General features: G+C 44.2%; 91 protein-coding genes and 1 pseudogene (1 of these 92 only partly in view). 43 read left to right on the plus strand and 49 right to left on the minus strand.

All coding sequences use genetic code 11. The features are described 5' to 3' along the window. The 7 genes and pseudogenes from B3R63_RS11230 to rdgB form a co-directional block, all read left to right on the plus strand. On the plus strand, positions 1 to 1875 hold the 3' portion of the coding sequence (locus B3R63_RS11230) for a TonB-dependent receptor (RefSeq protein ID WP_005405988.1). It extends 354 nt beyond the left edge of the window; only the last 1875 of its 2229 coding nucleotides appear in the window; the start codon falls outside the window, past its left edge; it ends in the stop codon at positions 1873 to 1875. 11 nt (positions 1876 to 1886) lie between these two features. Then, positions 1887 to 2570: a Fe2+-dependent dioxygenase gene (locus B3R63_RS11235; RefSeq protein ID WP_151838588.1), complete on the plus strand. Its 684-nt coding sequence runs from the start codon at positions 1887 to 1889 to the stop codon at positions 2568 to 2570. A gap of 337 nt (positions 2571 to 2907) precedes the next feature. Next, a pseudogene (gene leuA / locus B3R63_RS11240) lies at positions 2908 to 4621 on the plus strand (2-isopropylmalate synthase). Positions 4622 to 4704: 83 nt separating this feature from the next. Further along, complete coding sequence (gene metX / locus B3R63_RS11245; RefSeq protein WP_010699871.1) at positions 4705 to 5865, plus strand: homoserine O-succinyltransferase MetX; 1161 nt, start codon at positions 4705 to 4707, stop codon at positions 5863 to 5865. Then, a complete protein-coding gene (gene metW / locus B3R63_RS11250) occupies positions 5865 to 6458 on the plus strand; it encodes a methionine biosynthesis protein MetW (protein ID WP_005016574.1) in 594 nt (197 codons plus the stop codon). Before metX ends, metW begins: the two co-directional genes overlap by 1 nt. Continuing rightward, entirely contained in the window at positions 6455 to 7045 is a 591-nt protein-coding gene (locus tag B3R63_RS11255) for a tetratricopeptide repeat protein (protein ID WP_005016576.1), read from the plus strand. The genes metW and B3R63_RS11255 overlap by 4 nt, the downstream gene beginning before the upstream one ends. Positions 7046 to 7155: 110 nt before the next feature. After that, positions 7156 to 7788: an RdgB/HAM1 family non-canonical purine NTP pyrophosphatase gene (rdgB, locus tag B3R63_RS11260; protein WP_005023345.1), complete on the plus strand. Its 633-nt coding sequence runs from the start codon at positions 7156 to 7158 to the stop codon at positions 7786 to 7788. A 58-nt stretch (positions 7789 to 7846) separates the two neighbouring features. Here the strand turns inward: rdgB and B3R63_RS11265 are convergent, their stop codons facing one another. After that, entirely contained in the window at positions 7847 to 8722 is an 876-nt protein-coding gene (locus B3R63_RS11265; RefSeq protein ID WP_286731158.1) for an AEC family transporter, read from the minus strand. A gap of 152 nt (positions 8723 to 8874) precedes the next feature. Here B3R63_RS11265 and tatA point away from each other — a divergent pair, with 152 nt between their 5' ends. The 4 genes from tatA to B3R63_RS11285 all read left to right on the plus strand — a co-directional run bounded on the left by tatA (position 8875) and on the right by B3R63_RS11285 (position 12838). Beyond that, on the plus strand, positions 8875 to 9099 hold the full coding sequence (tatA, locus tag B3R63_RS11270) for a twin-arginine translocase TatA/TatE family subunit (RefSeq protein WP_005016581.1): 225 nt from the start codon (positions 8875 to 8877) through the stop codon (positions 9097 to 9099). 10 nt (positions 9100 to 9109) lie between these two features. Further along, on the plus strand, positions 9110 to 9571 hold the full coding sequence (tatB, locus tag B3R63_RS11275; RefSeq protein WP_005023338.1) for a Sec-independent protein translocase protein TatB: 462 nt from the start codon (positions 9110 to 9112) through the stop codon (positions 9569 to 9571). Beyond that, the gene (gene tatC, locus B3R63_RS11280) at positions 9568 to 10350 is read left to right on the plus strand and encodes a twin-arginine translocase subunit TatC (RefSeq protein ID WP_286731163.1); all 783 of its coding nucleotides are present in this window, start codon (positions 9568 to 9570) and stop codon (positions 10348 to 10350) included. The genes tatB and tatC overlap by 4 nt, the downstream gene beginning before the upstream one ends. 157 nt (positions 10351 to 10507) lie before the next feature. Then, positions 10508 to 12838, plus strand: a complete 2331-nt coding sequence (locus tag B3R63_RS11285) for a PhoX family protein (protein ID WP_265760797.1) — start codon at positions 10508 to 10510, stop codon at positions 12836 to 12838. A gap of 40 nt (positions 12839 to 12878) precedes the next feature. Here B3R63_RS11285 and B3R63_RS11290 read toward each other — a convergent pair whose 3' ends face one another. Beyond that, positions 12879 to 13664, minus strand: coding sequence for an NRDE family protein (locus tag B3R63_RS11290; RefSeq protein ID WP_005023333.1), 786 nt, complete (start codon positions 13662 to 13664; stop codon positions 12879 to 12881). Between the two features lie 94 nt (positions 13665 to 13758). Between B3R63_RS11290 and lgt the strand changes: the two genes are divergently transcribed. From lgt to B3R63_RS11305, 3 genes are all read left to right on the plus strand, one after another. Next, complete coding sequence (lgt, locus tag B3R63_RS11295; RefSeq protein WP_005016611.1) at positions 13759 to 14568, plus strand: prolipoprotein diacylglyceryl transferase; 810 nt, start codon at positions 13759 to 13761, stop codon at positions 14566 to 14568. Positions 14569 to 14639: 71 nt separating this feature from the next. Beyond that, positions 14640 to 15026: a hypothetical protein gene (locus B3R63_RS11300; RefSeq protein ID WP_005405707.1), complete on the plus strand. Its 387-nt coding sequence runs from the start codon at positions 14640 to 14642 to the stop codon at positions 15024 to 15026. Further along, on the plus strand, positions 15026 to 15397 hold the full coding sequence (locus B3R63_RS11305) for a hypothetical protein (protein ID WP_005405700.1): 372 nt from the start codon (positions 15026 to 15028) through the stop codon (positions 15395 to 15397). Before B3R63_RS11300 ends, B3R63_RS11305 begins: the two co-directional genes overlap by 1 nt. A gap of 48 nt (positions 15398 to 15445) precedes the next feature. On the opposite strand, the gene B3R63_RS11310 is transcribed toward B3R63_RS11305, so the two are convergent. From B3R63_RS11310 to B3R63_RS11325, 4 genes are read right to left on the minus strand one after another with little or no spacing between them, the layout of a single operon-like run. Further along, a complete protein-coding gene (locus B3R63_RS11310; RefSeq protein ID WP_005016618.1) occupies positions 15446 to 16117 on the minus strand; it encodes a glycosyltransferase in 672 nt (223 codons plus the stop codon). Beyond that, the gene (locus B3R63_RS11315; protein WP_005405792.1) at positions 16114 to 16710 is read right to left on the minus strand and encodes a class I SAM-dependent DNA methyltransferase; all 597 of its coding nucleotides are present in this window, start codon (positions 16708 to 16710) and stop codon (positions 16114 to 16116) included. The genes B3R63_RS11310 and B3R63_RS11315 overlap by 4 nt, the downstream gene beginning before the upstream one ends. Further along, entirely contained in the window at positions 16703 to 17482 is a 780-nt protein-coding gene (locus B3R63_RS11320; RefSeq protein ID WP_075040810.1) for a PIG-L deacetylase family protein, read from the minus strand. Before B3R63_RS11320 ends, B3R63_RS11315 begins: the two co-directional genes overlap by 8 nt. Further along, the gene (locus B3R63_RS11325; RefSeq protein WP_248087816.1) at positions 17470 to 18456 is read right to left on the minus strand and encodes an acyl-CoA dehydrogenase; all 987 of its coding nucleotides are present in this window, start codon (positions 18454 to 18456) and stop codon (positions 17470 to 17472) included. Before B3R63_RS11325 ends, B3R63_RS11320 begins: the two co-directional genes overlap by 13 nt. Before the next feature lie 367 nt (positions 18457 to 18823). Here B3R63_RS11325 and thyA point away from each other — a divergent pair, with 367 nt between their 5' ends. The 5 genes from thyA (at position 18824) to msrA (ending at position 22494) form a co-directional block, all read left to right on the plus strand. Beyond that, entirely contained in the window at positions 18824 to 19666 is an 843-nt protein-coding gene (gene thyA, locus B3R63_RS11330; RefSeq protein ID WP_248087814.1) for a thymidylate synthase, read from the plus strand. Beyond that, the gene (locus B3R63_RS11335) at positions 19663 to 20175 is read left to right on the plus strand and encodes a dihydrofolate reductase (RefSeq protein ID WP_286731180.1); all 513 of its coding nucleotides are present in this window, start codon (positions 19663 to 19665) and stop codon (positions 20173 to 20175) included. The genes thyA and B3R63_RS11335 overlap by 4 nt, the downstream gene beginning before the upstream one ends. 27 nt (positions 20176 to 20202) lie before the next feature. Then, positions 20203 to 21258, plus strand: a complete 1056-nt coding sequence (locus B3R63_RS11340; RefSeq protein ID WP_286731183.1) for a DUF4105 domain-containing protein — start codon at positions 20203 to 20205, stop codon at positions 21256 to 21258. Between the two features lie 119 nt (positions 21259 to 21377). Next, positions 21378 to 21848 carry an META domain-containing protein gene (locus B3R63_RS11345; protein ID WP_005404564.1) on the plus strand — a complete coding sequence of 157 codons (471 nt, stop codon included), beginning with the start codon at positions 21378 to 21380 and terminating at the stop codon, positions 21846 to 21848. Positions 21849 to 21969: 121 nt separating this feature from the next. Further along, positions 21970 to 22494, plus strand: coding sequence for a peptide-methionine (S)-S-oxide reductase MsrA (msrA, locus tag B3R63_RS11350; protein WP_286731187.1), 525 nt, complete (start codon positions 21970 to 21972; stop codon positions 22492 to 22494). Positions 22495 to 22542: 48 nt separating this feature from the next. Here msrA and B3R63_RS11355 read toward each other — a convergent pair whose 3' ends face one another. The 5 genes from B3R63_RS11355 to B3R63_RS11375 all read right to left on the minus strand — a co-directional run bounded on the left by B3R63_RS11355 (position 22543) and on the right by B3R63_RS11375 (position 26252). Beyond that, on the minus strand, positions 22543 to 22947 hold the full coding sequence (locus B3R63_RS11355; protein WP_005016638.1) for an ExbD/TolR family protein: 405 nt from the start codon (positions 22945 to 22947) through the stop codon (positions 22543 to 22545). Beyond that, positions 22947 to 23573: a MotA/TolQ/ExbB proton channel family protein gene (locus tag B3R63_RS11360; protein ID WP_101160080.1), complete on the minus strand. Its 627-nt coding sequence runs from the start codon at positions 23571 to 23573 to the stop codon at positions 22947 to 22949. Before B3R63_RS11360 ends, B3R63_RS11355 begins: the two co-directional genes overlap by 1 nt. A 19-nt stretch (positions 23574 to 23592) precedes the next feature. Beyond that, positions 23593 to 24390, minus strand: coding sequence for a TonB family protein (locus B3R63_RS11365; protein WP_286731191.1), 798 nt, complete (start codon positions 24388 to 24390; stop codon positions 23593 to 23595). A 213-nt stretch (positions 24391 to 24603) separates the two neighbouring features. After that, positions 24604 to 25470 carry a formyltetrahydrofolate deformylase gene (gene purU / locus B3R63_RS11370; RefSeq protein ID WP_005404562.1) on the minus strand — a complete coding sequence of 289 codons (867 nt, stop codon included), beginning with the start codon at positions 25468 to 25470 and terminating at the stop codon, positions 24604 to 24606. 95 nt (positions 25471 to 25565) lie between these two features. Beyond that, positions 25566 to 26252 (minus strand): TetR/AcrR family transcriptional regulator, encoded by a 687-nt coding sequence (locus tag B3R63_RS11375; protein WP_005016645.1) that lies wholly within the window; start codon positions 26250 to 26252, stop codon positions 25566 to 25568. Positions 26253 to 26367: 115 nt separating this feature from the next. Here B3R63_RS11375 and B3R63_RS11380 point away from each other — a divergent pair, with 115 nt between their 5' ends. From B3R63_RS11380 to B3R63_RS11395, 4 genes are all read left to right on the plus strand, one after another. Continuing rightward, a complete protein-coding gene (locus tag B3R63_RS11380; RefSeq protein ID WP_005405777.1) occupies positions 26368 to 27816 on the plus strand; it encodes a coniferyl aldehyde dehydrogenase in 1449 nt (482 codons plus the stop codon). 163 nt (positions 27817 to 27979) lie between these two features. Continuing rightward, a complete protein-coding gene (gene rpmB / locus B3R63_RS11385) occupies positions 27980 to 28216 on the plus strand; it encodes a 50S ribosomal protein L28 (protein ID WP_000048256.1) in 237 nt (78 codons plus the stop codon). Between the two features lie 12 nt (positions 28217 to 28228). Next, positions 28229 to 28384 carry a 50S ribosomal protein L33 gene (gene rpmG, locus B3R63_RS11390; protein ID WP_001205031.1) on the plus strand — a complete coding sequence of 52 codons (156 nt, stop codon included), beginning with the start codon at positions 28229 to 28231 and terminating at the stop codon, positions 28382 to 28384. Positions 28385 to 28540: 156 nt separating this feature from the next. Beyond that, on the plus strand, positions 28541 to 30259 hold the full coding sequence (locus B3R63_RS11395) for a cation:proton antiporter (RefSeq protein WP_005016649.1): 1719 nt from the start codon (positions 28541 to 28543) through the stop codon (positions 30257 to 30259). 69 nt (positions 30260 to 30328) lie between these two features. On the opposite strand, the gene B3R63_RS11400 is transcribed toward B3R63_RS11395, so the two are convergent. The 11 genes from B3R63_RS11400 to B3R63_RS11450 all read right to left on the minus strand — a co-directional run bounded on the left by B3R63_RS11400 (position 30329) and on the right by B3R63_RS11450 (position 41396). Continuing rightward, positions 30329 to 30607 carry a hypothetical protein gene (locus B3R63_RS11400; RefSeq protein ID WP_005016657.1) on the minus strand — a complete coding sequence of 93 codons (279 nt, stop codon included), beginning with the start codon at positions 30605 to 30607 and terminating at the stop codon, positions 30329 to 30331. Positions 30608 to 30713: 106 nt separating this feature from the next. Beyond that, positions 30714 to 31217 (minus strand): DUF6586 family protein, encoded by a 504-nt coding sequence (locus B3R63_RS11405; protein WP_248087808.1) that lies wholly within the window; start codon positions 31215 to 31217, stop codon positions 30714 to 30716. Between the two features lie 262 nt (positions 31218 to 31479). Further along, positions 31480 to 31731, minus strand: a complete 252-nt coding sequence (locus B3R63_RS11410) for an RNA recognition motif domain-containing protein (protein WP_005016663.1) — start codon at positions 31729 to 31731, stop codon at positions 31480 to 31482. Between the two features lie 87 nt (positions 31732 to 31818). Then, on the minus strand, positions 31819 to 33798 hold the full coding sequence (locus tag B3R63_RS11415; RefSeq protein ID WP_286731196.1) for an ATP-dependent helicase: 1980 nt from the start codon (positions 33796 to 33798) through the stop codon (positions 31819 to 31821). Between the two features lie 60 nt (positions 33799 to 33858). Beyond that, positions 33859 to 35013, minus strand: a complete 1155-nt coding sequence (locus tag B3R63_RS11420) for a glycerate kinase (RefSeq protein WP_286731198.1) — start codon at positions 35011 to 35013, stop codon at positions 33859 to 33861. 69 nt (positions 35014 to 35082) lie between these two features. Then, positions 35083 to 35652 carry an HdeD family acid-resistance protein gene (locus tag B3R63_RS11425; RefSeq protein WP_034682709.1) on the minus strand — a complete coding sequence of 190 codons (570 nt, stop codon included), beginning with the start codon at positions 35650 to 35652 and terminating at the stop codon, positions 35083 to 35085. Positions 35653 to 35774: 122 nt separating this feature from the next. Continuing rightward, positions 35775 to 36533 carry a hypothetical protein gene (locus B3R63_RS11430; protein ID WP_286731200.1) on the minus strand — a complete coding sequence of 253 codons (759 nt, stop codon included), beginning with the start codon at positions 36531 to 36533 and terminating at the stop codon, positions 35775 to 35777. Between the two features lie 97 nt (positions 36534 to 36630). Continuing rightward, on the minus strand, positions 36631 to 39273 hold the full coding sequence (topA, locus tag B3R63_RS11435) for a type I DNA topoisomerase (RefSeq protein ID WP_265768358.1): 2643 nt from the start codon (positions 39271 to 39273) through the stop codon (positions 36631 to 36633). A gap of 34 nt (positions 39274 to 39307) precedes the next feature. After that, positions 39308 to 39757, minus strand: coding sequence for an ammonium transporter (locus B3R63_RS11440; protein ID WP_005016678.1), 450 nt, complete (start codon positions 39755 to 39757; stop codon positions 39308 to 39310). Between the two features lie 294 nt (positions 39758 to 40051). Further along, a complete protein-coding gene (locus tag B3R63_RS11445) occupies positions 40052 to 41077 on the minus strand; it encodes a hypothetical protein (protein ID WP_286731203.1) in 1026 nt (341 codons plus the stop codon). Positions 41078 to 41150: 73 nt separating this feature from the next. Continuing rightward, entirely contained in the window at positions 41151 to 41396 is a 246-nt protein-coding gene (locus B3R63_RS11450) for a SlyX family protein (RefSeq protein WP_005016680.1), read from the minus strand. 34 nt (positions 41397 to 41430) lie between these two features. Between B3R63_RS11450 and B3R63_RS11455 the strand changes: the two genes are divergently transcribed. Next, complete coding sequence (locus B3R63_RS11455; protein ID WP_286731206.1) at positions 41431 to 43326, plus strand: ATP-binding cassette domain-containing protein; 1896 nt, start codon at positions 41431 to 41433, stop codon at positions 43324 to 43326. A gap of 33 nt (positions 43327 to 43359) precedes the next feature. Here B3R63_RS11455 and B3R63_RS11460 read toward each other — a convergent pair whose 3' ends face one another. Continuing rightward, the gene (locus B3R63_RS11460) at positions 43360 to 43920 is read right to left on the minus strand and encodes an O-acetyl-ADP-ribose deacetylase (RefSeq protein ID WP_286731208.1); all 561 of its coding nucleotides are present in this window, start codon (positions 43918 to 43920) and stop codon (positions 43360 to 43362) included. 179 nt (positions 43921 to 44099) lie between these two features. Here B3R63_RS11460 and B3R63_RS11465 point away from each other — a divergent pair, with 179 nt between their 5' ends. Together B3R63_RS11465 and B3R63_RS11470 are read left to right on the plus strand one after the other, a co-directional pair. After that, on the plus strand, positions 44100 to 45035 hold the full coding sequence (locus tag B3R63_RS11465) for a lauroyl acyltransferase (RefSeq protein ID WP_286731210.1): 936 nt from the start codon (positions 44100 to 44102) through the stop codon (positions 45033 to 45035). 59 nt (positions 45036 to 45094) lie between these two features. Further along, positions 45095 to 46213, plus strand: coding sequence for a glycosyltransferase family 4 protein (locus B3R63_RS11470; RefSeq protein WP_286731213.1), 1119 nt, complete (start codon positions 45095 to 45097; stop codon positions 46211 to 46213). Between the two features lie 355 nt (positions 46214 to 46568). On the opposite strand, the gene B3R63_RS11475 is transcribed toward B3R63_RS11470, so the two are convergent. Continuing rightward, a complete protein-coding gene (locus B3R63_RS11475) occupies positions 46569 to 47708 on the minus strand; it encodes an endonuclease/exonuclease/phosphatase family protein (RefSeq protein WP_034428679.1) in 1140 nt (379 codons plus the stop codon). Positions 47709 to 47889: 181 nt separating this feature from the next. On the opposite strand from B3R63_RS11475, the gene asd reads away from it, so the two are divergent. The 5 genes from asd to truA all read left to right on the plus strand — a co-directional run bounded on the left by asd (position 47890) and on the right by truA (position 53751). Then, positions 47890 to 49008, plus strand: a complete 1119-nt coding sequence (gene asd, locus B3R63_RS11480; protein WP_017400707.1) for an aspartate-semialdehyde dehydrogenase — start codon at positions 47890 to 47892, stop codon at positions 49006 to 49008. A 140-nt stretch (positions 49009 to 49148) separates the two neighbouring features. Next, complete coding sequence (locus tag B3R63_RS11485; protein ID WP_119878316.1) at positions 49149 to 50534, plus strand: type IV pilus assembly protein FimV; 1386 nt, start codon at positions 49149 to 49151, stop codon at positions 50532 to 50534. Between the two features lie 73 nt (positions 50535 to 50607). Continuing rightward, positions 50608 to 51927: a hypothetical protein gene (locus tag B3R63_RS11490; RefSeq protein ID WP_286731218.1), complete on the plus strand. Its 1320-nt coding sequence runs from the start codon at positions 50608 to 50610 to the stop codon at positions 51925 to 51927. Positions 51928 to 51975: 48 nt separating this feature from the next. Next, on the plus strand, positions 51976 to 52941 hold the full coding sequence (locus B3R63_RS11495) for an asparaginase (protein WP_228198476.1): 966 nt from the start codon (positions 51976 to 51978) through the stop codon (positions 52939 to 52941). A 12-nt stretch (positions 52942 to 52953) separates the two neighbouring features. Next, the gene (gene truA, locus B3R63_RS11500) at positions 52954 to 53751 is read left to right on the plus strand and encodes a tRNA pseudouridine(38-40) synthase TruA (protein ID WP_005016725.1); all 798 of its coding nucleotides are present in this window, start codon (positions 52954 to 52956) and stop codon (positions 53749 to 53751) included. 28 nt (positions 53752 to 53779) lie between these two features. On the opposite strand, the gene B3R63_RS11505 is transcribed toward truA, so the two are convergent. After that, a complete protein-coding gene (locus B3R63_RS11505) occupies positions 53780 to 54787 on the minus strand; it encodes an AraC family transcriptional regulator (protein ID WP_005016726.1) in 1008 nt (335 codons plus the stop codon). Positions 54788 to 55017: 230 nt separating this feature from the next. Between B3R63_RS11505 and infA the strand changes: the two genes are divergently transcribed. Both infA and B3R63_RS11515 read left to right on the plus strand, forming a co-directional pair. Continuing rightward, complete coding sequence (gene infA, locus B3R63_RS11510; RefSeq protein ID WP_001284370.1) at positions 55018 to 55239, plus strand: translation initiation factor IF-1; 222 nt, start codon at positions 55018 to 55020, stop codon at positions 55237 to 55239. Between the two features lie 200 nt (positions 55240 to 55439). Beyond that, complete coding sequence (locus tag B3R63_RS11515; RefSeq protein WP_005023252.1) at positions 55440 to 55841, plus strand: hypothetical protein; 402 nt, start codon at positions 55440 to 55442, stop codon at positions 55839 to 55841. A gap of 61 nt (positions 55842 to 55902) precedes the next feature. Here B3R63_RS11515 and leuB read toward each other — a convergent pair whose 3' ends face one another. The 4 genes from leuB to leuC all read right to left on the minus strand — a co-directional run bounded on the left by leuB (position 55903) and on the right by leuC (position 59799). Further along, a complete protein-coding gene (leuB, locus tag B3R63_RS11520) occupies positions 55903 to 56982 on the minus strand; it encodes a 3-isopropylmalate dehydrogenase (RefSeq protein WP_111280322.1) in 1080 nt (359 codons plus the stop codon). 50 nt (positions 56983 to 57032) lie between these two features. Continuing rightward, positions 57033 to 57605 carry a hypothetical protein gene (locus B3R63_RS11525; RefSeq protein WP_286731223.1) on the minus strand — a complete coding sequence of 191 codons (573 nt, stop codon included), beginning with the start codon at positions 57603 to 57605 and terminating at the stop codon, positions 57033 to 57035. Between the two features lie 99 nt (positions 57606 to 57704). Then, positions 57705 to 58355 carry a 3-isopropylmalate dehydratase small subunit gene (gene leuD, locus B3R63_RS11530; RefSeq protein ID WP_101160038.1) on the minus strand — a complete coding sequence of 217 codons (651 nt, stop codon included), beginning with the start codon at positions 58353 to 58355 and terminating at the stop codon, positions 57705 to 57707. Positions 58356 to 58365: 10 nt separating this feature from the next. Further along, on the minus strand, positions 58366 to 59799 hold the full coding sequence (gene leuC / locus B3R63_RS11535) for a 3-isopropylmalate dehydratase large subunit (RefSeq protein ID WP_119878314.1): 1434 nt from the start codon (positions 59797 to 59799) through the stop codon (positions 58366 to 58368). A 221-nt stretch (positions 59800 to 60020) separates the two neighbouring features. On the opposite strand from leuC, the gene B3R63_RS11540 reads away from it, so the two are divergent. Then, complete coding sequence (locus tag B3R63_RS11540) at positions 60021 to 60893, plus strand: LysR family transcriptional regulator (protein ID WP_017400704.1); 873 nt, start codon at positions 60021 to 60023, stop codon at positions 60891 to 60893. 37 nt (positions 60894 to 60930) lie between these two features. On the opposite strand, the gene B3R63_RS11545 is transcribed toward B3R63_RS11540, so the two are convergent. Beyond that, positions 60931 to 61581, minus strand: coding sequence for an HAD family hydrolase (locus B3R63_RS11545; protein ID WP_005016758.1), 651 nt, complete (start codon positions 61579 to 61581; stop codon positions 60931 to 60933). A 184-nt stretch (positions 61582 to 61765) separates the two neighbouring features. Between B3R63_RS11545 and B3R63_RS11550 the strand changes: the two genes are divergently transcribed. Then, positions 61766 to 62248 (plus strand): RNA pyrophosphohydrolase, encoded by a 483-nt coding sequence (locus B3R63_RS11550; protein ID WP_005016769.1) that lies wholly within the window; start codon positions 61766 to 61768, stop codon positions 62246 to 62248. 85 nt (positions 62249 to 62333) lie between these two features. Further along, positions 62334 to 64625 carry a phosphoenolpyruvate--protein phosphotransferase gene (ptsP, locus tag B3R63_RS11555; protein WP_034670304.1) on the plus strand — a complete coding sequence of 764 codons (2292 nt, stop codon included), beginning with the start codon at positions 62334 to 62336 and terminating at the stop codon, positions 64623 to 64625. A gap of 13 nt (positions 64626 to 64638) precedes the next feature. Here the strand turns inward: ptsP and B3R63_RS11560 are convergent, their stop codons facing one another. Continuing rightward, entirely contained in the window at positions 64639 to 64824 is a 186-nt protein-coding gene (locus tag B3R63_RS11560) for a DUF7230 family protein (RefSeq protein WP_005023237.1), read from the minus strand. A 181-nt stretch (positions 64825 to 65005) separates the two neighbouring features. Next, entirely contained in the window at positions 65006 to 66655 is a 1650-nt protein-coding gene (locus B3R63_RS11565) for an acyl-CoA dehydrogenase family protein (RefSeq protein ID WP_286731231.1), read from the minus strand. A gap of 77 nt (positions 66656 to 66732) precedes the next feature. Here B3R63_RS11565 and B3R63_RS11570 point away from each other — a divergent pair, with 77 nt between their 5' ends. The 3 genes from B3R63_RS11570 to B3R63_RS11580 all read left to right on the plus strand — a co-directional run bounded on the left by B3R63_RS11570 (position 66733) and on the right by B3R63_RS11580 (position 69751). Continuing rightward, entirely contained in the window at positions 66733 to 67353 is a 621-nt protein-coding gene (locus B3R63_RS11570; RefSeq protein ID WP_286731234.1) for a TetR/AcrR family transcriptional regulator, read from the plus strand. Between the two features lie 308 nt (positions 67354 to 67661). Beyond that, the gene (locus B3R63_RS11575) at positions 67662 to 69182 is read left to right on the plus strand and encodes a catalase (RefSeq protein WP_286731237.1); all 1521 of its coding nucleotides are present in this window, start codon (positions 67662 to 67664) and stop codon (positions 69180 to 69182) included. Between the two features lie 179 nt (positions 69183 to 69361). Continuing rightward, complete coding sequence (locus B3R63_RS11580; RefSeq protein WP_005023226.1) at positions 69362 to 69751, plus strand: DoxX-like family protein; 390 nt, start codon at positions 69362 to 69364, stop codon at positions 69749 to 69751. Here B3R63_RS11580 and B3R63_RS11585 read toward each other — a convergent pair. The 9 genes from B3R63_RS11585 to hcaE all read right to left on the minus strand — a co-directional run bounded on the left by B3R63_RS11585 (position 69741) and on the right by hcaE (position 78302). Then, positions 69741 to 70781 (minus strand): MBL fold metallo-hydrolase, encoded by a 1041-nt coding sequence (locus B3R63_RS11585; protein WP_286731240.1) that lies wholly within the window; start codon positions 70779 to 70781, stop codon positions 69741 to 69743. The two genes, B3R63_RS11580 and B3R63_RS11585, sit on opposite strands and share 11 nt — an antisense overlap. Positions 70782 to 70843: 62 nt before the next feature. Next, positions 70844 to 71791: a cation diffusion facilitator family transporter gene (locus B3R63_RS11590; protein ID WP_286731243.1), complete on the minus strand. Its 948-nt coding sequence runs from the start codon at positions 71789 to 71791 to the stop codon at positions 70844 to 70846. Positions 71792 to 71991: 200 nt separating this feature from the next. Continuing rightward, the gene (locus B3R63_RS11595) at positions 71992 to 72918 is read right to left on the minus strand and encodes a DMT family transporter (protein ID WP_286731246.1); all 927 of its coding nucleotides are present in this window, start codon (positions 72916 to 72918) and stop codon (positions 71992 to 71994) included. 96 nt (positions 72919 to 73014) lie between these two features. Further along, a complete protein-coding gene (gene hcaD / locus B3R63_RS11600) occupies positions 73015 to 74238 on the minus strand; it encodes a 3-phenylpropionate/cinnamic acid dioxygenase ferredoxin--NAD(+) reductase subunit (RefSeq protein ID WP_286731249.1) in 1224 nt (407 codons plus the stop codon). A gap of 12 nt (positions 74239 to 74250) precedes the next feature. Continuing rightward, positions 74251 to 75210 (minus strand): 3-carboxyethylcatechol 2,3-dioxygenase, encoded by a 960-nt coding sequence (locus B3R63_RS11605; protein WP_286731251.1) that lies wholly within the window; start codon positions 75208 to 75210, stop codon positions 74251 to 74253. Positions 75211 to 75275: 65 nt separating this feature from the next. Next, complete coding sequence (gene hcaB / locus B3R63_RS11610) at positions 75276 to 76091, minus strand: 3-phenylpropionate-dihydrodiol/cinnamic acid-dihydrodiol dehydrogenase (protein WP_005016792.1); 816 nt, start codon at positions 76089 to 76091, stop codon at positions 75276 to 75278. Between the two features lie 2 nt (positions 76092 to 76093). Next, positions 76094 to 76420: a 3-phenylpropionate/cinnamic acid dioxygenase ferredoxin subunit gene (hcaC, locus tag B3R63_RS11615; protein ID WP_005016801.1), complete on the minus strand. Its 327-nt coding sequence runs from the start codon at positions 76418 to 76420 to the stop codon at positions 76094 to 76096. Then, positions 76420 to 76938: a 3-phenylpropionate/cinnamic acid dioxygenase subunit beta gene (gene hcaF, locus B3R63_RS11620; RefSeq protein ID WP_286731255.1), complete on the minus strand. Its 519-nt coding sequence runs from the start codon at positions 76936 to 76938 to the stop codon at positions 76420 to 76422. Before hcaF ends, hcaC begins: the two co-directional genes overlap by 1 nt. Next, the gene (hcaE, locus tag B3R63_RS11625; RefSeq protein WP_005405681.1) at positions 76935 to 78302 is read right to left on the minus strand and encodes a 3-phenylpropionate/cinnamic acid dioxygenase subunit alpha; all 1368 of its coding nucleotides are present in this window, start codon (positions 78300 to 78302) and stop codon (positions 76935 to 76937) included. Before hcaE ends, hcaF begins: the two co-directional genes overlap by 4 nt. 269 nt (positions 78303 to 78571) lie before the next feature. Between hcaE and hcaR the strand changes: the two genes are divergently transcribed. Together hcaR and B3R63_RS11635 are read left to right on the plus strand one after the other, a co-directional pair. Then, positions 78572 to 79477, plus strand: coding sequence for a DNA-binding transcriptional regulator HcaR (gene hcaR / locus B3R63_RS11630; RefSeq protein ID WP_005016808.1), 906 nt, complete (start codon positions 78572 to 78574; stop codon positions 79475 to 79477). Positions 79478 to 79754: 277 nt separating this feature from the next. After that, complete coding sequence (locus tag B3R63_RS11635; RefSeq protein ID WP_286731258.1) at positions 79755 to 80435, plus strand: DUF1345 domain-containing protein; 681 nt, start codon at positions 79755 to 79757, stop codon at positions 80433 to 80435. A 61-nt stretch (positions 80436 to 80496) separates the two neighbouring features. On the opposite strand, the gene B3R63_RS11640 is transcribed toward B3R63_RS11635, so the two are convergent. From B3R63_RS11640 to B3R63_RS11675, 8 genes are all read right to left on the minus strand, one after another. Further along, a complete protein-coding gene (locus B3R63_RS11640; protein WP_151828701.1) occupies positions 80497 to 81354 on the minus strand; it encodes an alpha/beta fold hydrolase in 858 nt (285 codons plus the stop codon). A 272-nt stretch (positions 81355 to 81626) separates the two neighbouring features. Beyond that, positions 81627 to 82919, minus strand: coding sequence for an OprD family outer membrane porin (locus B3R63_RS11645; RefSeq protein ID WP_286731261.1), 1293 nt, complete (start codon positions 82917 to 82919; stop codon positions 81627 to 81629). A 387-nt stretch (positions 82920 to 83306) separates the two neighbouring features. Then, a complete protein-coding gene (locus B3R63_RS11650; protein ID WP_005023200.1) occupies positions 83307 to 83765 on the minus strand; it encodes a hypothetical protein in 459 nt (152 codons plus the stop codon). 102 nt (positions 83766 to 83867) lie between these two features. Continuing rightward, on the minus strand, positions 83868 to 84887 hold the full coding sequence (gene dmpG, locus B3R63_RS11655; protein ID WP_017400691.1) for a 4-hydroxy-2-oxovalerate aldolase: 1020 nt from the start codon (positions 84885 to 84887) through the stop codon (positions 83868 to 83870). 12 nt (positions 84888 to 84899) lie between these two features. Further along, positions 84900 to 85796: an acetaldehyde dehydrogenase (acetylating) gene (locus B3R63_RS11660; RefSeq protein WP_286731264.1), complete on the minus strand. Its 897-nt coding sequence runs from the start codon at positions 85794 to 85796 to the stop codon at positions 84900 to 84902. 24 nt (positions 85797 to 85820) lie between these two features. Next, a complete protein-coding gene (locus B3R63_RS11665) occupies positions 85821 to 86618 on the minus strand; it encodes a 2-keto-4-pentenoate hydratase (RefSeq protein ID WP_005405857.1) in 798 nt (265 codons plus the stop codon). 408 nt (positions 86619 to 87026) lie between these two features. After that, entirely contained in the window at positions 87027 to 87716 is a 690-nt protein-coding gene (locus B3R63_RS11670; protein WP_017400689.1) for an HAD-IA family hydrolase, read from the minus strand. A gap of 139 nt (positions 87717 to 87855) precedes the next feature. Then, complete coding sequence (locus tag B3R63_RS11675; RefSeq protein WP_005405747.1) at positions 87856 to 88794, minus strand: RluA family pseudouridine synthase; 939 nt, start codon at positions 88792 to 88794, stop codon at positions 87856 to 87858. Positions 88795 to 89537: 743 nt separating this feature from the next. On the opposite strand from B3R63_RS11675, the gene B3R63_RS11680 reads away from it, so the two are divergent. Next, positions 89538 to 93050 carry an Rne/Rng family ribonuclease gene (locus B3R63_RS11680; RefSeq protein ID WP_286731302.1) on the plus strand — a complete coding sequence of 1171 codons (3513 nt, stop codon included), beginning with the start codon at positions 89538 to 89540 and terminating at the stop codon, positions 93048 to 93050. A 215-nt stretch (positions 93051 to 93265) separates the two neighbouring features. Beyond that, positions 93266 to 95107, plus strand: coding sequence for a long-chain-acyl-CoA synthetase (locus B3R63_RS11685; protein WP_005016836.1), 1842 nt, complete (start codon positions 93266 to 93268; stop codon positions 95105 to 95107). The last annotated feature ends 152 nt before the right edge of the window (positions 95108 to 95259 follow it).

A 95259-nucleotide genomic window follows, 5' to 3' on the forward strand; every position in this document is an offset into this window, starting at 1 on the left:
GAAAGTTCAATGTATGTTGATGGCGTTCGTAACGCTACCTCTCAAAACCGTGAAATGTTTGCTGTAGAACAGGTTGAAGTCACTAAAGGTTCTGCTTCTGCTATGGGCGGAGCAGGCACAGTGGGCGGCAGTATCAACCTGATTTCTAAAGTAGCTAAAAAAGGCGACTTTCTAGAAGGCTCTGTTGAAAATGGTACAGATAATTATCAGCGTATAACGCTAGATGGTAATAAAGACTTCGGTAATGGGATAGCAGCCCGCGTTGCCATTATGGGGCACCACAATGAAAAAGCCGGCCAGTCTGATGGGGCTGAATATAAACGTGCAGGTATTGCACCAAGTATTACATTTGGTTTAGATACAGATACGCGTACAACATTAAGTTATTACTATCTGAAATCTGATGATACTCCAGACTCAGGCGTTCCATATAACTATGATATTGCAAAAAAAACTACAGTTGGTAAGCCTGTAAATGTGAAACAGGGTATCTATTATGGGCTGCTTGATCGTGACTTCCAGAAACAAGAAAACCAGATTGGTACGATCAAAGTAGAACATGATATTAATGATAACTTTACTTTGACTAATACGGCTGTTTTTAATAAATCTAAAAATGATTATTTATGGACGCAGCCTGATGATTCAAAAGGTAATGTAGTCAATGATAAAGTCTGGCGTCGAATTAATTCTCGTATTACAGATACAGAGATCTTCACGGATCAGCTTGCTTTAACCGGCAAACTAAATACCGGCATCATCCAGCATAAATTGAATATGGGTGCTGAGTATAGTGACCAGAAATCTGATAAGGGCAACTATAATACTTCATATCCTGGTTATCCAGGCACTACTACAGGTGGTTTCAACAGTGACTGTGCCATAAATGATGCCTGGTGTACCTCTCTTACCAACCCGAATTCTAAAGATCAGTGGTTAGGTACAGCTATAGCCAATAAAGCAACCACAACAACTAAAACCAAAGTTACTTCAGTTTACCTGCTTGATAATATTGAATTAAATCCAAAATGGTTAGTTGATTTAGGTGCTCGCTGGGATAAATTTGACACAGAACAAGTAACTCATGCTACTGGTCAAAAAATTGAAAATGATAAAGACTTCTTTACTTATCAAGCAGGTATAACTTTTAAACCTGTTAAGAACGGCTCTATTTACACAAGCTTTGCTACTTCAGCCAACCCTGTAGGTGTAGATGGTGGTGATGGTTCAGAATCTATTGGTCAAGCCTATATGGATTTAAAACCAGAAGAAAGTCGTACATTTGAAATAGGTACAAAGTGGAATATTCTTAATGACCGTCTGAATCTTACTGCTGCCATTTTCCGTACAGAAAAACAAAATACGCGTATTCAGCTTGATGCAAGCACCTATACAAATGGCGGTGAAAGTAAGGTCGATGGCGTTGAGCTTTCTGCTACCGGTAAAATTACAGACAAGTGGGATATTACAGCAGGATACTCTTATCTGGATAGTGAGTTAACTGATCCAGGCCCATCTTGCACCCGTGCCGGTGTATGTACTTATCCTAACCCTGCAAAAGGTAAACAGCTACCTAATGTGCCAGAAAATAGTGCAACTTTATGGACGACCTATAAAGTATTGCCACAGTTAACGTTAGGGGCTGGCGCATTTTATTCGGATAAAGTTTATGGTGATGCAGCCAATACCAAGTATGTACCGGGCTATGTCCGTTACGATGCCATGGCACGCTATAATGTAAACAAAAATGTTGACCTGCAGCTGAACCTTAATAATCTCTCAGACAAACGCTATTTCACTAAAGCCTATGCTTCTCACTATGCTACAGAAGCAGAAGGCCGCAATGCTGTCCTGTCTTTAAACTTTAAATATTAATCTNNAAAGCCGTGATCCATCATATTCCTCATGTATTAACTCAAACCCAGGTCCAGCATTTTCGGGAAGAAATGGCTAGAATTGAGTGGGTCAATGGTAAAGTCACCGCAGGGACGCTGTCAGCCACGGTCAAACAAAATCAGCAGCTTCCAGAAGACCATCCTCTTACTCATCATTTAAGTACAATTATTTTAGAATCTTTAGGACAGCACCCATTATTTTTATCGGCCGCCATTCCTCTTGATATCATTCCTCCGTTATTCAATCGCTATGAAAATAATGAGGCTTTCGGTTTTCATGTCGACAACTCTATCCGCCGTATCCGTGGGACCAATGAGCGGTTACGGACCGATCTGTCCTGTACTGTATTTTTAAGTGAGCCGGAAGAGTATGTAGGAGGTGAACTGGTGATAGAAGATACTTATGGTTATCACGAAGTCAAGCTGCCAGCCGGAGACATGATTCTCTACCCTTCAACCAGTCTGCATGAAGTCACACCCGTAACCCAAGGCTGCCGGATTGCTTCATTTTTCTGGGTACAAAGTATGGTACGTGATGATGCGGAACGTCATATGCTGTTTAATCTGGACCAGACTATACAAAACCTTCGCATGCAGCTGGGTGACCAGCATCAGGAAGTTATCAAGCTCACAAATCTGTATCACAACCTGATGCGTAAATGGGCAGAGCTTTAAGACAGTTAAAGAAAAAATAAACTGTTATTTTAATAGGCTTTTTCTATTAATTATAGTTGTCTGATTATTTTACAGATAACGATTGACAGCTTATTTTTTATCACGTAGTTTTAAGGGCATGAATATATACCCGAATATTCTCGCCCTCCTCCCTACAGGCTCCCTCCTGAGCTTGCCCCTGATGCTGCGCCTCGCGCGCGCATAATATATACCTGCCTGTATAAGGCTAAAAGATACCCTGAAATTTTAAATAGTTTGACAAAATATAGTTAATATAAAAGTAGTACGTTGCGCTTAAATTCGATCCGAGCCACCTTGCTACATAAGGAGTTCCCTCATGATGTTGGCTGACCCAAGTAAAAAATACCGTCGTATGTATCAGCGTGTCGATTTACCAGACCGCCAGTGGCCAAATAAAGAAATCAATCAAGCGCCTATCTGGATGAGTACTGACCTGCGTGATGGTAATCAGGCCATTTTTGAACCGATGGATCTTGAACAGAAATTCAAGATATTCCAGATGCTGGTAAAGATCGGTTTTAAACATATTGAGATTGGTTTTCCATCTGCTTCACAGATTGATTTTGACTTTACCCGTAAGCTGATTGAAGAAAATCATATCCCAGATGATGTCTATATCGAGGTTCTGGTTCAGGCACGTGACCACTTGATTCAACGCACTTTTGAAGCGCTGGAAGGTGCGAAACGCGCTATTGTGCATATCTATAATGCCAACTCACCGACTTTCCGTAACAAGGTATTAAATGTAGATATCAATGGTGCCAAGCAGTTAGCGATTAATGCAGCACAAAAAGTGAAAGAATATGCAGCACAGTATCCTGAAACCGATTTTATTTTTCAGTACAGCCCTGAATGTTTCTCTGCAACCGAGCTTGAGGTTGCTAAAGACGTTTGCGATGCTGTAACTGAAATCTGGGAAGCTTCTCCGGAAAATAAGGTTATTTTAAACTTGCCAGCTACTGTAGAAGTTTCTACGCCAAATGTTTATGCAGACCAGATCGAATGGATGCACCGCAATATTGAACGTCGTGATGGCGTAATTATTTCAGTTCATTGCCACAATGACCGGGGCTGCGGTATTGCTGCCTCAGAACTGGCCATTATGGCAGGGGGGGGCCNNGGCAGGCGCAGACCGTGTGGAAGGCTGCGTATTTGGTAATGGCGAACGGACTGGTAATGTCGATGTCGCAGCAATTGCCCTGAATATGTACACTCAAGGTGTGGCACCAAACCTGGATTTTTCCAATATTAATGAAATAATTGCTACAGTTGAAGAATGTACCGGTTTGCCTGTACACCCGCGCCATCCATACGCAGGTGATCTGGTCTTTACTGCATTTTCTGGCTCGCACCAAGATGCCATCAAGAAAGGTTTTGAATTCCAGAAAAATGAAGAAATCTGGGATATGCCTTATTTGCCAATTGATCCCAAAGATCTGGACCGTGATTATGATGCAGTAATTCGCGTCAACTCACAGTCAGGTAAGGGCGGTATCGCCTATTTGCTTGAATCTAACTATAACGTTGTATTGCCACGTCGCTTGCAGATTGAATTCTCACAAGTAGTACAAGAGCACACAGATGCGACCGCAACCGAGATTACTGCCCAGGAAATCTGGTCACTGTTCAAGCAGACCTATGTCAAAGCTAAAAATACTCACTACATTGCACAGAACTATAAGCTTTCCGACCATAATGGTAATCAGGTCATTGAACTTGAAGTGACCATGAATGGTCAGAAGCAACAGATCCGTGGAGAAGGCAATGGGCCAATTTCGGCTATTCTGGATGCCTTGCAACTGCCGATTGATGTATTGAACTATGAAGAACGCAGTATTGGTTCAGGTGCTAATGCAAAAGCACTGGCACTGGTCGAACTGCAAGTCAAAGGTTCGGGTAAAAATGCTTTTGGTGCCGGCGTACACGACAATATCGTAACCTCTTCAATTGAGGCCATCCTTGCCTGTACTAACCGCCTGATTGATCAGGGCGTATTACACCCTGAACAGGTCATTGCTGCCGCGATTTAATATACAATTCCTTTTGAAAGGATACCCTGAGCTTGGTATCCTTTTTATTATTCATTTTTAAAGATTTAAGGCGAACCATTCCCGTGTCTTTTCCAAGCGACTCAGTGGGCCTGGTCACCCCGCAAAAGTTTCAATTTGAAGAACCACTCGAACTAGAATGTGGACGTATTCTGCCCCGTTTTGACTTGATGGTTGAAACTTATGGTACCTTGAGCCAAGACAAGTCCAATGCGATTCTGCTTTGCCATGCATTGTCTGGTCATCATCATGCCGCAGGTTATCATCATGAAGATGATAAAAAACCGGGCTGGTGGGATGCCTGTATTGGGCCTGGCAAGGCCATTGATACCAACAAGTTTTTTGTAGTGGCCCTGAATAATATTGGGGGCTGCCATGGCTCAACCGGTCCAACCTCCCCTAACCCTGATAATGATAACCTGCCCTATGGTCCGGATTTTCCGCTGGTCACTGTACGTGACTGGGTAAAAACCCAGGCACTCCTGTCAGACCGGTTAGGAATTGATGTGTGGTACGCAATTGTGGGTGGATCACTCGGCGGCATGCAGGCACTACAGTGGTCAGTAGATTATCCGGACCGCTTGAAGAATTGTGTGGTGATTGCCAGTGCACCTAAACTATCTGCACAGAATATTGCTTTTAATGAGGTCGCACGCCAGTCTATTCTCTCTGATCCGGATTTCCATCATGGGCGCTATCTGGAACACGACAGTTATCCAAAACGCGGTCTGATTTTAGCGCGTATGGTCGGCCATATTACCTACCTTTCGCAAGAAGCCATGATGCAAAAATTCGGCCGTGACTTGAAGTCCGGAAAATTCATGTATGGTTTTGATGTCGAGTTTCAGGTTGAAAGCTATCTGCGTTATCAGGGTGAACAGTTTAGCCGTAATTTTGATGCCAATACTTATCTGATCATGACCAAAGCTCTGGATTACTTTGATCCCGCCCGTGAATATGAAGAGTCCCTAACCCGGGCCATGAGCCAGACCAAATGCCGTTTTCTGGTCATTTCCTTTACTACAGACTGGCGTTTTACTCCAAAGCGTTCACAAGAAATTGTAGAAGCTCTGATTACGAATCATAAACCGGTCAGTTATCTGGATATTGACGCTGAACAGGGCCATGACTCGTTCTTGTTCCCGATTCCGCTTTATGTAAAAACCTTGCGTGCTTTTCTTGGTGGCGAAGAACACCTGAAGTCCACCCCGAAGGAGACGGTATAATGCGTATTGATCAGCAGCTGGCAGAACGTTGGATCAAACCGGGCTCTAAAGTCCTTGATCTTGGCTGTGGGGATGGAGAATTACTCGCCCATATGAGCCGCCGGCATCAAATTCAGGCCTATGGACTAGAAATTGATCAAGAAAAGATTGCAATTGCCATCAGTCGCGGGTTAAATATTATCCAGCAGGATTTGAACCTGGGTTTGAGCCGTTTTGATGATCAGTCTTTTGACTATGTAGTCATGGCACAGGCTTTACAGGCGGTGGATGCACCAGATGTGTTACTGCGTGACATGGTGCGTGTAGGGAAACAGGCTATTATTACTTTCCCGAACTTCGCCCACTGGAAAACCCGTTCTTTTCTGGCTCTTAAAGGGAAAATGCCTGTTTCGGATGCTCTACCCTATATGTGGTATAACACCCCAAACATTCATTTATGTACGTTCCGCGATTTTGAAGCTTTATGCGCGGAAAATGATATCCAAATTATTAACCGACTCGCCGTGAATGGGAATCAGCAAGGTAGTTTACTGAGTAAACATGTTCCGAATCTGTTTGGTGAAGTCGCTATTTATCGAGTGAGCGCTCTATGAAAAAAACGACCTTAATTGGCACATTGGTATTTGGACTTTTAACTATCCAGGCGCATGCTGACTATATTCCACAACAACAATCTACAGCAGCCCAGGCAGCGCGTTATTCAACTATGGGGATCAATGATCTGGTTAAAGCTGCAAAAGCAGGCCAGCCAGGTGCCCAGTTCTATTTAGCCACCCATTACCAGTACGGTAAAGATATTCAAAAGGATGAAAAGCAGGCATTTGCCTGGTTTAAAGCTGCCGCTGACCAAGGTCTGTCTGCTGCCCAACTGAATGTGGGCCGGATGTATGCAGACGGGATCGGCGTAAAAAAAGATGAGATTCTGGCTCGCCGTTATTTTGAAAAAGCCGCCAGCAGCGGTGACAACCGTGCCAGCTTTAACTTGGCAATGATGGAAGAGCAGAAAAAGAACTATGTAGGTGCTTATCAGTGGTATGAACTGTCTACCCGCGACGGTATGCTTGACACTAAAGTTATTAATCTGTCTGAGGGCAAGAAAACTGCACTGGCAGCTAACCTTACCCAGGAACAGATTCGTATGGCACGTGACCGTGCAGACAAATGGATTCAGGCCCAATAATTTGAAGCTTGTATTTAAGGCGCCTTCGGGCGCTTTTTTATGGTCTCAATAAAGCATTCGATTTGAGGTAAAATATTTAAACTGTTTCTTAAAGTGACGAGCACAATAAAATGTCTGCAAATACATGGTTATCTCAGGAAAGTCTGGTTCTGGCCAGTAACAACAAAGGGAAAATTGCCGAGTTTGAAAAACTGTTTGAACAGCTGGCACTTCCAGTTGAGGTCATTCCTCAAGGTCAGCTAAATATTGCTGATGCAATTGAAGACGGGTTGAGCTTTGTTGAAAATGCCATTATTAAGGCCCGTCATGCTGCACGTATTTCTGGCAAACCGGCGATTGCCGATGATTCGGGGATTTGTGTCCCGATTTTAAATGGAGCACCCGGTATCTACTCGGCTCGCTATGCTGGAGAACATGGGAATGATGCAGCCAATAATGCTCGCTTACTGGAAGAATTAAAATCTCTGCGAAGACCCGGAGAACCGGTTGAAGCCATGTTTGTCTGTGTTTTGGCCTTAGTACAACATGCTGAAGATCCGCTACCGCAAATTTTTGAGGGCGTGTGGCAAGGAGAGATTCTGGAAAAACCACGTGGTGAACATGGCTTTGGTTATGATCCCCTGTTCTGGTTACCAGAACTTGGCCTGTCCAGTGCCGAGCTGCCAAAAGAAGAGAAAAATAAAATCAGTCATCGCGGGCAGGCCATGCAGTTATTCCAACGAAGTTTGCAGAATCATCAATAAGCCACAGTTTAAATTCGTTTTAAAGGGTGAAAAGTTCCTTTTCTTTAAGAAAGGAACTTTAAACGATGTGTAGTAGCAGACCATAAATCAGAATAATTGCGCAGCTCACCATAGTACCTGAAGCAATATACTTGGTAGAGATTCCAGTACCCTGATAATGAGTTTCTAGCGCCACAATATTTGCCGCCGGCGGCAAACAGAACAGTAGAAACATGACTCCTATATACTGCCCGATATGTGGAATAGAAATAAAAAAATAAGTCAGACTACATAAAACCAGTCCACAGCACAGTTTAAGTACAGCCAGTTTTAAACTATAAGTTATATCGTCTAGCTGAACTTTCGTCCGGCGCAGCCACATGCCTAGCACGCACATCCCCGCAAAGCTCATACCGATTTTGGCCAGACCGTAAAGCATATCAATCCATTTATGCTCAGGCATATACTGAAAACCGAATAAGCGGCACAATACAGCAATAGTCAGGGCAATTACTGGTGGTGATTGAAGCACTTTTTGCAAAATACTCTTCCAGGACTGCTGCTCCGAACTGACCGCAGTCACTGCCCAGATGTTGCCAAAAATTGAACCGCCAATATATAAAGCTACCATTGGTGCACTGATTTCAGGCCCAAATAAAGCAATCGCAAAAGGAAAACCGAGCCAAGCCATATTTACATAGCTAAAACATAAAGACTGGAGCTTGTCTTGAGAAATGAGCCAGAAAAAATAAAATAGAATTACCGCGACAATAAAACTAAATATCATCAGGCTAAGGCTGCCTGCCTGATAAAACACCATATTATAAATAATGACAGCGGGTATAAATACTCGTGCCAGCAGGGTTGCGAGCATAGTTTTTAATGCAGAGGCATATGCAGTTGTCGCCAGTCCCAGACCACATAAAAATGCAAAGAGGGGTAAAAGCAATGCCACGTGGTTTTCCTCTGGTGTTGTGGCGCTATGGTAGCACTAACATTAATTAAATGCTCTAAATGGCAGGCTGTCTTTAAACTGCAATATATAAGTCACAAGGCTGTCATACAGACCTGTTGAGATATCTTCTAGTTAAAACAGGAGAATTTTCTATGGCTGGACTATCTATTTGGCATGTGGTCATTTTTGCAATTGTCGTTATCTTGCTGTTCGGCACGTCAAAACTTAAAAATTTAGGTAAAGATGTAGGTGGTGCAGTTAAAGACTTTAAAAAATCTATTCGCGAAGATGAGCAGCAAACTGTAGCCCTTCAGGAACCGCGCACTATTGAACACCAGAATGTTAGTGCTGACACAAATTCAACCGTAAAACACTAGGGTATTTTTCATGCTCAATATTGGTATGACTGAGCTGCTGGCTTTTGGCATCATTGCTTTATTGGTGCTTGGGCCGGAAAAGTTACCAGAGGCAGCGCGCTTTGCTGGCAGGTGGTATGGCAAGATCAAACGTATGGTCAGTAATGTACAGGCTGATCTGGACCGTGAATTGCGCCTTTCAGAACTCCGTGAGCAGATGCAGCAGGAAATGGCCCGTATTCAAGAGCTGGAACAGAAAATGCAAGCCCAGATGCATGAACTACAACAACACAAAAACTTTGCAGATAACGCTCTACAAGAACATGCAAATACTCATAATAAAAATTTATCCACGCAGTACTTTTTTATTGAGCAAGCCCCGTCTCTGGTCCTGACTCGTCAACCAGAACGGCCGGCCTGCTTTTGCCAAATTACTGAACAGCCAGAAAGCCCTGTACAGTCTTCTTATCCTGAACTCAAGGTGGCTGTATGAGTCAACTTTCTCCTTCACAGCTCCCAGGCCCAATATTAAATGAGCAGTCACAAACCCAACTTGAAGAGATGCCCATTACCCGGCACTTAATGATTTTGCGCCGTCATCTTTTTAAAATTGTTGCTATTCTGATTGCTCTATTTTTTTGTCTGCTGCCTTTTGCAAACCGGACTTATCAGCTACTTTCAGAACCACTAAGGGCCCAGTTACCCAGCTCGTCAACCATGATTGCGACCGATGTAACCGCGACGTTCATGGCGCCCTTCAAGCTGAATTTCTTTATCGCCCTCATGATTGCCATGCCCTTTATCATTTATCAGCTCTGGACATTTGTAAAACCGGCGCTATATGAAAAAGAAAAATCCTTAGCCCTGCCCTTATTGGTAGGAAGTATCAGCTTGTTTTATGCCGGCATTGCATTTGCCTATTTTGTTGCCCTGCCTTCAATTCTGCATTTCTTCATGAGTGTGTCACCTGAAACAGTGGCACCGATGACAGACATTAATAGTTACCTAGCTTTCTGTTTAAAACTGTTTCTGGTATTTGGACTGACTTTTGAAATTCCGATTATTACTTTGCTACTGATTTTGATTGGCGTTGTATCTACACAACAACTGGTCGAGAAAAGACGTTTTATTATTGTCGGGTGTTTTTTTGTCGCCATGTTTGTTACTCCACCAGATGCAATTTCCATGGTTATGCTGGCTATTCCAATGTGGCTACTTTTCGAAACCGGACTTTTCTTTGGAAAACTCATTGAAAGGCGTAGAGCAGTCTAAGATCTTCAACTTCATTTCAGCAGACTTCGGTCTGCTTTTTTCATCATACTGTCTTATTTTCTTCACCTGAATGTCACTTAACCGTCAAGGTCCCGTCATATTTATCACCTAATTTAGTTACAACTTAACAACACCTTACTTGTATTTAGGAAAAAACATGACGCAGCTGACGCCATATCATGAAGATCAAGAACTTGATAATAATACTTCATCTAATATCCATTTCCGTGACATTTTAGAGCAACGCATGACGCGCCGCAGTCTCATTACCAAGACAGCAAGTGGAGCAGTTGCCTTGGCGCTGGCTTCTACACTGACTGGCTGTAATGATGATGACGACAATAGTAGTAGCGGAACAGCACCAGTTACTCCGAATGACCCTAACCAGAAGCCTAGCAAACTTTCATTTACTCCAGTGGCTAAAAATCTGGATGACATTGTGACCGTACCTGAAGGCTATCAAGCTACTGTAATTTATGCATTGGGAGACCCAATTAATCCAATGCTTGGGGACTGGAATGATAATGATATTCCACCTGGTCCAAGCTTCCAGTTCCGTTCTGGTGACTGCCATGATGGTATGCATTTCTTTGGTTTAAACAGCGCTACAGACCGCTTTGATGATACGGTCTCAGCACAAGGTTTGCTGGTAATGAACCATGAATACATCAACCAGACCTTCCTTCATCCTAAAGGTCCAACCAAGGTTGAAGGACGCCGTCCTGAGGATGAAGTTATTCGTGAAACCAATGCGCACGGCGTATCTGTAGTCCATATTAAAAAGGACCCGGCAACTCAAAAAGTAGAAATTGTTAAAAACTCTGTTTTTAACCGCCGTATTACTGCCTCAACAGAAATGGATTTTGCCGGTGCTGCTGCAGGTTCCAGTCTGCTTGCTACACGTTTTTCACCTGCCGGACGTCAAACACGTGGTACACATAACAACTGTGGCAATGGCTATACGCCTTGGGGTACTTATTTAACTACCGAAGAAAACTTTATTGGCTATTTCCAGCGTTCAGGACATGACGAGTACCAACGTACAAATGCCGAGAAAATCGCATTAAAACGTTATGGTCTGGGACTAAAAAAAGATGAACCTTATCTTTATGAGCTGGATGAGCAAGGCGCTCCTAAAAAGGGTGAAGATGGCAAAATTGTTTATAGAAAAGATTCAAATGGTAATTTAATACCAAATATTGATGATCAAGGTCGACCAGTCTATTTGGGCGCAAGCTCACGCTATGCTTGGGAAACTGTTATTGGACAGGTTGAGTCACAGGATCTATATGACCGCTGGAATGCTGATGTAAAAGCGGATCAGCCTACTCAGGACTATCGTAACGGACCCAATACTTTTGGCTGGATGGTCGAGATCGACCCGTTTGATGGCCGTCAGAGACCGGTCAAACGTACTTCTTTAGGCCGTTTTGCACATGAAGACAGTGCCTGCCGTGCAGTAGCGGGCCAACCTTTGGCATTTTATATGGGTGACGACTCTAAAGGCGAATACATCTATAAATTTGTCTCGAGTGCTGTATGGGACCCGAAAGATGTAAACCGCGGCTATACTGCTGGCGATAAATACATGAACTCAGGAAAACTGTATGTTGCCAAGTTTAACAGTGATGGTTCAGGCCAGTGGATTGAACTGAGCTATGGTAAAAATGGTCTGAATGAAAGTAGCAGTACTTATCCCTTCACCTCTCAAGCCGATGTGGTGACATTTGCCCGTTTAGCGGGGGATGCTGTCGGCGCAACAAAAATGGACCGTCCGGAGTGGGCGACCGTTAATCCGGTAAATGGTGAAATCTACGTTACCCTGACCAATAACTCAAATCGGGGAACCAGTTACCCGACAGATGCAGCTAACCCGCGTAATTATGATGACCTTAAAGACAAAAAGACTCAAAGTGGCAACGTAAATGGTCATATTATCCGTTTTAAAGAAACCGATGATAAAACTACAGCTGAAACCTTCAAGTGGGATATTTATCTGTTTGGTGCCGAAGCCTCTATGGCATCAAATATTAACTTGTCTGGTCTGACTGATAACAATGACCTGTCTTCACCGGACGGAATGTGGTTTGACCCGCGTGGTGTGCTCTGGATTCAAACAGATGATGGAGCTTATACCGATGTCACAAACTGTATGATGCTTGCTGCTTTGCCAGGTCAGATTGGTGATGGTACTACCGCAACTACTTCCAGCGGACAGCAGACATTAATGGGTGCAAAAGTAACAGACTCAACCCTGCGCCGTTTCCTGGTAGGGCCAAAACAGTGTGAAATTACCGGGATCGCCATGACCCCTGATTACAAAGCTATTTTCATTAATGTGCAGCATCCGGGCGAAGACTCTGCCAGCTATGCAACTCCTGCAAGTCACTGGCCGGCAACCCAGACTGACCGGAATAACACTACAGCTCGCCCACGTTCGGCAACTGTCGTAATTACGCGTAAAGACGGCGGCGTAATTGCGGGTTAATCCTCTTTTTATAAATATGCCGGCCTATTGACCGGCATATTTATTTTTGTTGAGTCAGAGAAATCCGCTGCTGCACAATCTGTCCGCTCTGCTCTCCTTGCTGAGTCTTTTCCAGCCAATTCCATGCATGATGGTACAACCTTAAAAAATTTGAACACCGGGTTCCGTACATCGGGCTTTGAATAAAAGTAGAAGAAAGTAGCAGTTCCATATCCTGACTGATACCCGTCTCTGGCAGGGCATTCTGATCTACCTTGCGCTCATCTTCTAAAATATCCCAGACAGCTGACTCCAGTATGTGCTCAGCAACAGGACGCTGGAGCATAGGTAAAAATTCCTGGGTAAAGCGCTTTCGTAAATGCAAGGTCTTTTGCCAGGAGTCGCTCATGAGCCCGTTAGAAATTACGTATACGCCACTGGCCAGCACCTGAGGAGCCTCGCCTCGGTTACTCATATATACTGCCTGCGTTTGATCTCCTATCACCAGGTTAAAACCAGCATATTCCTGCTGTTGTTTCTCAAGCATCTGAGCAAAGCGAATGGGTTTCTGCTCAGATTCCAAAAAGGCCTGCACTAAATGACCACGCGAGGTCGGATAATGCTGCCGGTCTGTGCCATCACGAAAATTGGTGATCACTGCCCAACGTCCAGATGCTGTAATACCCATCCACGTACCACCAGATTGTAAATCTTTGCCAGCTATAACCGGACTGTTCTCCCAGTGATTCAAGACTTGCGTAGGTCGCTGATAAAACTCATCCCGGTTAGAAATCAGGCATAATGGCATACGATCTAACACTTGCCAGGCTAAAGCCACAATACACATAAGCATCTCTCATGATCTTTACACATTGAATGTACAACATTTTTAGGAACATTCCGCTAGAATCTGTGCAAAACGAATACATAAAGGAGCTGTAATGCTGACCTATCCGAGTATTGACCCAGTCGCGCTGGCACTGGGTCCTTTAAAAGTTCACTGGTATGGGCTGATGTATTTATTGGCCTTCTTGTTTGCTTGGGGACTGGCCAGCTACCGGGTTAAACAGCGTGTAGGCTGGACCACCGATATGGTATCTGATCTGGTTTTCTACGGCGCACTTGGTGTTGTGATCGGTGGACGGCTGGGTTATGTGTTCTTTTACGGATTTGATCAGTTCCTGGCCAACCCGCTCTGGTTATTCGAGGTCTGGACCGGGGGCATGAGTTTCCATGGCGGTTTTCTGGGGGTTATGCTAGCAATGCTGCTCTGGTGCCGTAAATATCAGAAAACCTGGTTCCAGACACTGGACTTTATTGCGCCATGTGTCCCCACTGGTTTGATGTTTGGCCGCATCGGAAACTTTATCGGTGGTGAGCTTTGGGGTCGTCCAGTTATCAATCCAGACTATCCCTTCGGAATGGTTTTTCCGCATGTAGATAATTTGGTACGTCACCCATCTCAGCTTTATCAAGCTTTAGGCGAAGGCCTGATTCTGTTTATCGTGTTGTGGTGGTTTAGTTCCAAGCCACGTCCACGTATGGCAGTTTCAGCGCTGTTCCTGATCGGTTATGGTATTGCACGCTTTGTGGTTGAGTTCTTCCGTGAACCGGACAATGGCCAGCTCTTTATTGGCTGGATGAGTAAAGGTCAGTTCCTGACCCTGCCAATGATACTGATCGGCCTGTGGATGATGTGGTACGCCTACCACAGAAAAATTTATGACTGGGGTCCACAGAAAAATACCTGATACATAGAGGAGCAATTGCTCCTCTTTTTTATGCTAAAGTTCTGAGCTGTTCTGCTTGATTTCAAAAGACTATGCTTGAGTTCTGGTTTGATCCTAAAGTTTCCATCGCACGTAAATTGCTGATCTTTGTGTCTATTGCAATAATTACTGCTGTGCTGTATGGGATGCAGCCGTTGGCATTAGACGCTATTTTAATGTTTTCGGGCACAGGTATCATTTTTTTAATCTGTCGTTACTGCAAAATGCACTTTGCAGCCGGGCAGCCCGCTGGCTTGCTCTATCGTCTGTTAACCTGGATTCCCATAGCATTATTGCTTGCCCTGATTTTTATGAACATGAAAGAGGGCGAAATTTTACTGCCAGGTGCACAGGGAATTGGTTTTATGGCACTGGCCGTTTGTCTGTTCTCGCCTTTATCCCTTCTACATAACAACAAAAATCCAGAAGAGAATATGTAATGCTTGATTTCTGGTATTCGGCACGCTGCACCCGTCAGGTTAAGCTGATAGTTTGCATTATGACCTGTGCCATGATTTACCTGTGTTCTACTGTGCAGGCTTTGTCGGCTGTCTTGACAGGATTTAGTCTCGGGTTGGGCATATCAATACATCTACTCAGACAGCTGAATCTTAAAATAAAACAAAATAATATTTATAAAAATGGCCTTTCTATTTTGCTCTATAGCGTACCTTTTGCTGTTTTCCTTATTTTGCTTTATGTATTGCCTGATGAACATAAAATGATTTTGGGATTACAGGTGCTAGGGTTTACTGCATTAGGAATATTTATCGTATCGATCTATGAAAACCGCGCCAGACGCTTTAAATAAATTTTTCGCCAACCAGAACGCTAGATATATATTTGAACTATAGGCATTTCAGGTTTCAGGACAATAAGCTGTGGTTTCAAGCTGTTTTAGAAAAGTCGAAAAACCTTGAGGTGTACGGGCTATTAAGCGGCTACTGGTCATGACCCTTACCCGGTTACTCCATATCACCTTGTATTGCAGGTTTAACATTCTTTTCACCAGACCTACATCCTCATGACAGGTTAGTGCTCCAAACCCGCCAGACTTGATATAGGCCTCGGCACTAAAACTCAAGTTGGCGCCATGAATATGTCGATGATCCATATCATCACAATAATGCTGCAGATAGCGTTGCCGGGTAAGTGACGACAGATGTTGCCAGCTATCTACCTCAACCACGCCACAGATTACATCAGCAGGCTGATGCGATAGCTGCTGCTTAAGCCAGAAGCGGTCTACTTTCGAATCTGCATCAGTGCAGGCAATCCAGCGGGCACCAGTAGCAATGAGAGTACGAACACCCAGATCGCGGGCATGGCCTACACAGCGCACTGCACACTGCAAGTAGTTTATACCTGCACGTTGTACCAGTTTCAGAGACTGATCGGTACAACTATCCAGCACCACCAGAACTCTTACCTGAACGGAAGCCGGCAGTTCATCTACAGCCTGTTGAATGGCCAGCAGGCAGTCAGACAGATGCTCTTCCTCATTATGGGCAGGAATGACAATACCAATCATATTAGTCCCTCCTGATGTGCCAAGCTGCCAGAGTCTGTAGTCCAGAGGTCGACCAGAAAATCCGGATCGTCTAACCCAAGATAATGATAAAGTTTCAGGTGCTGCTTTAACAGCTGATGGACTAAATTCCCGTTTAAACTAAACCCGTCAATTGGGTAACGCCAGTGACAGCACAGCAAAGTACCGGTGTCATTTAAACTCCGTTGTGCCCATTCAATCAGCTGCAACAGTTCATTCTCATTTAAATAGTAAGCAATCTCGCTGATCACGATGAGATCAAATTTTTCTTCAGGACACTGCTGGGGAATCCGTTTCTGCTGTATATCAATATGTAGCTGTCCTTTTAAGCGCTGCCGGGCCAACTCGACTGCTTTGCTGTTTGCATCCAAACCAAGCAGTTCGTCACAGCGGTTGGCCAGCTCTTGACTAAAAACCCCATTGGCACAGCCAAGTTCCAATATGCGTCCGTACCTTTGCCGGGGTAGCAAGGCCAGACAAATCTGCCGTTTGCGCTGTTCATACCAGCGCTGGGTATAACCCCATGGGTCATCATTATGATGATAGAGCGTATCGAAGTAATCCTGTTCAGGCATGTATATAAACCTCGCAGGGCATCAGGATTCGCTCTACCGTATGTGAAGATAAAATAGGTGCCTGTCCGGTGCTTGGGTCTGTTTCAAGCTGGCTTTTAAAGCACTGAATCGCCTGTTTCTTGAGCCTGAGCTGTGCGGCTGTCAGTTCCAGCTTGCAGGCAGATTTCCAGGGAATACGGTTGTCCTGTGGCCTGGCCCAGTGCCATGACCAGATCAGGACTTGATAACAGCTAAGCTGCTGTTGATCTGCCAGCCGCTGTACAGTTTGACCAGTTGCTTCATGATCAGGATGACCATCCTTTGCAAATGTGCACACCAGAATATCATCGGGTCTGACCAGCTCTTTCAGAGCAGCATACAACTTTTGCTGCTCAGCAGTCAGTTCACCATCTGTCAGCTGTAGTGCAATCCGGTTTACCCGATTCTGCACGCCTAATACTTTAAGCGCATTCAGGCTTTCTTGAGGCCGCAGCTGATCCAGCTGCTGTGGTGTATAAAGCTGTGAGTCCGGATGGCTTTGTGTACCATTAGTCACAGCCACCAGCAGAATTTCACGTTCCAGTATACTGAGTTGCTGTATCAGGCCAGCACATCCTAAAATTTCATCATCTGGATGCGGTGCTATAATCAGTATACGTTGCCCTGCCGGAAAGGCTTGCTCAGGGACAAGCGTCTGTAATGACTGTAACCCGCTCCATTGCTGCCAGGCCCGTTTGGTCGTGCCATTTCCATAGATCAGGCGGTCTCCTACCGGACTATTTATAACATCCATGTAGTATCCTCCATAACCGAACGCTCACCAATCTGTTCCAGATCAAAAGCCGCATGGCTTTGTCTTAAAAAAACTGGTAAATCTGCTGCCATTTGGGCAAACATGGTGTTTTCACAGAAAGGTCGTGCTCCCAATGCCTTACCAACCAAGTCCAGAACCTTTTGTGCAGTCTGCTCAGTCTGAATACGCAACATCCGAATAATCAGCTCGTGACTTTGCGTAGGATGCTGATCAATTTGTGCTGCTACATATTTGAAATATTCACGGGTGGTAGCTAACGCACTATTTACTTCACCTAGATACATTAGCCGAAAAGTATTGGGTTTCTCCTGACAGGCCTGTTGTAATGTATGGGCCAGACGGGTAGCCGCACCATACCAGCAAGCTGCCACACCAGCAGCACCATGCCAGAATCCTGATCGGTCTAGATATTGTCCGGGCTGCCCTACCGTTTGTGCAACAACTTTATTAAAACTGATTTTTGCAGTCTGGGTATAAGCCATTCCTATAGCATTCCATCCGCTATGGTCGATGCAAATATCTGGCTGGTGCATGTCAACAATTAACAGCTGTGAATTATTCTGTGTATCCCGATAGGTCATGAGTCCATAATCGACCAGCCCTGCACCCGAACACCAGTACTTATTACCTGAACATTGCCCATTTTGGTAATAAAGTGGTTGTATGCCACCCTCTGCAGCCCACACAGCATAGACTCCCACAGGCACCTTGCTGTAACCAAGCTCATGCAAAATACTCAAAGCATCCAGATGGGATTCAAACCATTTCACCAGATTCAGGTTAGTTGCCGCGACTTTTGCCAGAACTTTCCAGCGTTCATACGTCTGGCCGCTTGCAGGATGAGGAATTTCGCTACTCAAATTGCAAAGTTGCTTAAATGTCGTGATCAAACTGTCTGAAAGATGAGAAGAATCCTGCTCAAACTTGGTCAATATGGTATTCAGGGTGGTCATAAAACTCCCAGATATAGCTGTATTACTTTAAAAAGAACACGGCCAGCTCAATGATTATGATGAATTTTTTATAATTAAAAACTTATAACATTGAATAACTTGATACTCATAGAGGTCTTATACCTTTCATTCAGTCAGGTTCTGTAAAAAAATATTATTAAAAGTAACTTACTCAGTAATTATTTTTATATCCGGTTCTGTTGATATTCAGGAAAGTGGTTGGAAAATAAAACCATGATGAACCTCGTCTTTTAATGTAGCGGTTTTCAGTCAGGCTAAAAAAAGCTAATATGTACGGTCAGCTGATACTTATCTCTGATCTTCTTAAGCCCTTCGATTTTCTTAGGCCCTTCCTAGTGAGAGAACCATGCGCCAATATCTAGACCTTTTACAACATATCCTTGAACATGGTGGTGATAAAGGTGATCGTACCGGAACAGGTACTCGTTCTGTATTTGGTCATCAGATGCGCTTTGACCTCTCTAAAGGCTTTCCACTTTTAACGACAAAAAAGGTCCATTTTCGCTCTATCGTCATTGAACTGTTATGGTTTTTAAAAGGCGATACCAATGTGAAATATTTACAGGATAATAAAGTAACAATCTGGGATGAATGGGCAACAGCTGAACAAACTGCCCGCTTTGGGCGTCCTGCCGGAGAGCTGGGACCAGTCTATGGACATCAATGGCGTAACTTTGGTGCGACCCAGAATGAAGATGGCAGTTATCAGAAAAACGGGGTTGACCAGATTTCCTGGCTAATTAATGAAATCAAGACTAATCCGAATTCACGCCGGCTCATCGTTTCTGGCTGGAATCCTAAAGAAGCCAGCCAGGTTGCATTGCCACCTTGCCACACACTGTTTCAGTTTTTTGTACAAAATGGCAAATTGTCTTGCCAGCTTTACCAGCGCAGTGCCGATGTATTTTTGGGTGTACCCTTCAATATTGCCAGTTATGCCCTGCTCACTCATATGATTGCTCAAGTTTGTGATCTTCAAGTTGGTGATTTTGTCTGGACTGGGGGAGATACGCACCTGTATGCCAACCATTTTGACCAAGCCAGATTACAGCTGGGCCGTGATCCGCTAGAACTGTGTCAGTTAAAACTGAATCCAGAAGTAAAAAGTATTTTTGACTTTAAATTTGAAGATATTGAAATTATAAATTATCACTCGCATCCTGCAATCAAGGCACCGGTGGCTGTATGAGTTTTCAAGGCTTAGAAGTTGTACATGTAGTTGCGATGGACCAGCAGCGCTGTATTGGCAAAAATAATGATCTGCCTTGGCACATTCCAGCTGACCTCAAGCATTTTAAAGAGATTACTCAGGGCGGTGTAGTAATCATGGGCCGCAAGACCCTGGAATCCATGGGACGTGCTCTGCCTAAACGAGTCAACTGGGTAATTACCCGTGACCCAGACTGGTCGTTTGAAGGTACTAAGGTTGCACATAGCATTGAGGATGCTCTAGAACAGGCTATCGCTGATGTGAAAACCAGTGAAAAACCTGAAAGTTTATTCATCATTGGGGGTGGAGAAATCTTTAGACAAACATTGGAGATAGCTGACCGTCTGGAGCTTACTCATGTTAAACTAAATGTACAGGGTGAAGCTTATTATCCTGAAATTCCTGAAATTTTTAAAAAGATTCAAAGTACGCCACAAAAAGATGACAAAAGCGGAATTGAGTTTGAGTTTGCAACCTATCAGAAATAGAAGGGACTCAGACTGACTTGATCACTTATGCACAATATTGGAAAGCGTGATTTTTTTATTGCTCTAGGCAAAGGGTTACTGCATTTTATCTTTAGCTTGTTTGTTATTCTTTTATCTATCTGGTTATGTCTGGCCCTCTGGGTTCAGGAACCTGTTAGCTGGCTGGTTACCCGGATTCTGATCGGAAGCTGGATCGCTTTTGCGCTTAGTGTGCTTGGTATTTATGTCAGCCAGCATTTTTTTAGCCGCCGTATAAATAGTATCATCTATATTTTGTGTTTTATGGGTGCCCTGTCTTGGTATATAGGACTGGATGCCCGGCAAGACCGTGACTGGAACCCGGAAGTTTCCCGACTTCTTGAATACGAGCGTCAGGGTGATCAAGTAACCTTACATAATGTCCGTAACTTTGCTTGGGAAGCAGATGGTAAAGTCCATGAGCGCTGGGAAACCCGGCATTTTGATTTAAATCAGATTACCGGAATTAATATCATCACCTCTTACTGGATGGGTCCACAAATTGCTCATACCCTGGTCAGTTTTGATTTTTCCAATCAGGAGCCTCTTACCTTTTCTATTGAAATTCGTAAAGAAAGAAATGAAGAGTTTTCAGCGATTGGCGGTTTTTTCAGGCAGTACGAACTGAGCCTGGTGGCCTCGGATGAGCAGGATATTATCTATACTCGCAGTAATATTCGTCATCAACAGGTATATTTTTTCCCTATCAGGATGAGTGCCTCGGAACGTAAGGCCCTTTTTTTAGAATATTTAAAGACGGCAGATGAACTGCGGGCAGAACCGCAGTGGTATAACACTCTGACCAGTAATTGTACTACCATCATTTTTGATATGGTTCAGGCAACTAACCCGTATCAGTTACCCAAAGATTATCGGCTGCTGGCTTCAGGCTATCTACCAGAGTATTTGTATGATCTGTATGCTCTAGATCATCAATGGAGCATTCAGGAATGGTATCAGCATGCGCATATTAACCCGCGCACTGAACAGATCAGTCAGAATCCTGAAAAGATTCAACTGTTCTCTCAACTGATGCGTCAGGGTTTACCCTCACCTCAGCCTTAAAAAGTGAGACTTTACTCATTTTATTTAGAAAATACACCTAAAGCTACATATTGAAGCTAAATTTTGCGTTATGTTTTTACTTTAATGTCAATAACATAATAAATGATGAGAACGCTAAAATGTTTAAACAGATTTTAATGGCGAGCGTGATAGGTAGTTCGGTTCTATTTACTGCATGTACGAATATGCCTGCTCAAGGCAATACTACTGTCGACGTTGTTCAAGCACAATTATTGGATCGCAATTGGACCGTAACATATATCGGCAATACTGAGATTGGTAAAACTAGCCAAGCTGTCCAGACTCTCCCAAGCCTGATGCTTGAATCAGCCACACAACGTTTTAGCGGCACTGATGGCTGCAACCGAATTATGGGTAGCTATCAGCTTACCAATAAAGGGCTGGTTTTTGGCCAGATGGCATCCACCCGTATGGCTTGTTTAAATCCGAGTAACCAGCAGGTTGCTGCAGCTTATAACGAGGCTCTCGCTAAAGTAAGCGCTTATCAGGTCTATCATAAAACCTTAAAGTTACTCGACCGTCATGGCAATGTAGTAATGCAGCTTAGCAGTCCAACCCCACTACGCTAAGAATTGAATAGATTGATTTGCCCGTTTAGACGGGCTTTTTTACGTCTGTTGCACACAAGCTCTATTGTAGGTCTATGAAAATTTATTATAGTGGAGGAAATCTATTCAACAGGATAAGACTATGCAACAGGCATTATTTGGAGGCGGCTGTTTCTGGTGTGTTGAAGCAGTTTTTCTGCAAATCAAAGGTGTAGAAAAAGTCGTCAGTGGCTATGCAGGCGGTCATACTGAGAATCCGGATTATGAAGCCGTATGTAGCGGACAGACACATCATGCCGAAGTCATTCTGGTAGAGTTTGATGAGCAGCAGATCAGCTATCAGCAGCTACTTGAAGTATTTTTTGCCACTCATGACCCAACTACGTTAAACCGTCAAGGCAATGACATTGGCACACAGTATCGCTCAGTGATTTATTATTTTGATGAAGAACAGCAGCAACAGGCACAGCAGATGATTAATGCGCTTAAAGCTGAGGGTTTAGATATTGTGACAGAACTGAGTCCGGTACCTACTTTTTATGAGGCTGAAGACTATCATCAGAATTTTTTTGCCAAAAACCCTTCCCAAGGCTACTGTAACTTTATGATTCCTCCAAAACTGTTAAAGTTGAGAAATAAATTTCAGGATTTACTCAAATCTGAATAAAAAACGTCTATAAAAAAAGCGNNCGCTTTTTTTATAGACGTTTTTATTTTAATTATCACTAACGAAAGCAATATCGCTGAGCCCGGCTTCGCTCGCACGAGACATTACTTGCGCTACAGTGTCATACCGTGAGTCTTTATCTGCTCTTAGCTGAACTGTGGGTTTACGTTCAGCTTGTCCAGCTTCTGCAAACCGGGTTTCAAGCTCTTGAAGACTGATCATCTGATCATTCCATGCCACCTGATTCTGGGCATTGATACTGATTGTAATCGCCTCAGGCGGCGGATCGATAATTTCTGCTGTAGTTTGTGGCAGATTTAATGGAATTGATGGGTTGGCAACGGTCGCTGTCACCAGAAAGATGATCATCAAAACCAGCATAATATCGATGAGTGGAATGAGATTCATCTCATTCATGCCAGCATCGTTATCTTCACCCAATTGAAAAGCCATTAAGCCTGACCTCCAGCATATTGCTGCTGTGCAGCATTATTTACTTCTGTTTTAGATATATTACTGTCCTGCTGTAACATGGTATCAATCAGCAAGCTATGTGCCTGATCTTGCAGGTCATGAGCAAGTCCACGATTGAAACGTACTGCAATGTTGTAAGCCAGTACTGCAGGAATCGCTACGGCCAAACCAAGTCCTGTCATGATCAAGGCCTCACCTACTGGTGTTGCAACCTGAGCAAGACCGGCCTGGCCACTCTTACCTACGGCCACCAGGGCATGGAAGATTCCCCATACTGTACCGAACAAGCCAACAAATGGTGCAATAGAAGCAATGGTCCCCAAGACTGCCACACCTTTTTCTGCAGAAGCTTTCTCTGCAGAAATCTGGCGCAGTAGAGCCTGTTCAGCGACTGCTTTACGCTGCTCAAAACCGAGTGGTGCCAATTTGGTTTTAAGTTTAGCCAAAGCCTGCGAGAGTTGAGCATAAGCTTGCTGTTTAAGTTGGCGGGTACCCATCAGACGTAAAATAAAGATGGTCCATGTCGCAATCGACATTGCCAAGAGCACGAAATACAGTGTTTTGCTGACTGCATCCGCATGTTGCCAATAAACTGAAAAGTTCATACTCGAACTCCTGAAAATGTTAGCCGTTAGGATTCAATGTTAATTCAAATGGCTGCTCGGCCCGGATCGGATAAGCTATACCATTTTCTTTATACGGTTTGAATTTTGCACTACGCACTGCGCGTAAAATCTTTTCATCGAGTGCACTAATCCCACTTGATTTGGTAATACGGGTCCGCTCTTTAATAATAGAACCTTTTTCATCCGCCTCGATATGTACCACAATTACCCGGGTTTCACCCTGCAAGTCTTTATTACTATAAGATGGTTTTGGCGAACGGCTCCACTGTACTCCTGCTCCGCCAATTGAAACAGTTTTTGGAGACGGTGGCGAAGGCGGGGCCGGTGGTGCAGCAGGTGCGGGTGACGCAGCGGGTACTGGTGCCGGTTTAGCTATTTTAGTTTCTGAAACTGTTGTGGTAGCTACAGGTGAAGGTGCTGGCGGTGCTTCTACCGGTTTCGCAACAGGCTTAGGTGCTTCAGCTTTTTTCACCTGCTGAACCTTCTCAACCTTTTTCGGTGGTGGAGGTAAAGGTTTTTCAACTACTTTTACTTCTTTAACCTCTTTTGGCTTGGCAGGTTCAGCTTTTTTTGGCTCAACCTTTGGTTTAGGTGGTAAAGGTTCAGGTGGCTGCTGGATCTTGACAAACCGGACCTGTAAAGGTTCTTTTTCAATCGGTTTAAGATCAGCAGTTTTAAGATGGCTCACACCCCAAAGCACACCGATATGCCCGACCATTACCACAGCTAAAGCTGTGACAATTTTCTTTTTCATCGGGTTAGAAGGGGGCATACTGGACACGGAGGAATGACTCATAAGAATCTGTTACCTAATAGATTGCTTTACTTCAATACAACAGGAGAAGAAGATAAAGCTCATCGGTTAGCACAATGAAAGTATCGCAATAATAAATGAGAAGTGTTTTCATTTGCAACCGTTATTTAATTTATTTTAACCAACTTTCTAATTCAGCAATAAAAAAAGGCATATCCCTAGATATGCCTTTTTTTATTCAGACTTTAATTAGTTTTACTGAAAAACAACGGTCTTGTTGCCATCTACAATAATACGGTCTTCAAGGTGCCATCTCACTGCTCGCGCCAGTACGTGGCGCTCTACATCCTGACCAAGCTCACGCAACTGCTCTACTGTAAAGTCATGGCTCACCCGTTCTACATCCTGCTCAATTATCGGCCCCTGATCCAGATCAGCAGTGACATAATGTGCTGTAGCCCCAATCAGTTTTACACCTTTGTCATAAGCTTGCTGATATGGATTAGCTCCTACAAATGCTGGCAGGAACGAGTGATGAATATTAATAATTTTCATCTCCCATTTGCTGACAAACTCTTCGTCCAGAATCTGCATATAACGTGCCAGTACCAACAGATCATTGCCCTGCATCAACTCATCAATCTTGGCATAAGCTTCACGCTTGTTTTCTTTATTGACGGGCACTACTTCAAATGGAATACCAAAGTTCTCTACTGCTGAACGCAGAGTCTCATGATTAGATACCACCTTGGTAATTTCACATGGCAGAGCTCCGCGGGCATGACGCCATAGCAGCTCGAGCAAGGCATGGTCGACTTTAGAGACTAAGATACCCACTTTTTTCACATCACTGACAAAAGCCAGACGCCAGTGCATGTCATAACGCTGGGCTACATTCACAGCAAAGGTCTGGATCAGTGTTTCCTTACGGGTCTGCAAATGTTCAAGTTCAAATTCAACACGCATGAAATATCGACCGCCCTGCGCTTCAGTTGCATATTGATCAAGTGCGGTAATATTTGCTCCCTGATGATACAAAAAGCTCGATACAGCCTGCACAATGCCCGGCTTGTCTTCACAAGTAATCAGGAGTCGTGCTGTATTGGCAGTGGTCATGTTCATGTCGGTTGATATCGCTTATAAGTCAAATTAAAAACAAGCCGCATATTCTAGCGCGTTTTTACGGCGGGCAGAATAGTTATGAAAAAAGCTGTATGCTATTTTGCTGAAGACAGGCTGGCAAACAGTTCTGAAGAGCCGAAGGTTTCAAGCAGACGCTCATAAGTCTCACGACTTTCTCCCATGAGGTATGGCCCTTCCAGAAAGACCATCTGGCGCAGCGCCTGCCATACCCATTTTTCTTCAAGATGGTTGCTGTCACTGATGTGGCCAGACATATACAGGAAATTGGTCCAGTTGGTCAACACAATCCACAGGTTAATAATGAGTGCCTCAATTTCTGAAGCAGTCATTTTCATTAGCCCTGCATCGACAAAAGCCTGATAAATTCTCTGGCCCTGCTGCATGACCTGGCCGGCAAAGCGTGGATACATCTTTCTAAAGTCATCATTGTTTTCGACCAGATGATAAACATCCCGATGCAAAAAGCGGTATTCCCATAACTGGCTGCTAAGAACCTGAAAATAACGAATCTTGTCATTGGCATTCAACTGACGGTCATCTGGCAGAGACAGCATGTCGAGTGTCTCTTTCTGGTATTGTTCCATCAGTTCCTTAATAATTTCCTGCTTGTTGCGAAAATGGTAATACAGGTTACCTGGACTGATTCCCAATTCGGCTGCAATATGGTTGGTGGTTACAGAACGCTCTCCACGCTCATTAAAGAGTTGCAAACTGATCTGCAAAATCCGGTCTTTAGTTTTCACGGTCTTGGAGTGGGACATTCTTAATAACCATCTATTTCAAAAAGTTAGTGGACTAACACATAAAGTGACTTGACTATTTAGAGCATTTACTCTAAAAAATTAAATATTAGATTTTATTTAATGGTAGCGTGTCATGAATAGTCAAACAAAAACAACTCAAATGACTCCACATTCACCTGATATTCAGCATATGCAAGACTTGCTTGAACATCAGAGATTGGCGTATCAGCGTCATCAGGTACCTTCGGCCAAAGAACGTATTGACCGCCTGTCCCGTTTAAGACGCGTACTGGTAAAATATCAGGACCAGTTTGCAGACGCAATCAATCATGATTATTACAACCGTTCAATTGGTGAAACTAAAATTGGCGAGCTGCTGACCTGTCTTGAACATATTAAATATTATAGCAAGCATTTAAGCCAGTGGATGAAACCATCTAAACGTCATGTTGCCATGATTCATCAGCCTGCCAAGGCATGGGTACAATATCAGCCTATGGGCGTGATCGGCATTATTGCACCTTGGAACTATCCCTTACTTTTATCCATAGGCCCATTAATCTGTGCATTGGCAGCAGGCAACCATGCCATGATCAAGATTTCCAGCGCGTCTTCAAATTTTGGCCAGATTCTGGAACGAGCTCTGGCAGAAGCTTTTCCGCAAGATCTGGTCGCAGTAGTCAATGGAGGCGGCCCTATTTCAGATGCCTTTAGCCATCTGCCTTTTGACAAGATTATTTTTACTGGCTCAACCGCAGTAGGTAAAACTGTAATGGCAGCAGCAGCTGAAAATTTGGTGCCAGTCATTTTAGAACTGGGCGGCAAGTCGCCAGTGGTAGTACACCCTTCCATGAATATGAAAGATCTGGCACAGCGGATCGCTGTGGGCAAACTCTGGAATGCCGGACAGACCTGTGTTGCACCAGACTACATGTTTCTACCCAAAGGTAAGACAGAGGAGTTTATAGCAGAGTTCCGTACGATTGCCACGACTATGTATCCTCATTTACGTGATAATCAAGATTACACCTCCATCGTAAATGACAAGCAATACCGCCGGGTACAGAGTTATTTAGATGATGCGCGTGAACAGGGTGCGCAGATTGTGGAAATTAATCCAAAAAATGAACTGCTGGAAGATGTCTATAAAATTGCACCAACCCTAGTGACTGGGGTCACCAGTTTTATGCAAATCATGCAGAATGAAATTTTTGGGCCCGTACTACCCATCATGGAATATGATCAGATTGATGAAGTGATTGAGTTTATTAATCAACGTCCACGCCCACTTGCATTATACTATTTTGACTATGATTCAGCACGCGCTGATTATATTGCACAGCGTACGCATTCCGGACATTTTGGTATGAATACCGTATTAACTCACGTTGCTCAGGATGACCTGCCTTTTGGTGGGATCGGGGCCTCCGGTATGGGTAAATATCATGGACCGGAAGGCTTCTTCAGTTTGTCGCATGAACGTTCAATGATGTCAAATTCCAAGCTCTATAGCTTAAAATTTATTCTGCCACCATTTAACAAGCCGCTCTACAAATTGATTTCAAAAACACTGTTGCGTTAAATGATCAAGGCATGATCTATCACACCAGATCATGCTGTGTTTTAACCGAATTCGCTTGTCTTTTAATCGGATTTTTGGTATAAAACGCCCCTTGAATGAATTCATCCGTTTATTTTATGACTGGCCACACATTTGCTGCTGGCTAAATCAATGGAGTTCCACCATGTCTAAGGTTTGCCAAGTTACCGGCAAGCGTCCAGTCGTTGGTAACAACGTCTCACACGCCAACAACAAAACCAAGCGCCGGTTCGAGCCGAACCTGCACCACCACCGTTTCTGGTTAGAAAGCGAAAAGCGTTTTGTACGTCTTCGTCTAACCACTAAAGGTATGCGTATTATCGACAAATTGGGCATTGAAAAGGTTGTAGCTGATCTTCGTGCTCAAGGCCAAAAGATCTAAGGAGTCATTGCAATGCGTGACAAAATTCGCCTAGTTTCGTCTGCTGGTACTGGTTATTTCTATACCACGACTAAAAACAAACGTACAATGCCTGAAAAAATGGAAATCAAAAAGTTTGACCCAAAAATCCGTCAACACGTGATTTTCAAAGAAGCTAAAATCAAGTAATCTTGATGAAGCGCCAAGAAACGATCTCCCTAGAGGTCGTTTTTTTTTGCATTTTTTTTGCTTGACTTGCTACACTTTTTATATCAATAGATTTTGGCATCTTTCGTGCTTTATTTTTATTATTTTCTTTTCACCTCCATCTTTAAGGAGTAGGTAGTGCCTCATGACGTAGATCTCATTATTTTACTGGCAGTCGGTTTTGGTATTGCTCTGATCTTTGGCTATATTGCTGCCCGTCTACGCCTTCCTCCCCTGATTGGCTATCTTATTGCCGGCATCATTATTAGCCCCAACACCCCAGGTATGGTGGGTGATATTCAACTGGCCAACCAGTTAGCCGAACTTGGTGTAATGTTTCTAATGTTTGGCGTGGGCATGCATTTCTCGCTTAATGACCTGCTTCAGGTTAGACGAATTGCTGTGCCAGGCGCAATTTTACAGATTACAGTAGCAACACTGCTGGGAATCGGTATTAGCATGTTATGGGGCTGGAGTTTCGGCTCAGCTCTGGTCTTTGGTTTAAGTCTTTCCTGTGCCAGTACAGTCGTTTTACTTAAAGCACTGGGCGACCGTGGCCTGCTCGAATCAGTCAACGGCAAAATTGCTGTAGGCTGGCTACTGGTTGAAGACTTGGTTATGGTACTGGTATTGGTGCTGCTTCCTGCTACTGCAGTGCTTTTAGGCGGAACGCCACTATCTGATGGTAGTGGCGATGAAAATATCTGGCTTACTTTAGGTCTGACTTTACTTAAAGTGACCGGTTTTATTGCTTTTATGCTGATTATTGGAAAACGCCTGGTCCCAATGATTATGCAGTTTGTCGCACGTCTGGGTTCTCGTGAACTTTTTACTTTAACTGTGGTTGCTGCGGCAGTTTCAATTGCTTATGGCTCATATGCGGTTTTCGGCGTATCGATGGCACTGGGAGCTTTCTTTGCCGGTATGGTAGTCAAGGAATCAGATTTTAGCCATCGCGCTGAAGAGGAAACCTTACCACTGCGTGAAATTTTTTCGGTACTGTTTTTCGTTTCAGTTGGCATGTTATTCGACCCTCGGATTCTAGTCGAAGAACCTGTTCACATTTTAGGTGTAGTCGCCATTATTATGATCGGCAAGACACTGGCAGCGATGGCACTGGTCCTGTTCTTCCGTTATCCGATCAATACAGCCCTGACTGTTGGCGCCTCACTGGCACAAATTGGTGAATTCTCTTTTATCCTGGCCACATTAGGCTTATCTTTAGGTCTGCTTAGCCTCGAAGGACAGAATCTGATCTTGGCAGGGGCCCTCATTTCGATTAGCCTGAACTCATTTATTTTCTCTGCCATTGAACCAGCACAGCGCTGGATTCGTGAACGATCTCATTTAGCCCGGCTACTGGAGCGTAGCGGTGACCCGCTTGCGATGCTACCGGATGAAGTATCTCAGGATTATCTGCGCGATCAGGTTGTAATTGTTGGGCATGGGGAAGTTGGCCGTCGCATCACTCGCACTTTAATGCAAGAGAATATCAAAGTTGTTATTGCTGAAGAAAACCGCGAAATAGTAGAGAAATTACGTGAGCGGGGTATTGCTGCGGTCAGTGGCGTGGCGACTGAGCCTGGTGTATTGATACAGGCCCATATTATGCATGCACGACTGTTAGTATTGTCGCCCATGGACATTGTAAATGTGCATCGTATTATCGATATTGCTAAACAGCTAAATCCACAGATTCAGGTACTGATCTGTGCAGAAAGTAAGGAAGAGGCTGAAGTTATCCGGGCAGAAAATATTGGCGAGGTATTCTTTGCTAAAGAAGAAATGGCTAAAAATATGAGTAATCATATCTTGAACCAAATCGAAATTGCACACCATACAGCCCCGACACACTAGTTAAAATGTTTAAAAAAGCGTACTTTGATGTACGCTTTTTTAGTATAAATTCTAAGTTTCCAGTGCTTACTAGCTCAGGTATTTTGGTTTTTCATCAATAACTTGAGCCTGCCACTGATTAACCTGTTTTTCAAGCAAACCAAATAATGCGGCCTGTATCATATGCTGTGCTACTACAGCAGTTTCATCACCAAGCAAGGCTTTAACTTCATCATTAAACTGGATTTTAACCAAGGGTTCTTTTTCTGAACCTGCATTGCGCAATGCCAATTCACCACCTTCGAGCTGTACCAGTTCCAATACTGCTTCCTGATTACCAAATAATTTTTTCAACTGTTGTATAGACATAACTCCTCCATGCTCCGACATGGTGGCAAAGCATTGATACTTTGCATCTCGAAATATTTATATAAGAGCGGGTCAATCAAATTTCAAGTCTATCCAATAGACCGTTTTAGAACTCAACCATTTCATTACGAAAACCATCAATCAGCTGGGTCAGTTCACGGTGCCATTCCCGCAGAATTTTAACATCTGGCAACCAGCTTTGTGGGCCTTGGGTGACTTTAATAATCAGATTGGATGAGGTTTCTTCTTCAGGTACAGGAGCATTCGGTTCAGGTGCATACTGGCATAAGCGATAAGCCCGTTTAAGCTCGGCAATAAAGCCATGTTTGGCCAGTTGCTGCATAACGACCACTTCAGGCGAAACCTGTCCTTTATCTGCCATTTGTTCCTCAATTGACTTTAAGGTAGGCTGTGAATCATTTAAGCGGTAATAACGGGCCAGTTCCTGTAAAAATGCCAGTAATGAACCATGCAGATGAAACACAGCAGCTTCACGATAAGCCTGTGCCTGCTGTACATGCTCAATCTGCTCTACCTGCTGGCAAGCCAGACGTGCGAAATAGAGTTTCTGGTTAGTACGGTCAGCATGAAAGCGGGCAACACGGGACATGAAAAGTCTTCCTAAATTTTGTTTTTACTTAAATGATTAAGATAAACAGAATTAGCCGGGATTCACAATAAGAATTATGGATGAGTGACATAACCTAGATAGATTTTTTCTTTTGAGTGATATGACTACATTGTTCTATAGTAATATTTTATTGATCGCGATCCATCTCAGCCAGAGAGTGTTCTTCCACAATATAGGGCATATCAGATTTACTCTAATTATTCCAAGTATAAAAAAGGAGCATTATCTGCTCCATCTTTATTTAAGCCTTAGGCTTGTCTTCCGCAGCTTTTACGCGAATACCATGACCATGCAGTCGCAAGGTATTGAGACCCTTGATTGCTTTTACAGCTTCACGCCCATGTGGCATCTCAACAAAGGCAAAGCCTTTAGACTTGCCAGTTTGTGCATCAAGTACTAGCTGGCAGGAGTCAACCGTACCATAGGCCTTAAACAGCTCTAGCAGTTCAGCTTCAGTGACGGTACGTTCCAGGTTGCGTACTAAAATTTTCATAAATTACCTTTTCCAGCGGCAGGTATGTAACATCAAAAAGTATATGCCTACTCTACTTTTCGAGTGCATTAGCACAATCTGACTAGTTTAATCGAGATCTATACCAAAACCTAAATTTATTGCAGCTGAATTATTCCAGCGTTTTTGTACAAAACTGCGCGATGACGGCTGATGGATCTGCACATCCACCAGTGATTCAGGCAAGTCATTTAAAAAATAACTTTCAATGATACGGCCCTGTTCATCATATTTATCTTGTGCCCATCTACTGAATTCCTGCTTGGTCAGAATCAGCTCATCCTGCGCCCGGGTCAATGCTACATACAGAACACGGCGCTCTTCTTCTACCTGGTCAAAATCACCCTGTGCACGAGCATGTGGATACTGACTTGGTGAAACATGAGGAACGTAACAGACTTTTTGCTCTGCTCCCTTGGCAGAATGGATAGTAATCAGGGTAACCAGATCCTGATCAGTGCTACGCTCCACTTCTGACACCGAAATAGGCTCCAGTACATATTCTTCAAGAAAACCGGCCAGGCTGTTATGTTTACGGGCTAATTGCTTGACCAGATCAAAGTCTTTCAGACGTCTGGACCATTCTTTGTTTTTATAATTATCTTCTAGCTGTTCAGAGAGTGCTTCTACAGCGAGACTGATACAAACCTCGACTTCATGTTGTAAAACATCTAGCTGTTTCATCATCAGTATTGCTTTAAGTGCCACCCGGCCATGCTGTTCCAGCCGCTCACAACGCATATCAATATCAGACAACTGAATCAGTTCATGAGCGAGCTTGCTGGCACCTACATCTCCTACACCATTCCAGAGCGTCAGAAAACGCATCCAGGCAATATCATCTTGTGGATTAGCTACCACCCGCAGCATGCTCAGCATATCTTTTACATGCGCAGATTCAAGCAGTTTTACCCCACCCACAAATTTATAGGGGATATTGGCATTAATTAACGCCGCTTCCAAATGCCGTGCAGTGAAAGAAGAACGTACCAGAATCATATGCTCATACCACTGGGCACCTGTGTATTGACGCTTGATCAGATCTTGAGCGATCCAGTTAGCCTCTTCAAATTCATTACTGAACAGGTGCAATTGTGGTTTTATTCCGCGGCCTCGAGCGGCAATCAGATGTTTATCGTAATGAAGTGGACTTTTATCAAGCAGCCAGTTAGATAAATCCAGAATCTCCTGAGTAGAACGGTAATTAAAATCCAGATTTAATACCTCGGCATCAGGCACATGTTCTTTAAAATGATGGATATTCTCAAAATCAGCCCCCCGAAAGCCATAAATCGACTGCGCGTCATCACCCACACAGAATAGTTTGATTTTACCCACCAAGGGCTGTAGTAAAGCCCATTGCAGCGGATTAGTATCCTGCATTTCATCAACCAGCAGAACTGAACACAATCGGGTTACCCAGTTAACCAGTGCTTCTGAATGTTGTAAATGCACCGCTACAATTGCCAGAATATCATCATAGTCCAGAAAATTACGCTCACGCTTTCGCTGTTCATAAGCTTGCATGAGTTCAGCGATCTGTGCCTTATGTTCCAAAGCATCTGGCCATTGTTGTGCAATTGCTTCACTCAGTTTGTTCCGGGTATTACGGGCATATGAATAAATGTCACAAAGCTGTGCTGCCTTGGGCAATACACTCTCTTTATCTTTGCCACGTAACAGCCGAAACATCAGTATCTGGTCATCACGGTCAATAATACTGAACTGGCCCAGTCCAAATGCCTGAGAATTACGGCGCAGCAGGTACATACAAAAGGTATGGAATGTTGAGGCACGCAGACCTCTGGCTTTTGCTCCGAGGTGCTGCTCTACCCGAGTGACAATTTCACTCGCAGCACGACGGGTAAAGGTCAAGATCTGAATCTGGTCAGCGGGTATACCCTGATCAATCAAGTAAGCAGCCCGGGCTACAATTGTTTTGGTTTTGCCACACCCGGCACCCGCCAGGACCAGACAATTCTGGGCAGTGGTGGTGGCCGCCTGTTTCTGTTTCAGATTTAACTCATCAATCAGGGTACTTAAACTCATGCTATCTGTTCATCCGCACTTGAAGCACCAGTTTAGCAGAGCCAATATAGAAAGGCAGGCTCATCTACCCTGCTTTTCAGCCAGTTTTAAAATACGACCGATATTTTCGCAAGTACGCTCCAAATTAATGGCTCCATTTTGGCAAGCTGCCATAATATCGCTGCACTGGTCCAGAATTCCGAAAATTGCAGTAAAGCCCTCTTTATATAGAGTGTCAGCTTGTGGGCCAATACTCCCCGCACAGGCAATTACAGGTTTACCATACTGTCGAGCCAGACGAGCGACTCCCACCGGAGTTTTACCAAAACAGGACTGTTCATCCAGCCTCCCTTCACCAGTAAAAATATAGTCAGCCCGGGCAATATATTTTTCCAGCTGGGTTTCCTGTATAACCAGTTCAACACCTGACTGAATCCGGGCACCCGTAAAAACTAACAAGCCAAATCCAACCCCCCCTGCCGCACCTGCGCCAGGCACTTCGCGTTTTCTCAGGTTTAACTGCTGTTCTACAATATCTGCAAAATGGCTAAGGTTATGATCTAGTTGTAAAACCATATCAGGCGTAGCGCCCTTTTGCGGACCAAAAATATAAGAAGCTCCCTGCGCTCCAGTTAACGGGTTATTGACATCACTGGCAATAATAATTTCTGTAGTCTTCAAGCGTGGATCCAGTCGAGACCAGTCGATTGTTTTTACCCGATCAAGTTCCCTACCCCCTAAAGATACTTCATGGCCATTATTATCATAAAAATGTACACCTAGTGCCTGCGCCATACCTGCTCCGGCATCATTAGTAACACTCCCACCGAGCCCAATAATAATTCTGGATACCCCTAAGTCCAGTGCCAGACGAATCATCTCACCAGTACCATAGGTTGTGGTTAAAAGCGGGTTACGTTCTGCCGGAGTAAGCAGATGAATACCATTGGCTTTAGCCATTTCAATCACAGCAGTCTGGCCAGCATCGATAAGACCAAAATAGCTTTCAACTTTTTGGGCAGGTAGAGGACCCGTGACCTGACATTTAACTTGCTGTCCCTGAGCAGTGGCAATCAGGGTATCTACTGTACCCTCTCCGCCATCTGCCATAGGAACTTTTATAAACACAGCTTCAGGAAATATTTTACTGAGTCCGTTTTGCATGGCATGACAGGCTTGTAGTGCAGTCATACTTTCTTTAAAAGAATCAGGAGCAAGTACAAAGGTGGGTGCCATAAGCTTTTCTTTTTATGGATAAATTTAAAATTTCAATGAACAGAAAGAGGCTTATGCCTCTTTCTTGTTTTAAACATCTGCCGAACTTTTTGGAATACGCTTAATCGCAGCTGCCAGTGTTAAATAGTTCACTCCCTGAAAAAGGATATCGACAGCCAGAAACAAGCCTAACACCCAAAACGGCGCATCGGGCGACATCAAAATGATAATACCTGTAGCTAGAGTCAGCAGCCCGGAAAGCAGGATCCAGCCCCAGCCTATTAAAGGTTTTAACATAAAAGCATTTACGCTTCGAATTACGCCGGCAATGATCAGAAAAATAGCCAAAATATTGGTCAGGACAATTGCTGTTTTAACTGGTGTACTAAAAGCATAGTAACCGGCTACCAGATAAAGAATTCCAAACAGTGCCCACAGCCAGCGTGAACCGCCTCTAAAAATTTTAAAGGCAGCAACAAAGTGCAAGATACCGCCTATCATCATCAAGATACCGAATAAAAATACTACGGACAACGTTGCGAAAGGCAAGGAGGCTAATAGTAATATTCCGAATAGCACCAGAAGGATACCAATACCTAAATACCATTTACGATTTTCATGTAATTGATGCCGGATGAGATCATTGCCTACAGTTTTCATTTTCATTACTCTTCTAGTTATTAAGTCTTTAACTACTGTAAGTAACAAGTCATCGGTTGTCTGTATAAATAGTTTTTATACCGGTTTCATGCCTTGTGGATAAGTTGGTTTTTATCCCCAGTTTATTTTAGCCAGCCAATTTCTATAGCTGTTTGTCGACTAACCATCGTTTGCTGGAGGTTTTCTGCCATTCTGCTTTTATCGGCTGAAAGCGGAATATGACCAGTCATAATCTCGGCACGCTTTTGCGGATATAAAGGTTGAAGATGAGGATCAGCATAACCTTGCGGATATAAAGGTAAACCAGTATTGAGATCATATTTATCGGATGCTCCAAATGCATGGAGCAACTCATGCACCAGCACAATCTGATTTTGTTGTGCCTGCTTACTCGAAGCAAACAGATTGACTGAGCCGATTCGCCCTTTTTCAAGTGCTGTAGAATGTTTTAGTATCCGGTTAAATTGAGGATCATAGAAGTTCAAATAAAGCGTTACACTGGGGGAGCCTTCTTGCCTCATCGAATTTTTCCAGGCATAAAAGCGGAATTTTAAACTCCACAATATGACATCGATTAAACCTGCCTGTTCAGGAACTTTAGGTGGAAGCTGTTGTAGAGGCCGGCCCAACTGAAAATAAAAATAAACTGGTTGTATCCGGTACGGAGCGGCAGCACTGCTGAGATACTTCTGTATATCTTTAAACTGATCGATTGTGAGCTGATCAATATACTGTTGTGTTGAACTACGCTGGTCAGCATTAATAGGATGTAATAAAACAGTCACCGGGCGGTCCCAGTTCTGGTTCTGGTCACGCCAAGCATTTATGGCGACCACCAGCAAGATCACCAATAAAACTACAATCCGAATACTTTTCCACACTGCTGTGCTTCCCCATCAATTTCTTAGAGATTCTATTATTTTCTTTTGTTTAGTCATAAAAAATGCCAGTCGAAACCGGCATCTTTTTAGTTAAATATCAGGCTTCGGTCCATTTACCATTTTGGAAGACTAAACTCCATTTGGTCTGTTTACCTTCTGGTGTTTCAGAGCCGATATACTGCTGTTGGTTTTTACGGCTGAATTTTACCACTGTCGGGTTACCTTCAGGGTCAGTATCAGGTGCCTGTAATAGGAACTGATATTTTGGATCCAGCTGTCCGGCTACTGTACGCAGCTCGGCAACTTTAGGTGCCCGGGTTTCACGGATTTTTGGAAACTTACTGGCTGCCAAGAACAGACCGGCTGCCCCATCGCGTAGGACAAAATAGTCATCATGCTTGGTGGAGCGCAGATGCTCCATCTTGATCGGATCAACACGCGGTGGCGCAGGCTGCCCGTTTTTCAAAACTTTACGGGTGTTGTCACAGTTATTGCAGGCAAAGTATGGACCGAAACGTCCAGTCTTAAGCTGCATTTCACCATCACATTTATCACATGGAATTGTTGGGCCATCATAACCCTTAATCTTGAACTCACCTTCTTCAACTTCATAACCGTCACAATCCGGATTATTGCCACAGATGTGCAGTTTACGACCACCATCGATCACATAGCTGTCCATGGCAGTTCCACAGATCAGACAGCGTTTTTTCGACATCAAATCGGCTGTTTCTGCACCATCATCATCAGATAGTGCGGCCAATGACTCAACTGGTACAAGATTCAATGTACCCTTACAGCGTTCTTTAGGGGGAAGGTTATAACCTGAGCAGCCCAAGAATACACCGGTGGTTCCGGTGCGGATCTGCATCGGACGGTCACATTCCGGACAATGTACGTCAGGCACTTCAACCGGCTGATTACGACGCATCCCCTGATCACCCTGTGCATTATTCAGCCGCTGCTTAAAGTCACCATAGAAACTGTCCAGTAGTTCCTTCCAGTTGCGTTCGCCTGTCGCGACTTTATCTAGCTGTCCTTCAAGGTCAGCAGTAAAAGCATAGTTCATCAGGTTATTGAAACTTTCATCTAAGCGATCAGTAACAATCTCACCCATTTTTTCTGCATACAGACGGCGGTTTTCCAGTTTGACATAACCACGATCCTGAATTGTTGAAATAATCGCAGCATAAGTCGAAGGACGGCCAATTCCGCGTTTTTCCAGTTCTTTTACCAGAGAAGCCTCAGTAAAACGGGCAGGTGGTTTGGTGAAATGCTGACTAGGGTCAAGTTTCTCCAGTTTAAGCACTTCACCCACTTTTACAGCAGGAAGCAGTACATCATCATCAGATTTGTTTGCACCACGAATTTTAGTAAAGCCATCAAAAACCAGAATTCGGCCTTTGGCTTTCAACTCGACATCAGAAGCCGTGACCGTAAGAGTAGATGATAAATATTCGGCTGGTGTCATCTGGCAGGCTACAAACTGACGCCAGATCAGGTCATATAGACGCTGGGCATCACGCTCTACACCTGCAAGCTGGTCACCTTTAAGCTCTACACTCGATGGACGTATTGCTTCATGAGCTTCTTGTGCCCCGGCTTTACTGCCATAGCGGTTCGGTTTTGCCGGTAAATATTTATCACCATATTCACTTTCAATATGGTGACGTACCATTTTAATCGCGTCATCACTCAGGAAGGTTGAGTCCGTACGCATATAAGTAATGAAGCCGCCTTCATATAAGCGCTGGGCCAACATCATGGTTTTCTTGACTGAAAATCCGAGACGTGTGCTCGCTGCTTGTTGCAGGGTAGAGGTAATATAAGGCGCACTCGGATTAACCTTGGTCGGTCTGTCTTCACGCTGCGCTACGGTAAACTCGGACTTTTGCAGTACTTCAAGCAGCGTATCAGTCTGGGCCTTATTTTTTAGTTTTAAGGTTTTACCCGCCTGTTTCACGGCTTCCAGACGAATCTGGTCTTTTTTAGACAGGGTATCAGCAAATACCTGCCAGTATTCTTCAGGAATAAAGGCACGGATCTCCCGTTCACGCTCAACCACCAGTTTGACTGCAACAGACTGTACCCGGCCCGCCGACAGGCCACGGGCAATTTTTTCCCATAGCAAAGGCGAGATCATGAAACCTACAACACGGTCGAGGAAGCGGCGTGCCTGCTGGGCATGAACCTTATTGGTATCCAGGCGACCGGGCTGCTTAAATGCTTCCTGAATGGCATTTTTAGTAATCTCATTAAACACTACACGCTGGTAGCGCGAGTCATCACCACCAATTACTTCTTTCAAGTGCCAGGCAATTGCCTCACCTTCTCGGTCCAAATCCGTTGCGAGATAGATTTCATCAACTTGTGATGCCAGCTTCTTTAACTCAGAAACTACATTTTCTTTACCTGGTAGCACTTCATAATGCGCTTCCCAGCCGTGTTCAGGGTCAACCCCCATACGGTTGATCAGAGCCTGCTGGGCCTTTTTAGCCTTGTCGGCTTCGGTCAGTTTGGTCCGGGCAGCTGGTTTCTTGTCGGTATTTTTGGCTGAACCACCGGTAGGCAGGTCACGCACATGACCAACAGAAGATTTAACAATGTACTGCGAACCCAGATACTTGTTGATGGTTTTCGCTTTTGCAGGCGACTCCACAATCACTAAGGCACGCTTGTTGGCAGCACTTGACGAACTTGCTGAGGTGCTTTTGGATGTGGATCGAGGAGCATTCGCCATAATTAACTGTTATTCCTGTAGATAAATTAAGAGATTAGTGAGCAGCCAAAGCATGCAGATAAGCTTTGATATCTTCTAACTGTGTAGCCCTGAGATCAGTTTCTTCATCCCAGTAAATTCCAACACAGTTTGCCTGCATATCAATAGCATAAATCCCTTTTAATGCAATGGGAGAATCATCCAAGCTTTGATCTCCCTCGATGACTTTAAGTTTCTGGTCAACAACACGCGCCCGCATTAAAGGCAGACGGGCATCTGGAATCAGGATGCTGTAATAAGCCACCATACTGGCACGGTTTTCTGTAGCCATCGGAATTTTAGTCCAGGCAGGGGCTGCAACCAGTCGCGGATGCAGGCCAATCTTACGGGCTTTTTCTCGCATCAGGCCGAGTGCTTTTTCTCGCGGGCTAACTCTTAACCCGACAATAGATCCAAACACAAAAACAATAATGACGATTGCGACCCAAATTCCAACGTTTTCCATAGTTCAACCTTTTTATTCCTTTATTAGAGTTGCACAAGGCCAATATAAAACGCAAGTTTACTGAATAAATTAATGCTGGAGCTGTTCGGGACTATAAATGAAGAAAACATATGATTTCTGTATAAATTTGTGTTTTTCAATATAAAAAGCATTTAGTACCAGATTTCCAGCTGTTCAAATTAGCTTCTGTTTTAGGCGGCCTAACAGTTTAAAATGCCTTCTCTTCATCTAAATCTATTGTTTCAATACTGATTTAAACTTAGTTCTAGCCCAAAAGTTTTAACATTCAAGGTATTAATGCAGTAGAATTTCCGGACTATAATGCATTCTATATCCATCCCAATAAATATAGCCTTTTTCAAGCATTTCCTTCAGTAGCAGCTGGATATTTTCCTCTGGAAAAATGCTTTTTAACAAATCACGCAAGGCATAGATATTGTCAGGTTTTTTATGTCCCGCCTGATCCAGCTGACGTATAATCTGCCATTGCAGCGGATCAATACGGGCAAATTCTGAATACACGTCTTCCGTATGGCGCTGCTGTTTTAAAGCAGCTTCGAGTGATGCAGATGAATTTGTTGAAATTTCAGTAGTGTGGATATCAAAAGTTTCAACAGAAGGCTGTGAAGGTAAAGGCATCGTGTGCACTTCTGCCCGCATATACTCTTCAAGCTTTAAGTTCAGCCAGTGTGCCAGTATTCTTTTGCGATATGACACGTGTCCATCCTGTAACCTGACAATTTTCAGATTGATCAATAGTCCCACCAGCTGCTGTGCTGTTTCAGAGAATATATTCAAACTACTGATAATTGAATGTTTTAAGCCCTGTATAGTTGCTGGTTTACCCGGCATTTTCCCTAACAGATCACAATATTTTTTAACGAGCTGCAGCTGAGGCTTTTTTTGAAAGGCTTCTCTGCTCGGCAACCTGTAAATTACGGTTCTTGACTTCTGTTTTACAGAAGCTTCCATTTTTATCAGGCTGCAACTGACTGCCGAAGCGCCCAGCAGCTGCACCAGTAACTCACTTTCTGGCATTGCTGAAATAACATCAACATGCACATCAGCTTCCAGAAGAGCCAGACACTGCCCCACGACTAACGCATATTCAAACTCTTTAAAATCTGCTTCTGCAGTTTCCAGTACCACAATCCGGCCTGACTGAATCCAGTCAGCCAGCTCTGTCAGGTCAACCAGTGCATATTCAAACTGTTTCTGGCAGTTGAACAGATACAGAGTTGAATAGTGCTGAAGCAGTTCACGCAGCAGACTGGCAGCCGGCTTATTTTTTTCAAGATCAAAGAGTATGACTTTATTCATGGTATTTCAGCAGTTGTAACACAGCGCGCTGCATTACAGCTGTATTTCAGTTCAAGGTCAAATGAATTTCAGATTAATAGTGTGGAGGAATATTGGTAGAAGGATCAAACGGGGCAATCCCTTCTGAAAGATCAGCAGCTTCAACACGCTGATAAAGTAGCTGCATTTGCTGCTTCAGATGGGTAATCTCGACACTCTGTCGGGTGACCTGTTCATTGAGCTGTTCAACTAAATCATCCAGAAATGCAATTCTTACTTGCAAATCTTCAATGGGTGCGGAAAATGTCGCCTGATTATTATGGTATGTTTGTTTAGTCATTTAATACTCCTCACGGATTTTTTCAGGAAACACTATGGCCTATATTACTTTAAGGGATGTCCAGCTTGCATTTGGTGGACCCGCCCTACTCGATGGCGCGAACTTTACATTAGAACGTGGCGAACGGGTATGTTTGATTGGCCGTAACGGTGAAGGTAAGTCTACTTTACTTAAGCTGATCGAGGGAAGCCTGCTACCTGACCGTGGTGAAGTTTCAATACAAAATGGCGTAACAATTTCAATGCTGGCTCAAGATGTACCGATGGATTCGGGCAAGGTTGCTGACATTGTAGCCGACGGAGCAGGCGAAGCTGCCCAGGTACTCAAGGATTATCATGAAGCCAGTGATGCCTGCGTACTTGGTGATATGGAAGCCTGTGACCGTATGGGCCTGCTACAGCATAAAATGGATCAGCTTGATGGCTGGGCATTAGAAAACAAGGTCAATAATATTCTTAGCAAGATGGGATTAGATCCGGATGCTGATCTGGCTGATCTGTCAGGTGGACGTAAGCGCCGGGTTCTTTTGGCCCGTGCACTGCTTACCCAGCCGGATGTACTGCTGCTTGACGAACCGACCAACCATCTGGATGTCGAGAGTATTGAATGGCTAGAAAAATTTCTTATGGATCAGAATAATCTGACCTTACTGTTTATTTCACATGACCGTTCTTTTGTTGACCGGCTGGCTACCCGTATTGTCGAACTTGACCGTGGTACCCTACGCAGCTTTGAAGGAAATTATTCACGTTATCTGGACCTGAAAGCCCAACAGCTTGAAGCAGAAGAAAAACAAAATGCCCTGTTCGAGAAAAAACTGGCTGAAGAAGAAGCCTGGATTCGTCAGGGTATTAAAGCCAGACGTACCCGTAACGAAGGCCGTGTCCGCGCATTAAAGACTTTACGTGAAGAATCCAAGGCACGCCGCTTCCAACAGGGCAAAGTCAATATGGGGGTACAGGAAGCTCAACGGTCTGGCAAACTGGTATTTGATATTGAGCATCTCAGTGTTTCTTATGATGACCAGGTGTTAATCAAGGATTTCTCGGCGATTGTACTGCGTGGCGACCGTATTGGTCTGGTCGGCGACAACGGTGTGGGCAAAACCACCCTGATCAAAGCAATACTCGGTGATATTCCACATCAAGGTACAGTCAAGGTCGGTACCCAGCTAGAAGTGGCTTACTTCGATCAGCTACGTAACCAGCTTGATCTGGAGAAATCAGTTTCAGAGAATGTATCCGAAGGCTCAGATTTCGTCGATGTAAATGGCCAGCGCCGTCATATTTACAGTTACTTACAGGACTTCCTGTTTTCACCAGAGCGTGCGCGCACACCAGTTAAAGCACTATCAGGAGGAGAGCGGAACCGCGTATTGCTGGCTAAATTACTGCTTAAACCGTCTAACCTGATTGTCATGGACGAGCCAACCAATGACCTCGATATGGTTACATTGGAGCTGCTTGAGGAAATGCTGGCTGAATATAAAGGTACGCTGCTTCTGATCAGCCATGACCGTGCCTTTATGGATAATGTCGTAACATCGACTTGGGTCTTTGATGGCAAAGGCCACATTGAAGAATATGTGGGTGGCTATCAGGATTATCTGATGCAGCGGCCAGACCAGAAAGTAGTAGACCAGAAAGCGGATGTAAAAAAAGCTCAAGCAAAAGCAGAGACCGTAACCATGCCTAAAAAGGCAAAGCTGAGCTACAAGGATCAGCGGGAACTGGAACAGCTCCCTGTCGAAATTGAGCAGCTTGAAGCGGAACAGGCTCAATTAAATGAAAAACTGGCAGATGGTTCCTGGTTTGTAACAGATGCAGATGCAGCAACACAGGCTTCACAGCGTTTGTCAGAAATTGAAGAGCTCTTGCTTGAAAAACTGGACCGCTGGACTGAGCTTGAAGCAATGTCGCAAAACGGCTAAACAAATAGCCTGAACTTGTTACCAGATACAGGTTCAGGCTTCAATTCTCAATTTGAGTCCCAGCTGTTCCAGGAGCCGCTGCTTTAATAATTCTTCATACAGTTCAAAATTCTCCAGATCAAAACATACCAGTGCAACTTCCTGTACTGTTTCCGAGTTTTTTAATAGTGGAATCAGAGTATCAATAGCTATGGCAGCTGCTTCCACCTTAGGAAAGTGATATACACCTGTTGAGATGTTAGGATAGGCAATGCCAGTCAGATAATGCTGTTCAGCCAATGCAAAACTGTTTTGGTAAGCCTGCGAGAGTAGTGTACGCTCATTTGCCTTTCCCTCTTCCCATATTGGCCCGACAGTATGAATCACATACTGGGCTGGCAAGCGGCCACCGGTGGTCATTACAGCTTCACCGACTGTGCAGCTTCCTTGGCGTGCCCTGATCTGTCTGCACTCTTCAATTATATCAGCCCCACCAGCCTGATGAATGGCACCATCTACACCATGACCTCCCAGCAGGGTACTATTGGCTGCATTTACTATGGCATCAATTCTAATTCCGGTAATATCTCCATGAATCAGACGAAACTGTTTCATGTACTGTCTCCTTCTTTATTTGAATTTTTGTTCTTTCATATTTAGCGGTAAAACACGTATGTAACCAGATAAGAAGTGCTACCAATTAAGTGTTTCAGGTAACGGACAGCGGTTTTTCTTTTCAAAAACAGTTCATGCTAAACTGTCGGCACTTTTGAGGCACAGTATTGTCAGGATTTATGAGCAAGAAGCAGCACTATACGCCAGGTGAATTTCAGTGGTCTTTTTTGTTACCACAGTATTGGGGCATTTGGCTTGCGATTGTCTTTCTGATGTTACTGGCAATACTACCTTGGGCAGTCCAGCACCGTATGGCAAAATTTCTGGGCAATGTAGCATTTGAACGGCTGAAATCACGTCGAAAAACTACTGTCCGTAATCTTGAAGTATGCTTTCCAGAGTGGACAGAGGAACAAGTTCAGCAGCAGGCTCGTGAGGTATTTATTGACATGATGCTGGGGGTTTTTGAAACCTTGAATGCCTGGTATAGCCCTACCTGGTTTAATGGCCGGGTGAGTATTGAAGGACTTGAATACTTAAACCAGGCACAAGCCCGACAGCAAGGTGTGTTACTGCTTGGTACCCATAGCACCTTGCTAGATGCTGGCGGTTATATCTGCTCTCAATATTTCAGTCCAGATGTGGTGTACCGCCCTCAAAATAATCCGCTTTTAGATATGCTGATTTACCGCTGCCGGGCAACCATCTATACCCATCAGATTGATCATGATGACATGCGCGGCCTCATTCGGCACCTGAAAAATGGCCGTGCGATCTGGTATAGTCCGGATCAGGATTTTGGATTAAAACAAGGCGTAATGGCGCCTTTTTTCGGAGTGCCTGCCGCTACAGTGACTGCCCATCGGCGCTTATTGAAAATTTCCAGGGCAGTTGCCATCCCCTTATATTTTTATCGTTATGGTGATATTAAGGATCCCAAGTATCGTATCTTGCTTGAGCCCGCACTTGAGCAATTTCCAGGTGAAGACGAAGTAGCTGATGCAACCCGGGTAAATTCTATCATTGCGCAACAGCTACGGATTGCGCCTACACAGTACATGTGGTTTCATCGCCGTTTTAAAAACCGTCCAGAAGGCTATGACAAAATTTATTGAGCTATTGAAAATAGTAATTCAACAGTGCAATGAGCCCCCTATTTAACAAGAGAATAAATATGAAAGTGATGCAACTGCTTCCAGAGCTCAATAGTGGCGGTGTAGAGCGCGGGACACTTGAAATTGCACGGGCACTGGTCAGCCAAGGTCATCAATCTCTGGTCGTGTCCAATGGTGGCCGTCTGGTAGCCCAGTTAGAAGCCGAGGGTTCTACTCACTTAACCTTGCCTGTTCACAAGAAATCATTGTCCAGTTTATGGCAGATTCGTCCACTTCGAAGATTAATCATGCAGTATCAACCTGATATTGTTCATGTACGCTCGCGCGTACCGGCTTGGCTGACACATTTTGCCCTACGCGGCATACCCGCTTCACAACGTCCACATCTGATCAGTACTGTACACGGATTTTATTCAGTTAACCGTTATAGTGCGATCATGACTCAGGCAGAGAAAGTCATCGCAGTTTCCGACAGCGTGGTGCAGTACATTACTGAACATTATAAAAACTGCCCGCCTCAAGATATTGTACGGATTTACCGGGGTATCGATCCCAAAGCTTTTCCACATGGCTATCAGCCATCAGCGCAGTGGATTCATCAGGTTTTTGTAGATTATCCTCAACTTGAGCATAAATTTCTGCTCTGTCTGCCCGGACGGATTACCCGCTTGAAAGGTCATGAAGTACTCATTGAAGTGATGGCTGCGCTTAAACCCTTTTATCCACAATTACACGCTGTCGTTGTAGGCGGCGCCGACCCGAAAAAACAGGCCTATTTAGAAGAGCTGGCTAACACTATTCAAAACAAGGGACTGGGCGATGATATTACGTTTGTCGGCCACCGTTCCGATATCCGCGAATGGCTGGCTTTCTCAGATGTAGTGTTGTCACTTTCAACTCAGGCAGAAACTTTTGGTCGTACTGCTTTAGAAGCTTTATCAGTTGGAACACCAGTTATTGGCTGGAATCGCGGGGGTGTGGCTGAAATTCTGGCAAAACTTTATCCGCAGGGACTAATTCCCTCCGAAGATATGAATACTTTACTTGGCACCATTAGACAGCATATTGAACAGCCACAGCAGGTTGCACCTGTCACCCTGTTTAGCCTGAGTGATATGTATCAGCAGACACTGGATTTATATCAGCAGGTGATCAATTCTAAAGAGCAGCAATATTGAAATACTGTAAATTAAAAGATTAATAGGATTTAATCTATCCAGTAGATTTTTAATACGGTTGCTTAACTTTCAAATGGCTTAAACTCGATTTCAAGCTATACTCTAAAACATAAACCCGAGTTCTGCTTCCTGCAAAACTCGGGTACATGAGGTTGTGCTTTCAACTTACTTTATTCTTATAGAGTGGTTTTCCCTACCAACATCTTATCCTTGATGTATACCATCAGCATTTAACTATCCTTAAGGGATTTTCCATTCCCAGTTCCTTGTGCTGATAGACTTAGAGTAAGCTATACTTTGTGTTGCTGCTAGCCGTTTGGTGCCTAAATCGATGTAAGCAATTTCGTACACTTTTCTATGGCTTGAAAGTAGGTGTAGGTACTTGTTCTTTATAAGGCTCTACAATTTCATCTGTTAAAGTTTTTTCTTCCTGTTCAGCTTTGGCAACTCCCTGTTCGATGGCTTCTTGCGCTTCCTGCTCATCGGCTGCACTCTGCTCCAGTTCTTGCTGTGACTGCTCAAAAACGCGGCCACTTTGTAAAACAATATAAACTGGAAAGTGGTCAGAGCCGACATGACTTAGCCGCTGCATATCAACCAAAGCAAAATCAGTACTATGAAAAACATGGTCTAACGACCAGCGAAATAAAGGATAATTGGCATGAAAGGTATTTACAAAATGTCGGCCTACCCGCGGGTCCAGTAAACCGCTAATACGCTGAAACAGGCGTGTTGTACGTGACCAGGCCACATCATTTAGGTCGCCCATTACAATACAGCTCTTGTCCATGTCTTTAATCTGATCACCCACAATCAGCAGTTCAGCATCACGCAAGGTTGAATCTTTGGCCTCAGTTGGACTTGGCGGTTTGGGATGTAGACAGAATAGCTGTACCGGTTGTCCTGAACGTAAACGTACAGTGGTATGGATGGAAGGAATTTCATCACTTAAAATAAATTTGACTTCAGTATCTTCAAGCTTTAAACGGCTGTATAGATGCATGCCATATAAATTATCAAGTGGTACAGCTACCCGGAAGGGATAATCTTTTTCGATTCCCGACAGTTCATTTTGCCAGGTCTGATCAGTTTCCAAGGTAAGTACTATGTCTGGCTGATATTTTTGAATCTGCTCAATCAATAGGTGATATTGAGTATTAGGGGTCAGAACGTTCGAAACGATCAGTGAAATCTGCCGTTCGGGATCCAGCTGTTCTGGTTTGACCTTTTTGACCTGTTTTTTCCAGACAAATGTATAAGGCAAAACCATTTTTAGCTGATAGGCAATCGCTGCAATCAGGCCAACAATCCAGATTTCACGCCATATAGTCCAGTCCGCCTCCCAAACCAGCATTAAAACAAGTATGACCATACCTGCTGATAATAACTGTAGCCGTGGAAAATCTGCACCACGAATCCACCATTCGTCACGGGGGATCAAGGACCAGAAGCTGAGCCAGATCACCATACCGGCCATAATTTCTATCCAGATCATATTCACACCAATAATTTATAATTTTTTGAATAAATCAAACAAGTTAGCGTTCTACTATCTGCTCTATGTAGCACAGTTATAAAATTATTCACAATATTATTTATGTAGTGCTTGAAGTTGTAAACACTTTTGTTACACTCAAACCCCCTTTAATTTTTTAACGCACCGAGGCAAAGAGACAATGAAAGTAGGTCTGGTCGGTTGGCGCGGGATGGTTGGTTCTGTCCTTATGCAACGTATGGTTGAAGAGAATGATTTTGCTCATTTTGAGCCATTCTATTTTTCTACCAGTAATGCAGGTGGTGAAGCACCTGTATTTGGTGGTAAAACTGCCCCAGCACTTATGGATGCTTCAGACATTAGCAGTCTGAAGCAGATGGATGTCATTATTACCTGTCAGGGTGGCGACTATACCTCTGAAGTCTTTCCAAAACTGAAAGCGGAAGGCTGGAAGGGTTACTGGATTGATGCGGCCTCGACCCTGCGCATGAGTGATGATGCCATTATTGTCCTAGACCCGGTCAATCTCAACGTGATTAAGGATGCGCTGGTTAAAGGCACCAAAATATTTGTAGGTGGCAACTGTACCGTTTCCCTAATGCTGATGGGCCTAGGTTCACTGTTCCAGCATAATCTGGTGGAGTGGATGAGTGCCATGACCTATCAGGCAGCTTCAGGTGCAGGTGCACAGAATATGCGTGAACTGATCACCGGCATGGGATATTTATATAATAATAGTAAAGATCTGCTCGATGATCCCAAGTCAGCTATTTTAGATATTGACCGCAAGATTGCAGACTTGCAACGTGGTGAAGGTTTCCCTTCAGCCAACTTCGGTGTGCCACTGGCCGGTTCACTAATTCCATACATCGACAAGCAGCTTGAAAATGGTCAGTCGAAAGAAGAATGGAAAGGTCAGGCCGAAACCAATAAAATTCTGGGAAATTCACAGATAGTACCTATTGACGGGCACTGTGTACGTATTGGCGCAATGCGTTGTCACTCTCAGGCTCTCACCATCAAGCTCAGAAAAGATGTACCTCTTGATGAAATTGAAGATATGATCCGTTCTTCAAACGAGTGGGCCAAGGTGGTGCCAAATACCCGTGAAGCCTCAATGACTGATCTGACTCCAGTGGCAGTTACAGGTACTTTATCTGTGCCAGTAGGTCGACTGCGTAAACTGAATATGGGTAAAGAATATTTAGGTGCTTTTACTGTAGGTGACCAGTTACTTTGGGGAGCTGCCGAACCTTTGCGGCGTATGCTTCGCATTTTAATTGACTATAAAAATGTTTAATTAATTTTAAGTATTTTAATAAATAGAACCGGTCGACCATGGCCGGTTTTTTGTAATTGTAGTTTGAATAATTTCCACTGCCTTTATGGCAAGATCATGTATACTTTTTGTGTTTGCATTGTTTTCAGCTCCAGATCAAGATGACTGTTTATAAGAAATTAAAAATTGCTGTCCTAGCCATCATGACATCGCAAACAGCTTCTGCGATCATCATTGAACCAATTCAAGTGCAGTCCGCACCTGGAGAGCTTCTGTATGCAGAAATGGCTTTCAGCCAAGCCGATAAAGATGAAAACATGCAGGTCAGCCTTGCCAGCCCAGAAGATCTGGCGAGCTTGGGAATTCAGCATCAGCCACCGGGCCATCTTAATTTTTTTAACCGCCGTAACGGTCAGGGCACTGGTGTCATCGTGATTACCTCTTCTCGCCCTCTCACCAGTTCCGAACTGAATATTGTGGTTAAGGTTAAAGAAGGAAATGCTACCCGGCTACAGCACATAAAAACCACACTTAAACCTAGCCAGACAGTGCCATTGCAAGCCTCGGTTAATGAAAAACCGCTTGTGCCTGTCATGGTTACTGAAAAAGATATTACCCTGAATTTGCCAGAGAGTACGGCGTATCAGGTCACCCAGCAGAAAAGCCGTAGCCCGCTCCCTAGTAAGCAGGACCGGCCATTGTTAATCAATAACAGCCGTCCGCCTGCATTAAGTGGTTCGGCTATTTCTATCGTTCAGCAGCCAAGTTCGATTGCATCTTCTGTCGTACAGCCAAAAGATACACTTCATAGACAAGAGCAGGCACTGAGAAATAAAACGCAGCTTTCCGCTACACCTAATACAAGGCCTAGCACAACAGCTTCTGCCAGACCGAACCCCACTACGCAGTCTGCATTAACAGCAAAAACAGGACCTAGCGCCAAGAAAACTGCTGAACCCCAACAACGGAAATTAGCTATAAAACCAGCAATCACTTCTACTACCAGTAGCAGGGCTCCGGTAGAACAGCCCCATACTTATGTAGTTCGAAATAATGAGTCACTCTGGACCATTGCATCACAGGTTGCAGCCCAAACCCAACAGCCTGTTACAAACGTAATGCAGCAAATCAAGGAAGCGAATCAGCATGCATTTATTCAGGGAGACGTGAACCGGTTACGTCGTGGTGCAGTTTTAAATTTAAATGCTCAACCTGTGATGACACAGAATAAATCTCGTCCCAAAGCTGTTTCTCCCTCTTATTCACCTAAGACAAAATACCGTCTAAATGAAGCAGAAATGAGCTTGGTCGCTGAAAGTACAAAAAATACAGCTCAAGGAAATGCTAAAAGAAATAACGACCAGTCCATGAGCAGTGCGGATTTAGTATTAAAAGTTATGACAGCTCGTGAAAAAACCGTTAAATTACAGAAGAACGTAACGCAGCTAGATCTGGCATTACAGAAAAAGGATCACAAGATCCAATTATTAAATGCCCGGCTGGCGCAGCTCGAACAGCAACTCAAAGCACAGCAGACAAAAAAATAGGTCAAGACGCAGTTAAAAAGATTTCAATCAGAAATTAGCTGCCATGATGGTTCAGTATTAAGGGGTTTAAATTATGTTGTTGTATGTGATTCCATTTGTCCTGCTCTTGGTCATCGCAATTTTTCTTAAAAAACGTGAAGCCGCCCAGCAGGATGACAGTTCTGCAACAAAAGGAAGTTCACGGAAAAAAGCGTCTAAAAAAGTTGCAAAAACCAAAGCAGTTAAAACTACTCACAAGCGTAAAGCGGCTCGCATTGTAGAAGATCCGATAGCAACTCAACAAAAAACGTCCACCCCTATTCCTGCTGATGTTCATCGTAAAATTGAGAATCTGATTGAACAGCGTAATTACTTTTCTGCTGAAGCACAGATTAATCAGGCACTGAACCGTGATAACACTCAGCATGAATTATATTTATTATTACTTAAAATTCATCTAGACCAAAAAGATGAATTTGCCATAAATCAGCTGATTCAGCATCTTCACTCTTTGGGATTAGAGGAAATTGCCAGACAGGCAGAACAGAAGTATCAAGCTTATAATCAGCAACAGCAACCTGATGCGATCGAGTTCGCTGTAACAACAGATGTTCCTGAACCTGCTCCTGTCACTCTATCACAGCCACATGCACACAATAGTGCTGATTTTGATGCTCTGGTACAGCAAGCTCCGGTAAATATTCCCGTTTTAACGCCTTCATTTGATGAGTTACAGGCAGAACCAGCCCCATCTGTACAACCCAAAGAAGCTGTAGTTGAACTTGCGCCCTTAGAGTTTAATTTCGGTGAAATCAAGACTAAACCAACAGAAACCGAACAGCCGCCACAAGCCACTGTCCTTGATCAAGATAGAACTGTTGATTTTTCTTTCCCACTTGAGAGTCAAGAAGAGCGATCTACAGATAAGACAGCTCTTGCTCAGGAGCAAAGTCAAAACCAGTCCGTACCACTTGCGCTGGACTTCAATTTTGGTGAGCTTCATCTGAGTCTTCAAGAGGAAGAGAAACCTGAAAGTGTCAAACCGGTAACTCTTGATTTTGAAACGGTTCCGTCAGCAACCCATGCTCCAGCATCCGGTTTAGATTTCAAACTTGAACCCGTTGAAATTTCGACTGAACCAGCCCTGTCTGAGCCACAAGTTTCATCTGTTCATGCTTCTGAGACATCAGCTGTAGTTTCAACAACTGATATTCACCAGAATGATCCCCTGGTTCAGGCATTTCCCGAATTGGCACAGATCAATGCCATTAATTTGGATCTGGAATTGGCGCAGCGCTATGTCGAGTTGGGCGCCTATGAGTCTGCACGTCATCTGCTTAGCCAGAATCAGGACCAGTTCAATCCTGAACAGCAAGAACAGTCAAAAAAAATACTCAATCAAATAGCTTCTTGAGTGTGTTCAATTTAGTATAGGGCAGTCATATGACTGCCTTTTTTTATGATGAAAAAGATTGCTTTACTTTATATGGGAGGAACTTTCGGCTGTGTAGGTGAGCCATTGACGCCCATGCCGGAAACAGAATTTCTCCCTAAACTGCAAAATACTCTTCCTGCCAAGTATCAGGTCGACTGTCTTGCTGCACCCGTAATTAAAGATAGTAGTGCCTGCAGTGCTGCTGACTGGCTTTTGCTTGTACAGTATATACAACAGCTTAAAGTACGCTACACTTACTTTGTGGTGATCCATGGTACAGATACGTTAAGTTATGCTGCAGCATTGCTGGCACGTTTTTTAGGCCAGTCTTGCCATGTAATATTAACAGGTAGCCAGTATCCGTTGCTTGATATTCAGGGCAATGTTCCCCGGGTATTTACAGATGCTGCCGATAATCTATATTTTGCCTTGGAACAGGTTTCCCGCAAACCGGCCGGAGTCTATCTGGCATTTCACCAGCAGATTTTTCATGCCCAGTCTGTCATGAAAATGCATACTACCGAGCTAGATGCTTTTAAAGGAATAGAGGCTGACCAGGATTTCCCTGTTTATAAGGAAGAGATTTCTGTCCAGGATGACATAATTGAACAGGCGAGAAGTTTTAACCTGATCAGCTGGCAACTTCAGCCTCAACCTGTAGAACATCTCATCAAGAATTTGAGCTTATTACAAGATGAACCCCCACACTTTTTAATTCTACAAGGTTTTGGCACAGGAAATCTGGCAGTTAACCAGGCTGTTATCGAATGCTTGCAAGAATTTCAGCATAAGGGCTGCTTACCTGTTCTGGCTACTCAGGTTCCTTTTGGCAGCATGGATCAACGCTATGCAGTCAGTAGCTGGGTTAAACAAGCCAATATTTTAGTCAATAACACATATAGCAATGCAGATCTTTATGCAAAAGCCCTGCAAATCTATTTAAAATATCCATCTTGCGAGCAACGGTATCAGGGCTGGTCTACGCAGCCTTAAAAGAGGAACAGTATGCAACGTTATGCAGTCGGTATAGAGTTTTGCGGCATTCGCTATCGGGGCTGGCAAACTCAGCAGGCCGGTGTCCCGAGTGTGCAAGAAACTCTGGAGCGGGTTTTAAGTAAAATTGCCGATGAAAAAATTATTCTGCATGGTGCCGGGCGTACTGATGCTGGTGTACATGCCACTAATATGGTTGCACACTTTGATACCCATGCCATTCGCACGGAACGCGGCTGGATGATGGGTTCAAACAGCCAGTTACCAAAAGATATTGCACTACAGTGGTTACAACCCATGGGTGAAGATTTTCATGCCCGATTCAAGGCCTGTGCCCGCCGCTATCGTTATGTCATTTACAATGCCCCATATCGGCCTGCCTTACTGCATAAACAGGTGACTCATGTTTATCAGCAGCTTGATATTGAAAAGATGAAGAAAGCTGCAAAAAAGTTTCGTGGTGTACATAACTTTGAAAGCTTTCGTGCTGCTGCCTGCCAGTCTAACCAGCCGATACGTGATGTAACTCACTGCGAGCTGTTCGAGCACGGACGTTATCTGGTCCTGGATATACAGGCCAATGGTTTTCTGCATCATATGGTCAGAAATATTGTAGGTTGTTTGCTAGAAGTCGGACAAGGCATGTATGACATTGGCCATATTGATAGTATTTTTGCAGCAGAAGACCGCCGTGCTGCAGGAATGACCGCCCCTGCAGATGGACTGTATTTTATTCAGGCTTATTATCCCGAGCAGTTTGCATTACCGCAATTACCACTTGGCCCACATTGGCTTAACTTGCCAGAATAGAAAATGCCGGTCTCAGACCGGCATTTTTTTAACGCTGTTTACGTTTTCGGTACTCTACCGGCGTTTCATTGGTCCAGCGCTTAAAAGCCCGATAAAAGGTACTCGGTTCAGAAAAGCCTGTCAGATATACAATGCGTTCTACACTTTCACTGGTATTGGCAAGAAGCTTTTTTGCCAGTCGGCAACGGTAATCAGAGAGTATTTGCTGAAAACTGGTATTAGCTTCACTCAGTTGGGTGCGTAGGCGTCGAGGCGTGATATTCAACTGGGCAGCTACAGTTTCCAAGGTTGTTTCACCACTTTCTAGTGTAGAGCCGATCGCACGCCGCACTTCTCCGACCAGGTCATAACGCGCCAGTTCCTGCAATTTTTCCAGTGCCAGCTGTTCATGTAGCTGTAATAATTCCGGCTCGGCCTGCCATAAGGGATAATCTAGAATAGAGGGGTCAAAATACAGGCGGGTTTCTTTCTGGCCCAGACTGACTGGACAACCGTAAACCCTCAGGTATTCATCTGGCGATGCGCCTTCACTAAAATTAAAATCAATGAAGATCGGGGTGAAATTCCCCTCGGTAATAAATTTGAAGAAGCGTAGCACGCCTGACATCGCACACTCAGAAAAATGGCGGTTAACCAGATTATCAGGAGAAGCTACTGATCCGTTTGTTAAATAGCAGCTGTCTTCTTCTATGATAAGTTTAGCATGGAAAGCATCACTGATCAGACGCTGATAAGCCAAAGCCCGTTTCAGGCCTTCGCCAAAATTATCACTACTAATAAAGAGATGTTCAATTACCTGGCCCCGATATAACGGCAGATGTTCACCTAGATGTAACCCGATATCAGCGTCTTTACTGACTTCTTCAGCTGCTGTCCAGAAAGCATGTTGTGCACTTAAAGGTGTACGTGCATTGATTTCAACCTGATTCAGTGCAACGCCTGCTTTTGTTAATATTTCTTCGGTTGGTAATCCCGCACGACGAATCGCTTGATAGCCAAATCGCAACACAACCGATGCATCAGTTAGCTGACCCACGCAATACCCTTCCTTGTATGTTATTCATTTATACTTAAAACATTAATTTTAGATTAACTGTGATTGGCCGAACTGACAACTCTATTCAGGTATTTTTTGTTGAAAATATTTATGAAATGACTTCGCTTAATTTACTAGCAGCTGGAACCTCGACAGGCCTGATGTGTCTTGTGTTTGACACAAAAATTGGCTATAATTTGCGCCTTTCCAATTTGATCATCAGGTAGGCTATGGCCAATAAAGAGGAACTCATTGAGTTCGAAGGCGTTGTCACCGAAACGCTTCCTAATACTATGTTCCGTGTCCGTTTAGAGAATGGTCATGAAGTGATTGCACATATTTCTGGCAAAATGCGCAAGCACTATATTCGTATTTTGACTGGCGACAGCGTTAAAGTTGAAATGACGCCTTATGACTTAACTAAAGGCCGTATTACTTATCGTGCCCGCTAAGTCTGAGTAAATATAAAAAGCCACCTCTATTTCGTGGCTTTTTTTATACCTGTTTTTATATTTTATAAATTACCTATCCGAATTTCTTTATAGATTCCTGTATTTGATCCCGCCTTTTATCGTGTTTTACTGTTCTATAACGCTTTATTGTTTTTAAAAATCTTAAGCTTGATACTGTTTTCTGATTTATAGGTTAGATCATGAACAGTTTAAAACTTGTTTTCCTAGGTCTGGGCTTTACCGGTTTATTGACTGCCTGCACCACAACCTATCAGGCACAGCCAAATCTCGATACTTATCTGGAACAGTTTATTGGGCAATCTGCTGAACAGATTAAAGCCAAGATTAATCTGCCAGCTTTAGGCTATGAGCTTAAAGGTTCACCAGTGCAGACTACAAACCAGCTCAGCTATACGATTTTGCGACCCCTTGCTGTACCTATTCCGTCTGGCCTGCAATCTGTAGGCACAGGTGGAGCTGTCATTGCCCCCCCTACCAGTTTAGGTGCCAACTCTTATGAAATTGATATGTATTGTCAGATCAGTTTTATTCTTCAAAATAATATTGCCAAAGATGTGCAATATCGTGGCCGTTCCTGTTAGCTCATCCTATAACTAAAATAAAAAACGCAGCATAAGCTGCGTTCTTTATTTCTTTTTTAAATTAGCCGAGTGCCTGCACTACTGCCTGGCCCATTTCAGCAGTTCCGATTTTCTGCATGCCTTGTGACATGATGTCTGCAGTACGCAAGCCCTGGTCTAATACCTGGCCTACTGCATCTTCAATCGCTTGAGCTGCAGTTTCTTCACGGAAAGTATAGCGCAGCATCATGGCAACCGACAAAATAGTGGCTAGCGGATTGGCAATATTCTGGCCGGCAATATCAGGTGCTGAACCATGACAAGGTTCATACATACCTTTACCATGTTCATCCAGTGAGGCAGATGGCAACATTCCAATCGAACCGGTCAGCATTGCAGCTTCATCAGAGAGAATATCCCCAAACAGGTTACCGGTTACGATGACATCAAACTGTTTTGGCGCACGTACCAGCTGCATGGCTGCATTGTCGACATACATATGTGATAATTGGACCTCTGGATACTGCTCGGCCTGAAATGCACTTATTGTCTGCTTCCAGAGTTCAGTGACTTCAAGTACATTGGCTTTATCAACCGAGCAGACTTTTCCACCACGCAGTCCAGCAATCTCAAAAGCGACTTTAGCTATTCGCTTGATCTCAGATTCGCTGTATACATCGGTGTTATAACCCTGCTTTTCACCATTTTCCAGTTCCCGGATTCCGCGTGGCTGGCCAAAATAGATTCCACCCGTTAACTCACGTACGATCAGGATATCCAGTCCAGCTACAATCTCAGGTTTTAAACTTGAAGCATCTGCCAGCTGGGGATATAAAATTGCCGGACGCAGATTAGCAAACAGATTCAACTCGCTACGGATTTTAAGAAGACCACGCTCAGGACGGATTGAACGTTCAATCGTATCCCATTTAGGCCCACCTACAGCACCAAGCAGAATCGCATCTGCCTTTTTTGCCTGCTGACTGGTAACTTCAGGGTAGGGTTCACCATGTGCATCAATTGCGGCCCCGCCCAACAGTCCCTGTTCCCAGCTCAAGTCCAAACTAAACTTTTCATTCACACGGTGAAGGACCTGTTCTGCTGCTGCAATAATTTCAGGTCCGATGCCGTCGCCAGCTAAAATGAGGATGTGTTTGGACATATGCATTTCCATAATTTTAAAACCAGCGTATATCTACAGCTGATGAGCGATTAAAGTTTCTTTTCCACAAACTCGCCCAAACCCGTCAATACATTATAAGGACGGCAGAACCGGCGAATCGTGCGTTTTTCCTGTTGCAGATCGACACAGAGCGGATCAGGTGCTGAAACATTTAGCAAGCTTCCGGTTCTGCTTGAACGATCACGAAACATATGAAAGGTATAGCGCTGATTAGCCTTGAACTGATGAATGACATGCAGTTTTTCAGCCCGATCCTGCGATATAGGATAAAAACGGATTACCACTTCATACTGTTTGGCTGGAACTGACAGGTACAACGGATTCGGCTGGCTGAGGGAACTGCCCTGCAAACGTACAATTCCTTCACGGATTGCTTCCGAATTTACCCGATGTGTTAAGGGATCAACGATTTGAATATCACTAATCCGCTCAAATTCACAGTTTTCTGTTCCTGAACAGTAAATCAGCGCATTCGTCTGAGATTCTGGTTTTTCCGCATATTTAATACGGACAGTGTCTACCGCGTTCTGAGTAATTTGACATGCACTAAGTAACACGCCACATAAACTGATAATAACACTATGGCCGAATATCCTGTTCATCGTCCGAGCCCAACCTCATATATAGAGAAACTATAAATATTTTTATAGTCAAACATGTTAGCAAGACTTGGGCTCCTGCGCTACGCCTAAATGTCGAGCTTAACCTTGAATATTATTGAAAACCCATGGACGTGACTTTTGGATTTTCGCTTCATATTCACGGATTAAATCTGCATCCTGTAAAGTCAGACCGATATCATCAAAACCGTTTAACAGGCAATGCTTGCGAAACGGATCAACCTCAAAACTGAAGCTTTGACCATCAGGTGTACGCACCTGCTGAGCGGCCAGGTCTACTGTGAGCTGATAGCCTTCATGGGTATTTACTTCCTGAAATAACTGATCGACCACTGACTCAGGTAAAATAACCGGCAGCATGCCATTTTTAAAACAGTTATTAAAGAAAATATCAGCAAAGCTTGGCGCAATAACGGTACGGAAGCCGTATTCATTTAGTGCCCAAGGTGCATGCTCACGGCTGGAGCCACAACCAAAGTTCTGACGCGCCAACAAAATCTTGGCATCCTGATAACGTGGCTGGTTCAAGACAAAATCCGGATTGATCGGACGCACTGAATTATCCTGACCCGGATAGCCTTCATCCAGATAACGTAATTCATCAAACAGGTTATCGCCAAAACCGGTCCGTTTGATGGACTTTAAAAACTGCTTTGGAATGATCAGATCAGTATCGACATTCGCACGGTCTAATGGCGCAACGATTCCCTGTTCAACAGTATATGCTTTCATGGTGTGCTCCTTAGAAAGAACGAACATCAACAAAATGACCGGCAATTGCCGCAGCAGCTGCCATTGCTGGACTTACCAGATGAGTACGTCCACCATTGCCCTGACGGCCTTCAAAGTTACGGTTAGAAGTAGAAGCACAGTATTCGCCTGGCTGCAACTTGTCTGCATTCATAGCCAAGCACATGGAACAGCCCGGTTCACGCCATTCGAAACCTGCTTCAATAAAGATTCTATCAAGACCTTCGGCCTCAGCCTGCTGTTTTACCAAACCAGAACCCGGCACCACCATCGCCTGTTTGATGCTTGATGCAACCTGGCGACCTTTAACAACTTCTGCCGCTGCACGGATATCTTCAATACGGGAGTTAGTACATGAACCAATAAAGACACGGTCCAGCTGGATTTCAGCCAAAGGCTGTCCGCCATTTAAGCCCATATACTGGTAAGCACGGGTCCAGTCATTGCGTTGTACATCATCTTTAGCCTGTTCTAACATAGGTACAGCCTGCGATACAGGAATAACCATTTCAGGTGAAGTACCCCATGAGACCTGTGGTTCAATCTCTTCACCCTGTAATACAACTACCGTATCAAATACTGCATCACTATCCGAATGCAGGGTATTCCAGTAAGCCACAGCCTGATCCCATTCTGTACCTTGCGGGGCATAATTACGGCCTTTGACGTATTCAATGGTTTTTTCATCGACTGCGACCATGCCTACACGTGCACCAGCCTCAATTGCCATATTGCAGACAGTCATACGGCCTTCAATCGACATGTCACGGAAAACCTGACCACCAAATTCAATGGCATAGCCTGTGCCACCTGCGGTACCAATCTTGCCAATAATTGCCAGGACTACATCTTTTGGCGTGACACCCTGACCAAGCTGGCCATCGACACGAATCAGCATATTTTTCATTTTCTTCTGGACCAGACACTGGGTTGCCAGCACATGTTCAACTTCTGATGTACCAATCCCATGAGCCAGACAGCCAAATGCTCCATGAGTTGCAGTATGTGAGTCGCCACAGACTACTGTCATACCTGGTAAGGTTAGACCCTGCTCCGGCCCAACTACATGCACAATTCCCTGACGGATATCATTAATACCAAATTCTACAATATTAAATGTCTTGCAGTTGTCATCTAGGGTTTGCACCTGAATTCGTGAGGTTTCATCTGCGATACCGGCAATGCCCTGTGCCCGCTCTGCCTTGGAGGTAGGTACATTATGGTCAGGTGTTGCAACATTGGCACTTAAGCGCCAAGGTTGACGGCCTGCTAGCTGTAATCCCTCAAAAGCCTGCGGAGATGTCACTTCATGCAATAAATGACGGTCGATATAGAGTAGACATGAACCATCATCCCGCTGGGAAACCAAGTGATCATCCCATAATTTGTCATATAATGTTTTTGCTGCTGATTGATTGCCTGCCATGTCGACGTGCTCCAAGGACTGGGTATTTCCTAAATTATTTTAAATTATAATCGCTATTTTACATAAATCTAATTTATCATTTTTATTAATTATTAAACTTTTTGGAATTAAAAGAATTTTATTCATTAGAAATAATTTAAAACCGGATTTGCTTTATTATTTCTTAAATTTTATAAATAATACTGAATATATAAAAAATCCTTATAGGATAGAGTATCCACATGAATCTTGCCGCCTTCGAAGCCTTTGTCAAGGTAATGGAAACTGGTTCCATTTCCCAAGCTGCCGAGCAACTATTTATCACCCAGCCTGCGGTGACCAAACGTATCCACAGTCTGGAGGATTACTTCGGAGTTAAACTTTTTGAATCTGCGGGACGAGGTGTACAGGCGACTCATGCGGCCCACTCTCTCTTGCCTAAAGTCAAAAACTGGTTAAATGAGCTAGGTGATATCCACCATACTTTGAGTCATGAACAAAGTCAGGTGCAGGGACGCCTAAAAATTGGCACCAGTCATCACATCGGACTGCATCACTTACCCCATCATTTGAAGAAATATGTACAACAATTTCCAGATGTGACACTGGATGTACATTTTGTTGACTCTGAACAGGCACACGAACAGGTGCTCGCGGGCGATCTGGAACTGGCATTTTTAACCTTGCCGCCACAGGGAGATAGTCGTCTGAATTACAGTACCATCTGGAATGATCCTTTGGTTTTTGTAGCCGCACCTTTTCACCCACTCGCCCAGCGCAGTAACTTAAAGCTGGAAGACCTGATCGCCTATCCGAGCCTGCTACCTTCAATTCAGACCTATACCAGCCAGATTACGCTTGCGGAATTTGAAAAGAAGGGGTTAAAACCTAAAATTACAATGAGCAATAATCCATTAGAATCAATCCGCATGCTGGTTTCAATCGGTCTAGGTTGGTCCGTCCTGCCACAAAACCTGATTAATCAGGATTTACAACGCTTGGATATTCCGCTGGAAATGAGCCGTAAACTGGGTCTGGTATGGCACCCGGGGCGCAGCCAGTCCAGAGCCATGCTGGAACTGATCGACATGATGAATACAGAAATAAAAATATAGCACCTCGAGGTGCTATATTTTAAACCGGATATATAGCTTAGATTGACCAGTCCTGAATTTCCCATCCCTGCACCTCGGCTAGGACCTGTAAGCGCTCATCCGGATTGACTGCAATAGCATGGCTTGCATATTCGAGCAAAAACCGGTCATTAATTGAGTCCGAATAAGCCCACGATTCGGTTACTGTACGGCCATTTAACCATTGTTCCAGACGAGCCAGCTTACCCTTCTGGTAACATGCTATTCCAGTTACCTTGCCAGTATACCGATGATCAATTAGTTCTGCATTGGTGGCAATAATCTCGGTAATACCGAATTCACGGAAAATAGGCGCAGTAATGAAGTCTGAAGTTGCGGTAATCCCGACAATTTCATGACCCAATGCCTGATGTTTTTTGACAGTTTCAAACCCTTGAGGCCGCATTTGTGCACGAATAACTTTTTGCATAAATCGTTCATGCAATTCGGTCAGGTAAGGTAAATCATGTTTTGTCAAAAACTCAAAAACAAATTCATTGTAAGCAATCGGGTCCAGCTGACCAGCTTTATAGTCTTCATAGAAGCTGTCATTGATCTGACGGTGACGTACCGGATCGACCAGTCCCTCATTGACCAGAAATTCTCCCCAAGAATGGTCAGAATCGGTGTTAAGGAGCGTATGGTCCAGATCAAATAAAGCCAATTTCATAAAAATTCTCGTTAAAACTGAAATTTAAAGCAAAAAAATGTAAATCTATCTCCGCTAGTCGATAGAAATTCGTTAAGATCATAGCAATTTTTAACATTTTACTTTGATCTTTTTTCGAGCTGGATGCAGTTATTTATCATCCCCGATTTCAAAGTTAAGCTAATAGATAAATTTAGGTAGCCAAATGATCGACTCAGAAGGTTTCCGACCGAATGTCGGGATCATTTTGGCAAACGATGATGGACAGGTGTTATGGGCAAAACGCATTGGACACAATGCATGGCAATTTCCACAAGGAGGGATCCAGTTTGGAGAAACCCCTGAGCAGGCACTTTATCGTGAACTGAGAGAAGAAGTCGGCTTATTGCCTGAACACGTTGAAATTATTGCGCAGACTAAAGGCTGGCTGCGTTATCGTTTGCCACACCGGTACATCCGCTCCGATTCAGAGCCTGTATGTATCGGACAAAAGCAGAAGTGGTTTTTATTAAAACTAGTGGCCTCTTCCGAGCATATCCAGCTGGACCTGTCCAATCCGCCAGAATTCGACCAGTGGCAATGGGTCAGTTACTGGTATCCGCTTGGACAGGTGGTAAACTTTAAACGGGATGTTTACCGTAGGGCCATGATGGAATTGTGTATGCAGTTACCACAGCAGCCATCCTGAAAATTCAGCATTTTCGCGAATGATTTTTGTTAGGGCTGCTGTTATAAAGAGTAAACAGATTTAAAAATATTTGGAGCATTCATCCATGTCAAACATGCAGCTGGACACCCTAAGACGTATTGTGCAGGAAATCAATGCGTCAGTCAGTCTGCATGAGTCCTTGGAAATTATGGTGAACCGGGTGGCCGAGGCCATGAATGTGGATGTGTGTTCGGTTTATCTGCTAGATGAACGCAATCAGCGTTATCTGCTTATGGCTTCAAAAGGTTTAAAGCCAGAATCTGTCGGGAATGTTTCGTTACAGGTAGGTGAAGGCCTGGTTGGACTGGTCGGTCAACGTGAGGAAATCGTCAACCTCGACAATGCCCCTAAACATGAACGATTTTTATATTTGCCAGAAACCGGTGAGGAAATCTACAACTCCTTTTTAGGTGTGCCGGTCATGTATCGCCGTAAGGTGATGGGTGTGTTGGTCGTACAAAACCGGGAATCACAGGATTTCAGTGAAGCGGCTGAGTCTTTTCTAGTCACACTGTGTGCACAGCTCTCCGGCGTTATTGCTCATGCCCATGCTGTAGGCAATATTGATGTCTTTCGAAAATTCAATAACTCTACCACTTATAAAACCTTTCAAGGCGTTTCAGGTGCAGGTGGAATCGCCTTAGGCCGTGCAATCATTTTATATCCTCCGGCTGATTTGGCTGCCGTGCCTGACCGTGAAGCAGAAGATATTAGCGATGAGCTGAGTTTACTTGATCAGGCGGTACAGTCAGTGCGTACTGAAATCAAGGCACTGGATGAGAAAATGCAGGATTCCCTGATTTCTGATGAACGGGCGCTGTTTAGTGTCTTTTTACGGATGCTGGATGAAAATGCTTTGCCGGCCGAGATTAAAGAGTTGATTCGAAATGGCAGCTGGGCACAGGGCGCTGTCCGCCGGGTAATTGATAAACATATTAATCTGTTCTCCCTGATGGAAGATGATTATCTGCGTGAACGGGTGGCAGACTTAAAAGATTTAGGCCGACGTATTCTGGCTTATTTGCAGGAGGCTGAGTCTGGTCACCGCGAACTAAGTGCTGACAGTATTTTAATTGGTGAAGAAATCAGTACGGCGGCACTGGTAGAGCTACCTGTCGATAAAATTGCTGCGATTGTCACCTCTGAAGGCGCAACCAACTCACATATGGTGATTGTAGCGCGGGCATTAGGTATTCCGACTGTTGTCGGTGTAACCGAATTACCCGTTAATACGCTTGATGATGTCGAGATGATTGTAGATGCCTATCAAGGTCGGGTTTTTATTAATCCGCCACGGCGCCTGCGTCAGCGCTATAAAGATGTGCAAAAAGAAGAAGAGCAGATCGCCAAGGATTTAAAACAGTATGAAACTCGTGATGCGATCACGCCAGATGGACATGTGGTTCCGCTTTACGTCAATACTGGTTTAATGATCGATGTGGTCCGTGGTGTTCAACGCGGCGCCAAAGGTGTAGGCCTGTACCGCTCTGAAATCCCCTTTATGCTGCGTGACCGTTTTCCGGGTGAAGAAGAACAGCGTGCAATTTACCGCCAGCAGCTGAGCCACTTTGCCAATAAACCGGTAGTAATGCGTACGCTTGACATTGGTGCAGATAAAGATCTGCCATATTTTTCAATTGAAGAAGAAAATTCGGCGCTCGGCTGGCGTGGTCTGCGTTTTACACTAGACCATCCGGAAATTTTTTCCTCACAGATTCGTGCTATGCTCAAAGCCAGCATTGGACTCAACAATTTGCACATTTTGCTGCCTATGGTAACCAGTGTCAGTGAAGTAGAAGAAGTGCTTTATCTGCTAGAACGGGACTGGGTCGCGGTTCAGGAAGAAGAGCAGGTCAAGATCACTAAACCAAAAATCGGAATCATGGTGGAAGTACCGAGTGTACTGTTACAGATTGATGAATTCGCCGATCTGGTAGATTTCTTTTCAGTGGGTTCGAATGACCTGACTCAATATTTGCTGGCAGTTGACCGTAATAATCCTCGGGTTGCCAATGTCTATTCACATTTTCATCCTTCAGTACTGCGAGCCCTCTACCGCCTGGTGGGAGAATGCCGGAAATATAACAAACCTATCAGTATTTGTGGAGAAATGGCAGGCGATCCGCTTTCGGCAGTATTGTTAATGGCAATGGGCTTTAATACTCTTTCCATGAGTTCAAGTAATATTTTAAGGGTACGAAAAGCAATCTGTCATACACCGTTTAGTGATGCTGAACAGTTACTGGAAGAAGTACTGAGAATGAATAATCCGCTGGTCGTAAAAAGCTGGCTTGAGCATTACTTTAAAACGCATGGCCTGACTGATATGGTGAAATCTAGCCGTCTGGTGGTATAAATGTCAGCTTAACTTAAGCTGCAAAGCTGAAACAGGAAGGACGATAATCATCAGAATATCGCCCTTGCTTATGTTTGCTATAACCGCGTTTTGCATTTTTTTTGCGGTCTGTAAATACATGACTGCGGTTGACTTCATGCATATGTTTAGCAACAAAGTTATGAATAATAACTTCTGGCTGCTTCTTGCTTTTTGCCATAGTGTTTACCTATCAGGTCAGATTAATTCAGAGTATTATTTTTACACAGAGCCTGTGCCAGCAGATTATCGCCTATTTTACTCTGCTGGCAAGAGATATTGATGGGGGCAGTATGTATTTTTTAAAGTCACGCTACCCTCTCATCAAGATGCTTTTTTATACCCTTAAAATTATAGAAACTTTAAGCAGGAAAAGCCCGTTCCAGTACACGCTGCATATCAACTAAATGGAGATCGATCAGTCCTGTAACCCGACCATGAAATGCCGTATAGCGAGTCTGGATAAAGGCATTTGCTACAAAATCTGGAGCATATTTTTTCAATAGTACTGCTTGTGCCAGAATGACCAGGCGACTCACTAAAGTCCGTGCCATAAATTGCAGCTGATCTGGACTTTGTGCGAAAAGCTGTAGCAACTGCTGTAATTCCTGTTGTAACAATGGTTCATCCTGAATAGTTCCGGCAAATGAATGTATTAAAATCTCTATAGATTCGCGGTCACGCTGTACCGCACGTAATACATCCAGGCACATTACATTGCCTGAACCTTCCCAGATTGAGTTTACCGGTGCTTCCCTGAAAATACGTGCCATGATTCCGGTTTCGACGTAGCCATTGCCTCCAAAAACCTCCATTGCTTCGCCACTCAGTTCTACCACTCTTTTACAGATCCAGAATTTTGCAGCTGGCGTCATCAGACGTTGCCAGGCTTTAGACAGCGGATCATCTTGCTGGTAGCAGGAAGCCAGATGCATAGCTAACTGTACTGCTGCTTCAGATTCCAATGCCAGATCGGTCAGTACTGATTGCATGAGAGGCTGTGCTGCCAGAGGTTTACCAAAAGCCTGACGCTGCCGGGTATAGGCTAGACACTGAACCAGTGCCTGACGCAACATGGCACTACTGCCTACTACACAGGTCAGCCGGGTATATGCGGCCATTTCAATAATAGTCGGAATGCCTCTGCCCGCCTCACCCAGCATGATTCCCCAAGCCTCCTGAAATTCGACTTCACTACTGGAATTACTGCGGTTACCCACCTTATCTTTTAAGCGCTGCACATGAATACTGTTTTTGTGGCTATCCTCCAGCCAGCGCGGCACAAAGAAACAGGCCAAACCATCTTGTTCGGTATTGGCGACCACCAGATGTGCATCACACATCGGCGCTGAAAAAAACCATTTATGACCGGTAATCAGATAACCCTGCCCACGTCCGTACTGTCCGACTGGTACTGCTTTGGTCTGGTTGGCACGCACATCGGAACCACCTTGTTTTTCAGTCATGCCCATGCCTAACCAGATTGATTTTTTCTGGCTTATGGGCAGGTCGCGCGCATCATAATGCTGCGACAGTAATTTATCACCCAGCTGTTGCCATAGTACCGATTCACGCTGTAGTAAGGGAATACTGCCAAGTGTCATGGCAGTTGGACACAGACTACCGCATTCGATCTGCCCATTTAAATAAAAACGTGCTGCCCAGTTCAGCCAGCCTTGTGCATCATCTGGTTTAATAAAAGGATAGGCATGGACTTCATAGCTGCGGTTGAGTGCCATCCACTGATGCCAAGCCGGATGAAACTCAACTACATCACAGCGCCGGCCACGTGCATCAAACGCCTTAAGCTCAGGTGTATAGCGGTTAGCCTGTTCGGCATACTGATAATATTCGGCAGAACCGGCTATCGCACCTAACTGGCTTAGCCTGACCTGATCTTGACTTTGATGGCGTTGCAATATTTCCTGTAATATCGGATCGGTATCAAACAGGTTATAGTCTTTAAGTTCATCAAACTGATTCTGGATTTGATGAGTCGCCCATGTATTCATTCTTCTTTCCATATAGTCATTCTTATCTTTCTTCAGTATAAAAGAATCAGCTCTATATAGTGTTCGGTTTCTCCTATATGAAAACACCAGCCTTTAAAGCTCGCCGCAAACCGCAACAGTCACGTGCGCGCATGACTCAGGCCGCCTTACTAGAAAGCTTTGTTCGGCTTTTAGATACTCAAGATTACCCTGATATCACTATTCGGGATATTACCGAGCTGGCAGGTGTCGGCTTGGGTACTTTTTATGAATACTTTGGTGATAAAGATGAACTGGCCGCACTTTGCATCCATCAGTACATTAAACAGCAGGCCAAAGCCCTAGAACAGTATGCCAATACCTTAGAAACTTCTTTAGAATTAGCGTTATATATTGGAGCACTGGTTAATTTCCAGATTCAGAGTATTCGGCAAGAACAGCACATTTGGGCCACTTTATTTTTACTTGAACGTCAGATTTCCAGTGTGTCTGCCTATCAAAAACACTATCGCTTACATGTAGAAAGCTGGTGTAAGGTTCTTGTGCACCTCTGCAATTGTCCTAGGCAAGAACTCGAAAGTCTTGCCCTCAATCTGCACCGGATTATTTATGGCATGATTTCACAGACCCTGCTTCAGGAGCCGGAATACCAGCACTGGTTTGAACTGAAACAGGATATCCGGCGCGCTATTTCCGGCTTTTTACCCTTAAGCTCTTAAAATCTAATTAATTAATTAATTAAAAATAATAATCGTTTTTACCTATACAAACCATTAATTTTTATCGTTGGTAAATCAATCAGATAACCTCTAAATTATGCTTAACAGAACAGATATACCGAACGCTTATATAGCTCGTAGTTCAAGGCAGAGCCAATACGCAGTAAACATGCCGGTATATAAGGTTCCTTACCGATACTGGAAACAGTGGCAGCTAGAATACAGTGATTTGATCAGTAGTTCAGTCAGAAGAACTGGTCCTATTTTAGAGCACCACTGCACCAGACATTCAAAGAATGGAGCATAGCATGAGTCAAGACATCAAAAAGTGTCCAGTCAGCCACTTAACTACAGACTTCGGTGCGCCCGTTGTAGACAACCAGAATAGTATGACTGCTGGCCCACGCGGTCCGCTTTTAGCCCAAGATATGTGGCTCAATGAGAAACTTGCCAACTTTGTCCGTGAAGTTATTCCTGAACGCCGTATGCACGCTAAAGGTTCCGGTGCATTTGGAACATTTACTGTCACCCAAGATATTACCCGGTATAGCTGTGCCAGCATTTTCTCTGAAATTGGTAAACAAACTGAAATGTTTGCACGTTTTACCACTGTCGCAGGTGAACGTGGAGCAGCTGATGCTGAACGCGATATTCGTGGCTTTGCCTTGAAGTTTTATACTGAAGAAGGCAACTGGGATATGGTCGGTAACAACACGCCAGTGTTTTTTCTGCGTGACCCGCGTAAATTCCCGGATTTGAATAAAGCTGTTAAACGTGACCCACGCACTAATATGCGTAATGCCACTTATAACTGGGATTTCTGGACCTTATTGCCTGAGTCATTACATCAGGTCACTATTGTTATGTCAGAACGCGGTATTCCTGCCAGCTACCGACATATGCATGGGTTTGGCAGCCATACCTATAGCTTTATTAATGCCAGCAGTGAACGGTTTTGGGTGAAGTTTCACTTCCGTACCCAGCAGGGTATTAAAAATCTGGCAGATGCTGAAGCAGAAGTACTGATCGGAAAAGATCGTGAAAGCCACCAGCGTGACCTGTATGAGGCCATTGAACGGGGTGAATATCCGAAATGGACCATGTATGTCCAGGTCATGCCAGAAGCAGATGCCGAGAAAGTACCATATCATCCTTTTGACCTGACAAAAATCTGGCCACATGCCGATTATCCACTGATTGAAGTCGGTGAATTTGAACTGAACCGTAATCCGGAAAATTTCTTTCTAGATGTAGAACAGTCAGCTTTTGCGCCAAGTAATCTGGTTCCGGGAATTAGTGTATCACCTGACCGTATGCTGCAGGCACGCCTATTTAATTATGCCGATGCCCAACGTTACCGTCTGGGAGTAAATTATCAGCAGATCCCGGTGAATAAACCACGCTGTCCGGTACATTCTAACCACCGTGATGGACAGGGCCGGATTGATGCCAACTATGGTAGCCTGCCACATTATGAGCCAAACAGCTTCAGTCAATGGCAGGAACAGCCGCAGTATAAAGAGCCGCCATTAAAGATTACAGGTGATGCAGCATACTGGGATTATCGTCAGGATGATGCAGACTATTTCAGTCAGCCACGTGCACTTTTTGCTCTCATGAATACTGAGCAAAAACAGGTTTTATTTGAAAATACGGCTCGGGCAATGGGGGATGCGCTGGATTTTGTTAAATACCGCCATATCCGTAACTGTTATGCCTGCGACCCGGCTTATGGTGAAGGTGTTGCTAAAGCACTGGGATTAGAAGTAGCTGATGCTCAGGCTGCACGTGATTCGGACCCAGCCTATGGCCAGCCAGGTTTTCTTTAACCTGAAATAAACCCTTTAAAAAGAAACCATCTGGTATGGTTTCTTTTTTTGCTTGTCAGGCATAAGAGCATTAACTCTTTACAAAAAATTCTCACCATGTGCGAGAATATTGCTCCTGAAGAAATCAATTAAAAATAATTTCTGAAAAGACACTGCTAATAAATCCCAGGCATATCTTTATGCGTCCACTCTTTACCATTCAGCTCACGTTAGCCTTACTCTGGTTATATCAGGGGCTTGTTCCCAAACTTCTGTTTCAATCTCCTGATGAAATCATAATCTGGCAAAATATGGGCCTTGATCTGGTTCTGGCTAAAATTTTGCTGGGTCTGTCCGGGGGCATCGAAATGCTGTTCGGTTTATTCTTCTTGAAATGGCCTAGATCTATTCTCTTGCATAGCTTAAACATCATTGGACTTATAGGACTGCTACTGCTGATTATATGTATAGCACCTCTTCAACTTACAGCTGCGTTTAATCCGGTAGTCATGAATATTGCCATGCTAATGCTTTCTGTAGTGGCAGTTCAGCTTATTGTACAAGAACAGAATAAAGACCTTAAACAATGAGGCGTCTTCCTTCCCGTATGCAATAAAATGGCCCTAACAGTTTGGATGAATTCTGCATGGCTATATTCAGGTCCTGTTCAGGCTGCTCGCGACCTTCATCTGTGAGCTGGAAAGTCCGGTAATGGATTGCCAGTGAACGACGGGGTGCCAGATCCAAATGTGCCTGAAATGCTTCTTGAGGATTCATATGCATATATTGCATCAACTCTCGCGGCTCATATGCGCCGATCGGAAGCAAAGCAATCCGGGGAGCTCCCAGTTCGGCATGAATCTGTTTGAAATGCGGTGAATAACCTGTGTCACCTGCAAAAAAACAGTGACCGGTCTCATGTATGATTGAAAAGCCCCCCCACAAAGCCCGGTTACGATCACGCAAACCACGCCCTGAACCGTGTTGTGCAGGTGTGTACACTATTTGAAACTTATGCAACAACGCAGCCTGCCACCAGTCCATTTCTATTACCTGAAACTTTTTAGGCAGATAAAAACTGTTGCCAAGCCCGGTATAAATTGGCATGGCAAATTTTTTGTGCAGCCAGCGTAGAGTTGCCAAGTCCATATGGTCGTAGTGATTATGACTCAAGAGTACGGCATGAATTTCCGGTAATTGTTCTAATGCAATACCGGCAGTACAGCTTCTTTTTGGACCTGTACCCTGCTGCGGACTGACATAGTCTGCCCACACCGGATCTGTCAGAAAATTATACGGCCCGATTTGAATCAGTAAGGTAGCATGACCAATAAACCAGACCTGCCAGTCGTCCATACTGGCATGTGGCCGGTTCTGTGGACCCGCATGTGCCGGAATTTCTGCCTGTGTATTTTCCTCTTCCCATGGCAAAGGTTTACGGCTATATAACCACTTGATCAGATCACGGCGCCGATAACCGGCCGGATGAGCCACATAATTAAAGAACTCTTCTCCATTGTAATGGTCAGAAGGGCTGAAACTAAAGTCAGGTTTTCTCAAGGTATGTGACCAGCAGGATTCCGTCTTTAAACGGTAAGAGTAAGGAGCTTGCTTATTCATGAATAAAAATCTTTATATAAAACGGCAAATCTGTAGGTGCAAATACTGATATCTGGCCGTGATTATGCTGTGTCATCGAGGCGACCTTTCATACGTTCCATCCAGACCTTCTGGGTTTGGGGTTTTACAAAAAGTGCCACCACTTCCGGATGCACTTTTTTTGTATTGGCCTCAATCCGGTTTACACAGGCTTCAATCTGGTCTGAAGTCAGATTATCTTTAAACTCAAGACTTAAGGCAGCCAGCACCTGATGTGCACCCAACTGTTCAGTAATCAGACCATTTGCCGAGAGTACCGCCGGGTCCTGCTGTGCAATATTCAAAACATTTTGCCGCAGTAAGGGATCTGCAGTTTCACCCAGCAGCAATCCCTTGGTTTCCCGGCCCAGCAATAGGGCTGCCACAGCCAGAATCATACCAATGAGAATTGAAGCAATACCATCAAGTACTGGCATATTCAAAGTATGAGAAAAATAGACACCGAGCAATGCAATTACCAAACCAAGCAGTGCAGCTGTATCTTCAAACAGAACTGTAAATGTAGTCGGATCTTTACTACGCCGGAATGCCTGAAAGTATCCAAGTTTACCCTTGCTTTTGCGAAAGCTTTTTAAAGCGATAAACCATGAAGTACCTTCTACAACAATAGCAATTCCAAGTACAACATAGTTAATCACCGGTGAAACGATTTCTTCAGGATGACGAATATGCTGAATCCCCTGATAGATCGAAACTACCGAACCTAATGCAAATACCATCAGGGCCACAATAAAAGCCCAGAAATACAGTTCTCGTCCATAACCAAAAGGATGACGCATATTGGCTGGCTGCTGGGATTTTTTCAGTCCATAGAGCAGCAAGATTTCATTGAGGGTATCAACAACTGAATGGATTGCCTCACTCAGCATAGCCGAACTGTTCGTCAGATAAGCTGCCACGAACTTGACCATTGCAATGATCAGGTTCCCGATCAGGGCTGCATAAACAACGACTTTATTGGATTCAGACATGGAAAATGACCTAATTTTATTTTTATCAGACCGGCTGATTCAATTTTCTAATGGACTTTCCTGATCTTAGCCAAACTTGGGCCTGACTTTTTTTATTTTTTGTTGTTTTCTCTGCTGTTAGTTATTACATCTTCATCAGCTAAAGTTGCAGGGCACGCCCGTGCTTTTATAGAAGCTACTTAACTATAAACATTTAAAGTTTAATATTTTTTTACTCTATATTGGCTGTGCCAGTCCTTCCAGAAGTACAGAACAATACCAAACATTACAATACTTACCCCAGCAAAGGTATGTGAACCAATTTGTTCATTATTCAGTGTGGCGCCTAGCATAAGCGCCAATACCGGGGTAATCACATTACTTAAAGATACTGTAGAAGCATTTAAGCGCTTGATCAGCCAGAAATAACACAGCATCGCCACAATAGAGGACATAACCATGGTAAATAAGAAGCCGATTATGGTTTTAGTACCCGGTATAGCAGTCGGTATATGTTCATAAATAAAAGGAACCAGCAGTAGTGAAGCCAGTGCTGATACTAAAAGCGAGCCTGTTGCTTGAGACATAGGGGCCAAAGGCGCATTAATCTCTTTAACCCAGAAAATCGAGCTGATATAGGACACCATACTGATAAACATCAGTACAACTCCAATTGGATTTACCTGAGTTTCTGCCTGATCTGCAAAAACGAAACTTAACCCTGCAACTGCTATCGCCATGCCCAGCCATTGTAGTGCCACCAATTTTTGAGTTTTCAAGATGACATGACCAATCAGCCCGGCAACCAGTGGCGAAAAACCAAAAATTAAAGCCATCAACCCCGAAGTAAGATAATTAGCTGCTAAATAGATAAATAACTGTGCACCAATTAGGTTCAGGCTACCGGCCAGATAACTCTTCATGGCCATCTGATCAAAAGGTAATGGAGCACGCATCAGTTTTAGAATCAGGAATGCCAGTATTGAAGCGCCAAAATAGCGAATAATGAGTACCCACATCGGGTGAACTTCTTCTACACTCCAGACAATGGCCAGTGGCGTGGTTGCCCAGATCAATACCAGTAGTGCATAAACAGATGAAGTAAACAGTAACGATGCAGATGGAGTGCCAGAAGCAGTTGAACTCATAAAATCGCTCATTCTTTAAAATTGAGTTTTTACCAATAAAAAACAGACCTATAGTGGGTCCATACTATAGGTCTGTTCAATAGAAAGCCGTTTTATTTAGGCAATTTTACGTAGCTCTTGGGCAAGGTCCAAGTGTGTATCTGCATGAAAAGCGATACCTTTGCTAATCATTTTTTTCAGATGGCGCATATCTTTAGCGGCATTAACCGTAATACCAGCCACAATAATTCCATTACTGACTCCGTACAGAATAAAAGATGAGGCAGGCCCCTGGCTAATATCCATAGTACCGCGCACATGCCATTCTGCCGCGCTCATGTCACCGACAAACTGGAAATTGATACCGAGCTGATCAGTCCAGAACCAGGCCGGATTTGCTTTAGGATGTTCAATACCCATCACATGGCGTGCAAAGATACCTGCCTGCAGATTGGCATTTTCCCAGGTTTCAACCCGGCTATACTGGCCATCTGCACGAAGCTGGGTAGCCACATCCCCTGCTGCATAAATATCAGGATTAGAAGTCTGGCAGTTCTCATTCACTTTTACAGCAAAATCAACGTCCAGCCCAGCCTCAACTGCCAGACGCGCATTTGGGATAATGCCGATGCCATATATGACTGCATCTGCACGTAGCTCTTCACCATCTTCCAGTTGAATTACCACCTCTTCACCCTGCAGGCTACAGCCTGCAATTCTGGTTTCAAGACGGATATCGATACCAGCCTGACGATGCTGGGTCAGCAAGAACTCACTGAGTAACCGTGGTGAGCAGCGACCCATCACCATAGGGCCCATTTCAATTACAGTTACCTGACAATGTTTAGAGCGCGCTGATGATGCCAGTTCCAGACCAATCACACCGCCACCAATCAGGATAATCCGGCGCTCGGGCTGCAATACGGGCACCAATGCCTGAGAGTCTTCCAGATTACGCAAGGTATAAACATGTTTACCTAAAGCATCCAGGTCCGGCAAGCGGCGCGGCGCGCCACCGGTAGCCAGTAACAACTTGTCATAACCAAGTACTTCACCATTTTTCAGGGTGAGCTGATGGGTATCGGCATCAATTTTTACTGCAGCATTGCCACGGATGACCTCAACGCCTAGCTCTGCCAGCTTCTGCACTGAAAGAATCTCAACTTTGGTTTCTTCAGGCTTCAAGATTACATCTTTAGATAAAGGCGGGCGTTCATAAGGTAAATGGACTTCATCACCCACCAGTATGATTTTCCCTGTATATCCATTGGCACGAAGTTCCAGGATAGCGCTCGCACCTGCCTGACCGGCTCCTACAATAACAATAGTTTCAATGCTCATCTGTCTGTTTCCTTAATCTTTCAGTTCAGCAGAAACAATACCGAAACCTGCAATCCACTCACTGATAGCTTCATAGACATGCGTTGTCATCTGGTACTGCCCCAGCTCGGCAAAAGCGGCAAAGGCTGCAATCCAACAGCGGATTTCCTGACCTCCACGGCCGCCCTCACGGCGGATCTCGTCTTCGGTCATAGCCTCTAGCGCGGCAAAGTCCGCTTGGGCAAATTTTTCTAGTAATGCCTGATCCCACTTGGCATTCAGGGGCACTGCCACAGAAGTATCTCCTGCTGCCAGCTTCTGACCGACTGCAATGATTTTGGCTTGGCGTGCCTGACGTGCTTCAGCAGTCGGGTTACGGCCGGCGATCAGAAACTCTTCTACTTCGGGTGGTACTGCGCCCATTTGCGGCGTAGGCGGATCATGAGATAGACCACCTGTACCCAGAATTAGTACACGCTCCGCCTCAAGATTCAGTGACTTGATAAACTGGCCAATTGCCCGACCAAGCGCTACAGTGCGTTTAGGGGTAGGCATCGGAGCGGCTGCTCCGTTTACAAATACAGGAATGGTAGGATAGCGGTCGAGTTGACCATCACATAAAAAATGCAGTGGCTGCGTGACACCATGATCAGCCTGCATGCGGTAGGAGTAGGCAACATCGACGCCTTCATTCAATACACAACGTACCAGACTCAGGGCGGTCTGCTCTGGTACATCAATTTTGCCCGGACCATAGTTCCAGTCTCCCGCTGCACTGGCCCGGATACCTACACAAAAACTTGGCATCAGGTCATAGAAGAAACTATTAAAATGATCAGGGCCAAAAGCAATAATCAGTGTCGGATTATAAGCCTTGACCTGTTCAGACAACTTGGCAAAAACGGTACGAACTTTTTGTTCCTGAGAACTGTCCTGTGGAGAAGCAAACTCCATTAAAGGGCTATGTGAAGCACAAATCAGTTTAACGGGCATAAGACGCTCCTTAACACAAGGCAGCCAACAGGCTGCCATTTAGTCCTTTACTGCATGGAAAGATTTTATTCATCGAAGAAGCCTGCACGTGGCTGACGCAAGCCACGAATTCCCAATCCACACTCGGCATTAATCAGGACGCCAGTCAATGGCCGGTTATTCTGGCGAGAGGCCAGCAGTACGTAAGAACCTGTCATTTCCTCAGGTTCTGGCAAAAAGTTAAGCGGCATACCGCGAGCAATTTTTTCCGGATCACGCGCATCCAGCAGCCCAATATTTTCCTGTCCCAATGACGCCGCACCTTTGATATTGACATTCATACCGGAGGGGGCCACTGCATTGACCCGAACTTTAGGTGCAAGCTCATAAGCCAGTTCTTTCATGATACCCACACCAGCATGCTTGGAAGCGGTATAAACCGGGCCGCCACCTGCTGAATACAGTGCAGAATTAGACAGGGTAAAAACAATCGACCCTTCAGTTTTGACCAGCTCATTCAACGCAGCCTTGGCCCCTAGAATAAGTGACTTGGTGTTAATACCCATAATTTCATCAAAGGCTTTATCCAGCTGCTCGCCAGAGGTATTGACGATATCGGCATAGTGATCCCAGATGCCAGCATTACCAATGAAGCAGTCCAGCTTACCAAATCGCTCTACGGTTGCCTGAACAGCACGGACATTATCTTCATAGTTGGCCACATCACCAGCGACAGCCACAATCTGGTCACCAAACCGTTCTTTCAGGGCATCTACTTTAGACTGTGAACGTTGTAATACCCCCACATGCGCGCCTTCTTCCAGAAAACGCTCAACTAAAGCCCAGCCCAGACCTGAACCGCCACCAGTGATCAGTGCAACTTCACCTTTTAGCCAACCCATGATTACTCTCCTGCCATCTCTACATATAAAGCACCGTCTTCAATCACCACCGGAAAAGTCTGAATCGGATCGGTAGCCGGCAGGCATAGTGCCTGACCGGTTTTCAGACAGAAACGGGCTGAATGCAGAGGACACTCTACCGTCCCGTCATCTTCAAGATAACCTTCTGACATAGAAGCATTACCATGTGAACAACGGTCGTTCATAGCGAAGAAATCTCCGCCATTGTTGAATACTGCCAAGGCCTCAATACCATTTATGCCGCAGTCTACTTTTAGCGCTTCACCTTCATCGAGCTCATCGACCTGGCAAACAAAAATCTTATTCATTAGAAGAATACACTCAGGTTATGTGACGTATAGGTCGCTTGATCAAGCGTGATCTTGCGGTTGAAAATCTGGAAGCCAAGACCACCTTCAACCTTGCGAATCTTGTCATGACGCTTGCCACAATAAATCGTCACGTCTTTTTCTTTCTGGGCACGGTACAATACATAAGTAACGTAGACATCGTATTCACCTTCTACGTCAGTTGGCTCAACAATAATATTTGAAACCATGTGGGTAGTACGTGATGGAGGCTCTTCAGCCCAAGCCATACCGGTTTCCAGACGTGCGACCCGGCGTTCCAGCAGGTCTTTGGTGTCATTAAAAACCCAGGTGGTTGGCGGTTGTACCGAACGGCGACGGTCACGGGTCTGCGCATTTGCAGTTGTACGCAGCGTATAAGAGATATCATCGGCCAGCATGTCTAGCCAGGCACGAAAATCCCAGTCGTCCAGTGCTTTGGCTTCACGGTATAAAAACTGGCTAATCTGATGATGAAGTTCTAAACTGACCTGACTCATTTCATTAGCTCCTTCTCATATTCGTCAGCGGCTTTCTCGACTTCTTCCCATGTTTCATGAATCAGCAGATCTGCCCAGCGGCGATATAAACCACGTGCTGCAGTTTCAGAGAAAATGTAATTGGTAATCCCCGGAATGCCATCTTCACGAACTTTTTCATTGCCCAGACCCATTTTCATAATGAGCGGATTATTACGGGCCTTATAGCCGCGTAATACTTTCTGGATTTCGATCCAGTTCTCAGAGTCATCCTGCTCAAGAAAACCTGCCGGACCAAATGCACGTGTCGCAGAGCGTTCAAATGCTTCTTTAACTTCCTGAGAGGCTTCAGCATCAGCAATACAGAAAGCCCAGACTTCTGTCTTATTTGGACCACGCGGATGCCACACACGAAGTGTTGCTGTACCATTTAGCCATGACAATGTCGGGAACATATTATTGTGACCCGCCAAACGTAAAGCACGTACTTCACCCAGACGCTCTTTGACCTCTTCATAGGTTTCACGGAAATAATTGGCGACTTCACCATCTACCCATACATTTGCATCTGGCTTTTCCGTAAAGAAGAAGCCTGAACCGTGGCCACGCGAGCCATACTGGATAGCATCTTTCGCAGTTTCCCAAACTGGACGTGCAGTCTGTGCTGCGCCTAATTTCTTAGAAGTTTCATCATCCGGTTTTGCGCCCAGAACCTGAATGGCAGAAGCATGCGAAAACAGTGCATGGTACTGGTCAGAAGCAAACTGTTCCGCTGCAAATTTCCAGTTACATTCAATTTCCCATTTATGTACGCCGCCAATGATTTCTGTACCACCCGGACGACGGTCCAGCACCCCATCCAGATACCAGGCAATATCACCCATGTAGTCCACCAGATCAGGCGTGGTTTCATCCCAACAGCCAAAGATCAGGCCTTTATAAGACTCGACACGGTTGACTTCGATCAAACCCCATTTTTCTTTACAGGCACCTTGTGGAAAAGCACGGTCTTCCAGGGGAATATCTTTTAATGAACCATCTACACCGTAAGACCAGCCATGATACGGACAGGTAAATGCACGGGTATTACCACAATCAGCGAAACTGACACGCATTGAACGATGGCGACACTGGTTTAATAATGCTTTGATTGAGCCGTCTTTTTGACGTACCACAATGATTGGATCTTCACCCATATAAGTGTTGAAAAAATCGCCCGCCTTAGGTATCTGGCTTTCATGACAAAGGAATAACCAAGTACGCCCAAATACGCGTTCCAGTTCCAATTCGTACAGATCCGGATCAGTGTAGATAGATGGCGAGATACGTCCATTTTGTGCATCGACCAAAGCATCGATTTCACGCACATCAATTTTGCGACTCATGAAAAGCACTCCTGTGACTGAGCGTCAACCAAAGTTATTAGACTCAACTAGACAGGGATAATGATTTTTTAACCGTTTTTAGTGAAATATTTATTTTGTTTTAATTAATAGATTTTTTAGATTATTAAGAGATAAAATTTCTATAGTAAAACTCGGGCATATTGTCAAATAGTATTTATTTTCTAAATAGTAGAATAATCTTCACGAGATAGTTGTTTATAGATTATACTTTTCGCCAATCATAATAAGACATTTTTTGGATTAGTCTTATGGAATTACGCCACCTTCGCTATTTCATTACAGTTGCAGAAGAATTGAACTTTAGTAAGGCAGCCTTAAAACTGTATACCGCCCAGCCCTCTCTTAGCCAACAGATCAAGGACCTTGAAGAAGATGTTGGCGTCAAGCTATTACACCGTACCAAACGTAAAGTTGAACTGACTGAAGAAGGTGCTGTTTTTCTAGAACAGGCGCGTTTGACCTTGGCGCAGGCAGACAAAGCCGTAGCAATGGCGCGTCAGGTTTCTAAAGCCAAACAGCAGATGCTCAGAATCGGTTTTGTTCCGGTTGCTGAAATGAAAGTATTCCCTTATGTTCTACCTAACTTAAGGGTTCAGAATCCGGACCTTAAAATCGAACTGCTCAGCCTTAACAACAATGAACAGATGCGGTTAATTAAGAAGGGTGAACTGGACATTACCTTTACCCGGCAGAACTTTCAGAATGACGAAATTGAAAGCCAGTTTGTTCTGCGTGAGCCCCTGATTTTCATATTGCCTAAAGATCATCCGCTCACTAAATATGAGCGTATTCCAGTAAAAGCACTTGATGGCATAGATTTTATAATTCCAGCTGCGGAAGAGTCACTTACCCTGCATAACCTGATTCTCGATTTTGCCAAACAAAACGGTATTGAGTTCAATATTATACAAAAGGCAGATAACATCCTGTTTAATATTAATTCTATCGGTATCGGTCTTGGCTGTACAATTTTGCCAGGTTATATTGCGCCACTAATGATGGAAAATACGGTAATCCGACCGCTCAGTGTAGAGCTGCCTTTTTTAGATTTATATGTCAGCTATCGTAAAGACACGGCTTTAGTTACTGCGCATAAATTTATTGAACTGCTGACCAAGGTGTTTTATCTCGATATTAACCGTAATGATGCCTAATTTTTTTCCTGACTGATGCGTATACATTTCACCCTACTATTTTTTTAAAAAATATTAGGGTCTGTTTTTTAACTACCCAACCATATTTTTTCAGGTACTAGCTCTCTTTTTTTACTATTTCAGCCTACTTAGCACGTATCTTAAAAAGCCAAATTTTAGTGCTGTATTTTTCTCACGATAAATTACAACTTAAGTCTAATACCTCAACCAGACTCCATAGTAAATTGAATCTAGCTTAAAGTTATAACAATAACCAATTGAAAAACTGGAGTTATATATGACGATCGGTATTTTTCATTCTTTGATGAGTGGTATTAAAAATCGTCCGCAATTTTTTCTGGCTTTTCTGACAGCAGCAGTATTAAGTATGCTGTTATTCTGGTTAACGTTCTGGTCTTGGTCGACCAATTTATTGATTGGCTGGAATACAGCAATATGGTTATTTCTGGCTAATCTGGCTTATCGCATGTGGCAGGCAGATCATAGCGACATGCAAGAACAGGCAAAACGCCAAGATGAGAGTAAATGGATTATTCTGCTTTTAGTCATCATGGCTTTAATCATGTGTATGGTCGCCATCGGAGCCCAACTTTCAGACTTGCCTAAAACAGGCTGGCTCAAATTTGGTCATCTTTTACTGGCATTTCTAACGATCATGTCATCCTGGTTATTAATGCATAGTGTATTTGCCCTGCACTATGCCCATGACTTTTATCTTGCCCGCTCCAGGGGCCAGAATGATGGCTTGAATTTTCCGGAAACTGAACGTCCGACCTATCCCGACTTTATTCACTTTAGCTATATTATGGGTACGGCCGCCCAGACAGCTGACATTGAAATCACCAATCGGCGCATGCGCATGTTAAATACCTTACATGCCTTGCTGTCATTCGGTTTTAATACCGTGATTCTAGCTATTTGTATCAACGTTGCTTCAGGCTTACTTGGCGGTTCTTAAATAATTTATCTTATAAAAAGGATGGCTAAAGCCATCCTTTTCAAGTGAAACACTATACCGGTTAAACACCGTGTGCCGTGAGATAGTTTTTAACAACGGTATTAAACTCATCAGCTTTTTCAACCTGTGACCAGTGACCGCACTGGCTAAAAATATGTGCGTCCGCATTTGGTACTACATTCAGGATATCCCAAGTCCGTGATACTGGAATCACCACATCTTGCGTCCCGTGAATCAGCAGTACAGGAACTGTAATATTTTTCATTTTCTCGAAATCAAGCGGGAATTCGAAACGGTCACGATCACGTGCGCCCACAACATCCATTAGACGGTCGGATGCATAATCATTTTTTGCAGACGCAAAACGTACCTTAACCAGCTCATCGGTAATCAGGTCTTTGTTGACTACAAACATTGATAGGGTTTTCTTGATTCCGTCTTCGGTCAGCACTGGATTGGCATGCGCTTTAAGTGCTGCTGTCTGTTTTGCACCGCCTGTGCCCATTGATATGATTCCAAGCACACGTTCCGGATAGTCGAGCGCCAGCTGGAATGCCAGCCAGCCACCAAGTGAATTACCTACCAGCCAAGTTTTTTCAATGCCCAGTGCATCTAGAGTACGGATAGCATGGTCCACCCAGGCACGAATACCATATGGAGTGCCCGGTGCCACTACAGTCTGTCCATAACCAATCGTATCAATTGCTATACAACGCGCCTGCTCGCCAAGCTGGGGCAGGTTTAACCACCAGTTTGCAGCAGCAGAGACACCAGTTCCCGAACCATGTAAAAACAGAATAGGTGTTCCCTCACCCACCTCATGATAATGGGTCAGCTCACCTTCAGCCGTCTCAATCCACTTATCTTCCAAACCAAAAAATGGGTCCGTTTTATAATCAGGGATTTGTACAGTGCTCATACTTACTCCTCGTACAGCCTTAACCTGTTTTTGCTTCATTCATAAAACAGGTCAAAAGATTCAATTTGATGTTTTTACCTATTCATATTACATGTTCGGCAAAGTCCGACTGATACTTAATAACGATGACAAATAATAAAAAAACGATAATTTAAACTTTTGTTTTTTATAAAATTAATTTAATTATTTATTTAAATATTCTGTATTTTCATTATAGCGTAAACAAAAAGAGGATGGCCTGTTTCAAGTCATCCTCTAGCAAGTCTCTGTGGCTAAAACTTATAAGTATAGGTTGTCGCTATACGATGTTCTTCCAGATCCATAAATCCTGGAATCTGCTCATAGTTCACATCAATATACATCCATTGCAGTCCTAAGCCCTTCAGCCTGCCTTCCGGTACTGTATAACCTATGATGAGATTATTCTCATCTTCTTTACCCCGGGTCCCGTTACCATTATCTACATTCCAGCCTTCATAGTGGCGAACTGTTGCAGTTAATCCGGGTACACCAGCTTCTTTGAAATCATAGCTGTATCCTAGACTCCATGATTTTTCATCTTTACGGATAAAACTCGCCACTGACCAGTTGGCCAAGTAGGGTTGTGGGACCCAACCCGACAAGGTTGGAAAAAATGGAGCATGACTACCATGCTCACCAAACATTTGCTGATAACCGGCATCTAATGTATGCGAACCATGAGTCCAGGCAGCTTTTAATGACAGAGCCTGACTATCAATCTGGCCATATAGTGCTTCTCCTGATTCCTGATTGTCAAAATAGCGGACATGGGTCGCCAGCTGGTTGTGCTGGTCTAGTTTTTTGTTATACATGACGCCAATATAATGCTGACGATAGATTTCAGTGACGTCTCCGTAGAAATAACTGAGCCCAAGCTCGGGGCTAAGCTGGTAATCCACCCCAGCTACGATCATGCCATGACTGTCCCCCGCTTTGATCTGGTTTTTTTCTGTATTCAGTTCATTTGGCCACAATTTAAAATCATGCAACTGATTTTCATATCGTGCATTAATACCATCCAGATAACCTAATGTTATCTTGGTTTTATCAAGATCTTTAGATTCAAGCCATATGCCCTGGTAAGTGGTCAACAGTTGCCGTGAAGGGTCAAAGTAGACTACTGGCGTCATGGGCAGGATCTCTCCGATCCGCAATTCGGTGCTACTAACTTTGGCTTTAAGAGTGATACCTAGCTTAAAATTATCGCGGGCCTGCTTTTTGCTAGCATAATCATAAGGCATGATATAATCATTATCTCCACGGTCATTACTCAGACGCAATGCATATTGCGCCAGCAGGTCTATGCCGACCTGAGCTTTCCCTAACTCCAAATAACCTGATTTTGCGTCCAGCGTGATTCCCTGTGACCAGCTGCCAAAATCTTGTGGCTTGTTCAGATCAGGCTGGCTAATCTGGCGATCCAGATAAAAATTACGCAGCTTTAGCTGAACTTGACTGTTATCAGTAAAATCTGCATGAGTAATAGAAGTTCCTGAGGTTGTTACCGCAGCAAAAAGTGCTATCCATAAGTTGTGGGAATGCATGGCTCAAATCCATTGATCAAGTAAAGCAATGGCGCCATCATGCTGAACAATAATCTGATAAAAAATCAGACTACAGTATGAAGATTCTGATTAAAAAGTATTTTTTAGACAGAGTATAATGATCTTTTATTATTATTTAAGAGCTTTTAGCAATAAGCCATTTTTCTGGATAAATATTAAGATATGATTTAAAACCTGACTAACTGGCATATTGCCCAGAAGAATCAGATATTTTTCTCAAATTATAATTTTTATAAGTGTTTTTAAGTTTAAGTATTTTATTCAGATTTAATATGTCTAAATTATACTTATAAGAAATAACTTTAATCTGAACGATATTTTCTATATTTCAGTTCCCAGATTTTGTATAGACCCGTTAGCTTTAAGTCAAAAAGGCTGAGTTTTAATGAGCTTAAACTGGCCGTTCTGTTCTATAAAGTATTTGGTAGAGCAGCCTTCCTCATTATCATAACCGCCAGAAGTAATAAAGAGACGGCTATTCGCCCGGTAGTAAATTTCATAATCGGTAAAGCTCGCCTCTTTATAACATGCGGTCAATGCACCAGAAGGTAAAAACTGAGTAGCACCATTTCTCACATTAAATGCAATTCCAATAATACAGCTGGTCCCGCAGCCAAAAAAGTCAATAACATAATGTCCGGCAAAATTTGGCTTTTCATTTTTCAGATAGCCAAAACGGGTTCTATAATTTTTTGTATTTTCATTCAGTTGCATCGCCGCATTTTTACCCTTAAACACTGGAGCAGGATAATCAGAGAACTGCGGGACTTTTGCGAAAATAATACTGGAATTTAGCAGCAGAAATATAATCAGAAGTTTCTTCATACTTGTTTTGGTTTTATTGAATATATTGAAGCAGTGTATATGAAATTGCTTTAAATAAAAAAGCGTCCGAACTGGACGCTTTTTAAACTGTTTTTTTAAAGCTTAAGCACTTGCTGTTTTGGCTTTTGACATGGTGAGTGCCAAGTCTTCAATCATATCCTCCTGACCGCCTACGGTACCACGGCGACCAAGTTCCATCAGGATTTCACGCGCAGAAACACCATACTTCGCTTCAGCACGTTTAGCGAACAACAGGAATGAAGAGTAAACACCAGCATAACCTAAAGTTGCCGCATCACGGTCGGCTCGGATCGGGTTGTGCATCATTGGGATCACTAAATCTTCGGCCACATCCTGTACTTTGAACAGGTCAACACCAGTGTCCATACCCATACGGTTTGCAACAGCAATAAATAGCTCAAGTGGTGTATTACCTGCACCCGCACCTAGACCTGCAGATGCCAAGTCTACACGAACAGCACCTGCTTCAACCGCAGCCACAGTATTGGCAACCCCCATACCCAAGTTATGGTGACCATGAAAACCGAGTTCGATGCCTGAATCAAGTGCATCACGCAAACATGCTACACGGTCAGTGACATCTTGCGGCAGCATATAGCCCGCAGAGTCCGTTACATAGATACAGTTTGCACCATAAGACACCATTTTCTTTGCTTCTTCAAGCAGTTGTGCTGGAGTTGCCATGTGCGCAAGCATTAGGAAACCGACAGTATCCATCTCTAGCTTACGTGCAGCTGTAATGTGCTGTTCAGAACAGTCGGCTTCAGTACAGTGAGTCGCCACACGAATGGTAGATACACCAATTTCATGTGCCATTTTTAAATGGTCAACCGTACCAATACCAGGAAGCAGTAATGCAGAAATTTTTGCATTTTTCATCCGTGGCACAACTGCAGACAAGTATTCTTCATCCGTTGCGGCAGCAAAACCATAGTTCACTGATGAACCACCCAAGCCGTCACCATGAGTCACTTCAATTAAAGGTACGCCAGCATCATCCAGTGCTGTTGAAATCGCAATCATTTGTTCAACAGTAGTCTGATGGCGCTGCGGATGCATACCATCACGTAAAGTCATATCATGAACAATAATCTTAGACATTTTGGTATTCCTTTAAGCTTCAACAGTCTTAAACACGTGTTCTGCAAACATTTCTGCTGTACGTGCAGCTGCTGCAGTCATAATATCCAGGTTGCCTGCATATTTCGGCAGGAAGTCACCCAAACCTTCTACTTCTAAGTAAATTGATACACGGTTACCATCAAATACCGGACCATTTACCAGTTTATAACCGGGTACGTATTTCTGAACTTCCTTGATCATCGCATGCACTGACTCAGTGATTGCAGCCTGATCCGGCTCGCCTTCAACCAGACAATGAACTGTGTCACGCATCATTAGAGGTGGCTCGGCCGGATTAATAATAATGATGGCTTTACCCTGTTTTGCACCGCCGACCTTCTCGATTGCACCCGCAGTGGTCCGTGTAAACTCATCAATGTTCTTACGCGTACCCGGACCAACTGATTTGGTCGACACAGTCGCAATGATTTCACCGTATTCAACAGGCTGAACGCGTGATACTGCCGCCACCATCGGAATCGTTGCCTGACCGCCGCATGTCACCATATTAACATTTGGCACCTCACCTGCAGCCAGTAATGCCTCAAGGTTGACCGGTGGTACACAGAACGGACCAATTGCAGCCGGAGTCAAGTCGATCATTAGTACGCCAAGTTCATTTAGCTTGCAGCTGTTTTCAGCATGGACATAAGCAGAAGTGGCATCAAATGCAATTTTGATGTCATCTTCGATCACGTGAGGAAGCAGCCCATCGACACCTTCAGCCGTGGTTTTTAGACCCATTTTCGCTGCACGTGCCAGACCTTCAGAGGTTGGGTCGATTCCCACCATCCAGACTGGCTCTAACCATTCGCTGCGTTGCAGTTTATAAAGCAAATCAGTACCAATATTCCCAGGACCAATCATTGCACATTTAATCTTTTTCATGAATGTACTCTCTCAAAATCTAGCTTATTCAGCAGCGAACGCGGCTGTAACAGAGCCGAAACCTTCAATTTCAACCTTGAATTCATCACCTGGGTGAGCTACCACCATCGGGCCTAAAGCACCTGTTAAAATAATGTCACCTTTTAACAATGGTCGACCACGGCGCACCATCTCGTCTGCCAGCCATACTGCGGCATTTAAAGGATTAGCCAGGCAGGCTTTACCAATGCCTTGAGACACCACTTCTTCACCGCGTGTCATCACCATCTTGCAGTTCACCAGATCAAGATTTTCTAATTTAACTGGCTGAGAACCCAGTACAAATGCAGCAGAAGAGGCGTTATCTGCCACGGTATCAATCAGGCTGATTTTCCAGTTTTCGATACGGCTATCGACCACTTCAATCGCGGGCAATGCATAATCAGTTGCACTGATGATGTCTGCATAGGTATGTTTTTCTTTGGTTAAGTCTTCTTTAATTACCAATGCAATTTCTGCTTCTACTTTTGGCTGAATTAGTTTGCCGGCAGGAATCAGTTCAGCATCGCCATACGCCATATCGGCAAATAGCATCCCGAAATCTGGCTGATCAACTCCAAGCTGAGCCTGCACAACCTTAGAGGTCAGGCCAATCTTGCGACCGACCAGACGGCGCCCTTGGACAAGTGCCCGTTCAGTATTTACATCCTGTACCGCATATGCGATATCAACATCAGCATTTTCACCACCCAGTTCCGGACGGATCGGGGCAATAGCCTGGACAGTAGTTTCAGCCTGATAAAGTGCTAAAGCCACTGATTCAACGACAGCAGAATTTGACATCAAAGTTCCCTTAACTGCAAAGATTGTTCAAATACCGTTTCAGATGGAAGCTCGTCTGTGCATCAAGGAAAAATAAATCTGAAGAAAACAGATCAGTCAGCACAGTGGCTGGATAGGACCATTCCAGAAAGCAGGTATATATAGACAGTTTAAGAATGGGAAAAAGCAGCAATGAATGCCAATACTTATTTTATTTATTGCTATAGTTAAAGACTATTATTGCTTTTAAAAAAATGTGTATGTGAATAAACATAAAAAATATTATAGGAATGAGGAAAATGCCTGGTCAGGTGCTATGTAGTGTCTGACTAAATGACCAGGTGCTTATGTGTAATTAAACCGAAATACATTGGGCTCGATAGCCAAACTATATCTGTTAAAAGCAATCGAGACTTTCATGCTGCCGGTCTAGGTTTCCAGCTCCATGACAGGTTCTGCTTGCTGATCAGCTATATACTGCTGCAAGAAACGGTTTAGAGCACTCACATCATCTGCGATAAATAAAGGATCAAACTGTGCGAGGATTGCCTTGCTATGTACTCCATAACCTACTCCGACCCGTGGCATGGCTATATTTTTAGCCATTTCCAGATCATAAGAGGTGTCTCCCACCATAATGGCCTGTTCGGCATCAACACCGGTATATTCCAGTATTTCTGCCAACATTAAGGGGTCAGGCTTAGAACGCGTTTCACTCGCCGCCCGGGTTATATCAAACAGTTCCTGACTCATGGTCTGAGCTAAAACCCGATCAAGCCCTTTACGGCTTTTACCAGTCGCAACCGCAAGTTTAATATTCTGCTGTTTCAGGCCGTCCAGCATCTCAGCTACACCCTCAAACCAGGCATCTGTCTTGGAATGGGCCACGTAGTGCTCAGAGTAGCACTGTAAAATATCATGATGTAATTCTGGAACTGCAGGGAAAAGGCACTGCGCCACTTCAGGCAGACCCAGTCCGATTATACTTTTAGCAGCCTCGTCGGTTAAAGGTTGTTGGTACTGACGTGCAGCAAATTGTAAACTTGCTACAATCTGTCCGACTGAATCAAACAAAGTACCATCCCAGTCAAAAATGATGAGTTCTACAGGTTTTTTCATATTATTCTCTAGATTCCAAAACAGTTATCCGGTACAGGTAAAGTGTGCCCGCAAGATCTTATAATAATCCCGCCTGGAAGGAGACCAACTCCCTCCATCATTCAGTTCAAGGGCTTTAGGCTATCAGAAAAATATTTCCTCAATCCTTCTTCTGCGCCCGAAGCTGTGCAACCAGACTTTGCATATCCTCCGGCAAAGGTGCTTCAATAGTCGGATAGCCAGGAATTTCCAGACGCATGGCATGCAGGCAGAGCCGACGTGGTTTTGGTCCTTTATATTCTGTTTCATGCCCGTATTTATCATCACCTACCAATGGATGCCCAATACTCAAGCCATGCACACGAATCTGATGAGTACGACCCGATAGCGGAGATGCATAAACCAGTGTCGCGTGCATAAAGCGTTCTGCTACGTTCCATTGAGTTTTAGAATCTTTCCCTTCTTTAGAAACCCGTACACGCCGTTCGCCATTGGCCAGTTCGTAACGGTATAGAGGAGCATCAATGAGCTGTTGATCCAGACTGACCTGCCCTTTCACAATTGCCGCATAAGTTTTTTTAATCTTATGTTCCCGTAACAGGTCCTGCAGGGTTTTTAACACACTACGTTTTTTTGAAATCATGACCAGGCCTGAGGTATCGCGGTCAATCCGGTGAACCAGCTCCAGGTACTTTTTACCCGTCGCTGCACGCAAACCCTCGATCAGGCCATACGCCACACCGCTACCACCATGTACTGCTATACCTGAAGGTTTATTGACCACCATCAGGCCTTCATCTTCATAAATTACACGGCTTAGCAGACCTTGAGCGACTTTGTCAGAAACAGGTACCGGTGTTTCATCTTTGGGCTCAAAACGGATAGGAGCGACACGAACCTGATCACCAATTGCAAGCTTACTTTCTGCTTTAATGCGCTTTTTATTGACCCGCACCTGGCCTTCACGAATGAGCCGATAAATGCGGCTTTTGGGTACGCCTTTAAGCCGGCTAAACAGAAAATTGTCAATCCGCTGACCTGCTTGATGCTCATCCACTTCAAACCATGTGACACTTTGCCATTGTTGTGTAGAATTCATACAGTTACCAAGACTCGAAATTTGTTGAATTTGAATAAAAAATGATCATTCAGGCTAGTGGTTTCACAAGAAACATAAGCTTAGCCCATAGGCAGATGATGCAAGGTTTGATATAGTCAGCGCACGGATACCGCCGTAAGTGATCGAAATGAGGTTATCTTCAATATTTTTGAATAATAACCAGAATTTGCATTTCACCCCAAGCTCGGAAAGGTCCTAAAAGAATATGCCGACGCCGAAGGCTTATTATATCGGTAAATTGACAAACTGTTGCGTTAAATTGTGCCTGTGCACATAAATCAGTTTGTCTAAAAAAAATATGTCGCCAGCACAAGTTGGCTTTTAAACGTAAACTGATACACATCAGACAAGTCGCCTCCTGATGTCGTCTTCAGGCTAAAGCGTGATGCATTGGATCTGCACATAACGCACCGATACGATGATTATTCCGTATCAAGATTCTTAAAAAGAAGGGATCTTCAAGCTTTGTGACAGTGAAAGTTATCATCCAATGCACCGCCTGTCCGCCAGTGAAACGCACAGGAAACTTTGATCGTTTAAAAGATTAAAGCAGTATTGCCAACATCAATACGCGAATCAGACCGCAGCCCTATGCAGGCCGGTAAAAAAAGCTCAGACCACAATCTGTTTTTTGAGATCTGAGCATTGATCCCGTCATGTTCGATGTTCGCAGAAACGGTATTGCGACAAGTTGGTGTGGATCACTATTAGGTGTTACACCCATGAAACGTATGTTGATCAATGCAACACATGCTGAAGAAGTACGCGTTGCACTTGTCACTGGTCACCGTCTATACGATTTTGATCTCGAAAATCGTACCCGTGAACAAAAGAAATCTAATATCTATAAAGGTCATGTGACCCGTGTAGAACCTTCTCTTGAAGCTGTCTTTGTTGAATATGGAGCAAATCGTCAAGGTTTCTTGTCGATGCGTGAAATTGCAAATTCCTATTTCAAGGCTGACTCGCGCCAGACTTCAAACATCCGTGAACTAATTACTGAAGGGACCGAGCTTCTGGTCCAGGTGGAAAAGGAAGAACGCGGCAATAAAGGCGCGGCACTGTCTACCTTTATCTCTCTTGCTGGCCGTTATCTGGTTCTGATGCCGAATAATCCGAAAGGTGGTGGTATCAGTCGTCAAATTTCAGGTGCAGTCCGTGAAGAACTCAAGGAAATGCTGGCTTCTTTAGATGTACCCCGCGGCATGAGCGTAATTGTCCGTACGGCAGGTATTGGTCGCAGCCAGGAAGAGCTGCAAACCGATTTACAGCATTTGCTTGACCTGTGGACCCAGATTCAGAGTACGGCTAATTCAGGCCCTTCTCCAATGCTGGTACATCAGGAAGCTGGTGTAGTAACACGCGCAATCCGTGATTATCTGCGTGATGATGTGTCCGAGATCCTGATTGATTCAGAACAGGCTTACAATGAAGCTTATAACTTTGTCAAAGCAGTCATGCCACGTCAGCTGGACAAGTTAAAAACTTATACTTTAAATGAGCCTCTGTTTGCACATTTCGGTATTGAGAGCCAGATCCAGACCGCTTATGAACGTGAAGTAAAACTGCCTTCAGGTGGATCAATTGTAATTGACCAGACTGAAGCGCTGGTTTCAATTGACATCAACTCGGCAAAATCAACGCGTGGTCATGATGTAGAAGAAACAGCACTTTCGACCAACCTTGAAGCGGCTGAAGAAATTGCCCGTCAATTACGCCTTCGCGATATTGGTGGTCTGATCGTGATCGATTTTATTGACATGACTCGTGACCGTAACCAGCGCATGGTTGAAGCCAAGTTACGTGAAGCTACCCAGAGTGACCGCGCCCGCATCCAGTTTGGCCAGCTCTCACGTTTTGGTCTTATGGAAATGAGCCGTCAGCGTCTGCGCCCTTCTCTAGAAGAAGCGACTGGCTATGTCTGCCCGCGCTGTCATGGTACAGGTATGGTACGTGACTTGCGTTCACTGTCGCTGTCTATCATGCGTAAAGTTGAAGAGATTGCGCTACATGAACGTCAAGGTGAAGTTCAGGTTGAAGTGCCAGTAGAAATCGCGGCCTTCATGCTCAATGAAAAACGTCATAGCCTGGTTTATCTGGAACAAACTTCAAATACACGTGTCACTGTACTTCCACATCCACACCTGGAAACTCCACATTACGAAATTTCATATAACCCTGAAGGTTTTGCACCGACCAGCTATGAACGTACTGAAGCTACGCGTTCGAGTGAAAAAAACCTAGGTTATGAATCTGCCGACTGGCATCTAGAAGAAGCTGAACAGGTTGGACAGAGCACGGCTGCCCCAGCTGACAAGCCAGGTAAACCACAAAACCGTAAAGCACAGCCTCAGGCTGCTGCCCCGCAACAACCTGCTCAAGTGCCTGCCGCAAAAACTGCAACTAGCAGTCCATGTGCGTGGCTGGAAAACCTGTTTGTACAAAAACAGGCACACACGGTAGATCATTCGCGTACAGCCAACAATGCCGCTGCTGCAATTGAACAGATGGTGAATACAGGTGCAGTTAGCCGGGGCCAGTTTGGCCAGATCAATAATACTGCTGTAGCAGTACAACCAGAAACGGTAGTTGCGCCAGTTGCTGCCAATAATGTTTATCTGTCACAACCGGCAGGTAATAGCGCTGCAAAAACTGATGCACAACCACTCGAAAGAGAAGAAAAAGCTTCAGGCCAGCAGCGTCATAACAAAAAACGTAATGGTCGCGATCGCGATAATCGTGACAGAAACCGTGAACCACGTGAGCAGCAATCTGAAACTTCAACTCAGGTTCATGAGGAAGTAGTTCAGTTATCACGTCAGGAACAGCGTGATCAGAAACGTCAACAGCAGAAACGTCAACCTCAGCAGGAACATCAGGTAGAAAGCCAGCAGTCTGAGCAGTCATACCCTGTACCACGCCGCGACCGCAATCAGCAACGCCCACCACGCCCGAACCGTTATCGTGATCCAAGCGTGCTGAATGAGCAGCCTGTGGCAGCTGCCGCGCCTGCTGCAGTGACAGATAGCAACCAGGTAAAAGTTGATGTCATTGAAACCCCAAACAATGAAGCTCTTGCTACTGCACTGGTAATCAATATTGATCAGGGTCAAAGTGAAATCGTAACGCTAAATTCTGCAGATACAGCGTCAACTGTAAATGCAGAAGAGGCACCGGTTGAAGTAAAACCTGAGCCAGCTGCTCCAGCCAAGAAAGAAGCTGTAAATGCTCAACCAGCCCCGGCTGAAGCAAAAGCGAAAGCCAAAGTTGAAGAGCAACCACGCCGTGCCAGTAATGATCCGCGTATGCGTCGCAAGCAAGGTGGCTCACAGCAGAAACCACAGCAGGAAGTGCTACCAAAGCTTAGCCCTTCCCAAGTGCCACTCTTGGCGCAGTACACTGTAGGTAGTCTGATCCGTCATGTTTATGGTGAAGACTGTACGGTACTGATTGAACAGTTCGGACTGGTGCCAACATTCAATCGTGCTTTGCTGAAATTTACTGAACAGTACATCAGTACCCTTTCAGTAACCACTACAACAGAGCGCACTGAACCTGTAGAAAAAACGCCTGTTACCCGTGATGCTGCCGCGCCTATGGCTAAACCGGCTCAGGAACAGGAACCAGCGCCAGTTTTACCACTGACGCCTTCCCAGAATGCGACACCGCGTGTAGCAAACGATCCGCGTGAACGTCGTCGTCTGGCTAAACTTGCTGCAGAGCAGGCATTAGAGCAGAGTAAAGCTTCAGCATCATCTCAGGCAGAAGAGCAGCCTGCAACTGTACAGCCTGAAAATCCTGTAGCGGAAAATCCTGCTGAGCATGTAAATTTAGAAATAAATACTCAAGCAGATACAACTTCAGTCGGTACTGAGCAGGACGCAGCAGATGCAGCATCTCACCATGCCAAAGTGGTAGCTGAGACTCAGGCGCAGGATCCGGCAATTCAGACTGCTGCAGCTATGTCTGAAGCAACTGCTGCTGCCTCGCCAAGTGCAATTGTTGAAGAAGCACAGGCTCAGCAAGCGGCCGAACCAGCTGCGCCAGCAGAAAAGAAAGCACCTAAACCGAGCAAAGTAGAAAAGTCTCAGCCGGCTGATCAGCAACCGGCACAAGCTTCAGTAGAAGAAACTGCCGAAGACAATAAGACGACTACTGCCGATAAGGATAAACCGGCCCGTCCGCGTCGCCCACGTGGCCGTCCACCGAAAAAGGCCACACCTACAGCCGAGTAAATTTGCACAATTACTCGTAATAAAAAAAACCTAGTCATTTCGGTGGCTAGGTTTTTTTTGATAATTTTGTTGAATTAGGTTGAATGCACTAGACTGAACAGATTAAAAAACACTTGTATAGCTGCATGGGAAGCTTAAAGCTGTGTTTAAGTTCAGCTGAACCCTAGTCGACCCAGACCTTACCGGGACTAATCAAAAAATAATATAGGATTGTTATGAGTCAAACCCAACAGAGCGACCTCATCAGTATTACCGATGTCGCTGCGAAATTACCCCAGTTTATAGCGAAAGTACCTCATCTTCTGACTGGTCTGAAACAGGCTTATATCCGTACACCTGACACCCCTGCGGGGCTAGGGCTAGCTTTTGAAAAAGCGGTAAAACGTAACCCGCGTGGTTATGCTCTCTTGTTTGAAGATCAAAAATATACTTATCTGGCCTTGAATGAATGGGCCAACCAGATCGCACACTATTATCTCTCGATAGGTGCGCGCAAAGGTGACGTGATTGCTGTCATGGTGGAGAACCGCTCTGAACTGGTCGCAACTGTACTGGGACTGGCCAAAATCGGAGTAACGATTGCTCTGGTCAATACTTCACAAACAGGGAAAGTGCTAACTCATAGCATTAATCTGGTTAAACCGATTGCATTGATTGTTGGTGAGGAAGTTCGCAGTGCAATTGATGACATTCGTCAAGATATTCTCTTACCAGAAGACCGGTTTTACTGGTTTGCCAATCAGGCAACACGTGCAGATGTTGGTAAAGCACCAAAGCATTATCAAAATCTGGCAGAAAAAATTGAGAATTTTCCGAAATTCAATGTAGCCACTACCCAATCCGTACAGGGTAAAGATGGTCTATTCTATATTTATACCTCTGGTACAACCGGCCTGCCAAAAGCTGTGATTTTCACCAACAGCCGCTGGACTCTGGCTTATGGCACTTATGGTCATGTACTTGATCTCAAACCGAATGATGTCATGTACGTAACCTTACCGCTCTATCATGCGACTGGCATTGTTGTATGCTGGTGTGGTGTGATTGCGGGCTCAGCCACTCTGGCCCTACGGCGCAAATATTCAACTTCAAGCTTCTGGAAAGATGTGCATAAATATAATGCCTCTGCCATTGGCTATGTAGGCGAATTATGCCGTTATCTGATGGATGCAGAATCCACTGAACTGGAAACAGGCCACCGGGTTAAAAAAATGATTGGTAACGGCATGCGTCCAAATATTTGGGATAAATTTAAGCAACGTTTTGGCGTAAAGGAAATTCTGGAACTCTATGCTTCAAGCGAAGGAAATGTCGGCTTTAGTAATATTTTCAATTTCGACAATACAGTTGGATTTTCTCCAACTCCTTATGCAATCGTTGAATTTGATAAAGAAACGAATGAACCGGTACGTGATCAGCATGGCTGGTGCAAGAAAGTAAAAAAAGGAGAAGTAGGTTTACTTCTTGGAAAAATTACCCGTCGCTCCCCTTTCGATGGCTATACAGACCCTGAAAAAAACAAGTCAGTCATCTTAAAAAATGTCTTTAAACAGGGCGACCAATATTTTAATACTGGAGACCTGGTACGTCATATCGGCTTTCGCCATGCCCAGTTTGTAGACCGATTAGGGGATACATTCCGCTGGAAAGGTGAAAATGTTTCAACCACTGAAGTCGAGAATATCGTTTCAGAATATCCTAAAATTGCTGAAGCAGTCGTCTATGGGGTAGAAATTCCCCATACTAATGGTCGTGCGGGAATGGCAGCTATTACTTTGGCAGCTGGCGAAGCACTTGATGAGCATGATCTTACTGCAATGGTCGTTGAGTTTAAAAAACATCTTCCTGCTTACGCAGTTCCGGTATTTTTACGTGTACAGGAAAAAGTAGAAACTACCGGTACTTTTAAATACCAGAAAAACAAGTTGAAGGAAGAAGCGTTTCATCCCGATAAGACCACCGATCGTTTATTGGTTTTACTTCCAGGCAACTCTGGCTATAAAGATATTAGTATGGAGATTTACCAAAGTATTCAAGACTACCAGTATCGTTTCTAAATAGACTAAAAAGAGCGTATTCGTATAAAAATACAGCAGGCGACTTATTTCTAACCAACTAAAGCAATAAAATTTAATTTTTGCTTGTGCTGGAAAAATAAATTGCTACAATACGCTCCATCAAGAAAATACGGGTCGTTAGCTCAGTTGGT

The organism is Acinetobacter sp. UBA1297 (assembly GCF_002307755.1).
Lineage (GTDB): Bacteria > Pseudomonadota > Gammaproteobacteria > Pseudomonadales > Moraxellaceae > Acinetobacter > Acinetobacter radioresistens.

Coding starts and splice junctions, on each gene's coding strand:
- metW (WP_005016574.1), top strand. CDS start 5,865: ATGCGTATTGATCAGCAGCTGGCAGAACGTTGGATCAAACCGGGCTCT.
- B3R63_RS11255 (WP_005016576.1), top strand. CDS start 6,455: ATGAAAAAAACGACCTTAATTGGCACATTGGTATTTGGACTTTTAACT.
- rdgB (WP_005023345.1), top strand. CDS start 7,156: ATGTCTGCAAATACATGGTTATCTCAGGAAAGTCTGGTTCTGGCCAGT.
- tatA (WP_005016581.1), top strand. CDS start 8,875: ATGGCTGGACTATCTATTTGGCATGTGGTCATTTTTGCAATTGTCGTT.
- tatB (WP_005023338.1), top strand. CDS start 9,110: ATGCTCAATATTGGTATGACTGAGCTGCTGGCTTTTGGCATCATTGCT.
- tatC (WP_286731163.1), top strand. CDS start 9,568: ATGAGTCAACTTTCTCCTTCACAGCTCCCAGGCCCAATATTAAATGAG.
- B3R63_RS11285 (WP_265760797.1), top strand. CDS start 10,508: ATGACGCAGCTGACGCCATATCATGAAGATCAAGAACTTGATAATAAT.
- B3R63_RS11290 (WP_005023333.1), bottom strand. CDS start 13,664: ATGTGTATTGTGGCTTTAGCCTGGCAAGTGTTAGATCGTATGCCATTA.
- lgt (WP_005016611.1), top strand. CDS start 13,759: ATGCTGACCTATCCGAGTATTGACCCAGTCGCGCTGGCACTGGGTCCT.
- B3R63_RS11300 (WP_005405707.1), top strand. CDS start 14,640: ATGCTTGAGTTCTGGTTTGATCCTAAAGTTTCCATCGCACGTAAATTG.
- B3R63_RS11305 (WP_005405700.1), top strand. CDS start 15,026: ATGCTTGATTTCTGGTATTCGGCACGCTGCACCCGTCAGGTTAAGCTG.
- B3R63_RS11310 (WP_005016618.1), bottom strand. CDS start 16,117: ATGATTGGTATTGTCATTCCTGCCCATAATGAGGAAGAGCATCTGTCT.
- B3R63_RS11315 (WP_005405792.1), bottom strand. CDS start 16,710: ATGCCTGAACAGGATTACTTCGATACGCTCTATCATCATAATGATGAC.
- B3R63_RS11320 (WP_075040810.1), bottom strand. CDS start 17,482: ATGGATGTTATAAATAGTCCGGTAGGAGACCGCCTGATCTATGGAAAT.
- B3R63_RS11325 (WP_248087816.1), bottom strand. CDS start 18,456: ATGACCACCCTGAATACCATATTGACCAAGTTTGAGCAGGATTCTTCT.
- thyA (WP_248087814.1), top strand. CDS start 18,824: ATGCGCCAATATCTAGACCTTTTACAACATATCCTTGAACATGGTGGT.
- B3R63_RS11335 (WP_286731180.1), top strand. CDS start 19,663: ATGAGTTTTCAAGGCTTAGAAGTTGTACATGTAGTTGCGATGGACCAG.
- B3R63_RS11340 (WP_286731183.1), top strand. CDS start 20,203: ATGCACAATATTGGAAAGCGTGATTTTTTTATTGCTCTAGGCAAAGGG.
- B3R63_RS11345 (WP_005404564.1), top strand. CDS start 21,378: ATGTTTAAACAGATTTTAATGGCGAGCGTGATAGGTAGTTCGGTTCTA.
- msrA (WP_286731187.1), top strand. CDS start 21,970: ATGCAACAGGCATTATTTGGAGGCGGCTGTTTCTGGTGTGTTGAAGCA.
- B3R63_RS11355 (WP_005016638.1), bottom strand. CDS start 22,947: ATGGCTTTTCAATTGGGTGAAGATAACGATGCTGGCATGAATGAGATG.
- B3R63_RS11360 (WP_101160080.1), bottom strand. CDS start 23,573: ATGAACTTTTCAGTTTATTGGCAACATGCGGATGCAGTCAGCAAAACA.
- B3R63_RS11365 (WP_286731191.1), bottom strand. CDS start 24,390: ATGAGTCATTCCTCCGTGTCCAGTATGCCCCCTTCTAACCCGATGAAA.
- purU (WP_005404562.1), bottom strand. CDS start 25,470: ATGAACATGACCACTGCCAATACAGCACGACTCCTGATTACTTGTGAA.
- B3R63_RS11375 (WP_005016645.1), bottom strand. CDS start 26,252: ATGTCCCACTCCAAGACCGTGAAAACTAAAGACCGGATTTTGCAGATC.
- B3R63_RS11380 (WP_005405777.1), top strand. CDS start 26,368: ATGAATAGTCAAACAAAAACAACTCAAATGACTCCACATTCACCTGAT.
- rpmB (WP_000048256.1), top strand. CDS start 27,980: ATGTCTAAGGTTTGCCAAGTTACCGGCAAGCGTCCAGTCGTTGGTAAC.
- rpmG (WP_001205031.1), top strand. CDS start 28,229: ATGCGTGACAAAATTCGCCTAGTTTCGTCTGCTGGTACTGGTTATTTC.
- B3R63_RS11400 (WP_005016657.1), bottom strand. CDS start 30,607: ATGTCTATACAACAGTTGAAAAAATTATTTGGTAATCAGGAAGCAGTA.
- B3R63_RS11405 (WP_248087808.1), bottom strand. CDS start 31,217: ATGTCCCGTGTTGCCCGCTTTCATGCTGACCGTACTAACCAGAAACTC.
- B3R63_RS11410 (WP_005016663.1), bottom strand. CDS start 31,731: ATGAAAATTTTAGTACGCAACCTGGAACGTACCGTCACTGAAGCTGAA.
- B3R63_RS11415 (WP_286731196.1), bottom strand. CDS start 33,798: ATGAGTTTAAGTACCCTGATTGATGAGTTAAATCTGAAACAGAAACAG.
- B3R63_RS11420 (WP_286731198.1), bottom strand. CDS start 35,013: ATGGCACCCACCTTTGTACTTGCTCCTGATTCTTTTAAAGAAAGTATG.
- B3R63_RS11425 (WP_034682709.1), bottom strand. CDS start 35,652: ATGAAAACTGTAGGCAATGATCTCATCCGGCATCAATTACATGAAAAT.
- topA (WP_265768358.1), bottom strand. CDS start 39,273: ATGGCGAATGCTCCTCGATCCACATCCAAAAGCACCTCAGCAAGTTCG.
- B3R63_RS11440 (WP_005016678.1), bottom strand. CDS start 39,757: ATGGAAAACGTTGGAATTTGGGTCGCAATCGTCATTATTGTTTTTGTG.
- B3R63_RS11445 (WP_286731203.1), bottom strand. CDS start 41,077: ATGAATAAAGTCATACTCTTTGATCTTGAAAAAAATAAGCCGGCTGCC.
- B3R63_RS11450 (WP_005016680.1), bottom strand. CDS start 41,396: ATGACTAAACAAACATACCATAATAATCAGGCGACATTTTCCGCACCC.
- B3R63_RS11455 (WP_286731206.1), top strand. CDS start 41,431: ATGGCCTATATTACTTTAAGGGATGTCCAGCTTGCATTTGGTGGACCC.
- B3R63_RS11460 (WP_286731208.1), bottom strand. CDS start 43,920: ATGAAACAGTTTCGTCTGATTCATGGAGATATTACCGGAATTAGAATT.
- B3R63_RS11465 (WP_286731210.1), top strand. CDS start 44,100: ATGAGCAAGAAGCAGCACTATACGCCAGGTGAATTTCAGTGGTCTTTT.
- B3R63_RS11470 (WP_286731213.1), top strand. CDS start 45,095: ATGAAAGTGATGCAACTGCTTCCAGAGCTCAATAGTGGCGGTGTAGAG.
- B3R63_RS11475 (WP_034428679.1), bottom strand. CDS start 47,708: ATGATCTGGATAGAAATTATGGCCGGTATGGTGATCTGGCTCAGCTTC.
- asd (WP_017400707.1), top strand. CDS start 47,890: ATGAAAGTAGGTCTGGTCGGTTGGCGCGGGATGGTTGGTTCTGTCCTT.
- B3R63_RS11485 (WP_119878316.1), top strand. CDS start 49,149: ATGACTGTTTATAAGAAATTAAAAATTGCTGTCCTAGCCATCATGACA.
- B3R63_RS11490 (WP_286731218.1), top strand. CDS start 50,608: ATGTTGTTGTATGTGATTCCATTTGTCCTGCTCTTGGTCATCGCAATT.
- B3R63_RS11495 (WP_228198476.1), top strand. CDS start 51,976: ATGAAAAAGATTGCTTTACTTTATATGGGAGGAACTTTCGGCTGTGTA.
- truA (WP_005016725.1), top strand. CDS start 52,954: ATGCAACGTTATGCAGTCGGTATAGAGTTTTGCGGCATTCGCTATCGG.
- infA (WP_001284370.1), top strand. CDS start 55,018: ATGGCCAATAAAGAGGAACTCATTGAGTTCGAAGGCGTTGTCACCGAA.
- B3R63_RS11515 (WP_005023252.1), top strand. CDS start 55,440: ATGAACAGTTTAAAACTTGTTTTCCTAGGTCTGGGCTTTACCGGTTTA.
- leuB (WP_111280322.1), bottom strand. CDS start 56,982: ATGTCCAAACACATCCTCATTTTAGCTGGCGACGGCATCGGACCTGAA.
- B3R63_RS11525 (WP_286731223.1), bottom strand. CDS start 57,605: ATGAACAGGATATTCGGCCATAGTGTTATTATCAGTTTATGTGGCGTG.
- leuD (WP_101160038.1), bottom strand. CDS start 58,355: ATGAAAGCATATACTGTTGAACAGGGAATCGTTGCGCCATTAGACCGT.
- leuC (WP_119878314.1), bottom strand. CDS start 59,799: ATGGCAGGCAATCAATCAGCAGCAAAAACATTATATGACAAATTATGG.
- B3R63_RS11540 (WP_017400704.1), top strand. CDS start 60,021: ATGAATCTTGCCGCCTTCGAAGCCTTTGTCAAGGTAATGGAAACTGGT.
- B3R63_RS11545 (WP_005016758.1), bottom strand. CDS start 61,581: ATGAAATTGGCTTTATTTGATCTGGACCATACGCTCCTTAACACCGAT.
- B3R63_RS11550 (WP_005016769.1), top strand. CDS start 61,766: ATGATCGACTCAGAAGGTTTCCGACCGAATGTCGGGATCATTTTGGCA.
- ptsP (WP_034670304.1), top strand. CDS start 62,334: ATGTCAAACATGCAGCTGGACACCCTAAGACGTATTGTGCAGGAAATC.
- B3R63_RS11560 (WP_005023237.1), bottom strand. CDS start 64,824: ATGGCAAAAAGCAAGAAGCAGCCAGAAGTTATTATTCATAACTTTGTT.
- B3R63_RS11565 (WP_286731231.1), bottom strand. CDS start 66,655: ATGAATACATGGGCGACTCATCAAATCCAGAATCAGTTTGATGAACTT.
- B3R63_RS11570 (WP_286731234.1), top strand. CDS start 66,733: ATGAAAACACCAGCCTTTAAAGCTCGCCGCAAACCGCAACAGTCACGT.
- B3R63_RS11575 (WP_286731237.1), top strand. CDS start 67,662: ATGAGTCAAGACATCAAAAAGTGTCCAGTCAGCCACTTAACTACAGAC.
- B3R63_RS11580 (WP_005023226.1), top strand. CDS start 69,362: ATGCGTCCACTCTTTACCATTCAGCTCACGTTAGCCTTACTCTGGTTA.
- B3R63_RS11585 (WP_286731240.1), bottom strand. CDS start 70,781: ATGAATAAGCAAGCTCCTTACTCTTACCGTTTAAAGACGGAATCCTGC.
- B3R63_RS11590 (WP_286731243.1), bottom strand. CDS start 71,791: ATGTCTGAATCCAATAAAGTCGTTGTTTATGCAGCCCTGATCGGGAAC.
- B3R63_RS11595 (WP_286731246.1), bottom strand. CDS start 72,918: ATGAGTTCAACTGCTTCTGGCACTCCATCTGCATCGTTACTGTTTACT.
- hcaD (WP_286731249.1), bottom strand. CDS start 74,238: ATGAGCATTGAAACTATTGTTATTGTAGGAGCCGGTCAGGCAGGTGCG.
- B3R63_RS11605 (WP_286731251.1), bottom strand. CDS start 75,210: ATGCCCGTTAAACTGATTTGTGCTTCACATAGCCCTTTAATGGAGTTT.
- hcaB (WP_005016792.1), bottom strand. CDS start 76,091: ATGGGTTGGCTAAAAGGTGAAGTTGCACTGATCACTGGTGGCGGTTCA.
- hcaC (WP_005016801.1), bottom strand. CDS start 76,420: ATGAATAAGATTTTTGTTTGCCAGGTCGATGAGCTCGATGAAGGTGAA.
- hcaF (WP_286731255.1), bottom strand. CDS start 76,938: ATGAGTCAGGTCAGTTTAGAACTTCATCATCAGATTAGCCAGTTTTTA.
- hcaE (WP_005405681.1), bottom strand. CDS start 78,302: ATGAGTCGCAAAATTGATGTGCGTGAAATCGATGCTTTGGTCGATGCA.
- hcaR (WP_005016808.1), top strand. CDS start 78,572: ATGGAATTACGCCACCTTCGCTATTTCATTACAGTTGCAGAAGAATTG.
- B3R63_RS11635 (WP_286731258.1), top strand. CDS start 79,755: ATGACGATCGGTATTTTTCATTCTTTGATGAGTGGTATTAAAAATCGT.
- B3R63_RS11640 (WP_151828701.1), bottom strand. CDS start 81,354: ATGAGCACTGTACAAATCCCTGATTATAAAACGGACCCATTTTTTGGT.
- B3R63_RS11645 (WP_286731261.1), bottom strand. CDS start 82,919: ATGCATTCCCACAACTTATGGATAGCACTTTTTGCTGCGGTAACAACC.
- B3R63_RS11650 (WP_005023200.1), bottom strand. CDS start 83,765: ATGAAGAAACTTCTGATTATATTTCTGCTGCTAAATTCCAGTATTATT.
- dmpG (WP_017400691.1), bottom strand. CDS start 84,887: ATGTCTAAGATTATTGTTCATGATATGACTTTACGTGATGGTATGCAT.
- B3R63_RS11660 (WP_286731264.1), bottom strand. CDS start 85,796: ATGAAAAAGATTAAATGTGCAATGATTGGTCCTGGGAATATTGGTACT.
- B3R63_RS11665 (WP_005405857.1), bottom strand. CDS start 86,618: ATGTCAAATTCTGCTGTCGTTGAATCAGTGGCTTTAGCACTTTATCAG.
- B3R63_RS11670 (WP_017400689.1), bottom strand. CDS start 87,716: ATGAAAAAACCTGTAGAACTCATCATTTTTGACTGGGATGGTACTTTG.
- B3R63_RS11675 (WP_005405747.1), bottom strand. CDS start 88,794: ATGAATTCTACACAACAATGGCAAAGTGTCACATGGTTTGAAGTGGAT.
- B3R63_RS11680 (WP_286731302.1), top strand. CDS start 89,538: ATGAAACGTATGTTGATCAATGCAACACATGCTGAAGAAGTACGCGTT.
- B3R63_RS11685 (WP_005016836.1), top strand. CDS start 93,266: ATGAGTCAAACCCAACAGAGCGACCTCATCAGTATTACCGATGTCGCT.